Source organism: Streptomyces sp. MAI_2237, from assembly GCF_054189285.1.
This window is the reverse complement of the sequence record NZ_JAJPGQ010000003.1, coordinates 403,404-514,046: the sequence shown is the minus strand read 5'-3', so window position 1 is coordinate 514,046 and position 110,643 is coordinate 403,404. Positions and strand designations below refer to the sequence as shown.

Here is a 110,643-nt window from a genome sequence, read left to right as displayed (position 1 = left end):
AGACGACGAGCAGCCGCCGGGGGTCCCGGTCGGCGATGAACCGCGTCAGGGGGATCTGCAGGGCGACGATCAGGATGCCGTTGACGGCGATGGCGAATCCGTAGTCGGCGGGCGTGAACCCGGCCGCGCCCATCGCGACGGGCAAGCCGACCGAGCCCTGCTGGAAGACGAGGGCGACGAGGAAGGACAGGCCGACGACGCCCATGTACCGCCCGTCGCGCAGGACGGTCCCGAGGCCGATCCCCGCCTCCGCCTCTCGCTGCTTCGCCGTCCGCTCGGGCCGCGACTCGGGCAGCTTCAGGAACACGACGACCGCGCAGACGGCGGTCATGCCCGCCTCGATCAGGAAACCGGCGACGTAGCTGAACTCGGCGATGAACCCGGCGGCCATGGAGGAGACGGCGAAGCCGAGGTTGATGGCCCAGTAGTTGAGCGAGAAGGCCCGTACGCGGTCCTCGGGGCGGACGATGTCGGCCATCATCGCCTGCACGGCCGGCCGGGAGGCGTTGGAGGCCATGCCGACGAGGAAGGCGACCGCGGCGATCGCGACGGGGTCGTGCACGAAGCCGAGCAGGGCCACGCACGCCGCGGTGGAGGACTGCGCGATCAGCAGCGTGGGCCGCCTGCCCAGCCGGTCGGCCATCACCCCGCCGCCCAGCGAGGAGACGACCCCGCCGAGCCCGTGCAGCGACGCGACGAGACCGGCGTAGGAGGCGGAGTAGCCGCGGTCCAGGGTGAGGTAGAGCGCCATGAAGGTCGCGACGAAGGCGCCGAGCCGGTTGACGAGGGTGCTCGTCCACAGCCACCAGAACTCGCGGGGGAGTCCGGAGACGGTCTCCCGGGCAGCACGTCTCAGACTGGCGACGGACATGACGGATCCCCCACAGATGTAAGCGGCTCAGGCGGCAGGCACAACTTACGGACAGGGGGTCGCCGCGGGCCACTCAATTAACAGATGCCGTCAACTGTCCGGCCTTCGGGCAGCCACGCGGCGGGACGAACCCGTGGATTACGCTCTGACCCATGGCCGACGCACCGTACAAGCTGATCCTCCTCCGCCACGGCGAGAGCGAGTGGAACGCGAAGAACCTGTTCACCGGCTGGGTGGACGTCAATCTGAACGAGAAGGGCGAGAAGGAGGCAGTCCGCGGTGGCGAGCTTCTGAAGGACGCCGATCTTCTCCCCGACGTGGTCCACACGTCCCTCCAGAAGCGCGCGATCCGCACGGCGCAGCTCGCCCTCGAGGCCGCCGACCGCCACTGGATCCCGGTCCAGCGCAGCTGGCGCCTGAACGAGCGCCACTACGGCGCCCTCCAGGGCAAGGACAAGGCGCAGACCCTCGCGGAGTTCGGCGAGGAGCAGTTCATGCTGTGGCGCCGTTCCTACGACACCCCGCCGCCGCCGCTCGAGGACGGCGCGGAGTGGTCCCAGTCCGACGACGCGCGCTACGCGACGATCCCGCCGGAGCTGCGCCCCCGCACGGAGTGCCTGAAGGACGTCGTCATCCGCATGCTGCCGTACTGGTACGACGGCATCGTCCCCGACCTCCTGGCCGGCCGCACGGTCCTGGTCGCCGCCCACGGCAACAGCCTGCGCGCCCTGGTCAAGCACCTGGACGGCATCTCGGACGCCGACATCGCGGGCCTGAACATCCCGACGGGCATCCCCCTGTACTACGAACTCGACGCCGACTTCAAGCCGCTCACCAAGGGCGGCAAGTACCTCGACCCGGAGGCGGCCGCGGCAGCGATCGAGGCGGTCAAGAACCAGGGCAAGAAGAAGTAACCCGTACCGATCAAGCCCCCTGTCCGCGGTTCCCCCGCCGGACGGGGGGCTTGTCGCTGCCCGAGGTTCGTGACCGGACGGTCCTCAGGACTTCAGGAGGTCCGGCTTCGGCTGTTCCCTCGGGCGCCGGCATCGAGGAGGGCGACGGCTGCCGCGGTGTCCTCCTGTGACATCCCGTCGAGAATCACGATGGGCACCTGCGCCGCCAGAACTCGGGCGCGCTCGGCAGCGCTCTTCCTTCGTGGAAAACCTTGGTGCCGAATCACTCGGCACCGTTATCGTCAGCCTCTTTGCACTCGCCGTCCTTGGGGGGACATCCATGCACGTCGGCAAGCTGTGGCCGATATCGGCAGTCGGTCCTGTGGTGGCCGTGGTCCTGATGGCTTCCGGATGTTCCGCAGGGGGAGGTGCGACACCGGACTCGGCGGGACAGCGGGCGACCGCATCGGGCAAGGCCGCCGCGGCACCCATGACGCGGGCACAGTTGCGGGCGCTCACTTTCAAGGACGGCGAGGTCCCGGGGGTCGATAAGGGCGGCCTTTCCGTGCAGGACCCTCAGTCGAAGCAGGAGCGGCCTTCCTTCCCGCCTGTGTCCGATCCCCACTGCCAGACCATGCTCGACATCCGCGACGGGGAGCGTGCGTCCGCCGTCGTCTATCAGGTCTTCAACTGGAAAGGTGACATCTGGGGCGGCGACTCGACGCTTGCCGCCTACGGCGACGGGAAGGCCGCGCAAGCCTTCCGTCAGCTCAAGCAGGCGCTTGACGACTGCCGCTCGTACGAGGGCACAGGCTGGGTGGGCAAGTTCAAGGCCACGCTGACGATGGAGCAGGCACCGGACGTCGGGGACGAAGCCGTGCGGTTCCGGGAGACCGTCCCCATGCACATGAAGCAGCCGGGGATCCGCAACGAGCAATTCACCGTGGTGCGGGTGGGCAACACCATCGTGACGTTCCAGAAGCTGAACGTCGGCGGCAAGGCGTCCTTTCCCGCCGATCTGGTGACCCGACAGGTAGCACGCTTGCAGAAGGCGCAACGCCTCTGAGAACAGCTCAAGGCGCAGCTCGGTTTCTTGAACCCGTCTGCGCGAATCGGCGGCCTTCGCTACCGTCCTGAGTCATGGCGGAACGCGGCCGTGTGCCCGAGAAGGTGGCGTGGGTTCTCGTCCGGGACGGGCGGGTGTTGGTGACGCGTAGTCGCGGCAGGGATCTCTTCTACTTCCCCGGTGGTCACCGTGAGCCGGGTGAGTCCGACGCCGAGACGCTGGTGCGGGAGATCGACGAGGAACTGCGGGCGGCGATCGATCCCGGCTCCATGGTGCACTTCGGCACCTTCGAGATCGGCGAGGGCCATCCTGAGCACGGTCCCTTCCGGATGATCTGCTACGCCGCCGATCACCGCGGTGAGCTCACTCCGTCGCGGGAGATCGCCGAGAAGGCGTGGTTCGCCTACGCCGACAGGAGCCGGGTCTCGGCCGTCGACATGATGGTCTTCGACGCGCTGCACGAGGCCGGCCGGCTTCCCTGAACCGGCCGACGAAGGAGGAGGACGTAGACGAAGGATGAGGACCCCGGCCCACGCCAGGTGTGTCGTTTCCTCAGGTGCCGCTCTCCGGCCCCCACCGCTCCGGACCCACCCCCCGCCAGTCGATCCACGGTGAGTCCGCGACCTCCGAGGGGTCGATCTCCAGGCCGGCGCGGCGGAGGAACTCGGCGACGTCGACGACGTTGTGGGCCAGGCCGAGGATCTCGCCGTCCACGCGTACGCGCCGGCCGCCCGTGGGCGAGGGCGGGTGCACGATCACGCGTATGGGTCCGGTCATGCCCTCAGGATCGTCCGGGACATACGGTCCCGCATTCCGGTACGTCATTCGACGACTCCCAGCTCGGTGTCCGGACGGCAGAAGGCGCACGCCGCGATGTCGGGCTCGGCGAGGGCGGCGCGGGCCTCTCGGCCCCGTATCGGGTTGGCCAGGAGCGCCCGCAGCCGTGGCGCATCAGGAGGCGGCACGGACACAGCCCGCACCTTCAGCGACCGCACCTTCAGCGACCGCACTCTCAGCGACCGCACTCTCAGCGACCACGCCGAGCGCGCCGACCACGACGGAGCCGCTCACCTCACGTCCCGTCCGTCCGGCCCGGGCCGATGGTGGGCGGTGTTCCAATCCTGCTGTGCCTCGGCGGCCGGGTCGGCGGGAAACGATCGCATGCCTGAATTCAAGCACGTGTTCGATTTACGCGTCCATCGACGGCCGTCCGGTGCCCGCCCAGTCCCGCAGCGCGCGGGCGTGTTCGCGGATCAGCGACATGCGGGCCTGCCATTCCGGGCCGGCGATGTGGTGCGGGTGCGCGGTGATCTGGGCGCCGTGCTTGCGGTAGAGCAGGCCCGTCTCGTCGTGGAACCACCCGTCCGCCAGGGCGTCGAGTCCTAGAAGGAGACCGGTGTCGCCGGACGCCGGCAGGGCCATCCATCCGCCCAGGAGCGCGAGCAGCGCACGCCGGACACAGAGCGTGGCGGGGTGGACGCGCGGCCGGTGGTGCTCGTCCCAGAAGGGGAAGGCGCTGCCCCGGGGGAGCAGGCCGGGCGGCGGGTCGCTGAGTTCGAAGGAGACGGTGCTGCCGTCCTCGAGGAGGTCGCTGACGCGCGAGGTGGTCCAGCCGATCTCCGGCCGCTCCTCCAGTACGGCGATGTCGCGGGCGAGGACTCCCTCGGTCAGCTCGTCGTCGGCGTCGAGGTTCTTGACGTACCGGCCGGTTGACCGTGCGAAGGCCAGGGTGCGCGCCACATGCGGGCCGCCGTGGCGGGCCGTGGAGATCCGCACGCGCGGGTCGTCGTCGGGGAGGTGGGCGGCGGCGTCCACGCCGGGCCCGTCCTCCTGCACGCACCACTCCCACGACCAGCCGTCGGGCAACCGCTGGGTGCGCAAGGAGGCGTACGCGGCCGGGAGGAACCGTACGGCCTCGCCGTGCACCGGCGTGACGACCGAGACGACCTCATGGTGGACGGGGGTGTGGGTGACGGTCATCCGCTCCGGCGCTCCCGAGACGTGTCGTGGATCAACTCGCCGCCGAGCCTATTACCGCCCTGCGCACCGCCACGGACGAAGGGCCCCGGTGCGCTCACCGGGGCCCTTCGCTCACATGGGACTCAACCGCACTGACAGGGATTGCCGGACTGGCACCCGCAGCCGCAGCCCGAGCCGCAACCGCACGCGCCGAAGAGCGGGAGGCTCTTGGTCTCGGCGGGCCGGTCCGTCTCGCGCTCCTGCGTCGGGTCGGGCGTGGTGGGGGCTTCGGCCATGGGTCCTCCTGGAGGCCTAGAGGCTGGTGCCTGTGCCCATTGCATGCCCGCTGTGCTGGGCGCATCAACGGCGCACGGTGGCGTCCGCACGCCCTGGCGTCACCCGGTCACGCCCCTCGGCCGTGCCGTCCGCACGCCCTGGCGGGTGCGGTCACGCCCCCTCGGCGCCCGCCACCTGCTGGATCTCCGGCTGGATGTCGGTCTGCAGCACGTCCGCGTGCTCACCGGTCACCAGGAACACCACGCGCTTGGCGACGGCCACCGCGTGGTCGGCGAACCGCTCGTAGTAGCGGCCGAGGAGGGTGACGTCCACCGCGGTCTCGATGCCGTGCCTCCAGCGGTCGTCCAGCAGGTGCTGGAAGAGCGTGCGGTGCAGCAGGTCCATCTCGTCGTCGTCCTGCTCCAGCTGCATCGCCAGATCGACGTCCTTGGTGATGATGACCTCGGCCGCCTTCGCCATGAGGCGCTGGGCGAGCTGGCCCATCTCCAGGATGGTCGCGTGCAGGTCGTGCGGGATCGCCCGCTCCGGGAAGCGCAGCCGCGCGAGCTTCGCGACGTGCTGGGCGAGGTCGCCCGAGCGCTCCAGGTCGGCCGACATGCGCAGCGACGTGACGACGATCCGCAGGTCGGTGGCGACCGGCTGCTGGCGGGCGAGCAGGGCTATGGCCCTGGCCTCCAGGTCGTGCTGGAGCTCGTCGACCTTCTGGTCGCCTTCGATGACGGCCTCGGCGAGCTTCAGGTCGGAGTCGAGGATCGCGGTCGTGGCGCGCCCGATCGCCGACCCGACCAGTCGGGCCATCTCCACCAGACCGTCGCCGATCGAATCAAGTTCCTCGTGGTACGCGTCCCGCATCAGGGGTCCCTCTCTTACGTACGTGTGCCTCGGGGCTTCGGGGATCAGAAACCAGCCGCCGAACCGCTGCTGTGAACCCCACGCTCCCACGATCCGGCCGGAACGCGTCGGATTCCGTCATCCCAAATGAACCATCCCTGGCTCCAAGGTGAACTCTGGGCGACGAGTGTCCGAGCTCGCACGTCGACGGCTGTGGCGATGTCGTACCGCCTGCTTAACCTGTTTGCATGGACGTGAACGCGGCGGTCGCCGCAGCGGCAGCGATCGCCGGGGTGCTCACCGGTGTCATCGCCATGCTGGCGTTCCGCTGGAGCGAGCGGGAGCAGAAGCGCCCCACGCGCACCTCCTTGCACACCGACCCGGTGCTTCCCCCGGGGGTGGACACCGTTCTGTCCGTGCTCCGGTCGTCGGCCGTCGTCCTGGACGAGGCCGACGCCGTCGTCAAGGCCAGCTCCGCGGCGTACGCCCTGGGACTGGTCCGCGGTGGCCGGCTCTCGGTCGAGCCGATGCTGCAGATGGCGCGGGACACCCGGCGGGACGGGGAGATACGCCAGGTCGAGCTCGACCTGCCGCGCCGCGGGACCGGTCGGGGCGAGGCCCTCGCCGTCTCCGCCCGCGTGGCGCCGCTGGGCTCCCGGCTGGTGCTGCTGCTGGTGGAGGACCTCACCGAGGCCCGCAGGATCGAGGCGGTACGGCGCGACTTCGTCGCCAACGTCAGCCATGAGCTCAAGACCCCCGTCGGCGCGCTCTCCCTGCTGTCCGAAGCCGTCATGGACGCCTCCGACGACCCGGAGGCCGTCGAGCGTTTCGCCGGACGCATGCAGATAGAGGCGACGCGACTGACCAACCTGGTGCAGGAGCTCATCGACCTCTCCCGGGTGCAGAACGACGACCCGCTGGAGGACGCCGAGCCCGTCCGGGTCGACGAACTGGTCGCCGAGGCCATCGACCGCTGCCGCCACCAGGCCGGCGCCAAGCAGATCACCATGGCCGCCGGCGGCACCGCCGACCTGCATGTCTGGGGCAACCGCGGCCAGCTCGCCGCGGCCCTCGGCAACCTCGTCGAGAACGCCGTGAACTACTCCCCGGCCCGGACCCGGGTGGGCATAGCCGCCCGCAGGGTGACCGCGCCCGGCGGAGACCTGATCGAGGTCGCCGTGACCGACCAGGGCATCGGGATATCCGACAAGGACAAGGAGCGCATCTTCGAGCGCTTCTACCGCGTCGACCCGGCCCGCTCCCGTGCCACCGGTGGTACGGGCCTCGGTCTGGCGATCGTCAAGCACGTGGCCGCCTCGCACGGCGGGGAGGTCACGGTGTGGAGCGCCGAGAACCAGGGCTCCACGTTCACCCTCAGGCTGCCGGAGGCGGGTGCGGCCCGTGACCGCGCCCAGCAGCATCCCTACCTCGACGGTCTCGACGAAGAGACCGGCGAACCCACCGAGTCATCCCCGTACGAACCGCTTCCCGCCCCGGAGGTCCTTCCGTGACCCGAGTGCTCGTCGTCGAGGACGAGGAGTCCTTCTCCGACGCCCTGTCCTACATGCTCCGCAAGGAGGGCTTCGAGGTCGCCGTCGCGACCACCGGGCCCGACGGACTCGACGAGTTCGAGCGCAACGGCGCCGACCTCGTCCTCCTCGACCTGATGCTGCCCGGGCTGCCGGGTACCGAGGTGTGCCGCCAGCTGCGCGGCCGCTCGAACGTCCCGGTGATCATGGTGACCGCCAAGGACAGCGAGATCGACAAGGTCGTCGGCCTGGAGATAGGGGCCGACGACTACGTCACCAAGCCGTTCTCCTCGCGCGAGCTGGTGGCCCGCATCCGTGCCGTCCTGCGCCGCCGCGGCGAGCCGGAGGAGGTCACCCCGGCCGCCCTGGAGGCCGGCCCGGTCCGCATGGACGTCGACCGCCACGTGGTGACGGTCTCCGGCTCCAAGGTCGACCTTCCCCTGAAGGAGTTCGACCTGCTGGAGATGCTCCTGCGCAACGCCGGCCGCGTGCTGACCCGCATGCAGCTCATCGACCGCGTCTGGGGCGCCGACTACGTGGGCGACACCAAGACCCTCGACGTCCACGTCAAGCGGCTGCGCGCCAAGATCGAGCCGGACCCGGGCGCGCCCAGATACCTGGTGACGGTGCGCGGGCTGGGCTACAAGTTCGAGCCGTAGGCGGACCGCGGCCCGGCCGACGGGCCCCTGGACGACGGACAAGGGCGGGACCTCATGACGAGGTCCCGCCCTTGTGTGCGTTCGGGACCGCTCAGCCGGCCGACGCGCTCGCGGACGCCGAGCCGGTCGGGGTGGCCGAGGCAGGAGCCGAGGCCGGGGCCGAGTTGGACGGGCTCGGGGAGCCCGACGCGCCCTTCGTCGGCGTGGCGCTGGTGCTCGGGGCGGTCGTGGGGACGGTGCTCGGGCCCCACTTGGTGAAGTAGCTCTCGGCCGGGACGACGAAGCCGCGCAGGCTCACGTCACCGGTGGTGCTGAAGGTGAAGGTGATCTTCTGCGCGTTGCCGTCCTTGACGGCCTCGCGGCTGCTCGGCAGGGAGGCGGACGCGTTGCCCTGGCCACCGATCACGAGCGAGCCGTGCGCGGGGACGGTCAGCGGGCCGCTGCCCTTGGCCGGCTTGAGTTCGGCGGTCTTGCCGGTGCCGGGCAGGGTGATGGAGTCGAGGGTCTGGGCGGTCTTGCCGTTGTTGAAGACGGTCGCCGAGATCACGGCGGGACCCGTCGACTGGAGGTCGGGCTGGGTGATGATCAATGCGTTCTGGACCTGGATGTCGCCGACCTTGACGGCCGCGTTGTCCGGCTTGACCTGCAGGGTCTGGGCATCGGATCCGGCGCCGCACGCGGCGAGCGAGGCGATCGAGAACGCGATGGCGGCGGCGGCGAGTGCGCCGCGTCGAAGGCTGCTGCTCACGGCGGCGGCAACTCCTTGACTCGAACGTGGCGGCCGATAAAGCCGCCCTAAGTATCTGTCAGCGGCCATAGGTTACCGAGCCGTTCCCGAGCCGCCGCACCCGACCCTCCCTCAACGTGCGGGCTTCCCCCGGCAGGCGGGTGGCGCGGGGCCCGTCCACCATTCACATAAGCGCCCCAGTCATAGCCCGAGTCATAGTCCGAGCCGGGGCACGCAAATCTTCGGTGAAGGAATGCGGGGTCCTTCCCGAAATTGATCACGCGGGCCACAACCGGTCCCGTGGCCACCCCCGGTGATCAATTCCGGAATCGACGCGGAAGTGACACCCGGCACCGAACGGAGTAGCGAAAGTCGCACATCTGGAACCGGACATTTGAGGATGTTCAGGCACTCGTGAGGGCCTCCAGATGCGTGTAACGTACGGGTTTCACCTCCCCCGCAGAGCCCCTCCGACCTGCGAATACCTCCTTCCGCTCGGCCCGCGCAGCACGTTCCTGTTGCTGTTGTCAAGCCCCGAGATATGCCCTGACCTGCGAAAACGCCATTCAGAACCCGCCGTTTCCGTGTTACCCTGGATAGCCACGGAAGGGGTACCTGTCACATGACGTTCAAGGTTGGCGACACCGTGGTCTATCCCCATCACGGGGCCGCGCTGATCGAGGCCATCGAAACTCGCCAGATCAAAGGCGTGGACAAGACCTACTTGGTGCTGAAGGTCGCCCAGGGTGACCTGACGGTACGTGTGCCAGCGGACAATGCGGAGTTCGTCGGCGTACGTGATGTGGTCGGTCAGGACGGGCTGGACCGGGTCTTCGAGGTGCTGCGCGCGCCGTACGCCGAGGAGCCCACGAACTGGTCGCGTCGTTACAAGGCAAACCTGGAGAAGCTTGCCTCGGGTGATGTCATCAAGGTCGCGGAAGTCGTGCGTGACCTGTGGCGTCGCGAGCGTGAGCGCGGACTGTCCGCCGGTGAGAAGCGGATGCTCGCCAAGGCCCGCCAGATCCTGGTGAGCGAGCTCGCCCTCGCGGAGAACACCAACGAGGACAAGGCCGAGGCTCTGCTCGACGAGGTCCTCGCGTCCTGAACCACTGACGCAGGCGCAAGCCCGCTTCAGCACTCAGTACATCGAAATGCCGCGGTGCCCGATGACGTATTTCCGTCGCCGGGCGCTGCGGCATGTTCGTACCCAGGCGCGCCGTGCCGGTACGTCCTCTCGGGGTGTGCCCCCGATACTTGGTGTGCCGGGCCCGGGCAGCTGGCTCGACCAGGGTCACGGAAGGGTCTGGTCAAGGCGTCGCGCCCGGCACTTCCCAGGCCATACCCAACCAGGCCGAGCACACAAACCTGACAGGAACCGATGTCTGACGATTCGCGCCCTTCGCCCACGGAACCGCGTACCGCGGCCGTGATCCCGGCCGCCGGCCGAGGTGTACGCCTCGGCCCGGGCGCCCCCAAGGCGCTCCGCACGCTGGGCGGAACCCCCATGCTCGTCCACGCGGTGCGCGCGATGGCCGCCTCCCGCGCGGTGTCCCTGGTCGTCGTCGTGGCCCCGCCCGACGGCGCCCCCGAGGTCAAGTCGCTCCTCGACGCCCACGCCCTGCCGGAGCGGACGGACTTCCTGGTGGTCCCCGGCGGCGACTCCCGCCAGGAGTCGGTGCGGCTCGGCCTCGACGCCCTGCCCCCGGACTACGACATCGTCCTGGTCCACGACGCCGCGCGGCCCCTGGTTCCGGTCGACACGGTGGACGCGGTGATCGAGGCGGTACGGGCGGGAGCGCCGGCCGTCGTCCCCGCGCTGGCCCTCGCCGACACGGTCAAGGAGGTCGGGCCGGCCGAGCCGGGCGAGCCCGAGCCGGTGGTGGCCACCCCGTCGCGGGCCCGCCTGCGTGCCGTGCAGACGCCACAGGGCTTCGACCGGGCCACGCTGGTCCGGGCCCACGAGGAGGTCACCGAGGACGTCACCGACGACGCGAGCATGGTCGAACGGCTCGGCCTGGGTGTCGTGGTCGTCCCGGGCCATGAGGAGGCATTCAAGGTCACCCGCCCCCTCGACCTGGTCCTCGCCGAGGCGGTCCTGGCCCGCAGGAGGCTCAACGATGGCTTCTGAGCCGTACCCGCTGCCCCAGGTCGGCATCGGCACCGACATCCACGCCTTCGAGGAGGGCCGCGAGCTGTGGTGCGCCGGCCTGAAGTGGGAGGGCGAGGGGCCGGGGCTGGCCGGGCACTCCGACGCGGACGTCGTCGCGCACGCCGCCTGCAACGCGCTGTTCTCCGCCGCCGGACTCGGTGACCTGGGGCAGCACTTCGGCACCGGGCGCCCCGAGTGGTCCGGCGCGTCCGGCGTCACCCTGCTGACGGAGGCCGCCCGGATCGTGCGTGAGACCGGCTTCCGGATCGGGAACGTCGCCGTGCAGGTCGTCGGACCGCGGCCGAAGATCGGCAAGCGGCGCGACGAGGCGCAGAAGCTGCTGTCCGAGGCGGTCGGGGCGCCGGTGTCCGTCTCGGGCGCCACGACCGACGGCCTCGGATTCCCGGGACGCGACGAGGGCCTGATGGCCGTCGCCACGGCCCTCGTGGTGCGCGCGGGCTGACGGGAGGGCGGGGGCACCGGGACCGAGGCCGAGAAGGTGCCCCCTGCCGGCCGTGCCGGCCCGAAGCGACCCCCTGTGTCACGAATGCGGGCGGCCTGCACGGAAGGTCGCGAGGCACTGCCCGGCGCCCACTACCCTGGAGGCGTGACTATTCGCCTGTACGACACCAGCGCCCGGCAGATCCGTGACTTCACCCCGCTCACGCCGGGCTGCGTCTCGATCTACCTGTGTGGCGCCACCGTGCAGGCGGCTCCCCACATCGGGCACATCCGGTCGGGGCTCAACTTCGACATCATGCGCCGCTGGTTCGAGTACCGCGGCTACGACGTGACGTTCGTCAGGAACGTCACCGACATCGACGACAAGATCATCTCCAAGGCGGAGCAGCAGAACCGCCCCTGGTGGTCCATCGGTTACGAGAACGAGCGCGCCTTCACCGACGGCTACACCGTGCTCGGCTGCCTGCCGCCCACCTACGAGCCGCGGGCGACCGGCCACGTCACCGAGATGGTCGAGATGATGCGCGGGCTGATCGAGCGCGGCCACGCCTACGAGGCGGACGGCAGCGTCTACTTCGACGTGCGCTCCTGGCCCTCCTACCTGGAGCTGTCCCGGCAGGACCTGGACGAGATGCGCCAGCCCGCCGAGGAGGGCATCACCGGCAAGCGGGACCCGCGGGACTTCGCGATGTGGAAGGCGGCCAAGCCGGGCGAGCCCGACTGGGAGACGCCGTGGGGCCGCGGGCGTCCGGGCTGGCACCTGGAGTGCTCCGCCATGGCGCACAAGTACCTCGGCACCGCCTTCGACATCCACGGCGGCGGCCTGGACCTGATCTTCCCGCACCACGAGAACGAGATCGCCCAGGCCAAGGCGTTCGGCGACGACTTCGCGCAGTACTGGGTGCACAACGCCTGGGTGACCATGAGCGGCGAGAAGATGTCGAAGTCGCTCGGCAACTCGGTCCTCGTGAGCGAGATGGTCAAGCACTGGCGGCCGATCGTGCTGCGCTACTACCTCGGCACTCCGCACTACCGCTCCACCATCGAGTACAGCGAGGAGGCCCTGCGCGAGGCCGAGTCGGCGTTCGCGCGGATCGAGGGCTTCATCCAGCGGGTCGCGGAGAAGGCCGGGGGAGTCGTCGAGCCGTCGGCCGACGTCCCGCCCGCGTTCGCCGAGGCCATGGACGACGACCTGGGCGTGCCGCAGGCGCTCGCGGTGGTGCACACCACGGTCCGGCAGGGCAACTCCGCGCTGGCGGCCGACGACAAGGAGGCGGCCGTCGCCCGGCTCGCCGAGGTGCGCGCCATGCTCGGCGTCCTCGGCCTGGACCCGCTCGACCCGCACTGGGCGGGCGAGACCGACCGCGGCGAGGACCTGCACGGCGTCGTCGACAGCCTGGTCCGGATGGTCCTCGACCAGCGCGAGGCGGCCCGGGCCCGCAAGGACTGGGCCACCGCGGACGCGATTCGCGACCAGCTCAACCAGTCCGGGCTCGTCATCGAGGACGGCCCGCAGGGCCCCCGTTGGAACCTCGGGCCCCGCTGACACCGCCCCCGATCCGAAGATCGATTGTGCCGCCCGGCCCTCCGGGCGGCACACTGCATAGACGTACGTACACACTTCCGTAGAGAACAGGTAGGTCATGGCCACCAACAACCGCCGCATGTCCGGCAAGAAGGGCGCGCAGGTCGGCAGCGGCGGCCAGCGGCGCAAGGGCCTGGAGGGCAAGGGCCCGACCCCGCCCGCCGAGATGCGCAAGGGTCACAAGAAGAACCGCGTCGCCAACGCCAAGGCCAAGCAGTCGGTACGGCGTCCCGCACCCCGCGGGCGCGGCGGCAAGTCCGCCTCCGAGCTGGTCGTCGGCCGCAACCCGGTGGTCGAGGCGCTGCGCGAGGGCGTGCCGGCCTCCACCCTCTACGTCCAGCAGTTCATCGACAACGACGAGCGGGTGCGCGAGGCCCTCCAGCTCGCCGCCGAGCGCGGTGGCATCAACCTCATGGAGGCCCCCCGCCCCGAGCTCGACCGGATGACCAACGGCCTCAACCACCAGGGCCTGGTCCTGCAGGTCCCGCCGTACGAGTACGCCCACCCCGAGGACCTGGCCAACGCCGCGTACGACGAGGGGGAGGACCCCCTGATCGTCGCGCTCGACGGCGTGACCGACCCGCGCAACCTCGGCGCGGTCGTCCGCTCCGTCTCCGCCTTCGGCGGCCACGGCGTCGTCGTACCGGAGCGGCGTGCGGCCGGTATGACCGCCGGTGCCTGGAAGACGTCCGCCGGTACCGCGGCCCGGACGCCCGTCGCCCGTGCCACGAACCTCACCCGCGCCCTGGAGTCGTACAAGAAGGCGGGCATCGTGGTCGTCGGCCTCGCCGCCGACGGCGAGCACGAGATCGGCGCGCTGGAGGCTCTGCACGGGCCGGTCGTGATCGTGGTCGGCAGCGAGGGCAAGGGACTGTCCCGGCTGGTCGGCGAGACCTGCGACTACCGGGTGCGGATCCCGATGCCCGGTGGCGCCGAGTCGCTCAACGCCGGTGTGGCAGCGGGGATCGTGCTGTACGAGGCGGCGCGCCGACGCGGCTGAACACCCGTGCTCTTCCTCACCCGTGCGGGTCAATCTGGGCGTTCGGGACAAGCTTGACGGGGTCCGGACACATCCGGCGGGTCAAGGCAGTGTCCTAAACACACGTCACTCGGTTAGATGAGTGTGGACACCAGAACACCCCGCACACCCACGGGGGACCGCTCGTCGGGACTCGATTCCGGGTTCGACGACGCTCCCGCGCTGAGCATGGTGAAGGTGCCGAGCGATCCGGCGCAGGTCATCGTCAATCACGCCAGCTTCCGCGTGCAGCTCGGCGCGTCGACGCGCGCCCAAAACCCGCGGATCGCACGGCACTTGACCACCACCGACGAAACCGCCCGGGTCGCCGCCGTGGGCGTCGCGGCCGGGGCGGGGGCGAGTGCCGGCGGCCGCCGGCGGCCCGTCGTCTGGAGCGGCCGCTCCGCCCCCGACGACACCGGGGCCCACCGCCTGCTCCAGGCCGTGCGCAGCGGCAGCGTCCGGCACGGCGAGGACCCGTCCGCCGACGCCGGAGCCACCCAGGTCATCCCGCGCGTCCAGGTCGGCGGCGGCACCTACGGCGAGATCTACGACGGGCTGGACCAGACCGTCGAGACCCCCGTCGTCGGCCCCCAGCGCACCCACCACGACACCGGCGGCACCCGCCTGCTGCCCGACATGCGCCCCGTCGGCAGCGCCTACGACGAGGAACACGCCTACGGCGAGCGAGAGTTCGAGGACTTCGACGAGGCGGACGGACAGGACGGCGAGGACCGCCACGGCAGGCGCCACGGCGACGACCCGGCGCGGCACGCGTACTACCCCGGCCGCCGTATGAACCTCGGCGTCGTCCTGCTGCCCCTGCGGATCTTCCTCGGCTTCATCTCCATCTACGCCGGCATGGGCAAGCTCTGCGACCCCGTCTACTTCGACGGCGGCAAGCGCGGCTCCATGGTCAAGTGGCTCAACACCCTGCATCCCTGGGACGTCGCCGAGCCGCTGCGCCAGTTCGCGCTGCACCACCCCGTCGGCTCGGGCCTCGTGATCGCCTTCGCGCAGGTCCTCGTCGGCGTCCTCACGGTCCTGGGCTGCTGGCAACGGGTGGCCGCCGTCTTCGGCGCGCTGCTCTCCGCCGCGCTCATCGTCACCGTCAGCTGGAAGACCGTCCCCGCCTACGACGCCCCCGACATCATCTACCTCGCCGCCTGGTCCCCGCTGATCATCGCCGGCGCGCCCGTCTACTCCGTGGACGGCCGTCTCGCGGGCGGTGCCTGGCGGCGTCTCGGCCCCCGCTCCGACATCTGGGAGCTGCGCCTCTACGTGCTGCGCCGGGGCGCCCTGATCACGGCCGTCGTCACCGGCCTCACCCTGCTCACCGGGTCCCTGCTCGGTGGCGCGGTCCGCGACTCCGACCGCGTGGTCGTCCCCGGGCCCGGCGAGGCCCCGCGCAACGAACTGCCGGGCTCCCCGCTGCCGCAGGAGCCCGGTCGCCGGCACTCGCAGTCCCCGTCGGCGTCCCACGCGCCCACCCGGGGCGCCACCGCCGGTTCGACGCCCTCCTCGGGCGCGGCGACCACCCCGGGCGCGACCCGCGGCGCCACCACCGGCGCCCCGAGCCAGACCCAGGGCACCGCGGGCCAGGCCCCGCCGCAGCAGTCCTCCCCGGCCGGGGGCGCTCCCAGCACCACCTCCGGTCCCACCTCGGGCGGCTCCGGCTCGACGGGCGGCTCCGGCTCCGGAGGCACCTCCTCCGGCAAGCCGGGCCTGGTGGGCGGTCTGTTGGGGTAACCGAGCCGGTGGGCGGCATTCTGGGCGAGCCCACCGGCTGAGACGAGCGGCCCGAGCGACGAGAAGGGCCCCGCACGTGTGCGGGGCCCTTCTCGTCGGGTCGGTGACCCGGCTCGGCGTGGTGAGGCAGGGACGGGCGGCGAAGGGCGCTCAGCGTCCCAGGGCCGCCAGTTCCTTCGCGGCCTCGGTCAGGTCCTTCGCCGTGTCGATGGCGCGCCAGTAAGCGCCCTGGGGGATCGTGAAGCCGGCCAGCCGGCGCTCCCGGGCCAGCCGGGGGAAGGTCGTCCGCTCGTGGTCCCCGCGTTCGGGGAGCAGCCCGGCGAACTCCGAGGAGAACACGTACACACCCGCGTTGATCTCGAAGGTGGACGGCGGCGCCTCGATGAAGTCGGTGATGTGACCGAACCCGTCGGTCTTCACGGCGCCCCACGGAAGCCGCGGCCGGGCCAGCGCCAGCGTCGCGACGGCGTCCCGCTCGGTGTGGAAGTCGGCCATGTCCCGCAGGGAGAAGCGGGTCCAGATGTCGCCGTTGGTGGCGTACCAGGGCCGGTCGGGGTGGGGCAGATGGGCGGCCGCGTACTTCAGGCCGCCGCCGCGCCCGAGCGGCTCCGTCTCCACGACCGTCGTGACGCGCACGGGCAGGTCGGCGGACTTCAGCCAGTCCTGCAGGACCTCGGCGAGATGACCACAGCTGACGACGACGTCCGTCACACCTTCCTCGGCCAGCCAGACGAGCTGGTGGCCGATGATCGGCGTCCCCGTACCGGGGATCTCGACCATCGGCTTGGGCCGGTCGTCGGTGTAGGGGCGCAGCCGGGAACCCTGGCCTCCGGCCAGGATGACGGCTTGTGCGGGGCGGGAGGCGGCGGTCGGATGGGTCATGGACGGAACTGTACGACGCGTCCCGCGCGCCGCCGGACCCGGCGGCCCGTCCTTAATCAGCCGTTACCCTCCTCCGAACCGAACCGAAGGAGGGCCGGCCGCGTCAGCCCTGGGCGGCGACGACGCCCGAGGCGAAGGACGTGTCGCAGACCGGGCGGGCGTACGCCTGCGCCCGGGTGGGCCCGTAGACGCGCGCCGCGGCACGGCCCAGGGCGTGGGCGATGGAGACGCAGTGCTCGGCGAGCGAGGGGCGCTCGGCCACGGCCTGCTGGAGGTGGGTGAGGACCACGCCGGGGTTCTTGTCCTGCAGTTCGGTCAGGAGCCGGTCGCGCAGCACGTCCTGCGGGGCACGGTGGACCGCCGCGGCGCCGCTCTTGGCGTCGTCGATCGCGTCGGACGCGGTCAGCACCGAGTTGGATGGACTCCCCGTCCAGTTGACCCGGGTGACCGCGAGGGTCCCGGACAGCACCAGAAGGACGGGCAGGACGAGGGCGAGCGTGCGGCCGACCCGGCGGGCGGGGCCCTGACCGCGTCGCGTCTGTTGGTTAGTGGAGTGCTTCACGCGAGTGAGGGTAGCGCCCGGTAATGATTTGGCGACATTTAGTCACCGATTCGGGGGATGAAGTGGTGCCTCTTTTTGGGTACGGCGTTGACGTACACCACTCGAAATGACCGGTCTGCCGGGGTATTTGTCGACAACGGAAAGGGCCCCGCAGCAGGTCGCGGGGCCCTCTTCGTCAACCCGGGGGATTTCACCCCGGCCGGTGGTTTCGTACCGGCGTCTGCTGACGTCAGTCGGTCAGGCGCTCACCGGTGGAGGTCGAGAACACGTGGGTCTCACCCGGACGCGGGACCACGTGCAGCGTGGAGCCCTTCTCCGGAACCCGGCGGCCCTCGACACGGACGACCAGGTCCTTGGTCTGGCCGCCGACCTCGGCGGTGCCGTAGACGTAACCGTCGGCGCCGAGTTCCTCGACGACGTTCACGGAGACCGCGAGACCGGCGGGGGCGTCGGCGGTGTCCTTCGTGAGGGTCGCGGCGGCGCCGCCGCCCTCCTCGACGATGTCGAAGTGCTCGGGACGGACACCCACGGTGACGGTCTTGTCGCCCTTGTCGGAGGCGGCCTTCAGGGCGTCACGGTTGACCGGGACGACGCTGTTGCCGAACTTCACACCGCCGTCGGTGATCGGGACCTCGACCAGGTTCATGGCGGGGGAGCCGATGAAGCCGGCGACGAAGAGGTTGGCCGGGCGGTCGTACATGTTGCGCGGGGAGTCGACCTGCTGGAGCAGACCGTCCTTGAGCACGGCGACCCGGTCGCCCATCGTCATGGCCTCGACCTGGTCGTGGGTGACGTAGACGGTGGTGATGCCCAGGCGGCGCTGCAGCGAGGCGATCTGCGTACGGGTGGACACGCGGAGCTTGGCGTCGAGGTTCGACAGCGGCTCGTCCATGAGGAAGACCTGCGGCTCACGCACGATGGCGCGGCCCATGGCGACACGCTGGCGCTGACCGCCGGACAGGGCCTTCGGCTTGCGGTCCAGGTACTCGGTCAGGTCGAGGATCTTCGCGGCCTCTTCGACCTTCTTGCGGATCTCCGCCTTGTTCACGCCGGCGATCTTCAGGGCGAAGCCCATGTTGTCGGCGACGGTCATGTGCGGGTACAGCGCGTAGTTCTGGAACACCATGGCGATGTCCCGGTCCTTCGGCGGCAGGTGGGTGACGTCGCGCTCACCGATGCGGATGGCGCCGGCGTTGACGTCCTCGAGCCCCGCGAGCATCCGGAGCGAGGTGGACTTGCCGCAGCCGGACGGGCCGACGAGGACGAGGAACTCGCCGTCACCGACCTCGATCTCCAGACCGTCGACGGCGGGCTTCTCGGTGCCCGGGTAGATCCGGGTCGCCTTGTCGAACGTAACAGTGGCCATGGTGAATGGGCCCCCTTCTACCGGCAGGAACGTGCCGGACGATCCGTTGTAGGAAGGTGGTGGTGTAGTCCACGAGGGTGAACTGGCACAGGACGGTACCTGGCGTTCAGCCGGATGTCAGTACCCGGCGGCATGTGAACTTCGCGGAAATTTTCGACAGGGGCCGGCTGGGACCTGGGTACACTGCCACGGGCGCGTACGGGACGTACGCCCCAGGCCTCCTTAGCTCAGCTGGCCAGAGCAACGCACTTGTAATGCGTAGGTCGTCGGTTCGAATCCGACAGGGGGCTCCGAGAAGCCCAGGCCGGGCCTACTCCGGCCTGGGCTTTCGTGTTCCCCGGCCCAGGGTCGCCAGCTTCTCGCCCGTCAGGCGGTACATCGTCCACTCGTCCTGGGGGCGGGCGCCGAGGGAGTCGTAGAAGGCGATGGTGGGGGCGTTCCAGTTCAGGACGGACCACTCCAGGCGCTCGTAGCCGCGCTCGACGCAGATGCGGGCCAGCTCGGTGAGGAGGGCCTTGCCGTGGCCGGCGCCGCGGGCGGTGGGGCGGACGTAGAGGTCTTCCAGGTGGATGCCGTGCACGCCGCGCCAGGTGGAGAAGGTCAGGAACCACAGGGCGAAGCCGACGGGCTCGCCCGTGGCGTCGTCGACGGCGATGTGGGCGTGGACGGCGGGGCGGTCGCCGAAGAGGGCCTCACGCAGCTGCTCCTCGGTGGCCCTGACCTCGTGGAGCGCCTTCTCGTAGTCGGCCAGCTCCCGGACGAGGGTATGGATGACGGGGACGTCGGCAACGGCAGCGGTTCGGATCATGCAGGTCAGGCTAGCCGTGGTGGTCCCGCAGGCGGCGTACCGTCTCCAGGTGGGCGGGGTCGAGGGGGCGGTCGTCGTCGAGGTCCCAGAGGGCGTTCTGCAGGACGCGGCCCAGGGTCCAGGCGCGGGCGCGGGCGCGGTCCAGGGCGAGTACGTCGGTCATCGCGTCGAAGCGCCAGCGGACCTCGTCGGCCTCGAAGCGGTTGTGCAGGGCGGGCCAGAGCTCGAAGCCGGGGTCGCCGGCCAGCGGCTTGGGGTCGATGGCCAGCCAGGGGGCGCGGCCGGAGGCGAGGACGTTCTCGTCGTGCAGGTCCCAGTGCAGGAGGCGGTCGCCGGGTTCGGCGGCGGCTTCCCGCACGGCGGCGGCGCAGTCGGCGATCAGGCGGCGGGTCTCGGCGTCCGGGACGCGCCGCAGGGCGCGGGGCGTCCTCTCCAGCATGGCCCGCGTGATGTCGCCGAGGCGGCGCAGGCCGGGCAGCGCGGTCAGGTGGGCGAGCAGCCGGGCGATGACGAGGACGGCCTGCCGGGTGCCGGGGAGGGTGGAGAGCATGCAGCCCGCGTCGAGGCGTTCCAGGAGCAACGTGCCGGTGGCCGGGTCGTGGTCGAGGAGGCGTACGGCCCCGTCGCCGTCCCAGGCGCGCAGCGCGACCGGCTCGCCCTCGCTCTCCTCGTCGAGCAGCTGGAGCTTGAGCACGGCGGGCGTGCCGTCGGCCCGCAGGACCGGCAGCACCAGGGCGCTGACGCCGTGCATGGGGTCCCCGTCCGGGCGCAGGGCCCAGCGTCCGAGGAAGTCCTCCGCCAGTCCCGGCAGGCCCGCCACGAAGGCCCGTCCCGCCTCGCCGTTGAACCTCTCCTGAGCCGCCGCCAGTCCGTCCGGAATGTCGATCACCTCCGCGACGATACTTGCGTGGGTGAATCGCCCCATGCGAATTTTCCGGGGCCTCGGCGATCGTGTATGGGCCTACGTCCTCAGTGCCCCCGGCACGTACGTGTGGCTGGCCGTCCTGTTCGTCACCACGGTCGCGCTGCACCACATGTCCCCGGAGTTCGAGGAGCAGTTCCTGCGGCAGCGGTCCACGAACATCCACGAGCTGTCGAACGACCCGGTGCGGGTGCTGGTGCAGAGCGCGATGTGGATCGACAGCGGCCACTGGCTGCCGTACGCCGTCCTCTACACCGTCTTCCACGCGCAGGCCGAGCGCTGGCTGGGCACGCTGCGCTGGCTGATCGTGTGCGTGGCCGCGCATGTGCTGGCGACGCTGATCAGCGAGCTGGCGCTGCTGAAGGCGATCCGGGACGGGATGGCGCCGCACTCCGCGGTCGACACCCTCGACATCGGGGTGAGCTACGCCCTGGCGGGGGTCGTCGCCGTGCTCGTCTACCGGATCGCGCCGCCGTGGCGGTACCTGTACCTGGCGGTCGTGCTCGTGGTCTACGGGGTGCCCCTGCTGTCGACGCCCACCTTCACCGACCTGGGGCACTTCGTGTCCGTGGTGATCGGGCTCGGCTGTTATCCGCTGGTCAGAGGGCGTGGAAAAGCATGGAATCCGAAGGAGACAGTGGCGGCTCGGAGGGGTTAGCGTCCCGCCCATGAGCAGCTTGGCGAGCAGTGGCGTCGTGAACGGTGGCATCTCCTTCTGGTACGCCGACGACGGCTTCCCCGTGGTGCGGGAGCCGCTCGTCGGGGACGCGACCGCGGATGTGGTGATCGTCGGGGGCGGGTTCACGGGACTGTGGACCGCCTACTACCTGAAGAAGGCGGTGCCCTTCCTGCGGATCACCGTGCTGGAGCAGAAGTTCTGCGGGTACGGCGCCTCGGGGCGCAACGGCGGCTGGCTCTACAACGGGATCGCCGGGCGGGACCGGTACGCGAAGCTGCACGGCCACGAGGCCGCCGTACGGCTGCAGAAGGCCATGAACGACACCGTGGACGAGGTCGTCCGGGTGGCCGCCGAGGAGGGGATCGAGGCCGGCGTCCACAAGGGCGGGGTGCTCGAAGTGGCCACCACGGCGGCGCAGTTGGCCCGACTGAGGGCGTTCCACGAGCACGAGGCGTCGTACGGGGAGAAGGACCGTGAGCTGTACGGCGCCCGGGAGACGGCCGAGCGCATCCGGGTCGCCGGCGCCGTCGGCTCCAGCTGGACCCCGCACGGCGCGCGGCTGCACCCGGTGAAGCTGGTCAAGGGGCTCGCGGCGGTCGTCGAGTCCCTCGGGGTGAGCATCCACGAGTCGACGCCGGTCACGGAGATCCGGCCCAAGCACGCGGTCACCCCGTACGCCACGGTCCGCGCGCCGTACGTGCTGCGCTGCACGGAGGGGTTCACCGCCGGTCTGAAGGGACAGCGGCGCACCTGGCTGCCCATGAACTCCTCGATGATCGCCACCGAGCCGCTCACGGACGAGCAGTGGGCGTCGGTGGGGTGGGCGGGCCGCGAGGCGCTGGGGGACATGGCGCACGCGTACATGTACGCGCAGCGCACCGCCGACGGCCGGATCGCGCTCGGCGGGCGCGGGGTGCCCTACCGGTTCGGGTCGCGCACCGACAACGACGGGCGGACGCAGCAGGCGACCGTCGAGGCGCTGCGCGACATCCTCGTCCGGTTCTTCCCGTCGCTGGCCGGGGTGCGGATCGAGCACGCCTGGTCGGGGGTGCTCGGGGTGCCGCGTGACTGGTGCGCGACGGTGACGCTGGATCGCTCCACGGGCCTGGGCTGGGCGGGGGGTTACGTCGGTTCGGGTGTGGCCACCACCAACCTGGCCGCCCGCACCCTGCGCGACCTGGTGCAGCTCGACTCCGGGCAGGGGCAGAGGACGGAGCTGACCGAACTGCCGTGGGTCGGGCACAAGGTGCGCAAGTGGGAGCCGGAGCCGCTGCGTTGGCTGGGTGTGCAGGGCATGTACGCCACCTACCGGGCGGCGGACGAGCGGGAACGGACCGGCCACAGTGTCCAGTCGTCGCGGCTGGCGCGGTTCGCGGACCGGGTGGCGGGCCGACACTGACGATCTTGGCCGAAATTCTTTACCGGCAGATTGCGTTCACAGGAAGCTCTCAGAACTCTCTTCGCGTCGAAGCTGTTGGCCAGCTCATGTCATCGCTCCCAGGGGAGGGCACTTCATGACAGCCATCGGCCGGCGAAGAAGACGCGTATGGGTGGTGCTCGCCACCTCGGCGGCACTGGGACTGACGATCACTCAGGCCCAGGCGTCGTCAGGTCGCATCAGCCCGTTCGGCGTACGGGAACTCCATCAACAGGCCCTTCTGCACCAGCAGAAGGGCCTGTCCGCTGCCGCCGACACGGGGGAGGACGAAGGCGGCGACGAGGCGATGGAGGAGGCCGAGCAGGCCGACCAGTACGCGGAGGCGCGCACCTCGCCGGGCATCGTGGCGCCCGGCGCGTACGGGGCGGCGTACGACGCGCTCAAGAACCTGCCGCACACGCACGGCGGCTGGGACGACGTCACGCGGCTGCCGTACGACGCCGACGACCCGCGCTACCGCGACATCAACTCCAACTCCAGCGGCGGCGCGGGCCGGGTGACCGGCCGGGTCACCGGACTTGCGGCAGACAACCACGGCTATGTGTACGCCGGTTCGGCCAACGGCGGGGTGTTCCGCTCCCACACCGGCGGCGGCCGCTGGACGAACATCTCCGACCGGCTGCCCGCCCTGTCCACCGGCGACCTGCAACTCGACGGCCACGGCCGCCTCTGGTACGCCACCGGCGAGGCCAACACCAGCGCGACCTCCTTCCTCGGCACCGGCGTGTACGTCCTCGACGACCCCCGGCACGACCGCTTCGGCAAGCGCGACCGGGTCGGCGGTGACGAGCTGGAGTCCACCTCCATCAACGCCCTGCGGTTCGCGGGGGACAAGGTGTGGGCGGCCACCACCGCGGGCGTCTGGAGCCACTCCGCCAAGACCCTCAAGGGTCACTGGAAGCTGGAGTTCGCGCCCAACCCGGACTATCTGCCGGGCGGTTCGAAGGCGAGCGACCCGAGCGCCCCGTACAAGAACATCACCAGCGACATTGCGGTCGACCCGAAGGACCCGGGCAAGGTCGTGCTGGCCGTCGGCTGGCGCGGCGGCGACACCTACAACGGCTTCTACGCCAAGTCCGGCGGGAGCTGGCAGCGGCTCACCGGCCTCGGCGACCTGCCGAGCAACGCCGAGGACGTCGGCAACGTCACCTTCGCGCGCAGCGCGGACGGCTCGCGGTACTACGCCATCGACCAGTCGCCGGAGCAGACCGCGGAGAACCCGGACAGCGGCCTGGAGGGCATCTTCGTCTCCAAGTCCGGCTCCCCGACCGGCCCGTGGACCCGCATCGCCACCTATCAGCAGCTGCGCGACTCCGGTTCGGCGCTCACCGGCGCCGGATACCAGCCCGGCATCCAGGCCTGGTACAACCAGTTCCTCACCGTCGACCCGAAGAACCCCGACCATGTGTACGCCGGTCTGGAGGAGGTCTTCGAGACCAAGGACGGCGGCAAGAACTGGAGCGTCCCCGGCCCCTACTGGAACTTCGGGTTCCCCTGCTGGTCCATCGACCCGAGCAAGCAGACCGGTGACTGCCACCAGACCGTCCACGCCGACCAGCACTCGGTCGCGATCGGCAGCGACGGCGGCGCACCCTACGTCGTCGTCGGCGACGACGGCGGCGCCTTCCGCCGGCCGCTGTACGGCAGTGCCGACGCCTCCGGCCACGCCACCGACTGGAAGCCCCTGAACGACGGCACGATGGACGCCCTGCAGTACTACTCGGTCGGCGTCGGCGTCGACCCCTCCCGCAAGGGCCTCGCCGTCACCGGCGGCCTGCAGGACAACGGCCAGTCCCAGCTGCGGCCCGGCGACCGGGTGATGGGCTCCAACTTCGGCGGCGACGGCGGCGACACGATCACCGATCCGGCCAACGGCTGCAACATCGCCCAGGAGTACGTCTACCTGGCGGTGTCCGTCACCAACAACTGCGCCGTGAACGACGGAAGCTGGGTCACCGACCCGTCGAAGGCGACCACGTACTCCGTCGCCCCGCCCGACAACGCCACGAGCGAGGCACGCTTCATCGCCCCGCTGAACGCCGACATCAAGGACGCGAAGACCTGGGTGGCGGGCGGCCGGCACGTGTGGATCAACACCAAGGGCTACGCGATCCGCAGCGGCACCGAGTGGCTGAACGCCTACGACCTCGGCGCGGGCCACACGGCCACCGCCGTCGCCTCCTCCGGCGGCCGGGTGTACGCCGCCTGGTGCGGCCCCTGCAACAACCAGGGCTTCACCCGAGGCATCGCGGTGGGCAACGCCGACGGCACCGGCTGGCACCAGCTGAACCTGCCGGCCGACGGCACGGTCCCCAACCGCTACCTCTCCGGCCTGGCGATCGACCCGAAGAACGCCGACCACGTCCTGCTCGCCGTCAACGGCTTCTCCCGCAAGTGGACCGAGGGCCCGGGCGCGGGCGTCGGCCACCTCTTCGAGACCCGGGACGGCGGCCTCACCTGGAAGGACGTCTCCGGGAACCTGCCGGACGTGCCCGCCAACTCGGTGGCCCTGCTCAGGGGCGGCACGATCGCGCTGGGCACCGACCTCGGGGTGCTGGTGCGCACGCCGGGCTCGAAGACCTGGCGGGTGGCCGGCGACAACCTGCCGACCACCGCGGTCATGCAGCTGCGCACCGGCCCGGACGGGCGGCTGTACGCGGCCACGCACGGAAGGGGCATCTGGGCGATCGACACCCGCAAGCTGCGGTGAGCCGCTGAGGCGGTGAACGGGAAGGGGAGGGGCCCGCGGTCCGTGCGGCCCCTCCCCGTCTCTGTGCCCCCGCTCGGGACGGACGTCTACGCGGCCGGCTCCGGCACCGGAGCCTCGGCCGGTACCCCGTGCCGGGGCGCCCGCGCCGTCACCATCAGGCCCGCGACCAGCCCCGCCAGCAGCATGATCCCCGCCGCGCACCAGATGGCGACCGTGTAGCCGTGCACCACGCCCTCCTTGGCGACCAGGGCCCGCTGGGCCGGGTTGTGCAGATGGGCGGCGATGTAGGTCGCGCTGCTGCTGGTGGCGATCGTGTTCAGCAGGGCCGTGCCGATGGAACCGCCCACCTGCTGCGAGGTGTTGACGGTCGCCGAGGTCACGCCGGAGTCCTGCGGGGCGACGCCCGCGGTGGCGGTGGCGAAGACCGGCATGAAGGTCAGGCCCATGCCGAGACCCATCAGCAGCAGGGCGGGCAGGATCTCCGTGGTGTACGAGGAGTCGACCGTCATCCGCGTCAGCAGCAGCATGCCGCCCGACGCGAGGACCATGCCGGGCACCATCAGCAGCCGCGGCGGCACGCGGTTCATCAGGCGGGCGGAGATCTGCGTGGAGCCGATGATGATGGCGGCGGTCAGCGGCAGGAAGCCCAGGCCCGTCTTCACGGGCGAGTAGCCGAGGACGACCTGCAGGTAGTACGTCATGAACAGGAACAGGCCGAACATGCCGATGGTGGCGAGCCCCATGGTCAGGAAGCAGCCGGCCCGGTCGCGGTCCTTGACGATGTGCAGCGGCAGCAGCGGCATGGGCGCCCGGGACTGCCACCACACGAAGGCCGCCAGGAGGACGACGCCCACCGCGAACAGCGTCAGCACCAGCGGGTCGCCCCAGCCGCGCGGCTGGGCCTCGGAGAAGCCGTAGACGATCGCGACCAGTCCGCCGCAGCCCAGCAGGACGCCGGGCACGTCGAGGCGGGCCCCTGCCTGGCGGGGCCGGTCGTGCAGCAGGATAAAGGCGCCGACGACGGCGACGACCGCGATGGGGATGTTGACGTACAGGCACCAGCGCCAGTTCAGGTACTCGGTCAGCAGGCCGCCGACGATGAAGCCGATCGCCGAACCGCTGCCGGCCAGGGCGCCGTAGATGCCGAAGGCCTTGCCGCGCTCCTTCGGATCGGTGAAGGTCGTGGTCAGCAGCGACAGCGCCGAGGGCGCCAGGACCGCGGCGAAGGCGCCCTGGAGCGCGCGGGCGCCGAAGAGCATGCCCGAGCCGGTGGCGGCGCCGCCGAGCGCGGAGGCGGCGGCGAAGCCGATGAGCCCGATGATGAAGGTCCGTTTGCGTCCGACGAGGTCGGCGATCCGGCCGCCGAGCAGCAGCAGTCCGCCGAAGGCCAGGGTGTAGGCGGTGATCACCCACTGCCGGTTGGCGTCGGACATGCCCAGGTCGCGCTGTGCGGAGGGCAGCGCGATGTTCACGATGGTGGCGTCCAGGACCACCATGAGCTGGGCGAGCGCGATGACGACCAGGCCCCACCAGCGGCGGGGATCGACGTCCGCGGCAGCACCGGGTTGGTCTGTTCGGGTGACGCTCATCCGGTCAGAAGACCACGTATCGGGACGTAGCGCATCTGGGGGCGGCTTGTGGCTGGTCATGGCTCCAGTACCACCTTTCCGATCGTCCGGCGTGTGTGCAGTGCGTGGTGCGCGGCGGCCGCCCCGGCGAGCGGGAAGCGCGTCACGGCCGGGGTGAGCCGGCCCGCGGCGGCCTCGGCGAGGGCGCGGAGTTCGAGGGTCTGCAGGGAGGCGTTCCGGAACATCGCCGGGCCCAGGACCTGCTCGGAGACGCCGTCGACCAGATAGGGCGAGCCGTCGCGGACGCCCTCGGCGGACCAGCCGAAGACGAGATGTCTGCCGCCGGGACCGAGCAGGCCGACGGCCTGCCGGGCGACCTCGCCGCCGACCCCGTCGAACACGACGGTGGCGGGCCGGCCGCCGAGATGGGCGCGGACCTTGTCCGGCCACTGCGGGTCCCGGTAGTCGACGGCGAGATCGGCGCCCTCGGCCAGGACGCGGGCGGTCTTCTCCGGCCCGCCCGCGAGGCCCACGACGTGGGCACCGGCGTGCTTGGCGTACTGCACGAGCAGCGTGCCGATGCCGCCGGCCGCCGCCGGGATCACGGCGACCGCGTCCGGGCCGAGCTCGGCGAACTGCACGATGCCCATCGCCGTACGGCCTGTCCCGATCATGGCGACGGCCTCGGCGAAGTCCAGGTTCCGCGGTATCTCGTGCACCCGGTCGACGTCGACGACGGCCAGTTCCGCGTAGCCCCCGGGCGCGAGACCGAGGTGGGCGACCACCCGCCTGCCCAGCCACAGCCCGGCGACGCCCTCCCCGAGTGACTCCACGACACCGGCGACCTCGCGTCCGGGGACGGTGGGAAGGGCGGGCAGCTCGGGCAGGGGGCCCCGGAAGCCCTCGCGCAGGGCGGTGTCGAGCAGGTGGACGCCCGCGGCCGCCACGGCGATCCGGACCTGGCCGGGGCCGGGCACCGGGTCGTCGGTCTCCTCGTAGGTCAGGTTCTCGGGCGGGCCGAAGGCGTGCAGGCGGACGGCGTGCATGACGGACTCCCTGGGTGCTTGTGCGTAGGCATCCGACTCTCCGACCTCGAGCTTGGTCGAGGTCAAGGGGCGAGCGCGCCGGCGGCGTTCTCGTCGCATAGGACGCCCCCCGCGGCCGGAATGTGACATGCGGGTCGTCGTCGCAGGTCAGGGCGGCCGGAAGGGTGATTGTCAGTGGCGGGGTGCAGCATGGGGGGCATGGTGAGGCGGGCGACGGTCAGGACGGGCGGGGAAAGCGGCACCAGAGGTGGCTCCGGGGGCGGCTCCGGGGGGTCGCGGCGTGCGGCGGTGAAGGCGGCGCGGCGGCCCGAGCTGCGGCTGTACGACCTCCAGCCCTTCGACGGCGGGGAGTTGGAGCCGGACGGGGACTACGATGGTCTGGAGTTCCGGGAGGCGGACCTCGCCGGTCAGGACGGCGGAGGCGCGCGGTTCCTGGACTGCGCGCTGACCGGGTGCGTGGTGGACGAGACGCGGCTGCACCATGCGCGCGTGCTCGACTCGGTCCTGACGGGGCTGCGGGGTGTGGGCACGGACCTCGCGGAGTCGACGCTGCGGGATGTCGAGCTCGTCGACGCCCGGCTGGGCGGGGTGCAACTGCACGGCGCGGCGCTGGAGCGGGTGCTGGTCCGCGGCGGCAAGATCGACTATCTGAACCTGCGCGCGGCCCGGCTCAAGGACGTCGTCTTCGAGAGCTGCGTCCTGGTCGAGCCGGACTTCGGGGGCGCCCGGCTGGAGCGGGTGGAGTTCGTCGACTGCGTGCTCAAGGGAGCCGACCTGACCGGGGTGGAGCTGAAGGACGTCGACCTGAGGGCGGCGGCCGAGCTGGACATCTCGGCCGGGGTGGAGAGATTGGCCGGGGCGGTGATCAGTCCGTCCCAACTGATGGATCTGGCGCCGGTGCTGGCGGCCCAGATGGGGATCCGGGTGGAGGGCTGACGCAGTGGGGAGCTTCTACGGGAACGTGCTCGTGGCGCGGGCGTGCGACGAGGTGGTGCCGCTGCTCGACGGGCCGGACGGAACCGGGATACGGGGGTTCGCGCTGCCGGTCGGCCCCGGCCACACCGCCGTCTACCCCGACCCGGAGACCGACGCGCCGGACCTCGCCGGGCCGTTGAGCCGGCTCCTGGGGGCGCCGGCGCTCGGGTCGTACGTCTTCGACTCGGACGTCGTGATCATGCGGGTGTACGCGGACGGGGAGCTGCGGCACGCCTACGACTCGTGGCCCGGGTACTTCGACGAGCCGGCCACCGACGAGGACGGGAACCCCGTACTGGGGGGATCGGTGTTCCCCGAGCCGGCCGGCGCCGACCCCGAGGCCTTCGTCCCGCTGGCCTTCGGCCCCGTGGACCGGGAGGCACTCAGGTCCGTGCTGCGGGGCACGCCGCTGGACCCGGACGACGGCCAGGACGGACGGTACGTGTTCGCCAACACCCAGCACTACGACGCGATGCTCTGCCTCGGCCTGAACGCCTGCCGGCTGAGCACGGGCTACCACTACCTCTCCCTGGGCGGCCTGCCGCACGAGACGAAGGCGGAGGAAGTGCTGGCGATCGGCTAGGAGCCCCGGGCGGGTCCCGCCGTCAGGAGACCCTGGGGAAGCGGGCCTGGAGGGTCCAGATCGCCGGGTTGTCGCCGAGATCCTCGTGCAGGTCCACCAGATCGGCGAGCAGGTCGTGCAGGAAGTCCCGGGCCTCGCGGCGCAGTTCGGAGTGGGAGAAGGTCAGCGGGGGTTCCTCGGCCGGCATCCAGTCGGCCTCGATGTCCACCCAGCCGAAGCGGCGCTCGAAGAGCATGCGGTCGGTGGACTCGGTGAAGTCCAGCTCCGCGTGCTGCGGCCGGGAGGCGCGCGAGCCCGCCGGATCCCGGTCCAGCCGTTCCACGATGTCGCACAGGGCCCACGCGAAGTCGAGCACCGGCACCCATCCCCAGGCTGTGGACAGTTCCCGGTCCTGCTTGGTGTCGGCGAGATAGACGTCGCCGCAGAACAGGTCGTGCCGCAGGGCGTGGACGTCCACGCGCCGGTAGTCCGTCTGAGGCGGATCCGGGAAGCGGTTGGAGAGGGCGTAACCGATGTCGAGCACGTACGAGATGGTGTCACGCCCCGCATAGGATCTCTGACGTGTCCCGTTTCGCCCCCGTTGCCCCGGCCGCCGTCACCCTCCTCCTCGCCCTCACCGCCTGCTCGGGAGGCGTCCACGGCACCCCCGGCGGCTCCGGCGTGCACGACCCGTACTTCCCGAAGGCGGGCAACGGCGGCTACGACGTCGACCACTACGACCTGAGACTCGCCTACACCCCCGGCACGGGCAGCCGAGGCGACCACCTCGCCAGCACCGCGACCCTCACCGCCCGCGCCACCGAGGACCTCTCCGCCTTCGACCTCGACCTCAAGGGCCTGGACGTCGAGGACGTCACGGTGGAGGGCAGACACGCCCGCTTCCAACGCGCCGGCCAGGAACTCACCGTCCGCCCCCACGACGACATCGACGCCGCCGAGACCTTCCGCGTCACCGTCCGCTACTCCGGCACGCCCGAGACCATCACCGACCCCGACGGCTCCCAGGAGGGCTGGCTGCCCACGGCCGACGGCGCCCTGGCCCTCGGCGAGCCGACGGGCTCCATGGCGTGGTTCCCCGGCAACAACCACCCCTCGGACAAGGCGACGTACGACCTCGCGATCACCGTGCCGAAGGGATTGCAGGCCGTCTCCAACGGCGAGCCGACCGGCGAGCGGACCAGCGGGAACCGCACGACCTACACCTGGCACACCGCCGAGCCGATGGCGAGCTACCTCGCCACGGTCGCCGTCGGCCACTACGACATCACCCGCTCCACCATCGGCAAGGACCGTCTGCCGTCGTACGTCGCCGTCGACCCGACCGAAGCGAAATCGGCCCGCAAGGTGCTGGCGAAACTCCCCGAGATCATGGAGTGGGAGGAGTACAACTTCGGCCCGTACCCCTTCTCCTCCACCGGCGCGATCGTGGACCGCCCGCAGGACGCCGGCTACGCCCTGGAGACCCAGAACCGTCCCGTCTTCAACGGCGCCCCCGACACCGGCACCCTCGTCCACGAACTCGCCCACCAGTGGTACGGCGACTCCGTCACGCCGAAGACCTGGCGGGACATGTGGCTCAACGAGGGCTTCGCGACGTACGCGGAGTGGCTGTGGGACGAGGACCACGGCGGCGACAGCGTGCAGCACACCTTCGAGCACCTCTACGCGCACGGCGAGGACGAGTACCCCGACCTGTGGTCCTTCCCGCCGGGCAGGCCCAGCGGCGCCGCGCACATCTCCGACTCGCCGGTCTACGTGCGGGGCGCGATGGTCCTCCAGCAGATCCGCCGGACCGTCGGCGACGACACCTTCTACGACATCATCCAGGGCTGGGCCGCCGCCCACCGCCACGGCAACGCGGACACCGCCGAGTTCACGGCGTACGTCGAGAAGAAGGCCCCGGGCAAGGATTTCGACGCGATCTGGCGGGACTGGCTGTACGGAAAGGGCAGGCCGGACCACCTGTGACGGCGACCCGGCCTACCCAACGCCCTACTTCGCGGCGCTAGTTGACGTTGACGGCCTTCCAGGCGGCCGCCACCGCGTTGTACTCGGCGCTGCCCGCGCCGTACAGGTCGCTCGCCGCCTTCAGGGTGCCGGTGCGGGCGCCCGCGTAGTCGGTCGAGGACGTGAAGTACGTGCTCAGGGCCCGGTACCAGATCTGGTCGGCCTTGGCGCGGCCGATGCCGGTGACCGTCGAGCCGTCGTAGGTCGGGGAGTTGTAGGAGACCCCGTTGACCGTCTTCGCGCCGCTGCCCTCGCTCAGCAGGTAGAAGAAGTGGTTCGCGACGCCGGAGGAGTAGTGCACGTCGAGGCGGCCGACGGTGCGCGACCAGTAGTCGGCGGACTTGCCGTCCTTGCTGGGCTTGTCCATGTAGCGCAGCGGGGTGCCGTTGCCGTTGATGTCGATCTTCTCGCCGATGAGGTAGTCGCCGACGTCGGAGGAGTTGTTGGCGAAGAACTCCACCGAGGTGCCGAAGATGTCGGAGGTGGCCTCGTTCAGGCCGCCCGACTCGCGGCTGTACTTCAGCCCCGCCGTGGCCGCGGTCAGCCCGTGGCTCATCTCGTGCCCGGCCACGTCGAGCGAGGTCAGCGGCTTGACGTTGCCCTGGCCGTCGCCGTACGTCATGCAGAAGCAGGTGTCGTCCCAGAAGGCGTTGACGTACGCGTTGCCGTAGTGGACGCGCGAGTACGCGGCGCGGCCGTCGCCCGCGATGCCGTTGCGGTTGAAGGCGGACTTGTAGAAGTCCCAGGTGACGGCGGCGCCGTAGGGCCGCGTCGACGGCGGCGGTCTGGCGGTTGGCCGCGGTGCCGTCGCCCCAGGTGTCGTCGGCGTCGTGGAAGAGGGTGCCGGTGCCGGATGTGCCGCCGTTGAGGTCGTACGTCTTGTGCCCGCCGCGTCCGCCGTCGACGAGGTCGAAGCCGCCGGAGGAGGAGGCGGTGGTGCCCAGGGTCACCGTGCCGCTGTACATGGCGGTGCCCGTGCCGGTGTCGACGGCCTGGTAGTCGAAGATCTTCTTGCCGGTGGCGGCGTCGGTGATCACGTGCAGCTCGCTCGGGGTGCCGTCGTCCTGGAGGCCCTTGACGACCGACTCGTACGCGAGGACGGGCTTGGCGCCGGCCGCCCAGACCACCTTGCGGGTGGTGGCGCGCGAGGAGCCGGTGCCGGCGAGCGCGGTCTTCCTCGCGGAGGCGGCGGAGACGGAGGCGTCGGTCGACGCCACGGATATCCGGGCCTTGGTCGCCTTCGTGACGCCCTTGAGGGTGCCGTTCTTCGCCACGTGCGTGACCAGGTCGCCGCCGAGGACGGGCAGGCCGGCGTAGGTGCGCTGGTAGCGGGTGTGGACGGTGCCGTTCGCGTCCTTCACCACGTCCTGGACGACGAGCTTCTCCTGCGCGCCGAGCCCGAGTTCACGGGCGGTGGAACCGGCGGCCTCCTGTGCCGACCTGAGCGCGGCGGCGCGGGCCGACGCGGTGAGGGGGAGGGCGGTGGCGCCGCTGGTGTGCGCGGGGGCGGCGGTGGCGGCGCCGTTCTGCAGGGCGAGCACGACCATCGCGGCGGAGCCGATCAGGGCGGCGGTGCGGAGCGTACGGGAACGCTGTCTCACTCGGTCTCCTTCGAGCCGGCCTCACAGGGGAGGCACAGGTGGGGCACAGAGTTGCGGCGAGCGAGGAGAGGTTGCCATCTGAACGATCTTTTTGACAGACCGCCGTCAAGAATTTACGTGTTCGTATCCGAATGGCGAGGCGCGGGGTTCGCTATGCGGACGGGTTGTCGAGGGTCAACCTCCACTGGACAAAGCGCAGTTGGCGGTCGGAACGTCACACCCGGGGGCCGGCCCGCTCACGCGGGCCGGATGGTCCCCAGTTCCTTGCGCAGCACCGCGCACGGGCGGCCCAGGTCGCGGTCCGGGCGGTGGTCGATGACCTCGTAGCCGAGACCGGTCCAGAAGGCGAGGGCCTTGGGGTTGTTCTCCAGGACGGCGAGGCGGACCGCGGTGCGGCCGGCCTCGCGGAAGCCGTCCTCGACGAGCGTGGCGAACCGCCGCCCGAGGCCCCTGCCGTGCAGGGTCGCGTCCACCATCAGCAGGCCGATCCACGGGTCCGGGTCCGCCGGGTCGGGGTGGTGGGCGAGGGTGATGGCGATGCCGGCCAGCCGGCCCTCGCTGCGGGCGAGCAGGACCTCGGCGTCCGGGTGCGCCAGGTCGTCGGCGAGTGCGGTCGCCACCTGCTCGGGGCGGATGTCGTCCGGGTCGGGGAACTCGCCGCTGAGCGCGTGGAACTCGTGGTTGGAGGCGTACAGGGCCGTCAGCTCGGTGAGGAGCGGGCCCGGGATGTCGTGGTCGGGGGCGAGGCGGAGCGGTTCGAGGATCATGCCGCGGACGCTACCCGGACGGGCGGCGGCGGAGCGTCCGTTTTCGCTGCCGTCAGACGCCCGCCTTGTCCAGTGCGCTCTGCAGGGACTGCTTGTAGCCCGCGCTGGTGTACGTCGCCCCCGACACCGTGTCGATACGAGCGCACTGCGCCTGCAATGTCTCCTGGTTGAGCTGGGGGACGGCCGTCGCGTTGATGTCCTTGCTGCGGGCCGTCTCGTCCGGGTACTGGACGGCGCTCGCCGCCGTGATCCTGCCGCCGGTCAGAGTGATGCGCACCTGGACGGGCCCGTACTTGGTCTGGGCCGTGGTCCCGGTGACGGTACGGGTGGTGGGCGCGGCCGAAGTGGTCTTCGGGGCGGAGGGAGCGCTGCTGGTTCTCGTCGGGGCGGCCGACGCGGTGTGCGACGGCCGCGCGGAGGACGAGGGCGTGCGCTTCTTGCCGGGCGTCTTCGACGGCGAGGCGGAAGCGGGCGCGGAGTGCGCGGACGCGGACGGGGACGCGGACGCCCGCGCCGTGAGCGTGGGCGCGGGGGCGGCGGCCCGCGCGAGTGCCGGGTCGGTGGTCGGCTTCAGTGCGAGCAGCAGCACGATGCCGGAGACGGCACCGGCGGTGGCCAGCAGGGCGTGGCGGAACGGATGTTTCTTCCTCACGGCAGCTCCAGCGCGTCAGAGGTACGACGTGTCACAGATCCCGCCTCAGAACTCGAACGACTCGTGGTGGATACGGCGGTGCGGCACACCTGCCTCGCGCAGTGCCGCGTACGACTCCTCGGCCAGCCCCGGCGGCCCGCACAGGTACACGTCGTGGCGGGCGATGTCCGGCAGGATCCGGCGCAGCATCTTCGCGGTGATCGCCGGCCGCCGCCCGTCCGGGCTGTTGACCGCGTAGAGCAGCTGGGCGCCGCGTTCGTCGGCGATGGCCTCCAGTTCGTCGCGCAGCGCCAGTTCCTCGGCCGTGCGGGCCCGGTAGAGCAGCGTCAGGTCCCCGGCCGCGCCGGGCAGCGTCTCGAACAGGGCGCGCAGCGGGGTGATGCCCGCGCCGCCCGCGAGCAGCAGCACCTTCCCGCGGCTGCGGCGGGCCGCCGTCATCGCCCCGTACGGACCCTCGGCCCACACCCGGGTGCCGGGCCTGAGCCGGGCCAGCGCCGCGCTGTGCCCGCCGACGGCCTTGACGGTGATCCGCAGCAGGTCGGGCCGGGGCGGCGCGGAGAGGGAGTAGGGGCTGGCGGTCCAGCGCAGGCCCTTGGTGAGGAACCGCCAGCGGAAGAACTGCCCCGCCTCGGCGCCCAGCCGGTGCAGCCGCCGGCCGCGGATCAGCACCGAGACGATCTCCGGCGCCTCCCGCACCACCGCCTCGACCCGCATCCGGTGCCGGAGGTTGAGCCGCACCGGGGTGAGCACGCGGTACCACAGCAGCAGGACGCCGACCACGGCGTACAGGGCGTACCAGGCGGTGCGGGCGGCCGCGTCGCCGACGAACTGGTCCCCCGTCGACAGCTGGTGCCAGAAGGCGAGGTAGACCGCGGCGTAGGTGAGCAGGTGCAGGTAGTACCAGGTCTCGTAGCGCATACGACGCCGTACGGCGCCGGCGGAGACGAAGCCGACGAGGAGCAGCAGCACGGTGCCCACCGTCGCCTCGACCATGTCCGGGTAGCCGGTGACGACGGAGACCGTCTGCGCCACGATGCCGGTGTGCGCCTGCAGGGCGTACCCGTACAGGATCAGCACGACATGGGCGAGGGTCAGCGACAGCGCGTAGCGGCCGGTGCGGGCGTGCCAGCGCACCACGCGGTCGGAGCCGACGCGGCGTTCCAGCGCGGGGACACGTGCCATCTGGGCGATCACGAGCGCGATCGCGTATCCGGCGAGCAGTCCGGTGATGCGGCCCGCGTTGACCAGCCGGTCCGCCGTCGTCGCGGCGACGGCCGGGGTGCCGCGCCACCACAGCCACACCACGGCGGCGGCGCCCGCCCAGGAGAGCAGGAGCAGGGGTGCGGCGGGGGACCGCCGGGGGCGGATACGGCGCATGGTCTGCCGTCGTCCCGCCCGGCTGTGCTGGATGGTCGTCAAGGCCGTCTTTCCTTCGCTCGCCTTGGCTTCCCCCGCATCCACCTCCAGCGCACCGGAGGGAGCAGACGTCACAGTCCCGCCCGCACGGGGACGCGCCCTAGGAGCGCCGACCCGACCTGAGCGAGGATGTCCCCAGGAGCCACGCCGCATTCGGGGACGGAAGCAGATGACCACCCAGCCACCGCCGTACGGGAACCAGCCTCCGCAGGGCTTCGGCCCGCCGCCCCCGCAGTACGCCCCCACCCCTGCCCAGCCCCCCGCCGAGGGGCCGGAGTTCATGGCGGTGGACGTCCACAACTCGATCGTCGTCGATGCCTCGGGCGTCGCCTTCGAGGACCACGGCGCGGCCGTGGAGTTCTCCTGGCCGGAGATCCAGAGCGTCCACTACAAGGCCAGCCCGAACGGCAGGGCCCTGATGATGGCGGTGGTCCTGCCGAACGGGCAGTTCTACGAGTGCGTCGTCCAGGCCAAGCCCAAGGCACAGCTCGGTCAGTGGTTCGCGCAGCTGGCGGCGGTGCTCGGGTACTACCGGCCGATGGGCTGGTAGCGCGGCAGCCCGTCGGTCGAGATCGTCCAGTCGCCGATGGTGACGTCCTCGCCGTAGACGAAATCCTTGCGGGTCGCGTAGCGGGGGCCGTCGGGGGTGGGGTGGATGTCGCCGAGCACGGCTCCGGTGCCGGTGCGGGGGTCGAAGATCGCGTAGACGGGGACGCCGATGAGGGGGTAGTCGCGCAGCTTCGTCACCCAGTCGTTGTCGGGGTTGGAGCGGGAGACGATCTCGATGGCGGCGATGAGCGTGCGGGGATCGAACGAACCGGGGACGTCCATGTCCGCCATGGCGATCACCATCACATCGGGGCGCCGCATGATCCCTTGGGCCTCGTCCTCGACGTCGGGCTCGCCCGTGTGGGCCACGATCTCTTCCGGCATCACTCTTTCAAGGCGCCTTCGGAGATGCACGGTGGTCAGCTCGTGCGGGCCGACGGGCGCCATCATGTCGTGAACGATCCCTTCCATGGTGACCTCGAACTTGCCGGGCACGTTGTCGTCCGTCGACTGAACGAAGTCGCGCATGGCCCTGTAGCGGTGGGAGGCGCCCTGCCGCGCGCTGTCGGGGGCGATGGTCATGGCGCTCGCTCCTCGTCTGTGCTTGGGGGCCAGGATCGTCACGTCCATGCTAGGCGGCCTCCGGGAAATCGGATCGGCAGTCACCACAGCGTCCAGGGGCGGGCGAGCGGAAGGCGCGGTCGCAGCCGTCGCAGTTCTGGAGGGGGTGGCGAACGGCCGGCGGTGGAGCGGGGGGCCGTACGGGCGGCGGGGGCGGGAGCTGGGCTGTCAACCGGTGGGCCAGGAGGGCGGCCGGACGGCACAGGGGCTCCGTGGGGAGGGCCGTGGTGAGTGCTTCTCGTACGGTCGTGGGGGTCACCTCCCGTTCCAGCCAGGCGGCCACGCCCGGGGCCAGGTGGGCCGTGTCCCGTTCGCTCAGCAGCAGACGTCTGTCGTGGGTGCGGAGGGTCGCGAGGACCTGCGTCGCCTGCTCGATGAGGGCCGGGGCCGGGTAGGCGGGGCGTGGCACCGGGGGGAGTGGCTTGGGCGCGGTCTCCCTCTTCGGGCGGGTGCGCTGGGGACGGGGGGCGTGGTCGTCGGCGCGGTGGCCCGGCTGGTTGCAGGAGACCGTGCGCGTGACGATACGGCCGCCGGAGACGCGTCGGCGTTCCCGGCGCAGGTAGCCGTGGGCTTCCAGTTCGCGCAGGGCCGCCGCGATACGGGTCGCCCCTTCGGGAAAGCGGGCGGCCAGGGTCTTGATGTCGACGTGGGCGCGCTGGGGCAGCGACTGGATGTGCGTGGCCAGTCCGATGGCCAGCAGCGACAGCTCCGGATGCTGCGCCAGGTGGTTGCCGATCACCGTGAAGCGCGTGGTGTGGCGGGTGTGGTCGTGGACCAGGCCACCGGTTTCGGAATACCGCCGGATCGGGTGCTTGTTGGCCGCAACGCGGGACTGGGCGTGCGGGGGCGCGCTAGGGTTTTTCGTGTCCATCAGGAAGATACGCCTTCCTCGGTGGTCAGGCCCTCGCATCGGGATGCCAGTCCCTGCGAGGGCCGTTGCATGTGTGCGGTTGTGTTGCGCCGAGAGTAGGGCAGGCAACCAGGGCGAAAGCCAGCCGAGTTGGCGATGTTCACCCGGGCGGGTGAGGGGCTGGGGTTCGGTTTGGCGGGGGTTCTTTCACCGGGTTCTTTGTTGGGAAAAGAGACGTCCGGTGCCGCCGGAACACGGGTCCACCGGAACCCGGCCCGGCGTGCTTCGGGTGAGGCGGATCTCGGCCCACACCGTCTTGCGCGGCGACAACCCCGGTGCGACTCCCCACTTGTCCGCGAGGGCCTCGACCAGTACGAGACCGCGACCCGACTCGGCGTCGCGGCCGGGGAGTTCGGCACACGGCATACGGTCACCGCACGTGTCCGTGACCTCGATGCGCAGGGTGTCGGCGACCACGTAGAGCGTCAGCCGGAAGTCGCGGCCCGGCACGCGGCCGTGCGTCACCGCGTTCGCCGCCAGCTCCGCCACGATGTGCTCCGCCGGGTGCGACGGCAGTTCCCAGGCGCGCAGTTGCTCCGTGGCCAGCAGCCTCGCCAGGCGCGCGCCGCGCGGGGTGGGGGAGAGCTGCACGCTGAAGTTGCGGATGGGGGTGGGGGATTCCTCGTTCACGTCACTCAGCGTGGCCGTCTCTGACTACCGTGAGGAGTGACTGCGCCGTTGCGTACGGTCACTGTCCGGAGCTTGTCCGGTGCTGTCCGGACTGTCGGGACGGGCCGTACGGGCAGGGGCGCGGGAGGGCCAGTACGACGGAGGGGCACGCGGGATGTCGGTGGACGCGGAGGCGGGACGGCTCAGGACCGAGGCGGACGAGCCGGGGTGGGAGGTCGATCCGGACGACGAGTGGGGCGTTGCGGTCATCGCCACGGTCGGGCGGCAGCTCAAGCTGCGGCGAGAGGCGGTGGGGATGCGTGCCGCGGACTTCGGCAGGGCCGTCGGGTACGGCGAGGACCTCGTCTACAAGATCGAGGGCGGGAAGAGGATTCCCCGGCAGGAGTATCTGGACAGGGCGGACGAGGTGTTGGGGGCGGGTGGCCTCATCTCGGCGATGAAGGAGGACGTCAGCAAGGTCCGGTACCCCAAGAAGGTCCGGGAGCTGGCGCAGTTGGAGGCGCAGGCGGTCGAACTCGGGGTCTACGTCGGGCTCAGTCTGCACGGCCTCCTGCAGACACCGGAACACGCACGGGCCCTGTTCGAGGCGTGGCAGCCGACCTATTCGGCCGAGGACGTGGAGTTGTCGGTGGCCGCACGCATGGCGCGTAAGTCAATCTTCGAGCGCTCGCCCGCGCCTGCGCTGAGCTTTGTGCAGGAGGAGGCGACGCTGCGCCGTCCCGTCGGAGGCACAATGGTGTGGCGTCGGCAGCTCGAACATCTGCTGGAGGTGGGTCGGTTGCGTAACGTCGCGCTCCAGGTGATGCCGACGAACTCCGACGCTCACCCCGGGATGGACGGAAGGATCGAGGTCCTAAAGTTCCCGGACGGCACAGGGGTGGGCCGTTCCGACGGCGCGTACAGCGGTCGGCCGACCACGGACCCCAAACACCTGCGGATCCTTGAGCTGCGCTATGGCACCATCCGGGCCCAGGCTCTCACTCCGCGGGAGTCGCTGGCCTTCATCGAGCAACTGCTGGGAGAAACATGACCCGCAAGTCCTCCGCCGGAGACGCCTCCACGCTGGCTTGGTTCAAGAGCAGCTACAGCGACGGCCCTGACGGCAATTCCTGTGTCGAGGTCGCGATAGCCCCCCGCACAATCCACGTCCGCGACTCCAAGCAAGACACCCTCGGCCCCCGCCTGGCCTTCGCCCCGGCCGCCTGGGCGGTGTTCGTCTCACAGACGTGAGCCCCCGGCTGCGGCGTACCGCACCCAGGGGCCCCGCTCAGCGCAGCGTCACTCAGACGTTGACGCCGAAGTCCTGCGCGATGCCGACCAGGCCGGACGCGTAGCCCTGGCCCACGGCGCGGAACTTCCACTCCGCGCCGTTGCGGTACAGCTCGCCGAAGACCATCGCCGTCTCCGTGGCCGCGTCCTCGGAGAGGTCGTAGCGGGCGATCTCGGCGCCGCCGGCCTGGTTGATGATGCGGATGTAGGCGTTGCGGACCTGGCCGAAGTTCTGCGAGCGGTTCTCCGCGTCGTAGATCGAGACCGGGAAGACGATCTTGTCGATGTCGGCCGGAAGGGCCGCCAGGTTGACGTTGATCGCCTCGTCGTCGCCCTCGCCCTCGCCCGTGCGGTTGTCGCCGGTGTGGACGATGGTGTTGTCCGGGGTCTGCTTGTTGTTGAAGAACACGAAGTGGGCGTCCGAGTAGACCTTGCCCTGCGTGTTGACCGCGATGGCCGAGGCGTCGAGGTCGAAGTCCGTGCCGGTGGTGGTGCGGACGTCCCAGCCGAGGCCCACGGTGACGGCGGTCAGGCCCGGAGCCTCCTTGGTGAGCGAGACGTTGCCACCCTTGGACAGGCTTACAGCCATGGTTGGGAGTCCTTTCCCTCGTTTATGTACGGCAGTGAACCTACAGCTACCGGTATGAACGCCAAGAGGGGTACCGAAGGTTCCAGGTGTCTTTACTTTCTTTACCGAAGTTCGGGTGAACGACCGCCGACGTTAATCGCGTGACGTGTGCGGGTCAGGCGCGCGACGATGGGGGACATGTCCGGTCCCTATGTCATCCGCGGCTCCGTCTCGCTCCCCGAGGCCGAGCTCATGTGGCGTTTCTCGCGCTCCTCGGGGCCCGGCGGGCAGCACGTCAACACCAGTGACTCCCAGGTGGAGCTGCGCTTCGACCTGGCCCGGACCGAGGCGCTGCCGGAGGTGTGGAAGGCGCGGGCGCTGGAGCGGCTGGCCGGGCGGCTCGTCGACGGCGTGATCGCCGTCCGCGCCTCCGAGCACCGCTCGCAGTGGCGCAACCGCGAGGCGGCGGCCGTACGCCTGGCCGCGCTGCTCGCCGAGGCGACCGCGCCGCCGCCCAAGCCCCGCCGCGCGACCCGTATCCCGCGGGGGATCAACGAGCGCCGGCTGCGGGAGAAGAAGCAGCGCTCCGACACGAAGCGGGGGCGTTCGGGCCGCGACTGGTCGTGAGGCGACCGGGACCGTCTCTGTCACATCGCCGCCGTCCCGTTCGTCATAGGACCATGAGCGAGTACCGGATTCCCTCGGACAGCGAAGTCCTCGCCCGGCGGTTCGAGGCGCACCGCCCGCATCTGCGTGCCGTCGCCTACCGCATGCTCGGCTCCGCCGCCGAGGCGGACGACGCGGTGCAGGAGGCGTGGTTCCGGCTGAGCCGTTCCGACACGGACGACGTGGAGAACCTCGGGGGATGGCTGACGACCGTCGTCGGACGGGTGTGCCTCGACATGCTGCGCTCGCGCAGGTCGCGCGCGGAGGAGCCGCTGGAGCCGCCCGCGGGGCACCCGCCCGTGGTGGACGTCTCCGGTGGGGCCGATCCCGAGCAGCACGCCGTGCTCGCCGACTCGGTGGGCGTGGCGCTGCTCGTCGTCCTGGAGACGCTGACGCCCGCCGAGCGGCTGGTGTTCGTGCTGCACGACCTGTTCGCGGTGCCGTACGAGGAGGTCGGGGAGATCGTGGGGCGCAGCCCGGTGGCGGCCAGGCAGCTGGCGAGCCGGGCACGGCGGCGGGTGCGGGGGGCCGACCGGGTGCCGGGTGGTGATCCGGGGCGGCGGCGGGCCGTCGTGGACGCCTTCCTCGCCGCCGCGCGCGAGGGCGACTTCGAGGCCCTGGTCGCGCTGCTGGACCCGGACGTCGTCGCCCACAGCGACGCCGGCGTGAACACGGGAGCGGCGGCCGTGGCCAGGGGCGCGTCCGCCTTCCGGCACCTGACGGCCGTGGCGCGGCCCGCGCTGGTCGACGGTGCCACGGGGCTGGCCGTGTACGTCGACGGCCGCCTGGACCGGACGCTGGCCTTCACGTTCGTCGGGGACAAGATCGCCGCCATCGACATCGCGACCGCCCCGGAGCGCGTCGCCGAGCGCGAGGTGATCCTCGTCCAGAGGTCCTAGAGGTCCTGGAGGTCCAGGACGCCGACCGTCTGGTCGCCGCTCTTCTCTCCCGTCGTACGGAAGCCGAGGCCGAGGTAGAAGCCGTCGGGGCCGTCGGGGCCGGGATGCCAGGTGACGTAGCACTGCTCGCCGCCGCGGCGGCGGATCTCCGCGGCCACGGACTCGACGGCGAAACGGCCGTAGCCGCGGCCCTGCTCCCCGGCGGCGATGTTCAGCCGCCACAGCCCGGAGCGGAACAGGGTGCCGTCCTCCTTCCAATCGATGTCGAGGAAGGCCATCAGGAAGCCGACCGGGCGGTCGCCGTCGACGATCAGGCGGGGCCAGGCGACACCCGGAGGATGCACGTACGCCTCCGCCAGCGATTCCGCGACCGGCTCGACCGCGTGCTCCTGGTCCGGGCGGATGCGGAGGGCGAGGGCGGCCGCGAGATTGCCGGGGGTGATCTCCACCAGACGGGGGCCGGGCGGTTCGGGTGGCGTCATGCGCCGACCATAGGAAGCGCCCACGCGCGCGTGCCACGCAATTACGGGCCGCCCCGCCGGGTGCGGGTCCTCACCCCAACTGCCGGTACCGCCCCCGGAAGTACGCCAGCGGGCCGCCGGTCGCGCTCGGTACGTCCGCCGTCAGGACGCGGCCGATCACCAGGGTGTGGTCGCCGGCGATCACCCGCTGTTCGGTGCGGCACTCCAGGGTGGCCAGCGCGCCGCCCACCAGAGGCGCGTTCGTGGCCTTCCCCCGGATGTACGGGATGTCCTCGAAGAGGAGGCGGTCGCTGATGCGGCCCTTCATCGCGAAGCGGCCGGCGATGTGGCGCTGGCTCTCGGAGAGCACCGAGACCGCCCACAGGGGCTGCTCGTCCAGAAGGTCGTCCATGCGGGCGCCGGTGCGCAGGCTGACCAGGACCAGGGGCGGATCGAGGGAGACCGACAGGAACGCCGTGGCCGTCATGCCGACGTCCTCGCCGGCCGGCGCCGACGGGTCGTCGGGGTCCAGGGGCGGCTCCTGCGCGGTCACCAGGACCACACCGGCGGCCAGCCGGGACATGGCGGCACGGAACGCGTCGTTGCTCACCCCCTCAGCATGCCCGGAGGTGGGCCCGGCAGTGATCGGGGATGCGGCGGGGGGAGTCTTCAGCACACCGGGAACGCTAATCTCCGGCCCTCGCGGGCCGCATCGGGCCCGGGGCCGAGAACGGACCTAGGTCCTTCGGCGGACGGCGGGCACGTCCATCACGTACGCTTCTGCGTCATCTCCACATCCGCACAAAGATTGCGTTCAGTAAACGCACAGGTAAAACGCAGAAACACCACTCAATTGTTCATCTTTCGCTGTGACTTGAGTCACAAGGGCCATGAATTGTTGACCCTGTGTACCGAGTGGGCAGCGCGCTGTGATTCAGTGGCTGAGAAGCTGCCAGAACGATACGCCGATGAGAACCCTTGATTCGCTGCGAGGTCTCGGGGGAGGGCGAGCAATGGAGACCGAGTCGGAGCCCTACGTCCGCCTTGCGACCCTGCGGCAACTGCACCAGGTCATGGCCGACATGAACACCGCACGCAGTCTTGCGGACACGCTGCAGACCGTCGCCGACGGCGTCGTCACCGGCCTCGGCTACGAACTGGCGTGCGTCAACCTCGTCCGCCCCGACGGTGACCTCGTCGTCGCCGCCTTCGCCGGCAATCCCGCCGCCGAGGCGCTGATCACCGGCCGGGTCGGCTCCCGCGAGTCCTGGGAGCGCCGGCTGAGCATGGGCGAGCACTGGGGCGACCTGGTCTTCATCTCGCACACCGAGGGCTGGGTCCTCGACGACGACGACGTGCCGCAGTGGTACACCGACGGGCCCGCGCCCCGCTTCGAGGACGAGTGGCACCCCTCCGACCGGCTCTTCGCCCCGATGTACACGCCCGCGGCGCCCGGGGGCTCGTGCGGTGAACTGATCGGCGTGCTGTCCGTGGACCGCCCCCGCAACGGCCGCCGGCCGGGCGCGTGGGGACGCGAAGCGCTCCAGATGTACGCGTTCCAGGCCGCCATCGCGATCAGCAACGCACGTCTTCGCTCCAACATGCAGCGGGCACTCGTCAGGCTCGAAAGGGAGCAGCAGGCGCTCAGGGCCAGCGAGGAGAGCTTCCGGCAGGCCTTCGAGTACGCCCCCTCCGGCATGGCCATCGCCGAGATGGGCGGCGACCAGCACGGCCGAATACTGCGGACCAACGACGCCCTGTGCCGGCTGCTCGGCCGGCCCGCCTCCGCGATGCGGCGCTACTCCTTCTCCGACCTCGTCCACCCCGAGGACATCGGCACGCTGCTGCGGACCTCCGCCGAGGGCGGACGCGCGGAGCTGCGCCTCGGGCGCCGGGACGGCACGTACGTATGGGTCTCGCTGCGCAACAGCGTCGTCGCGGACGCCGCCGACGGGCCGCGCTTCCTGCTCACCCACGTCGAGGACATAGAGGAGCGCAAGCGCCGCGAGCTGCAGCTCGCCCACCGCGCCTCCCACGACTCCCTCACCGGCCTGCCGAACTCCGCCGAGCTGCGCTCGCGCCTGTCCTCGCGGCTGTGCCGACGCGCCACCCACCCGGGCGCCCTGGAGTCCCTGGACGCGGCCTTCGGACACCCCGCCTACGACGTCAACGGCCACGGCTTCGACCTCCGGCCGGGTGGCACCGAGGCCTTCGACGCCTTCGACCACCACGTGCACACCGTCGCCCCCGAGGGCGAGCGCGACGACGGCACCAAGGGGCTCGCGGTCCTCTTCTGCGACCTCGACGGCTTCAAGTCGATCAACGACCGGTTCGGGCACAACGCCGGTGACGCGGTGCTCATCGAGGTCGCCCGGCGGCTGACCCGGGGCGTGCGCGACGGCGACACGGTGGCCCGGCTCGGCGGTGACGAGTTCGTCGTCCTCGCCGACGGCCTCGGCCGCGCCGACGCCCAGGACCTGGCCGTACGCCTGCGCAACGAGATCATCCAGCCCATCCGTGTGGACGGGCGGGCCATGCGGGTCGGCGCCAGCTTCGGCATCGGGTGGGCGCACTGTGGAATGACTGCGGACGAAGTGTTGAAGTCTGCCGACGAGCGGATGTACGTAGAGAAACGATCTCGTCCCAAACAGCACCGACGGGCCGGGTGAACCGCAGGTCAGGGCTGGGGTGGCGGAACGGTGCGATCCGAGTCACCCGTTTGGGGCACGGGGAGCGGGTAGGCTCGCAAGCTGACCCCCGAATCTCGCTCGACCCGCACCGCTGAGGAGTACCCAGGGATGACGTCCGGCAACAACGGCGCCAGTACGCCCGAGGACGACGACCCGTTCGGCTACCTCTACGCCGATGGGCAGGCCAACGGCGCCCAGCCGCCCTCCGGTGGCGGGTACGGCTACCCGAACTCCGTCAACCGGGTGCGCGCGGTCGGCCAGCGGCAGTACGGCCAGCCGGCCCAGGGGCAGCAGCAGACGGCTCCCTACGGGCAGGTGCCGCAGCAGCAGGGCACGTACGGTCAGCCGAACGCCCACTACGCGGCGCCGGAGACCTTCCCCGGCGGCGGTGCCCCCACGGCGCCGCAGCAGCCGGCGCACGGCGGCGGGGGCGGCCGTCGCGGCCCCAACACCAAGGGGCTGCTGATCGGCGCGATCGCCGTGGTCGCCGCGGTCGTCATCGGCATCGGCGTGGCGATGATGAACGGCAACTCGGACAACAAGGCGGGCGGCGACGCCTCCCCGACCCCGACGGCGTCCCAGAACACCAAGCCCAGCCAGTCCCCGACGGACGCGACGTCGACGGACCTCCCGAAGACCGACGCGAAGGACGCCCAGCTGGGCGGCGGCGCGACCACGGCCTCGGACGTCAAGGGCGCCAAGTCGGCCGGCGGCACCTATGTGACGGGGTTCAACAACGTCGGCGCCTCGATCACCTGGACCGTCGACCTCCCGAAGGCCGGCCCCTACCGCCTCTACGTGCACTACAGCATTCCCGCGGCGGACGCCAACGCGACGCTGACGGTCAACGGCAAGTCCAACCAGCAGCCGCTGGGCATGAAGAACTTCATCAAGTCCTCGGACACCGACTTCGCGAAGAACTGGCAGTCCACCTGGGCCCCGGTGACCCTGACCAAGGGCACCAACACCCTGACCCTCTCCTGCGGCCAGGGCAACCAGTGCAACGCCCTCATCGACCAGCTGTGGGTGCAGCTGCCGCAGTAGCGCACCGCGTTCAAGCCGCCGTCACCGAGTCGGACACCGGTATCAGGAGCTTCTCGTAGACCTCGTGGTCGAATTCTCCCGCTGTGTGGGCGTGGACCGTTGCCGCCGACAGGGCTACCGCTCGGGACAGGCGGTCCGGCCAGGGGAGGTGTTCCACCAGGCCCGACAGGAGGCCGGCCACCGCTGAGTCGCCGGCGCCTGTGGGGTTGCCGTGGATGTGGGTGGGTGGGGTGGCGCGCCAGCGGCCCTCCGGGGTGACGGCGAGGAGGCCGTCGCGGCCGAGGGACGTGACGACCGCCCTGGCGCCGCGCCTGCGGGCGTCCTGCGTGGCGCGCAAGGGTTCGTGGGAGCCGGTCAGTTCGGCCAGTTCGTCGGCGTTGGGCTTGATCAGGTCGGGGCGCGCGGCCACCCCGCGGCGCAGCGGCTCCCCGCTGGTGTCGAGCAGGACGGGGACGCCGGCCGCCTTCGCCGTGCGGACCAGGCCCGCGTACGCGCCCACCGGCACCCCCGGCGGCAGGCTGCCGCACAGGGCCACCGCCGACATCGACGGCAGCAGGTCCTCGTAGACCTCCTGGAAGGCCGCCCATTCGGCGGGTGCGATCGTGGGGCCGGGTTCGTTCAGCTGCGTCGTGTCGCCGGTGCGCTCGTCGACGACGGCGATCGTGCGCCGGGTCGGGCCGCCGACCGGGACGAGCGCGTCCACCACGCCGTGCGTGCGGGTGAGTTGCTCCTGGACGCTGCGGCCGGTCGAGCCGCCCGTGAACCCGGTGACGGTCACCTCGTGGCCGAGGGCCGCCAGCACGCGGGCCACGTTCAGGCCCTTGCCGCCCGGACGTTCCGTGACCTCGGAGACCCGGTGGGAGGCGTGCGGGCGCAGGCCCCGTACCCGATAGGTGATGTCGAGAGCGGTGTTCAGCGTGACCGTCAGGATCACCTGGGCCGACCTCCCCCGAAGACAGTTGCCGATGCGCGGGCCGACCGGACGGACGGCGGCCGTCATATTTTCGCAGGACGACCGCCGCGCTCAACACCCCGGACACATCACCCCAGTTGTGGATCGACCACCCATTCACCCCGGCGCATCACGCCCTTGAGGTCGAACTGCCGGTCCAGCAGCACCAGGTCGGCGTCCTTGCCGGGCTCCAGTGAGCCGATCCGGTCGTCCATGCCGAGCAGCCGGGCCGGGTTGGCGGAGATCGCGGCGACGACGTCCTCGACGGGAAGCCCGTCGAGGGTCACGGCCCGCTTGAACGCCCGGTCCAGGGTCAGGGTGGAGCCGGCGATGGAACCGCCCTCCACCAGGCGGGCGACGCCCTCGCTGACCTCCACCTCCAGCGGGCCGAGCATGTACCGGCCGTCGCCGAAGCCGGCCGCGTCCATGGCGTCCGTGATGAAGGTCACCCGGCCCGCGCCCGCGCGGTGGAACGCCAACTGCAGGGCCGCGGGGTGCAGATGCGTGCCGTCGTCGATCAGCTCGACCGTGATCCGCTCGTCCTCCAGGAGGGCGGCGATCGGGCCGGGGGCCCGGTGGCCGAGGGGCGGCATGGCGTTGAAGAGGTGGGTGGCGACCGTGGCACCGGCGTCGATGGCCTGCACCGTCTGCTCGTACGTCGCGTCCGTGTGCCCGATCGCCGCGATCACGCCGTGCTCGGCGAGGAGGCGTACGGAGTCGATGCCGCCCGGCAGTTCGGTGGCGAGGGTGACCATCCGGGCCCGCCCGCGCGCCGCGTCGATCAGCTTGCGGACCTCTGCGGGGTCGGGGTCGCGCAGAAGCTCCTCGGAGTGCGCGCCCTTGCGGCAGGGCGAGATGAAGGGCCCCTCGAAGTGGATGCCGGCGATGTCGCCCTGCTCGGCCAGTTCGCTGAGCAGCCCGGCGCGCTGGACGAGGAAGTCCATGTCGCCGGTGACGGTAGAGGCGACGAGCGTGGTGGTGCCGTGGAGACGGTGGGTGTGGATGCCGTGGAGGACGTCCTCGACCGTGCCGGAGGTGAAGGAGGCCCCGCCGCCCCCGTGGTTGTGGATGTCGACGAAGCCGGGCACCAGCCAGTGGCCGCTCACGTCGACGACCTCGGCGTCTTCGGGGGCCGCGCCGGCGATCCGCGTGCCGGCGACGACGACGCGACCGTCGTGCACGATCCCGGTGGGGAGCACCACCCGGGCACCGGCGAGAACCTTGCGAGAACCCATCAGGTGGTTACCTCCGTACGGTCGGTTGTGGTCAGCAGGTCCCAGGCCAGCAGCCCGGCACCGAGACAGCCCGCCGTGTCCCCCAGTGCCGCGGGGACGATCGACGGGAGTTTCTGGAAGGTCACCCGGCGTTCGACGGCCTCCCGCAGCGGTGTGAACAAGGTTTCCCCCGCCTCGGCCAGGCCGCCACCGACGATCAGGGTGCGCGGGTCCAGCAGGGTGAGGGCGGTCAGCAGGCCGTCGGCCAGGGCGTCGATCGCGCCCTGCCAGATCCGGACGGCGTTCGGGTCGCCGGACGCGACGGCCCGCGCGCAGTCGGCGGCGTCCGCGTCCGGGTCGCCGCACGCCTTCGCCCACGCCTCGCCGACGGCGGCCGCGGAGGCGTACCGCTCCAGGCAGCCGGACTGCCCGCACGGACAGGGGGTCCCCCCGGGCCGTACGACGATGTGGCCGATCTCTCCCGCGAAGCCGTGCGCGCCCGACTCCACCCGGCCCGCCATGCCGATGGCGCCCGCGATGCCGGTGCCCAGGGCGACGAACAGGAACCGGTCGGCGCCCCGGCCCGCGCCGATCCGGCCCTCGGCGAGTCCGCCGGTGCGCACGTCGTGGCCGAGACGGACGGGGGCGCCGAGCCGCCGGGACAGCAGGTCGCGCAGGGGGACGTCGCGCCAGCCGAGGTTGGCGGCGTAGGCGGCCACGCCCCGCTGCTCGTCGACGATGCCGGGGACGGCGACACCGGCGGCCGAGGCGGGCTCGCCGAGACGCTCGACGCCGTACGCGCGCAGCTCGGCGGCGAAGTCGAGGATGCCCTCGACGACCGCGTCCGGCCCGCGCTCGCGTCCGGTCGCACGGCGGGCCCGGTGCAGCAGCTCGCCGCCCGCGCCGACGAGCGCGGCCTTCATCCCGGTGCCGCCCACATCGAGGGCGATGACGTGTCTCACGGAGGACAGTGTGGCCCCACTACCCTTGAGAGGTCTAGTCCACTTGCGTGGTGTAGACCTTGGAGAGTCCACATATTGAACGGCGAGACAGTTGGAGCGTGGCGTAGCAGTGCAGCGGCGCAAGGCGGGAACGGTCGCGGCGATCGCCGCGCTGGGGATGACGGCGACCCTCGGGGGCTGCGGTGTCACCGGCGGTTCGGGAGACGTCACCCTGAGACTGGTCGCGGCGGACTACGGCGACTCCGCCGCCAACAGCTCCCAGAAGTACTGGGACGGGCTGGTGAAGGAGTACGAGAGCAAGCACTCCGGCGTGAAGGTCGACGTCACCGTCTACTCCTGGAACGACGTCGACCGCAAGGTCAAGGAGATGGTGGACGCCGGGAAGGCCCCCGACATGGCGCAGATCGGCGCGTACGCCGACTACGCCGCCAAGGACGAGCTCTACACGGCCGACGACCTGCTCTCCATCAGCACCCAGGCCGACTTCGCCTCCCAGCTGGCCACGGCGGGGCAGCTCAAGGGCGTGCAGTACGGGATGCCGTTCGCGGCCTCCACGCGGCTGCTCTTCTACAACAAGACCCTCTTCCAGGCCGCCGGCCTCACCCCGCCGAAGACGTGGAAGCAGCTCGCCGCCGACGCCGCGGCCCTCAAGGCGCGCGGCGTGACGTACCCGTACGCGCTGCCGCTCGGCCCGGAGGAGGCGCAGGCCGAGACGATGCAGTGGATGCTCAGCGGGGGCGGCGGCTACACCGACACCGTCGGGTCCTACGGAATCGATTCGGCACAGAACGTCGCCACCTTCGACTGGCTCAAGGACGACCTGGTCGGCAAGGGCCTGACCGGGCCGGTCGCGCCGGGCCGGCTCAACCGCGCCACCGCGTTCTCCGCCTTCGCCAAGGGCGAGGTGGGCATGCTCAACGGCCACCCGTCGCTGATGAAGATCGCCGCGAAGAAGGGCGTGAAGTTCGGCATGGTGCCGATGCCCGGAGCGCACGGTCAGAGCAGCACCTCGATGGGTGTGGCCGACTGGATGATGGCCTTCAAGAAGAACGGCCACGCGCAGCAGGTCGGCGACTTCCTCGACTTCGTCTACGACGAGAAGAACGTCCTCTCCTTCTCGCGCGAGTACGACCTGCTGCCGGTCACCAACTCGGCGTCCGAGGTGATGAGTTCGGACAAGCGGGACGCCGACCTCAAGCCGTTCCTGGACGAGCTTCCGCAGTCCGAGCTGTACCCGGTCGGCAAGACGTCGTGGGCGGCGGTCAGCGCGGCGGTGAAGAAGCGCATAGGTCAGGCGGTCGGGGCGAACGCCAGCCCCGCCGCCACCCTCTCCCAGCTGCAGGCGACGGCGTCGACGGCGGAGAGCGCGGACTGACTGTCAGTGGCGGGGGCTACCGTTCGCGGTATGGAACCGGAGCAGCTGGGGGAGCGTGAGCGGGCCGTCCTCGCCCTGGAGCGCCGGGGCTTTCCCGGCCCCGGCGCCAAGGAGCGCGCCATACGCGAGGAGCTGGGCCTGGCCCCCGTCCGCTACTACCAGCTCCTGAACGCCCTCCTGGACGACGAGCGGGCCCTCGCCCACGACCCGGTGACGGTGAACAGGCTCAGACGGGTGCGGGAGCGGCGCCGGTCGGAACGCTGACGGTTCCGGCGCATTGCGCGAGCCGCGCATGCCTGGTCCCATCCCGGTTAGGGTCCCCGTATGGGCACCCACACGGACACGGACCCCCTGCCTACGCCCGCCACGCGGGCCGGTCGCGAGGGGCTCGCCGCGATTCTCGCCGATCCCGGGAAGGCGGTGCTGGCCTTCGACTTCGACGGCACCCTCGCGCCGATCGTCCCCGACCCCGAACAGGCCCGCGCCCACCCGGACGCCGTTCCCGCGCTGGCCGCGCTCGCCCCGAAGGTCGCCTCCGTCGCCGTGGTCACCGGCCGGCCGGCCGAGGTCGCCGTCCGCCACGGCGGCTTCGCGGGCGTCCCGGGCCTGGAGCACCTGGTCGTCCTCGGCCACTACGGCGCCGAGCGCTGGGACGCCGTCAGCGGCGAGGTCGGCGGGCCCGCCCCGCACCCCGGTGTCGCCGCCGTCCGCGCCGAACTGCCGGGCCTGCTGGAGCGCTCCGGCGCCGCCGGACAGGGCGCGTGGGTCGAGGAGAAGGGCGGATTCGCGGTCGCCGTGCACACCCGCCGCGCCGCGGACCCGCAAGCCGCCTTCGAGGCCCTGCGCGAGCCGCTGACCGCCCTCGCCGCCCGGCACGGCCTGATCGTCGAGCCCGGCCGCCTCGTCCTGGAACTGCGCCCACCGGGCATGGACAAGGGCGTCGCGCTCACCCGGTACGTCCGCGAGACCGGCGCCTCGGCGGTCCTGTACGCGGGCGACGACCTGGGCGACCTGCCTGCCTACGCGGCGGTGGACCGCCTCCGCGCCGACGGCACACCGGGCCTGCTGGTGTGCAGCGGCAGCGACGAGGTGACGGAACTCAGTCGACAGGCGGACCTGGTGGTCCCCGGCCCCACCGGCGTGGTCGCCCTTCTCTCAACCCTGACCTCCCACCTCAGCTGAAACCCGCCCGTGCGGTCGGTTCGGCTGACGCCCGCCCGCGTGGTTCGGTTCGGCTGACGTCCGCCCGCGTGGTTCGGCTCGGCCGGTGTTCGTCCGTGCGGTTCGGCTCGGTCGGTGTTCGTTCGTGTGGGTCGGTTCGGGCGGAGGCCGGGATCTTCGCTAGCTCGGCTGGTCCCGTAGCGCGTTGAGCTGGTCGAGGAACCACTGGGCCGGGGGGAGCGCGGTCGCCGACGCGGCGAGGCGCTTGGCGCGCTCTGCGCGTTCCCCCGGCGGCATGGTCAGCGCGGTGTGCAGGGCGCGCGCCGTGCCGATCACGTCGTAGGGGTTCACCGTCACCGCGTCCTCGGCCAGCTCCTCGTACGCCCCCGCCTCCCGGGACAGCACCAGCGCGCACCCCTCGTCGGAGACGACCGGGACCTCCTTGGCGACCAGGTTCATGCCGTCCCGGATGGGGTTGACGAGAGCCACGTCGGCCAGCCGGTAGGCGGCCAGGGACCGCGCGAAGTCGTCCTCCACATGGAGCACGACCGGGGTCCAGCCGGGCGTGCCGTAAACGGAGTTGATCTCCTCCGCCACGCGCTGCACCTCGGCGGTGTAGTCCCGGTAGACCGCCAGGTCCTGCCGGGAGGGGTAGGCGAAGGCCACGTGCACGACCCGTTCGCGCCACTCCGGGTGGTCGTCGAGGAGCTGCCGGTAGGCCAGCAGCCCGCGCACGATGTTCTTCGACAGCTCGGTCCGGTCGACCCGCACGATCGCCTTGCGGCCCGCGCCGATCTGCTCGCGCAGCGCGGCCATCCGCTCGTCGACGTCCGCCTCGTGCGAGCGTCGCCGCAGGAAGTCGGCGTCCGCGCCGAGGCCGTGCACCCCGACCCGGGTGTCCCCGAGGCCGCCCACGAGCGCCGCGCAGGCCGTGAACGCCTCCGCCCAGCGGCGGGTGAGGAAGCCCAGCCGGTCGGCGCCGAGCATGCCGCGCAGCAGCTGCTCGGCGATGTCGTCGGGCAGCATCCGGAAGTACTCCACCGGCGCCCACGGCGTGTGCGAGAAGTGCGCGATCCTGAGGTCCGGCCGCAGCTCCCGCAGCATGCCCGGCACCAGGCACAGGTGGTAGTCCTGCACCAGCACCGCCGCGCCCTCGGCGGCCTCCTGGGCCAGGGCCTCGGCGAAGGCGCGGTTGTACGTCTCGTACGACGCCCACTGCCGCCGGAACTCCGCGTCGAAGGCCGGCTCCAGGGGCGTCTGGTACAGCATGTGGTGGACGAACCAGAGCACGGAGTTGGCGATGCCGTTGTACGCGTCGGCGTGCACGTCCGCCGGGACGTCGAGCATCCGCACGCCGGGCTCGCCCTCCCCGCGCCGCACGGCCTCCCGGTCGCCGTCGGAGAGCGCGGAGCACACCCACAGGGCGCCCGCGTCGGGACCGATCGCCGACAGGCCGGAGACCAGCCCGCCGCCGCCCCGTTTGGCGGCGAGCGAGCCGTCCTGCTGGAGTGCGTACGAGACCGGGCCGCGGTTGGACGCGACCAGCACCTGGTGGGCAGCGCCGTGCGAGGAAGCCATACGCCTCAACGTAGCCCGGTCCGCAAACGCATAAACGTGACGACCGCCCGGTCCGGGTATGCCCTACGCCACCTTGCGGCTCGCGTACTCCGCGATCTCCGCCATCGGCGGCCGCTCCTCCGTGTCCACGGAGTAGGTGCGCGGCTCGAAGCCGTCCGCGCCCCGTTCGAACTGGGTGAGGGAGGGGCGGACGAGGTGACCGCGGGCCAGCCGGAGCTGGGCCGTGCGGTAGATCGCCGCCGCCATCCGGCCGAGGGCCTGGCCGTCCTGGTGGCGGTGTTTGCGGACGCCGACGTCGACCTGGGCGAGCGCGTCGAGGCCCACCAGATGCAGGGCGTCGACCAGCATGCCCAGCTCGACTCCGTACCCGACGGGGAACGGCAGCTGCTCCAGCAGTCCGCGCCGGGCCGCGTACTCGCCACCGAGCGGCTGCACGAAGCCGGCCAGCTGCGGCCAGTGCATGTTGAGCAGCGGGCGGGCCATCAGCTCGGTGACCCGGCCGCCCTGTCCCTGCCCTCCGGCGAGGGGGCGGTCGTACATGCCCTTGACCAGGTCGATCCCGGGGTCGGTGAGCAGCGGGCCGACGATCCCGGAGACGAAGTCGGAGGAGAACTCCTTCAGGTCGGCGTCGATGAAGCAGACGATGTCCCCGGAGGTGACCAGCAGCGAGCGCCACAGGACCTCGCCCTTGCCGGGGACCGTCGGGATGCGGGGCAGGATGTCGTCGCGGTGCACGACCCGCGCGCCGGCCGCCGCGGCGACCTCGGACGTGCGGTCGGTGGACCGGAGTCGACGACCACGATCTCGTCGACGAGCGGGACCTGCTGCATCAGGTCGTGGCGGATGATCGCGACGATGTCGCCGACCGTCTCCTCCTCGTTGAGCGCGGGCAGCACGACACTGACCGACTGGCCCGTGCGCTGTTTCGCGGCGAGGATCTGGTGCAGCGGGCGGTCGGTGACGGACCAGGAGTGGGTGCTCAGCCAGCGCTCGACTTCTTCCAGCACGTAGGCGGCTCCTCTGCGCTCTCTGGGCGAAAGGACCAAGATGTGATCCATCTCGCGGTTCGGACGGCTATCTCAACTGTCCTGGCCTTCGGTTACAGTCTTGAACAACGCTGATGACCATCGCATGTCGGGGGTCGTCTCGTGTTCAACGAGTTCAACAACCACATACCGCTCATCCAGAGGGGCAGAGGGATACGGCCCGATGAAGCCCCGGCAACCCTCCAGCCGGTCTCGTAGATCACTGTTGATCATTCCGCGAGGCTCCCGGCTAGGGAAGGTGCCAAATCCGTCTCACGGCGAGATGCGTCGTGAGGAAGATGAGGAGAAAGGGCCTCGCCTCACATGGCTGCGCAGACTGTTGCAAGCACCACCGACTCCACGACCGTAGACCTGGGCCCCGCCTCGGCGCTTTCCTGCCGCGAGTGCGGTCACCGGGTGCCGCTCGGTCCGGTCTTCGCCTGCGAGGAGTGTTTCGGCCCGCTCGAGATCGCCTACGACTTCTCGGCCTACGACACCGAGGAACTCCGCAAGCGCATCGAGGCGGGACCCGCGAACATCTGGCGCTACGCGCCGCTGCTGCCCGTCCCGGCGGACGTGGCGGACAAGCCGAACATCAACCCCGGCTGGACCAAGCTCGTCAAGGCCGACAACCTGGCGCGCGAGCTGGGGGTCACCGGCGGACTGTACGTGAAGGACGACTCCGGCAACCCGACGCACTCCTTCAAGGACCGCGTCGTCGCCCAGGCCCTGGAGGCCGCGCGCGCCTTCGGCTTCACCACGCTCTCCTGCTCCTCCACCGGCAACCTCGCGGGCGCCGTCGGCGCCGCCGCGGCCCGCGCCGGCTTCCGTTCCTGCGTGTTCATCCCGCACGACCTGGAGCAGGGCAAGGTCGTCATGGCCGCGGTCTACGGCGGCGAGCTCGTCGGCATCGAGGGCAACTACGACGACGTGAACCGCTTCTGCTCCGAGCTGATCGGCGACCCGGCGGGCGAGGGCTGGGGGTTCGTCAACGTCAACCTGCGGCCGTACTACGCGGAAGGGTCCAAGACCCTGGCGTACGAGATCTGCGAGCAGCTCGGCTGGCGGCTCCCCGACCAGCTCGTGGTCCCCATCGCCTCCGGCTCCCAGCTCACGAAGATCGACAAGGGGCTGCAGGAGCTGATCAAGCTCGGGCTCGTCGAGGACAAGCCGTACAAGATCTTCGGCGCGCAGGCCGAGGGGTGCTCGCCGGTCTCGGTCGCCTACAAGGCGGGCCACGACGTGGTCCGGCCGCAGAAGCCGAACACCATCGCCAAGTCGCTGGCCATCGGCAACCCGGCCGACGGGCCCTACGTCCTGGACATCGCGCGCCGCACGGGCGGTGCCGTGGAGGACGTGAACGACGAGCAGGTCGTCGACGCGATCAAGCTGCTGGCCCGCACCGAGGGCATCTTCGCCGAGACCGCCGGCGGCGTGACGGTGGGCGTGACGAAGAAGCTCATCGAGAACGGCGTGCTGGACCCGGCTCTGACCACCGTCGTGCTGAACACCGGCGACGGCCTCAAGACCCTCGACGCGGTGGCCGGCACCGGTCTCACCGCCACCATCCGTCCGAACCTCGACTCCTTCCGAGAGGCTGGCCTCGCATCATGAGCGTCAACGTCCGCATCCCCACCATCCTGCGCACCTACACCGGCGGCCAGGCCGAGGTGAGCGCCGAGGGGGCCACCCTCGCCGAGGTCATCGCCGACCTGGAGAAGAACCACACCGGCATCGCCGCCCGTGTGCTGGACGACCAGGGCAAGCTGCGCCGCTTCGTCAACGTGTACGTCAACGACGACGACGTGCGGTTCGAGCAGGGGCTGGAGACGGCGACCCCGGACGGGGCGGGCGTGTCGATCATCCCGGCCGTCGCCGGCGGCTGACCGAATGACCGATCATTACCTTCGGTAATGTCGGTTACGAAGAGTTCATCGAATTGCCCCCTCCGTGAGAGAAGCGGAGGGGGCAATTCAGTGTGGTTGAGCGCGGTACAGTTGGGGAACGCGCTGCTGATCTCCGGATCGGGAGCCCGGAATTCCTGCCGCAGGCCCGTCGAGATGCAGCCAAAGTGCGCATGTCTTTCGCGGCTTTTGTTCCCTTTATGGGGCCCGACTTGCCCTGAATTCGGCCGAATTCTCACTACATTCCGGACCCCTTCCGTCCAGAATTCTCGTCCGATTGACCTGTTGCAGACGGCAGTTGGGCAGATACATTCAGCCGCGGTCGACGCGTTCCGGCGCACGCCCCCAAACCGTGGGGGGTGAGGTCTGACCCGGATCCGCGAAGTGCGGGTCCGTGCAAGGGCCAGTAATAGGGGAGTTAGGCATGGCTCAGGGCACCGTCAAGTGGTTCAACGCGGAGAAGGGGTACGGCTTCATCGCGGTCGACGGTGGTGCGGATGTTTTCGTCCACTACAGCGCCATCCAGATGGACGGGTACCGCACCCTGGAAGAGGGCCAGCGGGTCGATTTCGAGATCTCGCAGGGCCAGAAGGGGCCGCAGGCGGACATGGTCCGACTGGCGACCAGCTGAAGCACGCGCCGGGCAGATAGCAGCGTCGTTCTTCTTTTCTTCGGAGGGCTCGTACCCCATGGGGAGTCATGGGTGCGGGCCCTCCGGCATGTCCGCACTCCGGCGCGGCCCGGCGCGCTCCGCCGGCGTCCCTCCACCTGGCGTCCGCCGGGACCGGTCCGCGGGAGGCGCTTGCACTCGGCAGGGGCGAGTGCTAATCATTGGCGTTAGCACTCTGAAGGTGAGAGTGACAAAGAAGGACCGGGTCGGTGAGGCCCGCAGGCCGGGTGGGGCAAGGAACCCACGGGTCGGCGAGCCGTCCGTCGCGGGCGCGGGCGCGGTCCGAAGGAATCACCCCCAGTCCTGGAGGGACCACTTCACATGGCCAAGATCATCGCGTTCGACGAGGAGGCGCGGCGCGGCCTCGAGCGCGGCATGAACCAGCTCGCGGACGCCGTGAAGGTGACGCTCGGCCCCAAGGGCCGCAACGTCGTCCTCGAGAAGAAGTGGGGCGCCCCCACGATCACCAACGATGGTGTCTCCATCGCCAAGGAGATCGAGCTCGAGGACCCGTACGAGAAGATCGGCGCCGAGCTGGTCAAGGAAGTCGCCAAGAAGACGGACGACGTCGCCGGTGACGGTACGACCACCGCGACCGTTCTCGCCCAGGCCCTGGTCAAGGAGGGCCTGCGCAACGTAGCCGCCGGCGCCAACCCGATGGCCCTCAAGCGCGGTATCGAGAAGGCCGTCGAGGCCGTCTCCGGTGCCCTGCTCGAGCAGGCGAAGGATGTCGAGACCAAGGAGCAGATCGCTTCGACGGCCTCCATCTCCGCCGCCGACACCCAGATCGGCGAGCTCATCGCCGAGGCCATGGACAAGGTCGGCAAGGAAGGCGTCATCACCGTCGAGGAGTCCCAGACCTTCGGTCTGGAGCTGGAGCTCACCGAGGGTATGCGCTTCGACAAGGGCTACATCTCGGCGTACTTCGCCACCGACATGGAGCGTATGGAGGCCGTCCTCGACGACCCGTACATCCTGATCGCCAACTCCAAGATCTCCTCGGTCAAGGACCTGCTCCCGCTGCTGGAGAAGGTCATGCAGTCGGGCAAGCCGCTGCTGATCATCGCCGAGGACGTCGAGGGCGAGGCCCTGTCGACCCTGGTCGTCAACAAGATCCGCGGCACCTTCAAGTCCGTCGCCGTCAAGGCCCCGGGCTTCGGTGACCGCCGCAAGGCCATGCTCGGCGACATCGCCATCCTCACGGGTGGCGAGGTCATCTCCGAGGAGGTCGGCCTCAAGCTGGAGAACGCCACCCTCGACCTGCTGGGCAAGGCCCGCAAGGTGGTCATCACCAAGGACGAGACCACCATCGTCGACGGTGCCGGCGACAGCGACCAGGTCGCGGGCCGCGTGAACCAGATCCGCGCCGAGATCGAGAACAGCGACTCGGACTACGACCGCGAGAAGCTGCAGGAGCGCCTGGCGAAGCTCGCCGGCGGTGTCGCGGTCATCAAGGCCGGTGCCGCCACCGAGGTGGAGCTCAAGGAGCGCAAGCACCGCATCGAGGACGCCGTCCGCAACGCGAAGGCCGCCGTCGAGGAGGGCATCGTCGCCGGTGGTGGCGTGGCCCTGCTGCAGGCCTCCCAGGTCTTCGAGAAGCTGGAGCTCGAGGGTGACGAGGCGACCGGCGCCAACGCCGTGCGCATCGCGCTCGAGGCCCCGCTGAAGCAGATCGCCGTCAACGCCGGCCTCGAGGGCGGCGTCGTGGTGGAGAAGGTCCGCAACCTCACCCCGGGTCACGGCCTCAACGCCGCGACCGGCGAGTACGTCGACCTGGTCAAGGAAGGCATCATCGACCCGGCGAAGGTCACGCGCTCTGCCCTGCAGAACGCCGCCTCCATCGCCGCGCTCTTCCTCACCACCGAGGCCGTCATCGCCGACAAGCCGGAGAAGGCCGCCGCGCCCGCCGGTGGCGGCATGCCGGGCGGTGACATGGACTTCTGATCGACCTGCGGTTGATCGACGTCCTTACGGAGGGCGGCACTTCCTGCTCCGGCAGGGGGTGCCGCCCTTCGGCGTGTCCGGGGTCACAGGCCGGCGGGAAATGCGCTGACGCGTGCGGCGGTTGACGTGGGAGCAGTGTCTATGCGTATGCACATACCGAGGAGTTTCCCCGCGTGACCGCCACCACCTCCCGCGCCGCCGAGATCCTGTCCCGGCCCACCGCGATCAACGGCCTGACCGTCCCCAACCGCATCGTGATGGCGCCGATGACCCGCCAGTTCTCCCCGGGCGGCATCCCCGGCGAGGACGTCGTCTCGTACTACTCCCGCCGCGCCGCCGCCGGGGTCGGTCTGATCGTCACCGAGGGCACCTACGTCGGCCACGAGTCGGCCGGGCAGAGCGACCGCGTCCCGCGCTTCCACGGCGAGGAGCAGCTCGCGGGCTGGCGGAAGGTCGCCGAGGCGGTGCACGCGGCGGGCGGCACGATCGTGCCGCAGCTGTGGCACATCGGGATGGTGCGCGAGCAGGGCGACCCGCCCTTCCCCGAGGCTCCCGCCGTCGGGCCCTCCGGCCTGGTCACCGCCGGTGCCGAGCCGACCGGCCGGGCGATGACCCAGCGGGACGTGGACGACGTCATCGGCGCGTTCGCCGAGGCCGCCGCGGCCGCCGAGCGCATCGGCTTCGACGGCGTGGAGATCCACGGCGCCCACGGCTACCTGGTCGACCAGTTCCTGTGGGCCGGCACGAACCGCCGCACGGACGCCTACGGCGGTGACCCCGTCGCCCGGACGAAGTTCGCGGCGGAGATCGTCGCGGCCGTACGGGAGACCGTGTCGCCCGAGTTCCCGATCATCTTCCGCTACTCGCAGTGGAAGCAGCAGGACTACACCGGGCGGCTGGCCGAGACCCCCGAGGAGCTGGAGGCGATCCTCACCCCGCTGGCGGCGGCCGGCGTCGACGCCTTCCACGCCTCCACCCGGCGGTACTGGCTGCCCGAGTTCGACGGCGCGGACCTGAACCTGGCCGGCTGGACGAAGAAGCTGACCGGCAAGCAGGTGATCACGGTCGGTTCCGTCGGGCTCGACGGCGACTTCCTCCGCGGGTTCGCGGGCGAGGGGTCGCCGGTGCGGGGCATCGACGACCTGCTGGACCGGCTGGAGAGCGAGGAGTACGACCTCGTGGCCGTGGGGCGGGCCCTGCTGCAGGACCCGCAGTGGGCGGCGAAGGTGCTGTCCGGCCGCTTCGAGGAGCTGCTGCCCTACGACGCGGCGGCGCTGAAGTCCCTGAGCTGAACGGCGCGTTCGCGCCGTCCGCCGACCGCGGGCGGCGCTCGGCCCGCAGGCCTGCTTGATTTCGGCAAGCCTGTTCGTTTGAGTGGACCGGCAGCCTTGCATCCGCCACCCGTGAGGAGCCCACGATGACGACAGCGGACGGTCCGGTCGTACGCACCGCAGCCGGTGCGGTGCGCGGACGGCAGGAGGACGGGCTGGCCGTTTTCCGGGGCGTCCCGTTCGCCGAACCGCCGGTGGGCAAGCTCCGGTTCCAGGCACCCCGGCCCGTGCGGGCCTGGGACGGGGTGCGGGAGGCGTACGCGTTCGGGCCGCCGCCCCCGCAGGACCTCGGCATCCAGGGCCGCAAGGGCGAGCTGGACGTGCCCGACGGCGACGACTGGCTCACCGTCAACGTCTGGACCCCGCGAGCCGATCCGGCCGAGCCGCGCCCGGTGATGGTGTGGATCTACGGCGGCGCCTACAAACTGGGCCACTCCGGCAGCCCCGGCTACGACGCCCGGCGCATCGCGCGCGACGGCGACCTGGTCGTCGTCACCCTCAACTACCGCGTCGGCATCGAGGGGTTCGCGAGCCTGGAGGGGGCGCCCGCCAACCGGGGCCTGCTCGACCAGGTCGCCGCCCTGGAGTGGGTACGGGACAACATCACGGCGTTCGGCGGCGACCCCGGCCGGGTGACCGTGTTCGGCGAGTCGGCGGGCGCGGGATCGGTGGCGTCACTGCTCGCGATGCCGGCCGCACGCGGGCTGTTCGGGCGGGCGATCGCGCAGAGCGTGCCCGGCACGTACTTCTCCGGCGAACTCGCCCGGGACATCGCCGCCGAGATCGCCAAGGAGGCCGGTCTGCCGCCGACGGCGGCCGCGCTGTCCGCCGTGGACCCGCGTCTGCTGACCTCGGCCGGCGAGGCGTTGAGCGCGAAGATGCGGCAGTACCAGGACCGTTGGGGACAGGCGGCCCCCACCGTCACGCCCTTCTCGCCGGTCGTCGACGGCGAGGTGCTGCCCACCACGCCCTGGCAGGCGCTGGCCGCGGGCGCGGCCCGGGACGTGGACCTGCTCGTCGGGCACAACCGCGACGAGTGGCGGCTGTTCCTCGTCATGGGCGAACAGCTCGGCAAGGTCACCGAGGAGCAGGCGGCGTGGGCCCTGCGGACGTTCGGGCCCGGCCCCGACGCGGAGTCGGCCTATCGCACCGCCCACCCCGACGCCACCCCGAGCGATCTGTACGAACGCGTCCAGACGGACTGGCTGTTCAGCATGCCGAGCCTGCGGCTGGCACAGGCGCAGGTGGCGGGCGGCGGCCGCGCCCACTTCTACGAACTGACCTGGCCGGCGCCCGGCGCGGGGGGCGTTCTCGGCGCCTGCCACGGCCTCGACATCCCTCTGCTGTTCGGCACCTTCGACGCGGACCTCGGCAGCCTGCTCTTCGCCGGGAGCGGTGTGCCGGCGGAGGCGGAGGAGCTGTCGGCGCGCTTCCGGGCGTCGTGGACGGCGTTCGCACGAACCGGCGACCCGGGCTGGCCGGCGTACGGGGAGGCCGACCGCTTGGTCCAGGTACTGGACGCGCGGCCCGAGGTGCGGCCCTACCCCGAGGAGGCCACACGGCGGCTGTGGGAGGGCCACGAGTTCACCGCGCTGCCGCTGCTTCCCTGAAGCCGGGGCGGCTCAGAGGTTGCCCAGCGGTTCGATGTCGACCTTCACCGGGGTGCCCCACACGCGCAGCACCTCGTAGTCGGTGAACTCGTGCACCAGGCGGTAGGCCATGGCGGCGCGCGGGCCGCGGCGCTGGGCGGCGATGTACAGCTCCGCCTCGCGCCGGTCCCGCCTCGGCGTACCGCACAGCTGCCACTCCTGCCCCGTCCACAGCTCCGGCAGCCAGCGCTGCTGGGGCTGGGGGCGGTCGCCGCGGACGCCGTAGCGGGAGGGCGCGGACTCGGTGGGGTGCGCGGGCAGGGGGCCGCCGTTGAACTCGGCGCGGCGGGCCGCCCGGCGCCGCGTCTCGCAGAGCAGGCACAGGTCGGGGGCGCTCTTGTCGACCGGGCCGTTCGGGTGCTCGGCGCAGCGGGTGGCGGGTGCGGCCGTGGCGACGCTGTCCTCCAGGAGGTCCAGGGCGCGCCGCAGGTCGGCCCTGACCTCGTGCAGCCTGGCGTCCGGGGTGTCGGCGGTGAGGGCCTCGCCGTGCTCGCCGAGAAGGCGGAGGGCTCGGCCCAGAGCGGTGAGCTGGGCGTGGTTCATGGGTATCAGTCTGCGTCGTTCTCGCGTCCGGGGGCGTCGGTGTCCGTCACCGACACCTTGGCAGACGGCACTGACAACGGCCGAGGCCCCTCGGCACGCCCTAGTGGGCCGCCGCCAGGGCCGCTCGCAGGTGTCCGCCGGACTCCGCCAGCAGGCGGGCCGCCGTGGGGCCGTCGACGTCCGCGAGGAGGGCGAGGATGGCGTTCTTCACCTCGCCGTCCGTGGCCGCCAGTGCCCGCTCGATCTCCTCGTCCGGCGCGCCGGTGGCGAGGGCGACGATACGGCGGGAACGGGCCCGCAGCTTCTCGTTCGAGGCGCGTACGTCGACCATCAGGTTCCCGTACGTCTTGCCCAGCCGGATCATCGTGATCGTCGAGAGCATGTTGAGGACCAGCTTCTGCGCGGTGCCCGCCTTCAGCCGGGTGGAGCCGGTGAGCAGCTCGGGCCCGACGACGATCTCGATGCCGTGCTCGGCGGCCGCGGCGAGCGCGCTGTCGGCGTTGCAGGCCAGCCCGATCGTCAACGCGCCCTGCCGGCGGGCGTGTTCGACGGCCGCGATGGCGTACGGGGTGCGGCCGGAGGCGGAGACGCCGACCACCGTGTCGGCGGAGGTGAGGGCGAGGCCGTCCAGGTCGGCGCGGGCGAGGTCGGCGGAGTCCTCGGCGCCCTCGACGGAGGTGACCATGGCGTCGGGACCGCCCGCGATGAGCCCCACCACCTGCTGCGGATCGGTGTTGAAGGTCGGCGGGCACTCGGAGGCGTCCAGCACGCCGAGCCGGCCCGCGGTGCCGGCGCCGGCGTAGATCAGCCGGCCGCCGCCCGCCATGCGGTCGGCGACGGCGTCGATGGCGGCGGCGATCTCCGGCAGCCGCGCGGCGACGGCCGCCGGGACGGTGGAGTCCTCGCCGTTCATGAGCCGGGCGATCTCGAGGGTGGGCAGCCGGTCGATGTCGGCGAGGTCGGGACGGAAGGCCTCGGTGGTGAGCGATTCCAACTCGGCGCGCAGATCACGGGGGTTGGAGGTGGAGGTCATGGTGGAGCGGCTCTTTCGTGAAGTGCTGCCGGAGAACGTGAGAGGAAGAGGGGAACAGGGGCTAGCGCCGGTGCCGGTGGGCGAGTGCCTCGTACGAGGCGGCCAGGGAGGGCGCCGCGGTCTCGTAGGTCTTCTGCGCCACTCCCACGAACAGGCAGTCCACGACCAGCAGTTGACTGGTCCGGGACGACATCGCGGCCGGCCGCAGCTCGCTCTCCCGGGCGATGGACGTGGTCAGCACATGGTCGGCGTACTGCGCGACCGCCCCGTCCGGCCGCCCCGTGATCGCCACGGTCGTCGCCCCGCGTTCGAAGGCCACCCGCAGCGGCTCCACGACGTCCCCCGTCGACCCGGAGTGCGTGATGGCGATGGCGACGTCACCCGCCCGCAGCTGCACCGCGTTCGTCACGGCCAGGTGCGGGTCGCTGTGCGCGTGGGCTATCAGCCCTATCCGCAGCAGCTTCTGCGTGAGGTCCTGGGCGACCAGCCCCGACGCGCCCACCCCGTACACGTCGATGCGCCGCGCGACGGCGGCCGCGGCGACCGCCGCCCCCAGCTGCACGGTGTCGAGTCCCGCCGCCGTGTCGGCGAGCGTCTGCTGCTCGTCGTAGGCCAGTTTGGCCACGACGTCGGCGATGGGGTCGTCGACGGCGATGTCGGTGGTGATGGCGGGGGCGCGGCCCGACTGCTGCTGCGCCGCGAGCCCGGCGAGGGCGAGCCGCAGATCCCGGTACCCCGGGTACCCGAGCAGCCGGGCGGTGCGCACCACCGTCGCCTCGCTGGTACCGGTGAGCTCGGCGAGGCCGGTGACCGTGAGGGCCGCGCAGCCGGCCGGGTCGCCCGCGACGGCCTCGGCGACGCGCTGCATGGAACGTGTCATGGAGGGGGCGAGGGTGCGCACCTTGGCGGCGAGGGCGGCGGGGGCGGGAGGCGCGGTGGGCGCGGTGCCCGGCGTGCCCGCGGCGTGGCCGGCGAAAATTTCCTTCACGTTCTGGGTCACATATGAAAGATATTTTCGGGCGGGGCGCCGGTCAAGAGTGCGCACAATGGGTGCATGGATCCCTCCGACGCCCCTGAGACCCCCGACGTCCCGGTCACCCCTCTGGAACGGGCGCTGCACGTGGCGCGCGCCCTCGTGCTCGCCGACCTGGCCGCGGGGCGGGTCGCCGCGGCGGACGTGGTGTCCATGGTCGAGGACTCCGTCGCACAGCGGCGCTGGTGGGTCGAGCAGTGGCCCGAGGGCGCGGACTTCGTGACGGGGCTGGTCGCCCAGGACGTCCAGGACGCCCTGCTGGAGACGTACGGCCGCTGGCCGCTGTGCCCGGTGTGCGGCTCCGGTGACCCGCACGCGCTGGAGGTCGAGCCCGAACTGGGCGCCGACCCGCACTGGGTCTGCCACAAGGCGGGCGTGCGGGTGGCGGCGGTCGGGGCGCTGGGGCCGGCCATGGGCGGGACGCCCGCGTGACCGTCTACATCGACCCGCCGGACTGGCCCGGCCACGGCCGCCTGTGGTCCCACCTCATCAGCGACGTCTCCTTCGACGAACTGCGGCTGTTCGCCGACGGGCTGGGCGTGCCGCGGCGCGCCTTCGAACGCGACCACTACGACATCCCCTCGCACCGCTACGCGGACGCGGTGGCCGCCGGGGCGGTGCAGGTCAGCAGCCGCGAGGTGGTGCGGCTGCTCACGGAGGCGGGGCTGCGGCGGCCCAAGGGGCGTGTTCAGCGCCCGAGTTCGTAGGCGAACCCCTCCTCTTCCTCGCTCACCTTCCGGAACCCGGCGCGGGTGACGACGGCCTGGGAGGGCAGGTTGTCACGGTCGATCGTCGCGAAGAGCGCCTGGACGTCGTCCCGGGCGAACGCCCAGTCGGCGAGGGCGCGCAGCGCCTCGGTCGCGTAGCCGTGGCCGCGGGCGGCCTCGACCAGGTCGTAACCGACCTCCGCCCGCCCCTCCTCGTCCGGGACGCCGTGGAAGCCCATGCCGCCGATCGCCCGGCCGTCCTCGCGGCGGACGAGGACGAAGACGCCGAACTCCGGCCGGTGCACGCCCTCTTCATAGGCCTTGAGCAGGAAGCCGGCGGCCTCCCGCGTGCCCGTGAACGGGCCGCCGGCGATCCAGTCGAAGCCGCCGTCGCCGCCGAGCGTCAGGTCGCGCGCGGACGCCGGCGTGACGCCCTCCAGCGTGAGGCGGTCGGTGGTGTGGACGAGGTTGTTGTGCCAGCGCCACTCGGTGACCGGGGGCCGGCCGGGCAGCTCGCCGCGCCCGGTGGCCCACAGCAGGGTGCGCCAGGCGTCGGCGCCGGGCCGGACGTGCGGGAAGATCGTGGTGAGGACGAAGTCCGCGAGGGCGGACGGCGGTTCATAGGCCGTCCGCAGGGCGGCCGTCATGTCGTACGTGTGCAGCAGCACCTCGGCGACGCCCATCGCGGCGAAGCCCTCGCGGTTCGCGCTGCGGAAGGGGTACGGGTGGAAGGCGCGGGCCTCGCGCGGGGCGGTGCGGACCGCCGCGGCGAGCAGGGCGCCCATCGACTCCACGAGGTGCAGCAGGCCGGTGTTGTCGGTGCCCTCGTCGAGCGTGATCTCGAAGGGGACGTAGCCGTCGCGGGCGCGTCCGGCGAGGTTCGCCGCGTACCCGACGAGACACTCCGCGACGTGGAACGCCGTCTCGTGGACGGTCCAGTCCATCCCGGCCGCCCGCACCGCCGTCCAGTCCCGGTCCACCGCGGGCCGCAGTGCCGCGAGACAGCCCGCGACGGCCTCTTCCACCTGATCCCCGCCCATTGCACGCATGGGCCGAAGGCTATTCGGCCCCCTCCACGGCGGTCGACAGGATTTCCAGCTCGGCGGAGAGGTTGTAACGAGCCGTCGCCTCCCACTTCTCCTGCCCGTAGGGGGTCCTGAACAGCCTTGGCAGCGCGAGGAGTCGGCGCAGGACGTCGGCCCGTCCCGCGCGGAAGGCGTCGCTCGGCACGAAGTGGTACTCCTCGCGGACGGCCGCGGTGTAGGCGGCGTACGCGGTGGGCGGTGAGGCGAGGATCGCGAGGTCGGCGTCGCACAGCACCTGGCCGTCGCGGTCGTCGTCGGCGGGGTCGTGGGTGACGGTGAGCCGGACGAGCCGGGCCACCTCGGCGGCGGTGTCCGCGGGGACGCCGGCCTCGGGCAGGGCGCGTTCGGCCAGACGGGCGGAGCGCTCCTCGTTCTCGGACCGGTCCGGGAGGTAGACGGAGTCGTGGAACCAGGCCGCCAGCCGCACCGCGTCCGGATCGTCGGCGTACTCCTGGAGCGTGTCGACGTGGTCGAGGACGGCGACGAGGTGCGCGAGCGTGTGGTAGCGCCGCTGCGGCTCCTGCCAGCGGGACAGCAGGTTGTCGGCGTACGGCACCGGGTCGGGCCCGGCGGCGGAGCCCCGGGCTCCGTCCAGCGCGCGGGTCCAGCGGGAACGCAGGGCGTCGAGATCGGCCATGCCCCCATTCTCCCGCCGATCACTCCCGGCCCCTAGGCCCTGTCGTCACCTTCCCGCCTGCCCGGAGGCGTCTGGCACGCACGCTCGCGGCGTTGCCGAACCGCCCACGTGGCTCCTCCCCCACGCTCGAATGAACTCGCGCGGGGGGACCCCCATCGAGGGCGCTCCGGCGCCTTGCGATCGCACGCACCAGACGCCTCCGGGGCCGCCCTCCGGGCGGACGACGGGAAGGTGACGACAGGGCCTAGCGTGACCCCATGACTACTACGACGCCCGAAGCGCGCGACCCCGAACTTCCCGGACGGCTTCTGGCCGCCGAGCGCGACGCCCTCGTACCCCTGCTGCGGGCCCGGCCGGACGCGGACTTCGCGCTGCCGACCGCCGGGTGCCCGGGATGGACCGTGCGGGACGTGCTCGCGCACTGTTCCTCCGCGCTGATGCGGGTGGTGGAGAGCCGGTTCGAGAAGGGCGTCTTCTCGCCCGAGGCCAACGACCGGGACATCGCCGAACGGGCCGCGTGGACGAACCAGCAGGTGGTCGACGAGCTGGAGCGCGGGATGACCGAGGCCGGACCGGCGATCGCCGAGGCGGGCGGGATCCTCGACATGGTCGCGCTGGGCGAGTGGGTGCACGCCGGCGACGTGCGCGAGGTGTGGGGCGAGCCGGGCGCCTACGCCGGCGCCGGGCTCCCGGACGCGCTCACCCTGCTCGCCCGGATCACCCGGGAGAAGGGCCGGGTGCCGCTCCACGCCGACCTGGAGGACGTGGACGAGCCGCTGCTGCTGGGCGAGGTGAGCGGGGAGCGGACACCGGCCCGTTTCATCGGCGGGGCCGCCACCCTCGTACGGCTGTACGCGGGGCGTCAGGTGCCCGAGGAGGCGTCGTACGAACTGGTGGGCGCGGAGGCGGGGGACCTCAACATCTTTGGCTGAGGGGCGTCGTCGTGCGGGCGGTGGCAGGGGCGTAGTCTTTGAATTGGACTAGACCTGTCTGCCGAAGTCGTACCGTCCGCCCGATCGACGAATGGGGTCCCATGAGCAAGCGTGCAGTCCTGGAGGTGATCGCCCTCGACGCCGAGGACGCGGTCGCCGCCCAGGCCGGAGGCGCGGACCGCCTCGAACTGGTCACCGACATGGCGGCCGACGGCCTGACCCCCGAGGCCGCCACGTTCACCGCGATCCGCGCCGCCGTCGACATCTCGCTGCGCGTGATGCTGCGGCTGGCGGACGGGTTCGCGGCGGGTGACGTGGGGCGCGTGGTCCGGGCGGCACGCCGGATGCGGGAGGCGGGCGCCGAGGAGTTCGTGCTCGGGTTCCTCGACGACGAGGGCTGCGTCGACTTCGCCACGGTGGAGCGGGTCGTGGCCGAGCTGGACGGCTGCCGCTGGACCTTCCACCGGGCGATCGACCACACCGCCGACCGGGACGGGCTGCGCAAGCGGCTGGACGGGCTGCCGGGCCTGGACACCATCCTCACCGCGGGCTCGGCCGCGGGCGTCGACGACGGGCTCCCCACCCTGCTCACCGAGGCGGCCAGGGGCGGGGAACCCGGCTACGAGCAGCAACTGCTGGTGGGCGGCGGCCTCCGGCTGGACCACGTGCCCCGCCTGCGCACCGCCGGCATCGACGCCTTCCACATCGGCGGCGCGGCCAGACCCGGCGGCTGGAACACACCGGTGTCCGCCGAGGCCGTCGGCCAATGGCGCCGAGCCCTGGACGGCACGGCGCCGCGCTAGCGGCTCACCCGCTCCAGCTGGGGTGGCAGTGGTGCCGTGTGGGTGACGATCAAGCCCGAGACGGCTCGGGTCAGGGCCACGTACAGGCGCCGCAGCCCCGTCCGCTCGTCCGGCTCACCGTCCACGACGGCCTGCGGCTCGTCCAGGACGACGTAGTCGTACTCCAGGCCCTTGGCGAGCGAGGCCGGGACCAGAGTGAGGCGGGTCTCGGCCGTCGTCTCCTCGCCCGGGGCCAGGTGGCCGATCCCGGCCGCCGACAGCGCCTCGGCCAGCGCCGGGACGCGGGCGTCCGCGGCGATCAGGCCCGTCGAACCCTCGTTGCGCAGCAACTCCTCGCACGCGGCGACCACGTCGGCCGTCTCGGAGGCCGTCCGCACCGAGAAGAAGCCGGGGTTCTCCCGCACCGACGCGACCGGCGTGAGACCGGGGGCGATGTGCGGCAGCAGACGGGAGGCGTAGGTGATGACGTCCGTCGGGACGCGGAAACCGGCCGTCAGCTCCTCGATCACGCCGTCCCCCTTGCCCAGGTGCGCGAGGGCCTCGTCCCAACTCCGGGTCGCCCAGGGCGTGGTGCCCTGCGCCAGGTCGCCGAGGACCGTCGCCGATCCCGTGGTGCAGCGCCGGCCGACGGCGCGGTACTGCATGGGGGACAAATCCTGCGCCTCGTCCAGGACCACATGGCCGAGGGAGTGGGTGCGCTGCACGATGTCCGTCGTCTCGTCGATCAGCACGGCGTCCGCGGGCGACCACCTGGCCGCCTTCACGCTCCTGACCGGCTTCGCCCACAGGATCGTCTTGCGCTCCTCCTCGGTGAGGACGCCCTCCGCGTGCTCGGCCAGGAACTCCGCGTCCGACAGCAGCCGCAGCACCAGCTTCGCCGGGTCGACCGGCGGCCAGATCTGCTTCACCGCCGCCTTCACCGCCGGGTTACGGGCCACCGCGTCCTGCACCCGGTCGTCCGGCGCCTCGCCGGAGCGCTCCATCTGCACCAGCACCGCGTGCGCGATGCGCTGCGGAAGGGCCTCGCGGGCGGCGCCGTAGCGGATGTCCCGGTCCAGCAACTCGCGGACGATGTCGTGCAGTTCGTACGCAGGGACCCGCCAGCGGCGCGAGCCGCGCACCACGACGACCGGCTCGGTGGGCATCGTCACGTGCGCGTAGACGGCTCGCCGCAGCACCTGGGCCATCCGCGCGTCGCCCTTGACGACCGCGGCCGCCGCGTCGTCCGTGCCGCGCACCTCCACCTGCGCCACCAGGTCGTCCACCGTCGCCTGCTGCACGGTCAACTCGCCCAGCGCGGGCAGCACCTGCTCGATGTAGTGCAGGAAGGACCGGTTCGGCCCGATGACGAGCGTGCCGGTGCGGGCGAGGCGCTCGCGGTGGGCGTACAGCAGGTAGGCGACCCGGTGCAGGCCGACGGCCGTCTTCCCGGTGCCCGGGCCTCCCTGCACGCACACCGTGCCGCCCAGCCCGGACCGCACGATCTCGTCCTGCTCCGGCTGGATGGTGGCGACGATGTCGCGCATCGGACCGACACGCGGGCGCTCGATCTCCTGCTGGAGCAGCTTGCTGGTGCGCGCCGCCTCCGCCGGGTCGGAGAGGTGCTCGTCCTCGTACGCGGTGATCTCGCCGCGTGTGTAGCCGAAGCGGCGGCGCAGCGCGACGTCCATGGGGTCCTTCTTGGACGCCCGGTAGAACGGCTGCGAGACCGGCGCACGCCAGTCGATGACCATGGGGTCGCCGTCGTGGTCGTGCACGTGCCGGCGCCCGATGTAGAAGCGTTCGCCGTACGCCCCCTCGGCCTGCTCCGCGCCGGGGGCGTGCAGGTAGTCGAGGCGGCCGAAGAACAGCGGGGTGTCGCTGAGGTCGGCCAGCGCCTTGATCCGCTCGTCGATCTGGCGGGCCAGGACCTCGGCGTTGACCCAGTTCGCGGTGACGTCCTTGATGTCGAGCGACTCGACGTCCTCGCGCATGGCACGCAGCGCGGCTCGCGATGCGGCGAGGTGGGAGCGCTCGCGGGAGAGGGGGTCGTCGAGGGGTGCGGGGTCGTCGACGGACGTGGACAAGGGGGTGCCTCCGGAGGTGCCGCGGGGTGGGTGGCTGCTGCTGCGAGGTGCCGGCCGGTTTCCGTCCGGTCGGCGGCGCTCCGTCGAGGAGGCGGGCAAGAGCGGAGATTTTAGGCGAGGGGACCGTGCGGCGGCCAACCGGTTTTTCCGGCCCGCCCGGCCCGTCCGGCTCGCATCCCGGCTCCCCCTAGGGGTTCACCCTTCCCTCCCCGGGTGGAGGCGCTCGCCCACAGGGGGTACCCAGGTATCACAGCAAGTGGGGACCTTGGGCCGATGCTCTCCTTATGTCCGGGACGCCACCATGGATACATGAGTGCAGCGACCATCACCCCAGCCCCCGGTCGCCCGTCCGGTGCGACCCCCGTCTCCGACCTCCACGGCACCCACCGCCTCGGCAACGCCCTCCGCGCGATCCGGGTCTTCGCCGGCGCCGCCTTCGACGTCGTCATACTCGGCGAGTACGGCGAGGAAGCGGGCGTCCGCCGCAAGTGAGCCGCGGGACCCGAGGCCACCCGGCCACGTGGCCACCTGAGTAGGTGACCACCGCGGGATGAGTATCCGCACCGGTGCTCCGCCCCCCGGTGCCCCGGTTCACTGCTCGTATGACCACACAGCACTTCGCGGCACAGCCCCCGGCCTCCACGGACCCGGCCGGGCGGGACCCCAGGGCCTGGATCGCGCCGCTGGTCGCGACGGTTCTCCTGGTGTTCCTGGGACCCGCGGCGGTGTTCCTCGGCGGCCTGTCCGCCATGGCGACGGACGCCTGCGGCCCCGACGACTGCTCGCCGGCACTCACCACGCACCTGAACCTGATCTACGGCACCCTCGAGTACGGCACCCTGCCCACCGTCGCCGCGCTCCTGGCGGCCTGGGTCCTGCCCTGGCAGCCGCGCTGGCTGCCCGTCCGCGTCCTCGCCGCCGTCGCCGCCCTGCTCCCGGCGCTGTTCGTCCTGCTGATGGTGTTCACCCTGCCCGCGCCCTGACGGCGAGGCCTCAGCCCTCCGCCAGGATCTCGTCGGCGTCCATGATCCGGTAGGCGTACCCCTGCTCCGCGAGGAACCGCTGCCGGTGCGCGGCGAAGTCCTGGTCGATGGTGTCCCGGGCGACCACCGAGTAGAAGTGCGCCTGGTGGCCGTCGGCCTTCGGCCGCAGCACCCGACCCAGCCGCTGGGCCTCCTCCTGGCGCGAACCGAAGGTGCCGGACACCTGGATCGCGACCGTCGCCTCCGGCAGGTCGATGGAGAAGTTCGCGACCTTCGACACCACGAGCACGCTGATCTCGCCCTCGCGGAAGGCGTCGAAGAGCTTCTCGCGCTGGGCGTTGGAGGTCTCGCCCTTGATGACGGGCGCGTTCAGGTGCTCGCCCAGCTCGTCGAGCTGGTCGATGTACTGACCGATGACGAGGATCTGCTGCCCGGCGAAGCGGCGTACCAGCGCCTCGGTGACCTTCCGCTTGGTCGCGGTCGTCGCGCAGAAGCGGTACTTCTCCTCCTGCTCGGCAGTGGCGTACGCGAGCCGCTCGGAGTCGGTGAGGTTGACCCGGACCTCCACGCAGTCGGCCGGGGCGATGTAACCCTGCGCCTCGATCTCCTTCCACGGAGCGTCGAACCGCTTGGGTCCGATCAGCGAGAACACGTCCGACTCACGGCCGTCCTCGCGCACCAGGGTCGCCGTCAGCCCGAGCCGGCGCCGTGCCTGGAGATCGGCGGTGAACTTGAACACCGGAGCCGGCAGCAGGTGCACCTCGTCGTAGACGATCAGCCCCCAGTCCCGGGAGTCGAACAGTTCCAGGTGCGGATAGACGCCCTTCCGCTTCGTCGTCAGCACCTGGTACGTGGCGATGGTGACGGGCCGGATCTCCTTGCGGGTCCCGCTGTACTCGCCGATCTCTTCCTCGGTCAGCGAGGTCCGCTTCACCAGCTCGTGCTTCCACTGCCGGGCGGAGACGGTGTTGGTGACGAGGATCAGCGTCGTGGACTTGGCCTGCGCCATCGACCCGGCGCCCACCAGCGTCTTGCCGGCCCCGCAGGGCAGCACGACGACCCCGCTCCCGCCGTGCCAGAAGTTCTCCACCGCCTGCTTCTGGTAGGGCCGGAGCGCCCAGCCGTCCTCGGCGAGCTCGATCGGGTGCGCCTCGCCGTCGACGTACCCGGCGAGGTCCTCGGCCGGCCAGCCCAGCTTCAGCAGGGTCTGCTTGATCTGCCCGCGCTCGGAGGGGTGCACGGCGACGGTGTCGGGGTCGATGCGGGCGCCGACCAGCGGCGCGACGCGCCTGGAGCGCAGCACCTCCTCCAGCACCGGCCGGTCGGTGGTGGTCAGCACCAGGCCGTGCGCGGGGTGCTTGCTCAGCGTCAGCCGGCCGTAGCGGTCCATCGTCTCGGCGACGTCCACGAGCAGCGCATGCGGCACCGGGTAGCGGCTGAACTGCACCAGCGCGTCGACGACCTGCTCGGCGTCGTGCCCGGCGGCACGCGCGTTCCACAGCCCCAGCGGGGTCATCCGGTAGGTGTGGATGTGCTCGGGCGCCCGCTCCAGCTCCGCGAAGACCGCGATGGCACGACGGCACTCGTCGGCCTGCTCGTGGTCGACCTCCAGGAGCAGGGTCTTGTCCGACTGGACGATGAGAGGACCGTTCACCTACGCACTTCCCTTCCGCACGGCCAAACGTCCAGTGTGCCTCAATCGCGGGCGATCAGGGCCGGTCGGCCGGGGGCTCCGCCAGCCGGCGCAGGTGCGGGCCGTACTCGGGGTCGGCGAGGGCGTGGGCGAACTGGGCTGTCAGATAGGCCAGCGGGTTGCCGGTGTCGTACCAGCGGCCCTGGATGACCTGGCCGTAGGCGGCCTTGGTGGCGGCGTAGGCGTTGATGGCGTCGGTGAGGTAGATCTCGCCGGTGCGGTGCTTGTACCAGGCGCTGGTCTGCTTGCGCAGTTCCTCGACGATCCCCGGGGTGATCACGTAGCCGCCGATGGCCGCGTAGGCGGAGGGCGCGTCCTGCGGTTCGGGTTTCTCCACCAGGCCGGTGATGCGCAGCAGCCCGTCGCCGAGGTCCTCCTTGACGCGGGGGACGCCGTAGCGCTGGGAGTCGGCCGGGTCCATGGGGAGCAGGGCGAGGACGGGGCAGCTGGTGGCCTCGTAGGCGCGGATGAGCTGCTGGGCGCGCGGGACCTCGGCGACGAAGACGTCGTCCGGCCACAGGACGAGGATCGGTTCGTCGCCGACGTTGCGGGCGGCGTTGAGCACGGGGGTGCCGTTGCCGTACGGGCCGTGCTGGTCGAGGTAGGTGATGTGGCCGCGCCGGGACAGTTCGGCGACCTCCTCCACGGCGTCGGCGTAGGCCGTCTTGCCGTCCGCCCGCAGCTGGGCGACGAGCGCGGGATTCGGCCGGAAATGGTCCTGGATCAGGCCCTTGCCGCCGGAGACGACGATCGTGATGTCGGTGATCCCGGACGCGACCAGCTCGCGCACGGTGTGCTCGATGACCGGCTTGTCGCCGACCGGCAGCATCTCCTTCGGGATCGCCTTGGTGAGGGGGAGCAGGCGGGAGCCCAGCCCGGCGGCGGGGATGACTGCGCGGCGGATCGTCGTGGCCATGGGGTCCGTCCCTTTCGTCGGTCGTGCTCCGTCAGGACACTGCGTCTGCCGGGCCGCGCGGAGGCATGCGGAGGTCGGGTTCACGCCTCGTCGGCGAGTTCGGCCACCCCCGTCACCCGGTGCAGCGGGTACGTGCGCACCTCGTCCGCGGTGTGGTCGTACGCCGTCACGAAGCCGCCTTCGACGCGGATGGGGGCGATGACGCGTTGGCTGGCGGCGCCCTCGGCGTTGACGTAGCCGATCCACAGCGCCTCGCCGGTCAGTACGGCGGCCTGCATGGTGGCGAGGGTCTCGGCGGAGCCGGTGCGGGGCAGGTCGCCGCCGGCGAGCGGGGCGGCCGTGGGCTTGCGCGGGGCGGTGGCGGCCAGGTCACCGGCTCGGATGGCGCGGATCGCGGCCGCGAGCAGGGTGGCGTCCGGGGTGGGCGGCCCGTCGGGGACCGGCTCGGGGGGTGTGCGCGGCGGGGTGCGGTGGGCGTCGGCGCGGGTGATCAGGACGTCGCCCTCGGCGGACTCGGCGGCCGGCGCGAAGCCCATCGCGCGCAGGCCCTCCAGCAGGGCGGCCGGATCGGACTGGGTGGCGAGCACGGTGGGGGCGAGGCGGCGCAGGCGCAGGGCGGCGGCCCGCTTGTCGGCCATGATCTCGTTGAGCAGGGCGTCGTCGTCGCAGCGCACGTACGCCGAGGCCGCGCCGACCCTGAGGTGCCCGTGACGGCGGGCCACGTCGTCGATGAGGTAGGTCAGCGGCTGGGGGACCGGCGTGCGGGAGTGCGCGGCGAGGAAGGCGTGCAGGTCGGCGGCGGTCTGCCCGGCGTCCAGGGCGCGGCGCACGGAGCCGGGCGTGAACCGGTAGACGGTCGCCCCGCCCTTGGACTCGACGTCCGCGAGCACCCCGAGCATGGCGGCGAGCGGCCGCTGCAGCGGGCCGGGCGCCACGGCCGTGAGGTCGGCCTGGAGCAGCACGTGGTCGAGGGGCTCGGGCAGCAGCGGGGCGAGCAGCCGGGCGGCGGCCGCGGAGGCGACGGCCTGTTCGGCGGGGGAGAGGGGCTCCACGACGACCGGCGTGTGGTGCACGGGGAGCTTGTCGCCGGGGCCGGAGGGCTCCGCCGCCTTGTCGGCGGCGGGTGCCGGGGCCCCCAGCAGGGCCCGGCCGTGGGCGGAGAGCGCTCCGCGCCCGGTCACCCCCAGCAGCTCCGCCTCCGACAGCGTCCAGCGGGCGAGCCGGGCCCGCAGGTCGTCCTCGCGGCGCTGCGGGCGCTCCCAGGCCAGGCGGGCCAGCACCGACTCCGCCGACGGCACCGCGCCCTGGGGCAGTCCGGCCAGCAGGGTCAGCACCCGGTGGCGCACCTCCGGCGCGGCGGACCGGTCGAGGCCGGGGCCCAGCGCCGACAGCGTGCGGTCCTTCGCGTCCCGCCCGCCCACCAGCCCCGCCGTCCGCGTCGCCGTCAGCCACGCCTCCGCGAGCCGGGTCCAGCGCAGGTCGGCGGGCTGCTGAAGCCACTCGTCGTGCGCCGGGGTCGCCGCGAACCGCTCGTCGGCCTCCCCGTCGGACGCCAACAGCCCGGCGGCGTAAGCGAGTTCGACCCAGAAGGCGGCGACGGGCTCGGCGACGTCGAGGGCGACGGCGGTCCGCTTGAGGTCCCGCACGCTCAGGCCGCCCGCGCGCAGCACGGCGGGGCCGCCCTCGTCCCAGTCCTTGAGCAGCTCCTCGACGGTGGCCAGCGCGGTGTACGCCTGACCGGCCGCCGTCGTGTCCACAACCTGTGGACGGTGCACGGCCGTCGCCTCCAGGGCGGGCGGCATCGGTTCGGTCGTGCGGTGCGCGCGGCCCGAGCGCAGATGCAGGGCCACCTCACGGGGCAGCACGACCGTGCCGGGCGCGGTGGGCAGCAGCAGCCCGCGGTCCAGCAGCCAGCGCAGCCGGGGCGCCGGGTCGGCGGTGACCTGGCCGTACGGCGGCCCCCACACCAGCCGGTCCAGCACCTCGCGGGACTCCGCGGGCGCCTCGGCGAGCAGGGCGGCCATGCGCGCGCGGTCGCTGAACAGGCCGGCCAGCGCGGCGACGGCGGAGACCGAGTCGTGCGTCGTGGCCAGGCCCGCCTTCGTCACGATCTCCTGGACACGGCCCGGCGACATGCCCGCCGTGGCCTCCTGCACCGTGGGCCCGAGCCCCGTCGGGGACGGGTGCTGCGGAGAGGGCGCGAGCAGCTCGCGGGCCGTCCGCACCAGCCGCAGCCGCTCGTCGTCGCCCCACACCAGCGCCTGCGCGCGCAGGGTGCCCAGGGCCCGGGGGAGCGCGGCGGCGACGGCCGGCTCGCCCCGGTCGCCGGTCATCAGGCCGAGCAGTTCCCCGTACGACGCCGGGTCCCCGGCGACCGCCAGCGCCTGCGCCGTCTGCAGCGCGAACCGGTCCAGCCGTTCCAGGGCGCGCACGACCGAGGCCCGGGTGCCAGCCCGGGTGGCCAGCTGCGTGAGATCGGTGGGCACGGGGGTGATGAGATCGGGGCGGGCACGCAGCAGCTCCGACAGGGAGGCGTCGTCCCTGAGCCGGAGCGCCTCTGCGAGGGAACGTGGGCCGGGGGTGCTCATCTGACCCACGTTAGCGGGTACGAGATGGGGGCGTTCCGCTACGAAAGGGGCGGACAGGCGGAGAACGGGGTGTTCACCTGCGCTACCGTCGTCGCGACGGGGTATCCAACGCACCCGCCCCGGAGGGGACTTCGTGGGTATCGAGAGCGACAAGGTCGTCTACGAGTATCTGAGCCGTGTCGGCGACGTGGCGCAGCAGCGGCAGTTGCCCTCGGCCGCCCGGATGCGGCTGGTCTCGGAGCTGCGCAACGAGATCGACCGGCGGCGGGCCAGGGCCACCGTCGACAGCCCGGCCGCGGTCCGCCGGATCATCAACCGGCTCGGCAGCCCCGACGAGGTCGTCACGGCGGCCGGTGCCACGCCCTCCGCGGGAGCCGACGCCACCCCGACGCACGTGCCGGTGCAGCGGGAGGACGAACCGGCGGCGGAGGAACCCCGCAAGGGTCTGCGCCGGGTCGTGCCCCGCCCGCGCCCGAGCGGACCGGTGCCCCTGGACAAGCCGTCCGCCCCCTCCGACGCACCCACCCCGCCGCACCTCGCCGGCGCGCACGAACTCGGCGGCAGCGCGACCCGGCCCGACTGGTGGCGGGTGGACAGCGCCCGCTTCGGCGACAGCCTGCCTCCGGGGTTCACCGGCGGTGTGGAGATCCCCGATCTGCTCAGGGCCCCGCGCCCGCAGGAGGAGCGGGAGCCGGAGCCCGCGGCCGAGAAGACCGTGGAGCCCGTGCCGGAGGCCGTGCCCGAGGCCGTGGCGCCCGTCGCCGCCCGCCGCCGGTTCCATCCGCTCCCCTCCGGCCGCTGGAGCAACCCGCTCCTGCTGATCGCCGCCGGACTGCTCGTCGCCGGCGCGATCCTCGGGAACTGGTTCGCCCTGCTGCTCGGCTGGCTCATCGCCTACGCCTCCCGCCGCCTGACGCAGAACGAGTCCAAGTGGGCGGTCGTCGGCATGCCGGGCCTCGCGGTGACGGCGGGAGTGGTGTGGCTGTGGGGCCGCAACGACGGCCGCTGGGGCGACCCCGTCGCGCAGGGCCACATGAACGACGCGATCTCCCAGACCTGGCCGTGGGTGGTGCGGGGCGCGGCGGTGCTGTCGGCGCTGTACGTCGTCTGGCGCTCGCAGCGCAAGGCGTAGGCGTGCGGACGATGTACGTGTAGGTCACACCGGGCGGACGCCCGGCCGTCGTACGGGCCCGGCACAATGGCCCATATGGCCACCACGACCCAGCCCGCCCTCACCGTCGGCTTCGACCTCGACATGACCCTCATCGACTCCCGGCCCGGCATCCACGCCTGCTACCGGGCGCTGTCCGAGCGGACGGGGACGTACATCGACGCCGACCTCGCGGTCACCCGGCTCGGGCCGCCGCTGGCCGAGGAACTGGTCAACTGGTTCCCGGCGGAGCGCATCGCGGAGATGGCCGATCTGTACCGGTCGATGTACCCGGCGATCGCGATCGCCGCGACGCCCGCGATGACCGGCGCGCGCGAGGCCGTCGACGCGGTGCGGGCGGCCGGCGGACGGGCGATCGTCGTGACCGCCAAGTACGAGCCGAACGCCCGGCTGCACCTGGAGCACCTCGGCATCCGGCCCGACGAACTGGTCGGTGACCTGTGGGCCGAGGGGAAGGCCCTGGCGCTGCGCGAGCACGCCGCCGGGGTCTACGTCGGCGACCACACCGGCGATGTGCGCGGTGCGCGCACGGCCGAGGCCCTGTCGGTGGCCGTGGCGACCGGGCCGTGCAGCGCGGAGGAACTGACGGCGGCGGGGGCCGACGTCGTCCTCGGGGATCTCACGGAATTCCCGGCCTGGCTGGCCGAATACGACCGGTCCGGCTCCTATCGGCCCGCCCGCGCCTGACGCCGCCCGGCGGCGATCGAACGCAGCACTCCGGCGGCGGCGATCAGGAAGCCGACACCCATGAGCATGCTCAGTCCGAACATGAACGTGGGAAATGGTTTCGCGTGCAGAAGCAGTGGAGCCACCGTGACCAGAGTGGCCACGGCGCCGATGAAGAACACGATGGCTCCGGCACGGATCAGTCGGTCACCGGGCGCGGCGGAATTCGTTTGGGTTTTGTCACGCACCGGACCAGGGTAGTTCCCAGCGCGAAGGAACAACCCGGCGACGTCTTGTCACCCGCCTGAAGACCATTAGCCTTGGTACCGGCGGGTCCGTGACGACCCGCCCGAGTGCTATCAAGAGCCGTTTCCGAAGCAGTTTTCCGACGAGTACGAGGACGAGGACAGACGTGCCTACCGGCAAGGTCAAGTGGTTCAACAGCGAGAAGGGCTTCGGCTTTCTCTCCCGTGACGACGGCGGTGACGTCTTCGTCCATTCCTCGGTCCTTCCCGCCGGAGTGGAGACGCTCAAGCCCGGTCAGCGAGTCGAGTTCGGCGTGGTCGCCGGACAGCGCGGTGACCAGGCCCTTTCGGTGACGGTTCTGGACCCGACCCCGTCGGTCGCGGCGGCCACCCGCAAGAAGCCGGACGAACTGGCCTCGATCGTCCAGGATTTGACGACTCTTCTCGAGAACATCACGCCGATGCTCGAGCGGGGCCGCTACCCGGAGAAGACCGCCGGAAAGAAGATCGCCGGTCTGTTGCGCGCGGTCGCCGACCAACTCGACGTGTAACACCACGGACCGGCCGGCATGGGCGAGATACGGACCGACTCCGGCGCCGGGGCCACCACCGGGGCCCCGTCCGCCGAGCTGCTCGAACGCATCCGGCGGCAGCGCCGCCAGACCCTGGAGCTGGTCACGGTGTCCGCCCTCGGCCTGGTCCCGTGGACGATCCTGCTGTGGTTCACGCTGCCCAGCGGCTACACGGTCCGCCAGTGGCGCACGGCCTGGGTCGGCTTCGACGCCCTGCTGGTGCTCTCGATGGCGAGCACCGCCGTCCTGGGCTGGCGCCGCCACCGCGCGGTCGCCGTGGCGGCCACCGCGACCGCGGCCCTGCTGCTGTGCGACGCCTGGTTCGACGTGTCCTTCGCGCTGGGCACGCCGGACGTGTGGCTCTCGGCGGCCCTCGCGGTGGTCGTGGAGGTCCCTCTGGCCGTCTTCCTCCTGCGCAAGGTCCTCTCCATGCTCTCCCTGGCCCACTGGCCACCCCGCACTCCGTTGGGAGACGGTGACCAGGAGGCCCTCAAGGGGCGCGGGGAACGGCGCGACTAGCCCCGGCGAACCCGCGGCCGCCGGACGGCCCGCCGCGGCACCCCGGTGGGCGCCGTCAGGGAAACTCCAGCGCCTCCGGTCCCAGCGCCGGTACCAACCCCTCGGCCGCCGCCCGCGTGAGCAACCCCCGTACCGCCGCGTACCCGTCGTCGCCCAGGTCCGCCGTGAACTCGTTGACGTACAGCCCGATGTGCTGGTCGGCGACGGCCGGGTCCATCTCCTGCGCGTGCTCCATGACGTACGGCCGCGACACCTCGGGCGCGTCCCACGCGGCCCGCACGGACGTGCGAATGGACTCGGCCAGCGACTGAAGCGTCCGCGCGCCCAGCGACCGCTTCGCGATGATCGCGCCCAGCGGGATGGGCAGCCCGGTGGTGTCCTCCCAGTGCTCGCCCATGTCCGCGAGCTTGTGCAGCCCGTAGTTCTGGTACGTGAAACGCGCCTCGTGGATGACGAGCCCGGCGTCGACCTTCCCGTCCCGCACGGCGGGCATGATCTCGTGGAAGGGCAGGACGACGATCTCGCCCACCCCGTCCGGCAGGGTGTCCGCCGCCCACAGCCGGAACAGCAGGTACGCCGTCGACCGCTCGCTCGGCACCGCCACCGTGCCGCCGCTCAGGTCGGCCCCCGGCTCCCGCGTGAGCACCAGCGGCCCGCAGCCCCGCCCCAGCGCGCCGCCGCACGGCAGCAGGGCGTACTCGTCGAGGACGTACGGCAGCACCGCGTACGACACCTTCAGCACGTCGAACTCGCCGCGCTCGGCCATGCCGTTGGTGACGTCGATGTCGGCGAAGGTCACGTCGAGGGCGGGCGCGCCGGGCACCCGGCCGTGGGCGAGGGCGTCGAAGACGAAGGTGTCGTTCGGGCAGGGCGAGTACGCGATCCGCAGGGGCTGCTCACTGGTCATACGGGTTCCAACTCTCCAGGACGGGCCCGAGCTTCCCGAAGGCCGCCGTCAGGGCGGCGAGGGCGTCGCCGATGCGCCAGGCGGCGCGGTCGCGCGGGCCGACGGGGTTGGAGACCGCCCGGATCTCCAGCACGGGCACATGGTGGGCGGCCGCCGCCTCGGCCACCCCGAAGCCCTCCATCGCCTCGGCGAGCGCACGAGGGTGGCGGGCGCGGAGCTCGGCGGCCCGCTCGGCGGTGCCGGTGACCGTGGAGACGGTGAGGACGGCGCCGGGGCGTGCGCCGGTCGCGCTCACGATGTCTCGTACGAGTGCTTTCGGCGGACGGTGGGTGACGGTCCCGAAACCGAGCTCCGTCACCGGCACGAACCCGTCGGCCGTCTCGGCCCCGAGGTCGGCCGCGGTGATCTCGTCGGCGACGACCAGCGAGCCCACGGGCCCCTCGGGCGGGAAGCCGCCGGCGATGCCGGCCGAGACGACCAGGCCGTAGGGGGCGCCTTCCAGGGCTGCGGTGGTCAGCGCGGTCGCGGTGGAGGCGGCCGCGAGGGCGGGCCCCACCCCGGCGGCGATCACCGTCACCGCGTCACCGGCGAACGCCCCGGCCACCGCGTCCCGTTCGACCGGGACGGCGGTGGCCACCAGAACACGTACGGCAGACGTGATCAGTCGTCCTTCTTCAGCTTGAACGACCACAGGCCCGTCACGCCCGTGCCGCTCTTCTTGCCGTCGCCGGCCTTGATGGACACGAGCGTGGAGTTGCCCGTGGCGCCGTACTGCTGGTTGAAGAAGACGCTGCCGGGGATGGTGCGGTAGGTCTTGTCGCTGTCCTCCGTGAGCGGCTGACCGTTCATCAGGATCGTCCACCGCTTGTCGGCGATCTTCGGGTCGACGCCGAAGCGGACCGTCTCGTCGGGGTCGACCTTGATGGACTTGATGTCGGAGTCCTTCAGGCACTTCGCCAGGTCCATGGCGTTCAGGTTCTTGCTCTCACCACCGCACGTGGCCTCCGAGCTGACCGAGGAACGGCCGACCGTGACCGTCGACAGCGGGGTCGGCTTGTCGCAGGCCGACAGGACGAGCAGTCCGGCGGAAACGGCGCCGGCGGCGGCGACGGCACGGCGGCGTCGCACAACGGCGCGGACATGTGCGGCTCCGCCGCGTGGCATGGAGGTCATGGCGGAAGGCTATAGGGAGCGCCTGACGCTCTCCTTACCTGGGGTGCGACGTGCCTGTGTGTTACGCCACGCGGGGCTTCGTCCCGCCCCCGTGCCGGGCCGAGCTCAGCAGCCCCCGCACCGTCGTCAGCCACCCCGCGGCGAGGACCGCGGCGGCCAGGCACAGCCCCGCCGTGCCGTTGAGCGGCATCACGATGCCGATCGCGCCGCCCAGCACCCAGGCCATCTGCAGCATGGTCTCCGAGCGCGCGAACGCCGAGGTGCGCACCAGCTCCGGCACGTCCCGCTGGATCAGCGCGTCCAGGGACAGCTTGGCCAGCGCCAGGCAGAAGCCGGTCGTCGCTGTGAGACACGCCACGAGGAACGCGCCGAAGAAGATCGCCGCGACGATCGCCGCGCCCAGCACCACGGCCAGCACGGTGACGATGATGATCTCCGGGGCCCGCTGCCGCAGCCACGCCCCGACGGCCGTGCCGAGCGCGTTGCCGGCTCCGGCCGCGACCGCCACCATGCCCAGCGACACGGCCGCGCTGGAGCCGGTCAGCGGGTGCTCGCGCAGCAGGAAGGCGAGGAAGAAGGTCAGGAAGCCGGACAGCCAGCGCAGGGCGGCGTTGGCGCCGAGCGCGTGAGTGACCGCCATGCCGACGGTCCGCAGGCCGGGCCGCTTGACGGGCTGCCGGTGCGGGCCGTGCAGGTGCGCCTCGTCCGCGGCGAGCAGCGCGATGTCCTCTCCCTTGGCCGAGTCGACCTTGGGGGCCAGCGTGAAGGACAGGAACATGCCCCAGATGTAGATCACGAAGGCGCCGTAGAGCGGCCAGCGCGGTCCGATGGCGTGCAGCCCGGCGCCGATGGGGGCGGCCACGCCGGTGGCGAGGAGACCGCCGAGGGTGACCCGGGAGTTGGCCTTCACCAGCGAGAAGCGGGGCGGAAGCAGCCGGGGCACCACGGCACTTCTGACCACGCCGTACGCCTTCGACGCGACCAGCACGCCGAGCGCCGCCGGATACAGCTGCAGGCTGCCCGTGGAGACGGCACTGGCGATGATCAGCGCGAGCAGGGCACGGGCCAGCATGGAGGCCGCCATCGCGGCGCGGCGGCCGTGCGGGAGCCGGTCCAGGAGCGGTCCGATGACAGGGGCGAGCACGGTGAACGGCGCCATCGTGATCGCGAGGTAGAGCGCGACGCGCCCGCGGGCCTCGTCCGTCGGCACCGAGAAGAAGACGGTGGAGGCCAGCGCGATGGTGATCATCAGATCGCCGGCGCCGTTCACGGCGTGCAGTTCGATCAGCTTGCCGAGACCCGACTCGCCCGCGCCGTGCGCGTGCGTGGCCCGTCTGATGCCCCGGGCGGTCCCGGTCACCGGAAAGTGCAGGGCACGTCCGACGGCGCGGACGGACCCGCCGAACCGGCCCGAACCGCCACCACGACTGCTGCCCTTGATCCCACCGGCCCTGGTGGCTCCTTGGGGCGTCCTTGCGGCTGCCACTCCGTCATAGTGCCCCGAGAAAGCCGTGTGTAGTGCGGTTACCGCGCGTATGGCCGCGTACTTCGCGCGTCGCGGGACCATCGCGGGACGAGTGGACGGGGCCAAACGTCCCGTCGGTGTAGGCCAGGAGGTCGCGAGAAGGTAGCGTGCGTAGCGCGTCGTGGCGAACGTTCTCGGCCGCGCGCCTCAACGACATCCCGCAGAATGGATGCATGAGGTGCGCCCGAGCGCGATCGGGCGTGGACGTCGACGCGGTCCTTCGGTCCGCTCCGTCCGCTCCCGCCGCCTTCAGGCCGGCGCACCCGAGTGACGGCGTAGGAGAGAAGCGATACCTGTGAGCGCAGCGACAACGCGAAGCCGCACCCCCGACCGCCTGTGTGCCGAGGCCGTCGACCTCGCCCGCGCCGCCGCCGAGGAGGCCGCCGCGCCCGGTGTGGTGGGGGAGCACTCCGGACTGGTCTCCGAGGGAGACCGGGTCGTCACGCACTTCTTCGAGTGCAAGGAGCTCGGGTACCGCGGCTGGCGTTGGGCGGTCACGGTGGCGCGCGCGTCCCGCGCGAAGATCGTGACCCTGGACGAGGTCGTGCTGCTGCCCGGTCCCGACGCGCTGCTCGCCCCGGAGTGGGTGCCGTGGAGCGAGCGGCTGCGCCCCGGCGACATGGGGCCCGGCGATCTGCTGCCCACCGACGCCGAGGACCTGCGCCTGGAGCCCGGCTACTCCGGCGAGGACGAGCCGCCGCCGCCCTCCCCGGTCTCCGAGGAGATGGCGGAGCTGGTCGAGGCCGAGGACGCGGAGGTCACCGGGGGCACCCCGGCGAACCTTCCGGTCGTCCCGACCCGCGGCACGATCGCGTCGGTGGCCGAGGAACTCGGCATGCGCCGGGCGCGGGTCCTGTCGCGCTACGGCCTGCACATCGCCGCGGACCGCTGGGAGGAGGCGTACGGCGCGAAGACGCCGATGGCCCAGGCGGCCCCCGCGGCCTGCGTCAGCTGCGGCTTCCTGCAGCCGATCGGCGGCTCGCTCGGCCAGGCCTTCGGCGTCTGCGCGAACGAGTTCTCCCCGGCCGACGGCCGCGTGGTCTCCCTCGCCTACGGCTGCGGCGGCCACTCGGAGGCGGCGGTCATGCCCAAGCCGCCGGTCCCGCCCCCGCCGGTGATCGACGAGACCAGGGTCGACCCCTTCCCCCTCCGCCCCTCGGCCGACTCCGGCTCGGTCTCCCTCCTCCCGGACGAGGACACGGCAGAACTGGGCCACTCCTGACCGACCGGCCCCGCCCCACTGCGCTCCAGCCCGGAGGAGGCCCTCGGCGGTCGGCCGGTGGAGTCGGCGCAATGCGGGCCGGGCAGATCACTCGGCGACCGGTCGAGTCGGCGCTGTGCGGGCCGGGGCGGTCAGACCGCACGGCGGTCGGTGGAGTCGGCGCCGCGGAAGCTGGGCCGGGCCTTCGGGGGCAGGTCGGTCGGGCTGGTGCCGAGTAGGCCGGGGCAGGCTCTCGGTGGTCGGCCGGTGGGGTCGGCGTCGTGCGGGCCGGGCAGATCACTCGGTGACCGGTCGAGTCGGCGCTGTGCGGGCCGGGGCGGTCAGACCGCACGGCGGTCGGCCGAGTCGGCGCCGTGGAGGCTGGGGCGGGCCTTCGGGGGCGGGTCGGTCGAGCTGGTGCCGTGCGGGTCGGTGCGGGCCTTCGGTGGTCGGCCGGTGGGGTCGGCGTCGTGTGGGCCGGGGCGGGCCTTCGGCGGCCGGTCGGTCGGGCTGGTGCCGAGTAGGCCGGGGCAGGCCCTCGGTGGTCGGGCTGTGGAGTCGGTGCTGTGCAGGGCCTCGGGGGGTGGTCTGTTGCTTCGGTGGAGGTTGCGGTCGGTGGAGGTCGGTTCGGCGGCCTGACCGGCCCCTGGCCGTGTCCCGTGCCTCACGGCGGTACCTTCGTGCTCACGTCGACGAGGAGAGTGAACGTGAGCAAGTTCGTGCGGCCCGCCGCCGAGGGCGCGGACCCCTTCGGGACCGCCCGTCTCAGGCGAGGCGTCCTCGATGCCTGGGCCACCAGCCCCGCCCGCTTCCGTGAGGACGCCAACGCCGAGGAGGACCTGGTCCTCGGCGGGTACCGGGACCGGCTCGTCGTCGAGCTCGCCCAGAACGCCGCCGACGCCGCGGCCCGGGCGGGAGTGCCCGGCCGGCTCCGTCTCACCCTCCGCGAGGGCGTCCTCGTCGCCGCCAACACCGGCGCCCCGCTGGACGCGGTCGGCGTCGAGTCGCTGGCCACCTTGCGCGCCTCCGCCAAGCGGGACACCGGCGAGGGCGCCGTAGGACGGTTCGGCGTCGGCTTCGCCGCCGTCCTCGCCGTCACCGACGAGCCCGCCGTGGTCGGCCGGCACGGCGGCGTGCGCTGGTCCCTCGCCGAGGCCCGTGAGCTGGCCGCCGACACCGCCCGGCACAGCCCCGGCCTCGGCGACGAGATCCGCCGCCGGGACGGGCACGTGCCGCTGCTGCGGCTGCCGTTCGCCGCCGAGGGCACCGCCCCGGACCCGTACGACACGGCCGTGATCCTCCCGCTGCGCGACGCCGCCGCCACCGACCTCGCCGAGCGGCTGCTGAACGCCGTCGACGACGCCCTCCTGCTCGCCCTGCCCGGCCTGGCGGAGGTGGTGGTGGAGACGGACACCGTCCGTACCCTCACCCGAACCGCCGACGGCCCCTTCACGGTCGTGGAGGACTCCGCCGGCGGCGCCACCCGCTGGCGCACCTCCGTCGCGCACGGCCCCCTCACCCCCGACCTCCTCGCCGACCGCCCGGTGGAGGAGCGCCTGCGCCCCCACTGGTCGGTGACCTGGGCCGTGCCCGTCGAACCCGACGGCGCTCCCGCCCGCCCGCGCACCAGCGCCGTCCTGCACGCCCCGACGCCGAGCGACGAGCCGCTGGGCGTGCCCGCGCTGCTCATCGCGTCCTTCCCGCTGGACACCACCCGCCGTCACGCCGCGCCCGGCCCGCTCACCGACTTCCTCGTGCAGCGCGCGGCCGACGCCTACACCGAACTCCTCGCCGACTGGCGGCCCGTGGGCGAGGGCATCATCGCTCTCGTCCCCGGCCCGTTGGGCAAGGGGGAGCTGGACGGCGCCCTGCGCGCGGCGATCCTGGAGCGGCTGCCGCGCACCTCCTTCCTCCCGCCGGCCCTCGAACCCGCCGGCGACGACCCTGACCTGCCCGAGTCCCTGCGCCCGCGCGACGCCGAGGTCGTCGAGGGCGCCGGCGCCGACACGGTCCGGGTGCTCGCCGAGGTGCTGCCGACCCTGCTGCCCGCCGGGCTCGAACGGCGTGTGGAGCTGCGGACGCTGGGCGTGGCCCGGGTGCCGCTGACGGACGCCGTGGACCGGCTGGCCGGGCTGGAGAAGGAGCCGGGCTGGTGGCGGCGGCTCTACGACAGCCTCGCCGGCGTCGACCCCGACCGGCTGTCCGGACTGCCCGTGCCGCTGGCCGACGGCCGCACCACCATCGGCCCCCGGCAGGTCCTGCTGCCCACCCCGGACGCGGCCCGCATCGACCCGGAGGTCCTCGCCCGCCTCGGCCTGAAGGTCGCCCACCCGGACGCCGCCCACCCCCTCCTGGAGAAGCTCGGCGCGCTCCCCGCGACCGCGCGCGCCGTCCTGACCACGCCGCAGGTCCGTGCCGCGGTCGCCGCCTCCCTCGACGACGAGGGCGGCATCGACTGGGAGCAGGACGCGCCGGACGCCGAGGAGCTGGCCGACACCGTCCTCGCCCTCGTGCGGGACGCCGGGCTGGAGCCGGGCGACGAGCCGTGGCTGGGCGCGCTGGCCCTGCACGACGAGGACGGGGAACTTGCGCCCGCGGGCGAGCTCGTCCTGCCGGGCAGCCCCTTCCACCAGGTCATGCGCGAAGGCGAACTCGCCTGCGTGGATGCCGGGTTGGCGGAGCGGTGGGGCGAACAGCCGCTGGCCGCCTGCGGTGTGCTCGCGAACTTCGCCCTGGTGCGGGCCACGGACGTCGTCCTCGACCCGGACGAACTGGAGCCGCGCGACGGAGACTTCGCCGAACCCGACGACGCGGGTCTCCTCGACGCCGTGGACGTGTGGAGCGAGGACGTCCTCGACCGTTTCCCCGACGCGCCGGTGCCGCCGGTCGCCACCGAGCTGGTCGCCGTGCGCGACCTGGACCTGGTGGACGACGACAAGTGGCCGCAGGCGCTGTCCCTGCTGGCCCGGCCGCCGCTGCGGGACGCGCTCACGCAGCCCGTGCGGATCCTGCTGCACGACGGCACGCACGAGGTCGTCCGGCCGTACACGGCCTGGTGGTTGCGTGGGCACCCGGTCCTCGACGGCCGCCGCCCCGCCGGCCTGCTGGCCTCCGGCGGCGACCCGCTGCTGCGCGGCCTGTACGACGAGGCCGACGCGACCGGCTTCGACGACGAGCAGGTGCTGCGGGCGCTGGGCGTACGGACGTCGGTCGCCGCGCTGCTCGACGAGCCGGGCGGCGCCGCCGAGCTGCTCGACCGCCTCGCCGACCCCGACCGGTGGATCACCGGCGCCCAACTGCACGCCCTCTACGGCGCGTTGGCCGAGCTGGACCCGGAGCAGGTGACCCTGCCCGACGAGCTGCGGGCCGTCGTCGACGGCCGGGTCGAGGTCGTGGACGCGGCCGACGCGGTGGTCTGCGACTCGCCCGACCTGCTGCCCTTCACCGAGGGTGTGCCGCTGCTGCCGGTGCGGCCCGCGCGGGCGGCCGAACTGGCGGAGCTGTTCCAGGTGCGGCGGCTGAGCGAGTCGGTGACGGGAGTGGTGGACTCCGAGGGCGCCGAGCACGACGTGGCGGAGTCGGTGCGGGTGCTGCTGGGCCCCCGTACCCCGTCGACGTACGTCGAACACGACGAACTCGTCGTGGACGGGGTGGCGTTGGACTGGCGGCTGACCGGCGACGGCGTCCTGCACGCGGCCACCCTGGAGGGTGTCGCCGCGGGCCTGGCCTGGGCGGCCGGCCAGTGGCCGCGCCGCTTCGAGGTGGCGGCCCTGCTGGAGGACCCGTCGCGCACGGAGGAACTGGCCCGGGACCGGTGGTTCGACTGACGCATCCCGTCGCCGCGACCGGACGTCCATGATCTCAAAAATTCCCGCACACATTCTTTACTCCCGTACAACCATTCCCTTCTCTCGTGGATCTGATCACGCGAGTCAACAGACTCTCTGATCACTTGGGCCCCGGCCGGTCGGGGGACGACCACCGTCCGGGGTCCCACTCCACGTGGGGAACACATGCGTATTCGTGCCACCGTGGCCGCCCTCTCGGGCGCCCTGGCCCTCTCCGCCCTCGCCGTGCCCGCGGCGCACGCCGACGAGGTGGAGGGCGACACCGCCATCTCGAACGTCGTCGTGAACGGCGGCAAGGCGGTCGTCGTCGGACCGACCGCGACGAAGACGATCACCGTCAGCTTCACGGTCAAGGACGCCTCCGGCGTCGACTGGGCCCAGGCCATCCTGTACCACGGGGCGAACATCGACTCGTCCGACAGCGGCGCCGTCGCCAACAGCAGCGACCACCGCGCCAGCTGCACCGCCGTCAACTCCACCACCTCGACGTGCAAGTCGACCTTCGACATGGAGCCCGGCTACAACCTGATCAACAAGGTGGCCGGCGGCTGGAAGGTCTGGGCGATCGCCACGGGCAAGGACGCGGACTACGTCCAGAAGGACAACGCCAAGTCCTTCTCGGTCCAGCGCGCCTCGAAGCTGACGGCCAACGCCTCCCCGGAGCCCGTGACCAAGGGCAAGACCATCACGGTCACCGGCAAGCTGTCCCGCGCCAACTGGGAGAGCGGCGCCTACGCCGGCTACTCCGGCCAGCCGGTGAAGCTGCAGTTCCGCAAGAAGGGCTCCAGCACCTACACGACGCTGAAGACCATCACGTCGAACTCGACGGGCAACCTGAAGACCACGACGAAGGCCACGGCCGACGGCTACTTCCGGTACTCCTTCGCGGGCACCTCGACCACCCCGGCGGTCAGCGCCGCCGGTGACTACGTCGACGTGAGGTGAACGGCGTCAACCGCCCGCACCACACCTCCTTTCATCCGAGGACACATATGCGCACTCGCACCACCGTGGCCGCCGTCTCCGGCGCCCTGGCCCTGGCCGCTCTCGTCGTGCCCGCCGCGCAGGCCGCCGACGGACCCTCGCTCGGCAAGGACGACATCGCGCGGGCCACGCAGGCCGTCAAGCAGGCCGCGCACACCAAGTCCGCCTTCACCTCGGCCACCGCCGACACCGGCACCCCGTACGCGATCAACCTCACGTTCTCCAACGTGAAGATCAACGGCGGCAAGCCGATCGTCGCGGGCGTCGCCAACAAGGTCTCCGTCCCGGTGACGTACACCGTCACCCACGACGCGGGCTTCGACGTCAACGACCCCGCCGTCTGGCTGGACGTGGAGATCTACCGAGGCTCCTTCGACGAGCCGGACAACCTGCTCTTCGGCGACGACTGGCCGACCTGCACCGACACCTCGTCGACCACGGCCGGCTGCAAGGGCACCATCGACGTCTACCCGGACGTCGACCTGGTGGGCAACGCGGACGCCACCACCTGGAAGGCCGACGGCTACGCCATCGACTGGAACGACCAGGACCCGACGTCCGACGACATCGACTACAGCAAGGTCGGCTTCGCCTCCCAGGACAACCTCGGCACGACCAAGCTGCAGCGCTACTCGAAGCTGACGGTCAACGCCTCGCCGGAGCCGGTCTACAAGGGCAAGACCGTCACGGTCACCGGCAAGCTGTCCCGCGCCAACTGGGACGACCTGAAGTACCACGGCTACACCAACCAGTCGGTGAAGCTGCAGTTCCGCAAGAAGGGCTCCAGCACCTACACGACGCTGAAGACCATCACCTCGGACTCGACCGGCAACCTCAAGACGACGACGAAGGCCACGGTCGACGGCTACTTCCGGTACTCCTTCGCGGGCACCTCGACCACCCCGGCGGTCAACGCCGCCGGTGACTACGTCGACGTGAAGTAGGCACAAAGCAGACGTGTTGGGGCGGACTTCGTCCAGGGTTCGCAACGAATTCGCAATCCCCGGACAAAGATCCGCCCCACTCGTACAACCCCCCACATCCGTAACGGATCTGATCCCGTGAGCCAACAGGCTCCACGATCACTTTCTCCAACTGGGGAACACATGCGTATACGTGCCACTGTGGCCGCCGTCTCCGGCGCCCTGGCCCTCACCGCCTTCGCCGCGCCGGCCTCGCAGGCCGCCGGCTCCGCCACCTCGTACCAGGCGGAGGCCGCGAAGGTCCTCGCCGCGCACGGCAGGACGACGTTCGGCGCCACCACCGCCACCACGGCGGCCGACCTCGGCGTCACCTTCTCCAACCTCAAGGTCGCCTCCGCGGTCAAGGTCGGCACCACGAACCACGTCAGCACCACGATCACCTACACGCTGACCCACGGCGCGAACTACGACCTCGCGTCGGACGACTTCGCCAACGGCCCGTTCCTCTACAAGGGGACGCTCGACACCCCGTCCAACGTGCTCTTCGGCGACGCCCCGGCGACCTGCACCCCGGTCACCGACACCACCGCCAACTGCTCGGGCAAGATCGACATCTACCCGGCCGACGGCGCCCTGATGAACGCCGACGCGGGCAAGTGGTCGGCCGGCGGGCTCGCCGTGCAGTACAGCACCGACGACTCCACCGTGCAGGGCGGCCTCGGCTCCACGCTGGTCCAGCGCTACTCCAAGCTGACGGTGAACGCCGGTCCCGAGCCGGTCTACAAGGGCAAGACGATCACCTCGACCGGCAAGCTCTCCCGGGCCAACTGGGAGGACAACGCCTACCACGGCTACACCAACCAGCCGGTGAAGCTGCAGTTCCGCAAGGCCGGTACGAGCACCTACACCACGGTCAAGACGGTGTACTCGGACACGTACGGCAATGTGAAGGCCACCGCCACCGCGGCGTCCGACGGCTACTGGCGCTTCCGTTTCGAGGGCACCTCGACCACCCCGGCCGTCTCGGCCACCGGTGACTACGTCGACGTGAAGTAACCCCGGCACGCGCCCGCTAGGCGGGAAAGCGGCGGTCGACCCACTTCCACAGGAACTCCAGGACGACCGCCGCCACCGCCGCGATGCCGACCGCGATCCACGGCATCGTCATGCCGACCAGCTTCAGCGCGAAGAAGTGCTGCAGCGAGGGCACGACGAGCACGAGCAGGAACGCCGCGCCCATCGCGGCGACCAGCGCGATCCGCCACCACGTGTAGGGCCGGGCGATGATCGCCAGCACCCACATGGAGATCAGGAAGAGCGTGAGCGTCGCCGCGCTGGTCTCCGCGTCCAACTGGCCCGCGCCGGTGTAGTGGTGACGGGCGATCAGATAGGTGACGAAGGTCGCGATCGCGGCCACCACCCCGCCCGGCACCGAGTACCGCATCACCCGCCGCACGAAGTGCGGTTTCGCCCGCTCCTTGTTGGGCGCGAGGGCGAGGAAGAAGGCCGGGACGCCGATGGTCAGGGTGGACAGCAGCGTGAGGTGCCGGGGCAGGAACGGGTACTCGACCTGCCAGCAGACCACCAGGATCGCCAGCAGCACCGAGTAGACCGTCTTCACCAGGAACAGGGTCGCCACCCGCGTGATGTTGCCGATGACCCGCCGGCCCTCCGCCACCACCGAGGGCAGCGTCGCGAAGCTGTTGTCGAGCAGCACGATCTGCGCCACGGCCCGCGTCGCCTCCGAGCCGGACCCCATCGACACCCCGATGTCGGCGTCCTTCAGCGCCAGGACGTCGTTCACGCCGTCGCCGGTCATGGCGACGGCGTGCCCGCGTGACTGCAGCGCGCCCACCATGTCCCGCTTCTGCTGCGGGGTGACCCGCCCGAAGACGGTGCCCTCGTCGAGGCGGGGCCGCCATCTCCTCGCGGTCGGCGGGGAGCCGGCGGGCGTCGACCGTGGTGCCGTCGAGCCCGAGCTTCGCCGCCACCGCGCCCACGGAGACGGCGTTGTCACCGGAGATGACCTTGGCCCGCACGTCCTGCTCGGCGAAGTAGCGCAGGGTGTCGGCCGCGTCGGGCCGCAGCCGCTGCTCCAGCACGACGAGGGCCGTGGGACGCGCGCCCCGCGCCGGCTCGGGGTCGCCCAGCTCGCGCCGGGTGCGGGCCAGCAGCAGCACGCGCAGACCCTGTTCGTTGAGCCGCTCGGTCTCCGCGAGGGCCGGGTCGTCGTCGGCGAGCAGGACGTCCGGCGCGCCCAGCAGCCAGGTGCTGGACTCGCCGTTGCCCTCGCTGAAGGCGGCCCCGCTGTACTTGCGGGCCGAGGAGAAGGGCAGGGCCTCGGTGCAGCGCCAGTCGTCGACGTCCGGGTAGGCGTCGATCACGGCCTGGAGGGAGGCGTTGGGGCGCGGGTCGGCCTCGCCGAGCGCGCCGAGCACCTTGCGGACGTAGGACTCGTCGGCGCCCTGCAACGGCCTGAGCTCGGTGACGTCCATGCCGCCCTCGGTGAGGGTGCCGGTCTTGTCGAGGCAGACGGTGTCGATGCGCGCCAGGCCCTCGATGGCCGGGAGTTCCTGGACGAGGCACTGTTTTCGGCCAAGTCGGATGACGCCGATCGCGAAGGCGACGGAGGTGAGGAGCACCAGCCCCTCCGGGACCATGGGCACGATCCCGCCGACCGTGCGGGCGATCGAGTCCTTGAACCCGTGCTGCTTGACGAAGAGCTGGCTGACGACGAGGCCGATCGCGGTCGGGATCATCATCCAGGTGACGTACTTGAGGATCGTGGAGATGCCGGTGCGCAGTTCGGAGTGGACGAGGGTGAAGCGGGAGGCCTCCTCGGCCAGTTGCGCGGCGTAGGCCTCGCGGCCCACCTTGGTGGCCCGGAACGCGCCACCGCCGGCGACCACGAAACTGCCCGACATCACCTGGTCCCCGGGCCCTTTGACCACCGGGTCGGCCTCGCCGGTCAGCAGCGACTCGTCGATCTCCAGCCCGTCGGCCTCGACGCACACGCCGTCGACGACGGCCTTGTCCCCGGGCCCGATCTCCAGGACGTCGTCCAGCACGATCTCCGAGGTGCCGACCCGGGCGGCGACCCCGTCGCGCCGCACCGTGGGCCGGGCCTCCCCGATCACGGCGAGCGAGTCGAGGGTCCGTTTCGCCCGCCACTCCTGGATGATCCCGATGCCGGTGTTGGCGAGGATCACGTACCCGAACAGGCTGTCCTGGAACGGCGCGACGAACAGCATGATCAGCCAGAGCACGCCGATGATCGCGTTGAACCGGGTGAACACGTTCGCCCGGACGATCTCGCCGATCGACCGGCTGCTGCGCACCGGTACGTCGTTGACCTGCCCCCGGGACACCCGCTCCGCGACCTCGGCCGCGCTCAGGCCGCGTGCCGCCGCCGGCGTGCCGGGCGGATGCACCGGGTCGAGCTCGGCGCCCGCGTCGATGTGGGTCATGCATTCGACGGTACGTGCGGATCTACGGCTTCACCCGCCGAGTGGGCGGAAGATCCGACCTGGGGAGGAGCGAAGTCGTGCGGTGGGTGTACGGCCTACTCGGCCGCCTCCGGCCCCGCGGCGGCCGACCGCTTGATCGCCGCGTCCCGCTTCCTGACGAAGTAGACGCCGTACAGGCCGAGCACGCCACCGGCCAGACACGTCCACAGCCACCACGTGTGCCCGTGGTCGTCGAACCAGCCGTAGAAGGGGAGCTGGACGAGGAAGAGGACGAACCAGAGGATCGTGCCGCCGGTGATGACCGGGACGACGGGCCCCTCCAGGGGCTCCGGCGCCTCGTGCTTGGGGGTCCACTTCGCCATGGGCACAGCTTACGAGGCCGCGGGGCGCGGCAGGAGTCGGGCGGGGTGAACGGCGGTCTACGCGCGGAGATAGCGTTTACGGGATTCATATGTTCATACTGAAACGGTTTCCGTCTGTCCACTTCTGCTCGTAGGAACATCCAATGCCCACCTCGGCTCCCGCCAAGGCCAGCGCCCCGCAGCAGCCGGGGGACACCCCCGCGTCGGGTGCGATCGACCGCTACTTCAAGATCTCCGAGCGGGGCAGCACTCTCGCCCGTGAGGTCCGCGGCGGCTTCGCCACCTTCTTCGCGATGGCCTACATCATCGTGCTGAACCCGATCATCCTCGGCAGCGCGAAGGACATGTACGGGCACCACCTGGACAACGGCCAGCTGGTCACCGCCACCGCCGTGACCGCGGCCTTCACCACCCTGCTGATGGGCGTCATCGGCAACGTGCCCATCGCGCTGGCGGCCGGCCTCGGCGTGAACTCGGTCGTCGCGCTCCAGCTGGCGCCCCGGATGTCGTGGCCGGACGCCATGGGCATGGTCGTCCTGGCGGGCCTCGTGGTGATGCTGCTGGTCGCCACCGGTCTGCGCGAGCGCGTGATGAACGCCGTCCCCTACAGCCTGCGCAAGGCGATCTCCATCGGTATCGGCCTGTTCATCATGCTGATCGGGCTGGTCGACTCCGGCTTCGTCTCCCGCATCCCGGACGCCGCCCAGACCACCGTCCCGCTCCAGCTCGGCGCCGACGGTCACCTCAACGGCTGGCCGGTGCTGGTCTTCATCCTCGGCGCGCTGCTCACCCTGGCGCTCATCGTGCGCAAGGTCCCCGGCGCGATCCTGATCTCGATCGTGGCCATGACGGTCCTGGCCATGATCATCGAAGCGGTCGCGAAGGTGCCGTCCTGGGGTCTGACGACGCCCACGTGGCCCGGCAACCCGGTGGCCACCCCCGACTTCGGCCTGATCGGCAAGGTCAGCCTGTTCGGCGGCTTCTCCAAGGTCGGCGTGCTGACCGGTGTCCTCTTCGTCTTCACGGTCCTGCTGTCGTGCTTTTTCGACGCCATGGGCACGATCATGGGCGTCAGCGACGAGGCGAAGCTGACCAACGCCAACGGCGAGATGCCGGGCATCAACAAGGTCCTGTTCGTCGACGGCATCGCCGTCGCCGCGGGCGGCGCCAGCTCCTCCTCCGCCACCACCTGCTTCGTGGAGTCCACGGCCGGCGTCGGCGAGGGTGCCCGCACCGGTTTCGCGAACGTCGTCACCGGCGCGCTGTTCGGCGTCGCGCTGTTCCTGACCCCCGTGGCCACCATGGTCCCGTCCCAGGCGGCCACCCCGGCCCTGCTCGCGGTCGGCTTCCTGATCCTGGCCGGCTCGGTCAAGGAGATCGACTGGGCGGACTACACGCTCGCCATCCCGGCCTTCGTGACGATGGTGATGATGCCCTTCACCTACTCGATCACCAACGGCATCGGCATGGGCTTCCTCACCTTCGCCCTGCTCCGCCTGGCCGCGGGCCGCGGCCGCGAGGTCCCGGTGGCGATGTACGTCGTCGCCGCGGTGTTCGGCTTCTACTACCTGATGCCGGCCCTGGGCCTGACGTGAGCAGCGCTCACGTGACCCCGTAGAACTTCTCCGTCTCCTCGACGGCGGTCTGGAACCGCTCGTCGAAGTCGTCCCGAATGAGCGTCCGGACCACGTAGTCCTGGACGCTCATTCCCCTTTTGGCCGCACGGTCCCGGAGCCGTTCGAGCAGCTCTCCGTCGATCCGCAGGCTGAGCACGCTGGTCCCCATGAGGACGAGGGTCGCTGGCGGGTGCGGCGCGGCGTTCACTTTCCGCACCCCCGTCACTCGTAAGGGTGATGGTTCGGTTGAGTGGCCGGATTCACGGCACTCCTCCGGTACGCCAGCTTGTTTAGCGAGAGTAATGAGTTACGCTAAGGACATGCCGGACCTCACCCATGGCGACGACGTAGCCGCCGTGAACTCGCTTCGCTCAGGCGTCATGCGACTGTCCCGTCGACTCAAGCACCAGCGGGTCGACGAGTCGCTCAGCCCCACCGAGATGTCGGTGCTGGGCACCCTCTCCCTCTGCGGACAGGCCACCCCGGGCGAACTCGCCCGCAAGGAGCACGTCCAGCCGCCGTCGATGACCCGCATCGTCGCGCTGCTGGAGGCCAAGGGACTGGTGCGGCTGGAGCCGCATCCCGAGGACCGGCGCCAGAAGGTCGTCACCAAGACCGAGCAGGCCGAGACCATGCTCGCGGAGAGCCGCGCCAAGCGGAACGCTTTCCTGGCCGATCTGGTCGCGGGCCTGGACGAGGACGAGTGGGCCGCACTCCGCGCCGCCGCCCCCGTGCTGGAGAAGCTCGCACACCTGTAAGCAGTCCTACGCAAGGAGGCGACCCTTTTGAGTTCGGGATCCGGAGCAGCTTCCGCCCCCGCACCGACCGCCACTACCCCCTCCCGCACGTCCTCGATGTTCAGCTCCCTGAAGGTCAGGAACTACCGCCTGTTCTTCCTGGGCCAGGTCGTCTCCAACATCGGCACCTGGATGCAGCGCATCGCCCAGGACTGGCTGGTGCTCAGCCTCACCGGCTCCGCCACCGCCGTCGGCGTCACGACGGCCCTGCAGTTCCTGCCGATGCTGCTCTTCGGGCTCTACGGCGGCGTCCTCGTCGACCGGCTGCCCAAGCGCCGCACCCTGCTGTTCACGCAGTCCGCCATGGGCCTCAGCGGCATCGCGCTCGCCGTGCTCACCCTCTCCGGACACGTCCAGGTCTGGCACGTCTACCTGGCCGCCTTCTTCGTCGGCCTCGCCACGGTCGTCGACAACCCGGCGCGCCAGTCCTTCGTCACCGAGATGGTCGGCCGGGACCAGCTGCAGAACGCGGTCAGCCTGAACTCCGCGAACTTCCAGTCCGCACGCCTGATCGGCCCCGCCGTCGCCGGTGTGATGATCACCGGCGTGGGCACCGGCTGGGCGTTCCTCTTCAACGGCCTGTCGTTCATCGCCACCCTCACCGGCCTGGTGATGATGAGGTCGCGCGAGCTGCACGCCGTCGAGCGCGCCCCGCGCGGCAAGGGCCAGCTGCGCGAGGGCCTGCACTACGTCGCCGGGCGCCCGGAGCTGATCTGGACGATCGTCCTGATCGGGTTCGTCAGCACCTTCGGCTTCAACTTCCCCGTCTACCTCTCGGCCTTCGCCGACGACGTCTTCCACGCGGGCGCGGGCTCCTACAGCCTCTTCAACACCCTCATGGCCGTCGGCTCGCTGGCCGGCGCCCTGCTCGCGGCCCGCCGCGGCACGGCCCGGATGCGGGTGCTCGTCGTGGCCGCGGCCGCCTTCGGCACGCTGGAGATCGTGGCCGCGGTGGCGCCCTCGCTGTGGCTGTTCGCCCTGTTCATGGTCCCGATCGGCATGTTCGGCATGACGGTCAACGTCACCGCCAACACCAGCGTCCAGATGAGCACCGACCCGGCCATGCGCGGCCGGGTGATGTCCCTCTACATGATGGTGTTCATGGGCGGCTCCCCGGTGGGCGCGCCGATCGCCGGCTGGGTCACCGACACCTACGGCGTCCGCGCGGGCCTCGCGGCGGGCGGCGCGATCGCCGCGGGCGCGGCGGTCGTCATCGGCCTCGTCCTGGCCAGGGTCGGCAACCTGCGCCTGTCGGTCGGCTGGAACCGCGGCCACCCGCACGTCCGCTTCGTGCCGCGGGAGGCACAGGAGCAGCTGGCGCCCGCCGCCTGACGGGCGCCCCCGCCGGGACTACACGCGCCGCTCCAGCACCTGCCCCGGCCAGTCGCCCGCACCGAGATAGGTCTCGGTGCGGGCGAAGCCGTTGTCCTCGTAATAGCGGACGAGCCTGCCGTCGCCGCCCGCGTAGCAGTCGACCCGCAGCAGGCCGACGCCCGCGCCCCGGGTCACCTCGGCGGCGTGCGCGAGCAGCGCGCTGCCCACGCCGTGGCCCTTGAAGCGGCGGTCCGAGGCCAGCCAGTGGATGTACCGCTCGGGCTCGCCGACCGGCGGCAGGTGGGACAGGTAGGCGCCGGGCGCGTCGGTGAGGGTGAGCGTGGCGGCCGGCTCGCCGTCGGCCTCGGCGATGTAGGCGGCGCCCTCCTCCATGTACCGGACGACCGACTCCACCGTCCTCGGGCTCTGCGACAGCGGCTTCGTCCCCCACTGGCCGGTCCGCCCCTGCCCGGCCAGCCACTCCACGCAGCTGTCGAGCATGCCGAGTATCACGGGGACGTCGTCGGCCCCGGCGTCTCTGATGGTGATCTCCATGCCCCCATGGTGGCAGGCTGGTGCCCATGAGACTCTTCGCCGCGGTGCTGCCTCCGGAGGAAGTGGCGGAGGAACTCGCCGCCGAAATAGCCGAGTTGAGGAGACTCCCCGGCGCGGACGGCCTGCGCTGGACCGGCCGCCCCGGCTGGCACTTCACCCTCGCCTTCTACGGTGAGGTCGACGACGACCTCGTCCCCGAGTTGTCGGAACGCCTGGAGCGGGCGGCGCGGCGGTCCGGGCCGTTCCCGCTCGCCCTGCGCGGCGGCGGGCAGTTCGGGCACGGGCGGGCGCTGTGGGTGGGCGCCGAGGGGGAGACGGCCGCGCTGCGGCTGCTGGCCGACCGGGCCGAGGCGGCGGGCCGCAAGGCCGGCGTCGACATGGGGGAGCATCGGCGCTACAAGGCGCACCTGACGGTCGCGCGCAGCCGCGATGCCCTGGACGTACGGCCGTACCTGACGGCCCTGGAGGAGTTCCGCGGCCGCACCTGGACGGTGGCGGAGCTGGTGCTCGTGCGCAGCAATCTGCCGAGGTCCGGGGTGCCGGGCGAGCAGCCCCGCTACGAGGCGGTCGCCCGCCGGCCGCTCGGCGGGGCCGGTTAGGCTCGGGGCGTGGACCCGAAGACCCGGAACCGGATCATGGCCGTCGTGCTCGTGCTGTTGTTCGTCGTGGTGGTGCTGGCGGCGGCGCTCGGCAAGTGACCCCGACCGCCGCCGCGCACCGGTGACGCCTACCAGGCGAAGGCCTCCGGAGAGGGGCCGGGGCCCGGGAAGACCTCGTCGAGGCCGGCCAGCAGTTCCTCGCTCAGCTCCAGCTCGGTCGCGCGGACCGCGGACCGAAGCTGCTCGGCCGTGCGCGGGCCGACGATCGGGCCGGTGACACCCGGGCGGGTGAGCAGCCACGCGAGCGCCGTCTCGCCCGGCTCGGCGCCGTGCTTCTCGAGCAGGTCCTCGTAGGCCTGGATCTGCGCGCGGATGGTGGTGTTGGCGAGGGAGTCGGCGGCCCGGCCGCTCGCCCGGCGACCGCCCTCGACCTCCTTCTTGATCACGCCGCCGAGCAGCCCGCCGTGCAGCGGCGACCAGGGGATGACCCCCAGGCCGTACTCCTGCGCGGCCGGGATGACCTCCATCTCGGCGCGGCGCTCGGCGAGGTTGTAGAGGCACTGCTCGCTGACGAGGCCGATGGTGCCGCCGCGGCGGGCGGCGATCTCGTTGGCCTGGGCGATCTTGTAGCCGGGGAAGTTGGACGACCCGACGTAGAGGATCTTGCCCTGCGTGATCAGGGTGTCGATCGCCTGCCAGATCTCCTCGAAGGGGGTGGCGCGGTCGACGTGGTGGAACTGGTAGACGTCGATGTGGTCGGTCTGGAGCCGCTTGAGGCTGGCGTCCACGGCCCGCCGGATGTTCACGGCGGACAGCTTGTCGTGGTTGGGCCAGGCGTCGCCGTCGGCGGCCATGTTGCCGTACACCTTGGTGGCGAGGACGACCTTGTCGCGCCGGTCCCCGCCCTGGGCGAACCAGTTGCCGATGATCTCCTCGGTACGACCCTTGTTCTCGCCCCAGCCGTACACGTTCGCGGTGTCGAAGAAGTTGATGCCGGCGTCCAGCGCCGCGTCCATGATCGCGTGGCTGTCGGCCTCGTTCGTCTGCGGTCCGAAGTTCATGGTGCCGAGGACGAGTCGGCTTACCTTGAGTCCCGTGCGTCCGAGCTGCGTGTACTTCATGACCACCTAGCCAACGGCGTGGAGTGCACTCTAGGCAAGGAGGTTCCGGTTCGCCATGAGGGGGTGTCGTGAGAGCTGCTGTCCACGGTGCCGGGTTCCTGCTGCCACTGGGGGCCGGGGGAGTCGCGGCCGGGGTGACGCTGTGGGCCGTCGGCGCCACCTGGCGTGCCTGCGACGTCGGCAACGACTCCGCGAACGGGATGATCCTGCTCCTCTGCTTCCCCGTGCTGTGGGGCGTCTTCGCCGCGCTCTGGAGCGCCGTCCTGCGCCTCTTCGGCACGGACCGCCGCGCGGGCGCCTGTGCCCTCGCCGGCTGCGTGAGCGTGGCGCTGGTCTGGGGGCTGATCGCGTGGATCGGCGTCCTCGACTCCTATCCGGCGCCGGTCTGCCCGGGGAACGTGCCTCCGTGGTGGCCGTCGATCATCCCCGTGTAGCGGACGCCAGCGAGCCGAGGAACCGCGTCCAGGCGAGCGGGGCGACCTGGAGGGGGCGGGCTTCGGGGGACTTGGAGTCGCGGATGTGGAGGGTGGTGGGGGTGCGGGCTATTTCCAGGCATTCGCCCTGGTCACCGCTGTAACTGCTCTTGAACCAGTGGAGGTCCGCGCTCATAGTCCCTGTGCCACCTCATCGATCAGCTTCGCGGACTCGTCCGGGTTGAGAGCCTGCGCTCGCAGAATGCCATATCGCGCGAACAGTCCCCCCAGGTCGGGCTGTTCGCTGACGAAGTAGCCGCCGCTCGGGCCTTCTACATAAGCGAGTTGGCGATGTTCCGCCGTCTCCAGCAGGATCATCGGCCCGTTGAGGCCGGCATGAGCCTGGCGGTCGTGCGGCATGATCTGGATCTCGACATTGCGCAGGCCCGCCGATGTCGAGGATGTGCTGCAGCTGTTCCCGGAGCGCGGCCGCGCCGCCCAACGGACGGGTCAAGGTGCTCTCTTCGAGTACGTAGCTGACGATCGGCATCGGCTTGCGCTGGAACAGTCGCTGCCGCTCCATTCGCTTCGCCACCCGCTTGTCGATCTCGTCGTCGTCCAGAGCCGGACAGTGGCAGCTGTAGATCGCTCTTGCGTAGGCCTGCGTCTGGAGGGAGCCGGGGATCACGTGCGTCTGATAGACGTGCAGCGCCGCCGCCCTCTTCTCCTCCGCCAAGTAGTCCTCGGTCCAGGGCGGAAGGCTGCCGCGGGCGAACTCCTTCTCCGCCAGAAGCGCCAGTGCACCTTGTGCACCGAGCACCTCGTCCGCGATCTCGACCAGCCGCCCCTTCGGTGACCGCTCGCCCCGCTCGACCATCGCCACCTGTGACTTGGAGTAGCCGACGTGTCTGCCCAGGCCATCCTGTGTCAGGTCGGCCCGTTCCCGGAAGAAGCGGAGCAGCGCACCGAAGGACTCCGACCCACGATCACCGAAGTGCACAACTGCCTCCCCAAGTGCACAGCGCTGCACGGACGTTCCGCAGCTCTGGTCACAGTATGTGAGCGGGCGGAATCATTTGCGTCATGAACGAGAGAATCTCCGCCCCCTGGATCCCGCTCTGGATCCCCGCCTCCGGCCACGCCCTCCGTCACGCGGGCATTCACTTCGACGCCGTGCGCGTCGAGGGAGCTGCGGGGGAACGCGTCGCGTCGGAGCTGATGGCGGCCACCGACTTCGACGCGGGGCCGGTCGTGCAGGAGTTCGCGGGCGACCGCAACATGTACTTCCTGTTGCCCCCGCAAACCGCGTCGGCGCACCCCTGGCCGCCCGGCGCGCGGGCGTTGACGCGCGGTCACGGCTGCCTCGCCTATGTGGGCGTCCCGGCGCTGACCGGCGTCACCTGGCCGCTCGGCTGGCGGTCGGTGCCGACGAGGGCGAAGCCCTTCGTCGACGGGGAGCTGCTGTCACGGATCGTGTCGGCCCACCCGATCGTCAGCCGCCGTTGAAGAAGATCAGCAGGCCCCCAGGGCCCCGGCGAGCAGGGCGAGCAGGCGTCCGTGGGCGGGAACGGGCACGGCGGCTGGACTGGACAAGGAGTTCCCCGGGTTCGTACGGCTGCCGATCACCCTGCAACACGCGGGTCCGCCCGGGCACTGGGGAAGGCCACCGGCCCGGGCGGGGGTTCGCCCTACCCGGCGCTCGGGCCGTACAGCGCGGCGAACAGCGCGCGTGCGCGGGTGCCTTCGGGGGTGTCGGGGGACTGCCAGGCGCCGGTGACATGGCCGATGGCGTCCGCCGGGCGGGTGTCCGGGGCGGTCGGGTCCAGGACGCGGTGGACGCGCAGGGTCGTGCCGCCCGGCGCGGGGAGCACGGTGCCGTGCTCGTCGTCGGTGATCTCGACCGGCCATGACGGGGCGCCCAGGCCGGTGCCCGCGTAGGAGTGGGCCACCTCGTGGTCGGCGGTGTCCGTGATGCTCTGGGCCATGGCCGGGGCGCGGCCCTCGATCAGGGCGAGGAGTTCGGTGTACAGCACCGGGTCGTGGCAGCCGTCGTAGGCCCAGCGCGGGCCGAGGACACCGTGCTCCATGGTGCCGATCAGGGCATGTTCCGCGCCGGGGAGCGGGGCGCCGCGGTAGGTGAGGGGCACGTGGTAGGCGACCGGTCGGGGGCCGGAGGTGTCGACGGCCACCATGAACTCGATCCCGACCTCGCCTTCCGGGTCGTCCAGCCGGAACCCGCCGGCTCTGACCAACTCCGGTGTGCCGGAACCGGCGTACCACGGCCTCGTGGGCAGCCAGGGGGCGAGCAGTTCCAACTTCGTGGGCTTGACGGTGGTTTTGTGGATGATCGCCATGCGCCGGATTCTGTCAGCCGGTGGCGCGGAAGTCCGCCCCGTACGGCTCCCCGACCCCCCACGCCTGGTGCATGGCGTCCGCGAACGCCGCCGCGATCTTGTGCTCGCCGCTCGCGTTCGGGTGGGTGCCGTCGTAGGTGTCGAGGTGGATGTCGTACGAGGGCGGGGGTGAGGCCAGCAGGAGGGGGGAGCGGGGTTCGTCCAGGTCGGCGGCCGCCTTGGCGAGGAGTTCGTTGAAGAGGGCCACCTGGGCGGCGAAGGGCGCGTCCTCGGCGGCGCGGACGTTCGGGATCACCGGCAGTACGGCCATGCGGACGCGCGGGTTCGCCGTGCGGGCCTCGGCCACGAAGCGGCGCACGTTCTCCGCCGTCTGCTCGGCGTTGGTGTAGAAGCCCAGGTCGATCAGGCCAAGCGAGACCAGGAGCACGTCCGCGCGCTGGGCGCGCACCGCCTCGGCGATGAGCGGCGCCATGTGCAGCCAGCCCTCGCCCCAGCCGGCCAGGTGGGCGCGCGGGAAGTCGGGGTCGGCGTACGCGTGCGACGTCGGGGCGTCGGTCGCCTTGTCGTACAGCGTCTCGCGGGGGCCGACGAGGGCGAAGGGGCCGCCGTAGGTGTCGCGCAGGTGCTGCCACATGCGGTAACGCCAGGTGTGCTCCCCCGCGCTCCCGATCGTCATGGAGTCACCGACCGGCATGAACCTAAGCATCCGCTCATGATGGACGATACGGGTGGGATCAATGGGACGGCCGGGGTGTGAGGCCCGCCACCTGCCGCCGCGGTGGCCGGCCCGTCCCGTGAACCCCGGACGGGGATGGCAGGCTTGGCCCATGCGCCGACCGTTCGCTCTCCTCGCCGGGGTCCTGCTCGTGGGTGCCTTCGCCGTGCCCGCCTCCGCCGCCGACGGCAAGGGGGACAAGGGGTTCACGATCTCCGACCCCCGGATCACCGAGTCCAGCGGACTCGCCGCCTCCCACCGGCACCCCGGTGTCTACTGGACCCACAACGACAGCAGCGACGGGCCGTACATCTACGCGGTCGACAGCGCGACCGGCAGGACGGTCGCCCGCGTCGCCCTCAGCGGCATCGGCTCGCCCCGCGACGTCGAGGCCATCTCCATCGGTCCGGACGACCAGATCTACGTCGGCGACATCGGCGACAACCTCGGCGGCAAGTGGCCCTACGTGTGGATCTACCGGCTGCCCGAGCCGAAGAAGCTGGTCGACCAGACGGTGCGGGCCACGCAGTACATCGTGAAGTACACCGACGGCGCCCGCGACGCCGAGTCCCTGGTCGTCGATCCGAAGACCGGGCGCGTGTTCATCATCGACAAGAACGAGAACGGCGGGCACCTCTTCGAGGGCCCGGCCCGGCTCTCCGCCTCCGGCACCAACTACTTCCGTCCCGTCGCCACCGTCGACCTCTGGGCCACGGACGCCGCCCTCTCGCCGAACGGCGAACAGCTCGCCGTGCGCGGCTACTTCGGCGGCATCTACTACGACTGGAACGGCGGCAAGATCAAGCGCAAGGGCCGGCTGGACGTGCCGTTGCAGCGGCAGGGGGAGTCCGTCAGCTACTCGGCCGACGGCACCCGGCTGATGTACGGCAGCGAGGGCGCCGACAGTCCCGTGCAGGCGCAGGACGCCCCCGGCGGCGCCACCAAGGCCCCCTCCGGCGGCGGCAGTTCGAGCGCCTCCGGCAGCGACGGCGGCAGCTCGGGCGGCAACCTCAAGATCGGCGCCCTCGCCGTGGTCGTCGCGGCGGCGCTGCTGTTCGGGGCGCGCCGGCTGTTCCGGCGCGGCTGATCCGCGACGGCGCGGTTGATCCACACGGCGCCGCGGACCTCCGGCGGCGCATCGCGGTGCGCTTCCCGCAGGGCTTCAGGCTCCGGTCCGCCGGACCGGCCGATCTCCCCGCGGAGCGTTCAGCGCTCCGGTCCGCCGGACGGGTCGATCTCGCCGGCGAAGACGATGACCTGGTCGATGAGGTTGCGCCGCAGATGCACGACGTCCGTCCCCGCCAGGCGGGGGCCCCCGTCGGGCGTGGTGAACACCCATTGGTACCGGGCCCATTCGCCGGGCATGTCCACCGCCGAGCACCGCACCATCGTGCCGGTGCCCGCCGGGTGGCGCCGCAGGTCCGTCACGAACCGCTCGACCGACTCGATGCCCTCGCTGCGGCCCAGCGGCCCCCAGAACACCACGTCCGAGGTCAGGGCCTGGGCGAGCAGCCCGGTCACATAGGCGTCGCTGGAGGCGTTGAACGCCGAGATGAACGTGTCGATGGCGGACCGCGCGATCTCTTCCTGCATACACCAGTAGTACCAGCCGCCCCTGACCCGCGGCGCAGGGGCGGCCGGCGGTCTCCGCTCGTCTTCTCCGGTCGTCCGCGTCCGAACTATTGACGCGGTCATGACCCGTCGGTTTCCTGGGAGGCGTATGGGTGGTGGGAGCGCTCCCATCGGTTCCGGGCCCGGCACTTCCGAGACTGACGAGACCCCGAGAGGAACCAGGCACATGTTCCGCAGCTTGCGAAGAGCGCTGTGCGCCGCCGCGGCGGCACTGCTGTTGCCGCTCGCCGCCGCGCACACGGCCGACGCGGCCGACAGCGCCGCCGGCGCCGGGTACTGGCACACCAGCGGTCGTCAGATCCTCGACGCCGCCGGGCAGCCGGTCCGGATCGCCGGGATCAACTGGTTCGGCTTCGAGACCGCCAACTACGTCCCGCACGGCCTGTGGTCCCGCGACTACAAGTCCATGATCGACCAGATGAAATCGCTCGGGTACAACACCATCCGGCTGCCCTACAGCGACGACATCTTCAAGTCCTCCACCGTCCCCAACAGCATCGACTTCAGCAGCGGCAAGAACGCCGACCTGCAGGGCCTCAACTCCCTCCAGGTGATGGACAAACTCGTCGCCTACGCCGGCCAGGACGGGCTGAAGGTCATCCTCGACCGGCACCGCCCGGACTCCGGCGGCCAGTCGGCGCTCTGGTACACCGCGGCGGTCCCCGAGTCGACGTGGATCGCCAACCTGAAGGCGCTGGCGGCCCGTTACAAGGGTCAGGACACCGTGGTGGGCATCGACCTGCACAACGAGCCGCACGATCCGGCCTGCTGGGGCTGCGGGGACACGGCGACCGACTGGCGGCTGGCCGCCCAGCGCGCCGGGAACGCGGTGCTCTCCGCCAACCCCGACCTGCTGATCTTCGTCGAGGGCGTGCAGACGTTCAACGGTGTGTCGGGGTGGTGGGGCGGCAACCTCATGGGGGTCGGCCAGTACCCGGTGCAGCTGAACGTGGCGAACCGGGTGGTGTACTCCGCCCACGACTACGCCACCAGCGTCGCCCAGCAGCCCTGGTTCACCGACCCGTCCTTCCCCGCCAACATGCCGGGCGTCTGGGACAAGTACTGGGGCTACATCTTCAAGCAGAACATCGCCCCGGTGTGGGTGGGCGAGTTCGGCACCACGTTGGCCTCCACGACCGACCAGAAGTGGCTGTCCGCGCTGGTGAGCTACCTGCGCCCGACGTCGACGTACGGTGCCGACTCCTTCCACTGGACCTTCTGGTCCTGGAACCCCAACTCCGGTGACACCGGGGGCATCCTCAAGGACGACTGGCAGACCGTGGACACCGTGAAGGACGGGTACCTGGCGAGCGTCAAAGCGCCGCTGTTCCCGGGCACCGGCACGGGCGGTGGCGGTGGCGGCGGTGGTGGAGGCGGCGGTGGCGGCGGGAGCACGGCCGCGTGCAGCGCCACCTACACCGTCAGCAGCGACTGGGGGGGCGGGTTCAACGCCGAGGTGAAGGTGACCAACACCGGGTCCACGGCGCTCGGTTCGTGGAAGGTGACCTGGACCTGGAGCGGGTCGCAGCAGGTCACGAACATGTGGAACGCCTCCTACACGCAGACCGGTTCGACGGTCACCGCCGTGAACGCCGCGCACAACGGCAGCGTCGCGGCGGGGAGTTCGGTGACCTTCGGGTTCGGTGGGGCGCCCGGGGGTGGGAGCGTGCCGACGGTGAGCTGTACGGCGTCGTAGGGGCCGTGTGTGACGGAGGCGCCCACGGTGGAACGGGCGCCTCCAGATCACAGGAGATTCAAATCTTTACCCAAGTTGTTCCTTGTGTTGGTGCTTCTTCGAAAGTATCCGGACAGGACCGTGAACTTTCCGGTCTTTCCAACCCCCCATGTCGTGAGGGAACTTGATGAGAAGAAGCGCAGCCGTGCTGTGCGGTACGGCCGTCGTCCTCGCCGGATCGGTCACGGCCGTCCCCGCCGAGGCCAGCACCTCGTCCTCCGCCCCCTCCTTCCAGCCGGCCAAGGTCACCTGGAAGAAGTGCGGCACGGACGACTCCCCGACCCTGCAGTGCGGTTCGGTGAAGGTGCCCCTCGACTACGCCAAGCCGCAGGGCCGGAAGATAACCCTGGCCCTGACCCGGGTTCCGCACACCGCCACCAAGTTCCAGGGCCCGCTGCTGGTCAACCCCGGCGGCCCCGGCGGCAGCGGCCTGAGCCTCGCTCCCTTCGTCGCCTCCTCGCTGCCCAAGGCGGTCGCGGCCCAGTACGACGTCATCGGCTTCGACCCGCGCGGCGTCGGCGAGAGCAAGCCCGCCCTCGACTGCAAGCCGGGCTACTTCAACCCCGTCCGCCCGGCCAGCGTTCCCACCAGCCCGGCCCTCGAGAAGGCCAACCTGGAGCGCGCCAAGTCCTTCGCCGCCGCCTGCGGCCGCAAGTACGCGGACGTGCTGCCGTACATCAACACCATCAGCGCCGTGAAGGACATGGACTCGATCCGCAAGTCCGTCCGCGCCAAGAAGATCAACTACTTCGGCTACTCCTACGGCACCTACCTGGGCCAGGTCTACGCCAAGCTCTTCCCGCACCAGGTGCGCCGCCTGGTCCTGGACTCGATCGTCGACCCCGACGGGGTCTGGTACGACGACAACATCGGCCAGGACTACGCCTTCGACGCCCGCCACAAGGCGCTCATGGCGTGGATCGCCAAGTACGACTCGACGTACAAGCTCGGCACCGACCCGGCCAAGATCGAGGCCAAGTGGTACGCGATGCAGGCCGCACTCGCCAAGACGCCCGCGGGCGGCAAGGTGGGCGCCGCGGAGCTGGAGGACACCTTCCTGCCCGGCGGCTACTACAACGGCTACTGGCCCTACCTGGCACAGGCGTTCGCCGCGTACGTCAACGACCACAACTCCGCACCGCTGGTGACGGCGTACCAGAACTTCGCCGCGATCGACGCCTCCGGTGACAACGGCTACAGCGTCTACGCGGCCGTGCAGTGCCGTGACGTGTCCTGGCCGCGGGACTGGAAGCAGTGGGAGAAGGACAACTGGGCGGTGTACGCCAAGGCGCCCTTCAACGCCTGGAACAACGCCTGGTACAACGCGCCGTGCGCGTTCTGGCCCACCAAGTCGCTGAAGCCGGTGAACGTCGCCAACTCCAAGCTGCCGCCGGTGCTGCTGTTCCAGGCGACGAACGACGCGGCCACCCCGTACCAGGGCGGTGTCACCGTCCACCGTCTGCTCAAGCACTCCAGCCTGGTCGTCGAGCAGGGCGGCGGCAACCACGGCATCACGCTGAGCGGCAACGCCTGCCTGGACAAGTACCTGGCGAAGTACCTGACCGACGGCACCGTCCCGCGCGGGCACGGCACGGCCGACGCGGTCTGCCAGAAGACGGCCGACCCGAAGCCGTCGGCCTCGGCGAAGTCCGCGCTGACGGCCCAGCAGCCGGCCGCCGGGGCGCGCGGTGAGGCCCTGCACGGCCTGCTCGGCTTCCGCGGCTGAGCAGCACGCCAGTGAGGTAGAGCTACGCGAGAAGGGGCGCCCGGTGTTCGCCGGGCGCCCCTTCGTCGTCGTACGGAAGCGGTGGTTACAGCTTCTCGATGACGTAGTCGATGCACTTCGTCAGCGCCTCGACGTCCGCCGGGTCGATCGCCGGGAACATCGCCACGCGCAGCTGGTTGCGGCCGAGCTTGCGGTAGGGCTCGGTGTCGACGATGCCGTTGGCGCGCAGCACCTTGGCGACGGCGGCCGCGTCGACCTCGTCGGAGAAGTCGATGGTGCCGATGACCTGCGAGCGCTTGGCCGGGTCGGTGACGAACGGCGTCGCGAACTTCACGTCCTCCGCCCAGCCGTACAGCGTGCGCGCGGAGGTGGCCGTGCGGCGCACCGCGAAGTCCAGACCGCCCTGGCCGTTGAGCCACTCCAGCTGCTGGTTCAGCAGGAACAGGGTGGCCAGCGCCGGGGTGTTGTACGTCTGGTTCTTGCGGGAGTTGTCGATCGCCGTCGGCAGCGAGAAGAACTCCGGGACGTGCCGGCCGGAGGCGTGGATGCGCTCGGCGCGCTCGATCGCGGCGGGCGAGAAGACGCCGATCCACAGGCCGCCGTCGGAGGCGAAGGACTTCTGCGGGGCGAAGTAGTAGACGTCCGTCTCGGAGACGTCCACCGGCAGGCCGCCGGCGCCGGAGGTGGCGTCGACCAGGACCAGCGAGCCCTCGTCGGCACCGGCCACGCGCTTGATCGGCATGGCGACACCGGTGGAGGTCTCGTTGTGCGTGAAGGCGTAGACGTCGACGCCCGCCTCGGCCTGCGGCTCCGGGTGGGTGCCCGGGTCGGAGGCGATCACGGTCGGCTCGGCCAGCCACGGGGCCAGCTTGGCGGCCTTGGCGAACTTCGAGCTGAACTCGCCGAAGTTGAGGTGCTGGGACTTGTTCTCGATCAGCCCGTGCGTCGCGACGTCCCAGAAGGCCGTCGAGCCGCCGTTGCCGAGGATCACCTCGTAGCCCCCGGGCAGGGAGAACAGCTCGGAGATGCCCTCACGGACCTTGCCGACCAGGTTCTTCACCGGAGCCTGGCGGTGGGAGGTCCCCATGAGGGACGTACCGGTGGCGGCCAGCGCGTCCAGCGCTTCCGTCCGCACCTTGGAGGGGCCCGCGCCGAATCGACCGTCGGCGGGCTTGATGTCAGCGGGAATCTGGATCTCAGCCACGAGCCGGAGCGTATCCCCTCGGCGAAACGGCACGGAAACGTGTCCGTTCGATGAGACGAGTCCTCCGGCCCGTGGACTTGTCGTGATCTACGAGGCCGTGAGGCGGACCGGCAGCTCGAACAGGTCGTTCTGGGTCACCACCGGCTTGTTGCGCAGGTCGGTGGCCGGTACCGCCAGGTCGAGGTCCGGGAAGCGGGCGTACAGCGCGGGCAGCGCGACCGCCGCCTCCAGACGGGACAGGGCGGCGCCGGGGCAGACGTGCGGGCCGTGACCGAAGCTGATGTGCCGGTTCGGCGAGGTCCGCGTGATGTCGAAGTCCCCGGCGGTCGGGCCGTGCGCCTCCTCGTCGCGGCCGATGGCGGCGTACGACACGATCAGCGCGTCGCCCGCCGGGAGGACCCTGTCGCCGACCGGGACGTCCTCGGTCGCGA

General features: G+C 71.5%; 110 protein-coding genes, 1 tRNA gene, 4 pseudogenes and 1 riboswitch (2 of these 116 running past the window's edge). Of the genes and pseudogenes, 58 read left to right on the top strand and 57 right to left on the bottom strand.

Going from position 1 to position 110,643, the window contains the following annotated elements:
* On the bottom strand, positions 1-871 hold the 5' portion of the coding sequence (locus LN251_RS12575) for an MDR family MFS transporter (RefSeq protein ID WP_458244520.1). It extends 398 nt beyond the left edge of the window; 871 of the gene's 1,269 nt are visible here — the first part of the coding sequence; it begins with the start codon at positions 869-871; the stop codon falls past the left edge of the window.
* A 152-nt stretch (positions 872-1,023) separates the two neighbouring features.
* Here LN251_RS12575 and LN251_RS12570 point away from each other — a divergent pair, with 152 nt between their 5' ends.
* The 3 genes from LN251_RS12570 to LN251_RS12560 all read left to right on the top strand — a co-directional run bounded on the left by LN251_RS12570 (position 1,024) and on the right by LN251_RS12560 (position 3,312).
* The gene (locus LN251_RS12570; protein ID WP_249835765.1) at positions 1,024-1,785 is read left to right on the top strand and encodes a phosphoglyceromutase; all 762 of its coding nucleotides are present in this window, start codon (positions 1,024-1,026) and stop codon (positions 1,783-1,785) included.
* 319 nt (positions 1,786-2,104) lie between these two features.
* Positions 2,105-2,830 carry a hypothetical protein gene (locus LN251_RS12565; protein WP_458244519.1) on the top strand — a complete coding sequence of 242 codons (726 nt, stop codon included), beginning with the start codon at positions 2,105-2,107 and terminating at the stop codon, positions 2,828-2,830.
* A 74-nt stretch (positions 2,831-2,904) separates the two neighbouring features.
* Positions 2,905-3,312 carry an NUDIX hydrolase gene (locus tag LN251_RS12560; RefSeq protein WP_458244518.1) on the top strand — a complete coding sequence of 136 codons (408 nt, stop codon included), beginning with the start codon at positions 2,905-2,907 and terminating at the stop codon, positions 3,310-3,312.
* A gap of 70 nt (positions 3,313-3,382) precedes the next feature.
* On the opposite strand, the gene LN251_RS12555 is transcribed toward LN251_RS12560, so the two are convergent.
* The 5 genes from LN251_RS12555 to phoU form a co-directional block, all read right to left on the bottom strand.
* Positions 3,383-3,607: a hypothetical protein gene (locus tag LN251_RS12555; protein ID WP_203237707.1), complete on the bottom strand. Its 225-nt coding sequence runs from the start codon at positions 3,605-3,607 to the stop codon at positions 3,383-3,385.
* 44 nt (positions 3,608-3,651) lie between these two features.
* Positions 3,652-3,801 (bottom strand): DUF6233 domain-containing protein, encoded by a 150-nt coding sequence (locus LN251_RS12550; protein ID WP_458244517.1) that lies wholly within the window; start codon positions 3,799-3,801, stop codon positions 3,652-3,654.
* Positions 3,802-4,018: 217 nt separating this feature from the next.
* Positions 4,019-4,810 carry a glycosyltransferase family 2 protein gene (locus tag LN251_RS12545; protein WP_458244516.1) on the bottom strand — a complete coding sequence of 264 codons (792 nt, stop codon included), beginning with the start codon at positions 4,808-4,810 and terminating at the stop codon, positions 4,019-4,021.
* 122 nt (positions 4,811-4,932) lie between these two features.
* Complete coding sequence (locus LN251_RS12540; protein WP_174267409.1) at positions 4,933-5,085, bottom strand: hypothetical protein; 153 nt, start codon at positions 5,083-5,085, stop codon at positions 4,933-4,935.
* A gap of 151 nt (positions 5,086-5,236) precedes the next feature.
* On the bottom strand, positions 5,237-5,938 hold the full coding sequence (gene phoU, locus LN251_RS12535) for a phosphate signaling complex protein PhoU (RefSeq protein ID WP_458244515.1): 702 nt from the start codon (positions 5,936-5,938) through the stop codon (positions 5,237-5,239).
* A gap of 227 nt (positions 5,939-6,165) precedes the next feature.
* Between phoU and LN251_RS12530 the strand changes: the two genes are divergently transcribed.
* Positions 6,166-7,428, top strand: a complete 1,263-nt coding sequence (locus LN251_RS12530; RefSeq protein ID WP_383677343.1) for a sensor histidine kinase — start codon at positions 6,166-6,168, stop codon at positions 7,426-7,428.
* A complete protein-coding gene (locus tag LN251_RS12525; protein ID WP_015659563.1) occupies positions 7,425-8,105 on the top strand; it encodes a response regulator transcription factor in 681 nt (226 codons plus the stop codon). The genes LN251_RS12530 and LN251_RS12525 overlap by 4 nt, the downstream gene beginning before the upstream one ends.
* A 91-nt stretch (positions 8,106-8,196) precedes the next feature.
* Here the strand turns inward: LN251_RS12525 and LN251_RS12520 are convergent, their stop codons facing one another.
* Positions 8,197-8,853: a DUF461 domain-containing protein gene (locus LN251_RS12520; RefSeq protein ID WP_458244514.1), complete on the bottom strand. Its 657-nt coding sequence runs from the start codon at positions 8,851-8,853 to the stop codon at positions 8,197-8,199.
* 601 nt (positions 8,854-9,454) lie between these two features.
* Here LN251_RS12520 and LN251_RS12515 point away from each other — a divergent pair.
* The 6 genes from LN251_RS12515 (at position 9,455) to LN251_RS12490 (ending at position 15,795) form a co-directional block, all read left to right on the top strand.
* The gene (locus LN251_RS12515; RefSeq protein WP_003953493.1) at positions 9,455-9,937 is read left to right on the top strand and encodes a CarD family transcriptional regulator; all 483 of its coding nucleotides are present in this window, start codon (positions 9,455-9,457) and stop codon (positions 9,935-9,937) included.
* Between the two features lie 273 nt (positions 9,938-10,210).
* The gene (gene ispD, locus LN251_RS12510) at positions 10,211-10,960 is read left to right on the top strand and encodes a 2-C-methyl-D-erythritol 4-phosphate cytidylyltransferase (RefSeq protein ID WP_458244513.1); all 750 of its coding nucleotides are present in this window, start codon (positions 10,211-10,213) and stop codon (positions 10,958-10,960) included.
* Positions 10,950-11,444, top strand: a complete 495-nt coding sequence (gene ispF, locus LN251_RS12505; RefSeq protein ID WP_458244512.1) for a 2-C-methyl-D-erythritol 2,4-cyclodiphosphate synthase — start codon at positions 10,950-10,952, stop codon at positions 11,442-11,444. The genes ispD and ispF overlap by 11 nt, the downstream gene beginning before the upstream one ends.
* A 144-nt stretch (positions 11,445-11,588) precedes the next feature.
* Positions 11,589-12,989, top strand: coding sequence for a cysteine--tRNA ligase (cysS, locus tag LN251_RS12500; RefSeq protein ID WP_458244511.1), 1,401 nt, complete (start codon positions 11,589-11,591; stop codon positions 12,987-12,989).
* 97 nt (positions 12,990-13,086) lie between these two features.
* Positions 13,087-14,028 carry a 23S rRNA (guanosine(2251)-2'-O)-methyltransferase RlmB gene (rlmB, locus tag LN251_RS12495; protein WP_458244510.1) on the top strand — a complete coding sequence of 314 codons (942 nt, stop codon included), beginning with the start codon at positions 13,087-13,089 and terminating at the stop codon, positions 14,026-14,028.
* A gap of 117 nt (positions 14,029-14,145) precedes the next feature.
* Complete coding sequence (locus tag LN251_RS12490) at positions 14,146-15,795, top strand: DoxX family membrane protein (RefSeq protein ID WP_458244509.1); 1,650 nt, start codon at positions 14,146-14,148, stop codon at positions 15,793-15,795.
* 150 nt (positions 15,796-15,945) lie between these two features.
* On the opposite strand, the gene LN251_RS12485 is transcribed toward LN251_RS12490, so the two are convergent.
* From LN251_RS12485 to LN251_RS12475, 3 genes are all read right to left on the bottom strand, one after another.
* A complete protein-coding gene (locus tag LN251_RS12485; RefSeq protein ID WP_458244508.1) occupies positions 15,946-16,677 on the bottom strand; it encodes a nucleotidyltransferase family protein in 732 nt (243 codons plus the stop codon).
* 103 nt (positions 16,678-16,780) lie between these two features.
* Positions 16,781-17,239 (bottom strand): hypothetical protein, encoded by a 459-nt coding sequence (locus LN251_RS12480; RefSeq protein ID WP_458244507.1) that lies wholly within the window; start codon positions 17,237-17,239, stop codon positions 16,781-16,783.
* A gap of 229 nt (positions 17,240-17,468) precedes the next feature.
* Positions 17,469-18,605, bottom strand: a complete 1,137-nt coding sequence (locus LN251_RS12475) for an ABC transporter ATP-binding protein (protein ID WP_458244506.1) — start codon at positions 18,603-18,605, stop codon at positions 17,469-17,471.
* Between the two features lie 216 nt (positions 18,606-18,821).
* Between LN251_RS12475 and LN251_RS12470 the strand changes: the two genes are divergently transcribed.
* A tRNA-Thr gene (locus LN251_RS12470) sits at positions 18,822-18,895 on the top strand.
* Positions 18,896-18,915: 20 nt separating this feature from the next.
* On the opposite strand, the gene LN251_RS12465 is transcribed toward LN251_RS12470, so the two are convergent.
* Together LN251_RS12465 and LN251_RS12460 are read right to left on the bottom strand one after the other, a co-directional pair.
* On the bottom strand, positions 18,916-19,413 hold the full coding sequence (locus LN251_RS12465) for an N-acetyltransferase family protein (RefSeq protein WP_458244505.1): 498 nt from the start codon (positions 19,411-19,413) through the stop codon (positions 18,916-18,918).
* 10 nt (positions 19,414-19,423) lie between these two features.
* Positions 19,424-20,338, bottom strand: coding sequence for an aminoglycoside phosphotransferase family protein (locus tag LN251_RS12460; RefSeq protein WP_458244504.1), 915 nt, complete (start codon positions 20,336-20,338; stop codon positions 19,424-19,426).
* On the opposite strand from LN251_RS12460, the gene LN251_RS12455 reads away from it, so the two are divergent.
* The 3 genes from LN251_RS12455 to LN251_RS12445 all read left to right on the top strand — a co-directional run bounded on the left by LN251_RS12455 (position 20,337) and on the right by LN251_RS12445 (position 25,162).
* Entirely contained in the window at positions 20,337-20,993 is a 657-nt protein-coding gene (locus LN251_RS12455; RefSeq protein ID WP_458244503.1) for a rhomboid-like protein, read from the top strand. The two genes, LN251_RS12460 and LN251_RS12455, sit on opposite strands and share 2 nt — an antisense overlap.
* 10 nt (positions 20,994-21,003) lie before the next feature.
* On the top strand, positions 21,004-22,413 hold the full coding sequence (locus LN251_RS12450) for an NAD(P)/FAD-dependent oxidoreductase (protein WP_458244502.1): 1,410 nt from the start codon (positions 21,004-21,006) through the stop codon (positions 22,411-22,413).
* A gap of 115 nt (positions 22,414-22,528) precedes the next feature.
* Positions 22,529-25,162 carry a glycosyl hydrolase gene (locus tag LN251_RS12445; RefSeq protein WP_458244501.1) on the top strand — a complete coding sequence of 878 codons (2,634 nt, stop codon included), beginning with the start codon at positions 22,529-22,531 and terminating at the stop codon, positions 25,160-25,162.
* Between the two features lie 86 nt (positions 25,163-25,248).
* Here the strand turns inward: LN251_RS12445 and LN251_RS12440 are convergent, their stop codons facing one another.
* On the bottom strand, positions 25,249-26,751 hold the full coding sequence (locus LN251_RS12440; RefSeq protein WP_458244500.1) for an MFS transporter: 1,503 nt from the start codon (positions 26,749-26,751) through the stop codon (positions 25,249-25,251).
* A gap of 56 nt (positions 26,752-26,807) precedes the next feature.
* A complete protein-coding gene (locus LN251_RS12435) occupies positions 26,808-27,776 on the bottom strand; it encodes a zinc-binding dehydrogenase (protein ID WP_458244499.1) in 969 nt (322 codons plus the stop codon).
* 198 nt (positions 27,777-27,974) lie between these two features.
* Between LN251_RS12435 and LN251_RS12430 the strand changes: the two genes are divergently transcribed.
* Positions 27,975-28,712 carry a pentapeptide repeat-containing protein gene (locus LN251_RS12430; protein ID WP_458244498.1) on the top strand — a complete coding sequence of 246 codons (738 nt, stop codon included), beginning with the start codon at positions 27,975-27,977 and terminating at the stop codon, positions 28,710-28,712.
* 4 nt (positions 28,713-28,716) lie between these two features.
* Positions 28,717-29,334, top strand: coding sequence for a hypothetical protein (locus tag LN251_RS12425; protein WP_458244497.1), 618 nt, complete (start codon positions 28,717-28,719; stop codon positions 29,332-29,334).
* 22 nt (positions 29,335-29,356) lie between these two features.
* Here the strand turns inward: LN251_RS12425 and LN251_RS12420 are convergent, their stop codons facing one another.
* Entirely contained in the window at positions 29,357-29,857 is a 501-nt protein-coding gene (locus tag LN251_RS12420; RefSeq protein ID WP_458244496.1) for a hypothetical protein, read from the bottom strand.
* Positions 29,858-29,895: 38 nt separating this feature from the next.
* On the opposite strand from LN251_RS12420, the gene LN251_RS12415 reads away from it, so the two are divergent.
* Positions 29,896-31,302, top strand: a complete 1,407-nt coding sequence (locus tag LN251_RS12415; protein WP_458244495.1) for a M1 family metallopeptidase — start codon at positions 29,896-29,898, stop codon at positions 31,300-31,302.
* A 37-nt stretch (positions 31,303-31,339) separates the two neighbouring features.
* Here the strand turns inward: LN251_RS12415 and LN251_RS12410 are convergent.
* The 4 genes and pseudogenes from LN251_RS12410 to LN251_RS12395 form a co-directional block, all read right to left on the bottom strand.
* Positions 31,340-32,888: pseudogene (locus LN251_RS12410) on the bottom strand (M4 family metallopeptidase).
* Between the two features lie 290 nt (positions 32,889-33,178).
* Positions 33,179-33,709 carry a GNAT family N-acetyltransferase gene (locus LN251_RS12405; RefSeq protein ID WP_458244494.1) on the bottom strand — a complete coding sequence of 177 codons (531 nt, stop codon included), beginning with the start codon at positions 33,707-33,709 and terminating at the stop codon, positions 33,179-33,181.
* A gap of 52 nt (positions 33,710-33,761) precedes the next feature.
* A complete protein-coding gene (locus LN251_RS12400; RefSeq protein ID WP_458244493.1) occupies positions 33,762-34,361 on the bottom strand; it encodes an FMN-binding protein in 600 nt (199 codons plus the stop codon).
* A 45-nt stretch (positions 34,362-34,406) separates the two neighbouring features.
* A complete protein-coding gene (locus tag LN251_RS12395; RefSeq protein ID WP_458246708.1) occupies positions 34,407-35,738 on the bottom strand; it encodes a ferredoxin reductase family protein in 1,332 nt (443 codons plus the stop codon).
* A gap of 208 nt (positions 35,739-35,946) precedes the next feature.
* On the opposite strand from LN251_RS12395, the gene LN251_RS12390 reads away from it, so the two are divergent.
* The gene (locus tag LN251_RS12390) at positions 35,947-36,327 is read left to right on the top strand and encodes a hypothetical protein (protein ID WP_458244492.1); all 381 of its coding nucleotides are present in this window, start codon (positions 35,947-35,949) and stop codon (positions 36,325-36,327) included.
* Here the strand turns inward: LN251_RS12390 and LN251_RS12385 are convergent.
* From LN251_RS12385 to LN251_RS12375, 3 genes are all read right to left on the bottom strand, one after another.
* Entirely contained in the window at positions 36,306-36,908 is a 603-nt protein-coding gene (locus LN251_RS12385) for a Uma2 family endonuclease (protein WP_458246707.1), read from the bottom strand. The genes LN251_RS12390 and LN251_RS12385 overlap by 22 nt on opposite strands.
* Positions 36,909-36,957: 49 nt before the next feature.
* The gene (locus LN251_RS12380) at positions 36,958-37,818 is read right to left on the bottom strand and encodes a helix-turn-helix domain-containing protein (RefSeq protein WP_458244491.1); all 861 of its coding nucleotides are present in this window, start codon (positions 37,816-37,818) and stop codon (positions 36,958-36,960) included.
* Between the two features lie 186 nt (positions 37,819-38,004).
* Positions 38,005-38,487, bottom strand: a complete 483-nt coding sequence (locus tag LN251_RS12375; RefSeq protein WP_458244490.1) for an ATP-binding protein — start codon at positions 38,485-38,487, stop codon at positions 38,005-38,007.
* Positions 38,488-38,641: 154 nt separating this feature from the next.
* On the opposite strand from LN251_RS12375, the gene LN251_RS12370 reads away from it, so the two are divergent.
* The gene (locus tag LN251_RS12370; protein WP_458244489.1) at positions 38,642-39,517 is read left to right on the top strand and encodes a helix-turn-helix domain-containing protein; all 876 of its coding nucleotides are present in this window, start codon (positions 38,642-38,644) and stop codon (positions 39,515-39,517) included.
* On the top strand, positions 39,514-39,717 hold the full coding sequence (locus tag LN251_RS12365; protein WP_458244488.1) for a DUF397 domain-containing protein: 204 nt from the start codon (positions 39,514-39,516) through the stop codon (positions 39,715-39,717). The genes LN251_RS12370 and LN251_RS12365 overlap by 4 nt, the downstream gene beginning before the upstream one ends.
* 52 nt (positions 39,718-39,769) lie before the next feature.
* Here the strand turns inward: LN251_RS12365 and LN251_RS12360 are convergent, their stop codons facing one another.
* Complete coding sequence (locus tag LN251_RS12360; RefSeq protein WP_058924618.1) at positions 39,770-40,345, bottom strand: TerD family protein; 576 nt, start codon at positions 40,343-40,345, stop codon at positions 39,770-39,772.
* 168 nt (positions 40,346-40,513) lie between these two features.
* Between LN251_RS12360 and arfB the strand changes: the two genes are divergently transcribed.
* Together arfB and LN251_RS12350 are read left to right on the top strand one after the other, a co-directional pair.
* Positions 40,514-40,951, top strand: a complete 438-nt coding sequence (gene arfB / locus LN251_RS12355) for an alternative ribosome rescue aminoacyl-tRNA hydrolase ArfB (protein ID WP_458244487.1) — start codon at positions 40,514-40,516, stop codon at positions 40,949-40,951.
* A gap of 53 nt (positions 40,952-41,004) precedes the next feature.
* A complete protein-coding gene (locus LN251_RS12350; RefSeq protein ID WP_458244486.1) occupies positions 41,005-41,889 on the top strand; it encodes a sigma-70 family RNA polymerase sigma factor in 885 nt (294 codons plus the stop codon).
* On the opposite strand, the gene LN251_RS12345 is transcribed toward LN251_RS12350, so the two are convergent.
* Positions 41,886-42,371 (bottom strand): GNAT family N-acetyltransferase, encoded by a 486-nt coding sequence (locus LN251_RS12345; RefSeq protein ID WP_458244485.1) that lies wholly within the window; start codon positions 42,369-42,371, stop codon positions 41,886-41,888. The two genes, LN251_RS12350 and LN251_RS12345, sit on opposite strands and share 4 nt — an antisense overlap.
* A gap of 70 nt (positions 42,372-42,441) precedes the next feature.
* Positions 42,442-43,026, bottom strand: coding sequence for a flavin reductase family protein (locus LN251_RS12340; protein WP_458244484.1), 585 nt, complete (start codon positions 43,024-43,026; stop codon positions 42,442-42,444).
* A gap of 337 nt (positions 43,027-43,363) precedes the next feature.
* On the opposite strand from LN251_RS12340, the gene cdgB reads away from it, so the two are divergent.
* The gene (cdgB, locus tag LN251_RS12335) at positions 43,364-45,019 is read left to right on the top strand and encodes a diguanylate cyclase CdgB (protein ID WP_362994759.1); all 1,656 of its coding nucleotides are present in this window, start codon (positions 43,364-43,366) and stop codon (positions 45,017-45,019) included.
* A 129-nt stretch (positions 45,020-45,148) separates the two neighbouring features.
* Positions 45,149-46,084, top strand: coding sequence for a CBM35 domain-containing protein (locus tag LN251_RS12330; protein WP_458244483.1), 936 nt, complete (start codon positions 45,149-45,151; stop codon positions 46,082-46,084).
* A gap of 10 nt (positions 46,085-46,094) precedes the next feature.
* On the opposite strand, the gene LN251_RS12325 is transcribed toward LN251_RS12330, so the two are convergent.
* The 3 genes from LN251_RS12325 to LN251_RS12315 form a co-directional block, all read right to left on the bottom strand.
* Positions 46,095-47,018, bottom strand: coding sequence for a 1-phosphofructokinase family hexose kinase (locus LN251_RS12325; RefSeq protein ID WP_458244482.1), 924 nt, complete (start codon positions 47,016-47,018; stop codon positions 46,095-46,097).
* Positions 47,019-47,125: 107 nt separating this feature from the next.
* The gene (gene nagA / locus LN251_RS12320) at positions 47,126-48,271 is read right to left on the bottom strand and encodes an N-acetylglucosamine-6-phosphate deacetylase (RefSeq protein ID WP_458244481.1); all 1,146 of its coding nucleotides are present in this window, start codon (positions 48,269-48,271) and stop codon (positions 47,126-47,128) included.
* Positions 48,271-49,212, bottom strand: a complete 942-nt coding sequence (locus LN251_RS12315; RefSeq protein ID WP_458244480.1) for an ROK family protein — start codon at positions 49,210-49,212, stop codon at positions 48,271-48,273. The genes nagA and LN251_RS12315 overlap by 1 nt, the downstream gene beginning before the upstream one ends.
* Positions 49,213-49,321: 109 nt before the next feature.
* Here LN251_RS12315 and LN251_RS12310 point away from each other — a divergent pair, with 109 nt between their 5' ends.
* Genes LN251_RS12310 through otsB form a run of 3 tightly spaced genes read left to right on the top strand, consistent with a single transcriptional unit; the run spans position 49,322 to position 51,769 of the window.
* Positions 49,322-50,587 carry an ABC transporter substrate-binding protein gene (locus tag LN251_RS12310; RefSeq protein ID WP_458244479.1) on the top strand — a complete coding sequence of 422 codons (1,266 nt, stop codon included), beginning with the start codon at positions 49,322-49,324 and terminating at the stop codon, positions 50,585-50,587.
* Between the two features lie 30 nt (positions 50,588-50,617).
* Positions 50,618-50,851, top strand: coding sequence for a DUF3263 domain-containing protein (locus tag LN251_RS12305; RefSeq protein ID WP_058924627.1), 234 nt, complete (start codon positions 50,618-50,620; stop codon positions 50,849-50,851).
* Positions 50,852-50,911: 60 nt separating this feature from the next.
* Complete coding sequence (otsB, locus tag LN251_RS12300; protein ID WP_458244478.1) at positions 50,912-51,769, top strand: trehalose-phosphatase; 858 nt, start codon at positions 50,912-50,914, stop codon at positions 51,767-51,769.
* Positions 51,770-51,928: 159 nt separating this feature from the next.
* On the opposite strand, the gene LN251_RS12295 is transcribed toward otsB, so the two are convergent.
* Together LN251_RS12295 and LN251_RS12290 are read right to left on the bottom strand one after the other, a co-directional pair.
* Positions 51,929-53,326, bottom strand: a complete 1,398-nt coding sequence (locus LN251_RS12295; protein ID WP_458244477.1) for an alpha,alpha-trehalose-phosphate synthase (UDP-forming) — start codon at positions 53,324-53,326, stop codon at positions 51,929-51,931.
* A 63-nt stretch (positions 53,327-53,389) separates the two neighbouring features.
* Positions 53,390-54,333: pseudogene (locus LN251_RS12290) on the bottom strand (glucosyl-3-phosphoglycerate synthase).
* A 169-nt stretch (positions 54,334-54,502) separates the two neighbouring features.
* Positions 54,503-54,657: riboswitch (SAM riboswitch) on the top strand.
* 18 nt (positions 54,658-54,675) lie between these two features.
* On the opposite strand from LN251_RS12290, the gene thrC reads away from it, so the two are divergent.
* From thrC to LN251_RS12260, 6 genes are all read left to right on the top strand, one after another.
* Entirely contained in the window at positions 54,676-55,965 is a 1,290-nt protein-coding gene (thrC, locus tag LN251_RS12285) for a threonine synthase (RefSeq protein WP_362994774.1), read from the top strand.
* Positions 55,962-56,237, top strand: coding sequence for a MoaD/ThiS family protein (locus LN251_RS12280; RefSeq protein ID WP_058924632.1), 276 nt, complete (start codon positions 55,962-55,964; stop codon positions 56,235-56,237). Before thrC ends, LN251_RS12280 begins: the two co-directional genes overlap by 4 nt.
* A 442-nt stretch (positions 56,238-56,679) precedes the next feature.
* Complete coding sequence (locus LN251_RS12275) at positions 56,680-56,886, top strand: cold-shock protein (protein WP_019057200.1); 207 nt, start codon at positions 56,680-56,682, stop codon at positions 56,884-56,886.
* Between the two features lie 360 nt (positions 56,887-57,246).
* Entirely contained in the window at positions 57,247-58,869 is a 1,623-nt protein-coding gene (gene groL / locus LN251_RS12270) for a chaperonin GroEL (protein WP_458244476.1), read from the top strand.
* A 173-nt stretch (positions 58,870-59,042) separates the two neighbouring features.
* A complete protein-coding gene (locus tag LN251_RS12265; RefSeq protein ID WP_458244475.1) occupies positions 59,043-60,161 on the top strand; it encodes an NADH:flavin oxidoreductase in 1,119 nt (372 codons plus the stop codon).
* Between the two features lie 125 nt (positions 60,162-60,286).
* Positions 60,287-61,810 (top strand): carboxylesterase/lipase family protein, encoded by a 1,524-nt coding sequence (locus LN251_RS12260; protein ID WP_458244474.1) that lies wholly within the window; start codon positions 60,287-60,289, stop codon positions 61,808-61,810.
* A 12-nt stretch (positions 61,811-61,822) separates the two neighbouring features.
* On the opposite strand, the gene LN251_RS12255 is transcribed toward LN251_RS12260, so the two are convergent.
* The 3 genes from LN251_RS12255 to LN251_RS12245 form a co-directional block, all read right to left on the bottom strand.
* The gene (locus LN251_RS12255) at positions 61,823-62,392 is read right to left on the bottom strand and encodes a hypothetical protein (RefSeq protein WP_249835812.1); all 570 of its coding nucleotides are present in this window, start codon (positions 62,390-62,392) and stop codon (positions 61,823-61,825) included.
* 100 nt (positions 62,393-62,492) lie between these two features.
* On the bottom strand, positions 62,493-63,425 hold the full coding sequence (gene murQ / locus LN251_RS12250) for an N-acetylmuramic acid 6-phosphate etherase (RefSeq protein WP_458244473.1): 933 nt from the start codon (positions 63,423-63,425) through the stop codon (positions 62,493-62,495).
* A gap of 61 nt (positions 63,426-63,486) precedes the next feature.
* A complete protein-coding gene (locus LN251_RS12245; RefSeq protein ID WP_458244472.1) occupies positions 63,487-64,425 on the bottom strand; it encodes a MurR/RpiR family transcriptional regulator in 939 nt (312 codons plus the stop codon).
* Between the two features lie 54 nt (positions 64,426-64,479).
* On the opposite strand from LN251_RS12245, the gene LN251_RS12240 reads away from it, so the two are divergent.
* Together LN251_RS12240 and LN251_RS12235 are read left to right on the top strand one after the other, a co-directional pair.
* On the top strand, positions 64,480-64,890 hold the full coding sequence (locus tag LN251_RS12240; protein WP_458244471.1) for a hypothetical protein: 411 nt from the start codon (positions 64,480-64,482) through the stop codon (positions 64,888-64,890).
* Positions 64,887-65,165 carry a DUF4031 domain-containing protein gene (locus LN251_RS12235; RefSeq protein ID WP_458244470.1) on the top strand — a complete coding sequence of 93 codons (279 nt, stop codon included), beginning with the start codon at positions 64,887-64,889 and terminating at the stop codon, positions 65,163-65,165. The genes LN251_RS12240 and LN251_RS12235 overlap by 4 nt, the downstream gene beginning before the upstream one ends.
* Here the strand turns inward: LN251_RS12235 and LN251_RS12230 are convergent.
* Both LN251_RS12230 and LN251_RS12225 read right to left on the bottom strand, forming a co-directional pair.
* On the bottom strand, positions 65,147-66,214 hold the full coding sequence (locus LN251_RS12230; protein WP_458244469.1) for a GNAT family N-acetyltransferase: 1,068 nt from the start codon (positions 66,212-66,214) through the stop codon (positions 65,147-65,149). The genes LN251_RS12235 and LN251_RS12230 overlap by 19 nt on opposite strands.
* A gap of 10 nt (positions 66,215-66,224) precedes the next feature.
* Positions 66,225-66,887 carry an HD domain-containing protein gene (locus LN251_RS12225; protein ID WP_458244468.1) on the bottom strand — a complete coding sequence of 221 codons (663 nt, stop codon included), beginning with the start codon at positions 66,885-66,887 and terminating at the stop codon, positions 66,225-66,227.
* A 257-nt stretch (positions 66,888-67,144) separates the two neighbouring features.
* On the opposite strand from LN251_RS12225, the gene LN251_RS12220 reads away from it, so the two are divergent.
* On the top strand, positions 67,145-67,819 hold the full coding sequence (locus tag LN251_RS12220) for a maleylpyruvate isomerase family mycothiol-dependent enzyme (RefSeq protein WP_458244467.1): 675 nt from the start codon (positions 67,145-67,147) through the stop codon (positions 67,817-67,819).
* 101 nt (positions 67,820-67,920) lie between these two features.
* The gene (locus LN251_RS12215) at positions 67,921-68,622 is read left to right on the top strand and encodes a copper homeostasis protein CutC (protein ID WP_458244466.1); all 702 of its coding nucleotides are present in this window, start codon (positions 67,921-67,923) and stop codon (positions 68,620-68,622) included.
* Here the strand turns inward: LN251_RS12215 and LN251_RS12210 are convergent.
* Complete coding sequence (locus tag LN251_RS12210; protein WP_458244465.1) at positions 68,619-70,688, bottom strand: HelD family protein; 2,070 nt, start codon at positions 70,686-70,688, stop codon at positions 68,619-68,621. The genes LN251_RS12215 and LN251_RS12210 overlap by 4 nt on opposite strands.
* Before the next feature lie 309 nt (positions 70,689-70,997).
* Here LN251_RS12210 and LN251_RS12205 point away from each other — a divergent pair, with 309 nt between their 5' ends.
* Entirely contained in the window at positions 70,998-71,180 is a 183-nt protein-coding gene (locus tag LN251_RS12205; RefSeq protein ID WP_200705676.1) for a hypothetical protein, read from the top strand.
* 110 nt (positions 71,181-71,290) lie between these two features.
* On the top strand, positions 71,291-71,671 hold the full coding sequence (locus LN251_RS12200; RefSeq protein ID WP_458244464.1) for a hypothetical protein: 381 nt from the start codon (positions 71,291-71,293) through the stop codon (positions 71,669-71,671).
* Positions 71,672-71,681: 10 nt separating this feature from the next.
* Here the strand turns inward: LN251_RS12200 and LN251_RS12195 are convergent, their stop codons facing one another.
* The 3 genes from LN251_RS12195 to LN251_RS12185 all read right to left on the bottom strand — a co-directional run bounded on the left by LN251_RS12195 (position 71,682) and on the right by LN251_RS12185 (position 76,868).
* Positions 71,682-73,325, bottom strand: coding sequence for a DNA repair helicase XPB (locus LN251_RS12195; RefSeq protein WP_458244463.1), 1,644 nt, complete (start codon positions 73,323-73,325; stop codon positions 71,682-71,684).
* A gap of 55 nt (positions 73,326-73,380) precedes the next feature.
* Complete coding sequence (locus LN251_RS12190) at positions 73,381-74,280, bottom strand: UTP--glucose-1-phosphate uridylyltransferase (RefSeq protein ID WP_458244462.1); 900 nt, start codon at positions 74,278-74,280, stop codon at positions 73,381-73,383.
* An 80-nt stretch (positions 74,281-74,360) separates the two neighbouring features.
* Positions 74,361-76,868 (bottom strand): helicase-associated domain-containing protein, encoded by a 2,508-nt coding sequence (locus LN251_RS12185; protein ID WP_458244461.1) that lies wholly within the window; start codon positions 76,866-76,868, stop codon positions 74,361-74,363.
* A gap of 133 nt (positions 76,869-77,001) precedes the next feature.
* Between LN251_RS12185 and LN251_RS12180 the strand changes: the two genes are divergently transcribed.
* Positions 77,002-78,000 carry a hypothetical protein gene (locus LN251_RS12180; RefSeq protein ID WP_458244460.1) on the top strand — a complete coding sequence of 333 codons (999 nt, stop codon included), beginning with the start codon at positions 77,002-77,004 and terminating at the stop codon, positions 77,998-78,000.
* Positions 78,001-78,075: 75 nt separating this feature from the next.
* Positions 78,076-78,726: an HAD family hydrolase gene (locus LN251_RS12175; protein WP_458244459.1), complete on the top strand. Its 651-nt coding sequence runs from the start codon at positions 78,076-78,078 to the stop codon at positions 78,724-78,726.
* On the opposite strand, the gene LN251_RS12170 is transcribed toward LN251_RS12175, so the two are convergent.
* Positions 78,705-78,953, bottom strand: a complete 249-nt coding sequence (locus tag LN251_RS12170) for a hypothetical protein (RefSeq protein WP_058924653.1) — start codon at positions 78,951-78,953, stop codon at positions 78,705-78,707. The genes LN251_RS12175 and LN251_RS12170 overlap by 22 nt on opposite strands.
* Before the next feature lie 164 nt (positions 78,954-79,117).
* Here LN251_RS12170 and LN251_RS12165 point away from each other — a divergent pair, with 164 nt between their 5' ends.
* Entirely contained in the window at positions 79,118-79,501 is a 384-nt protein-coding gene (locus LN251_RS12165) for a cold-shock protein (protein WP_058924654.1), read from the top strand.
* Between the two features lie 18 nt (positions 79,502-79,519).
* Positions 79,520-80,041 (top strand): hypothetical protein, encoded by a 522-nt coding sequence (locus LN251_RS12160; RefSeq protein ID WP_458244458.1) that lies wholly within the window; start codon positions 79,520-79,522, stop codon positions 80,039-80,041.
* A gap of 55 nt (positions 80,042-80,096) precedes the next feature.
* Here the strand turns inward: LN251_RS12160 and LN251_RS12155 are convergent, their stop codons facing one another.
* From LN251_RS12155 to LN251_RS12140, 4 genes are all read right to left on the bottom strand, one after another.
* Entirely contained in the window at positions 80,097-80,948 is an 852-nt protein-coding gene (locus LN251_RS12155; RefSeq protein WP_458244457.1) for a 1,4-dihydroxy-6-naphthoate synthase, read from the bottom strand.
* Complete coding sequence (locus LN251_RS12150; protein ID WP_458244456.1) at positions 80,938-81,639, bottom strand: futalosine hydrolase; 702 nt, start codon at positions 81,637-81,639, stop codon at positions 80,938-80,940. Before LN251_RS12150 ends, LN251_RS12155 begins: the two co-directional genes overlap by 11 nt.
* The gene (locus LN251_RS12145; RefSeq protein WP_249835828.1) at positions 81,609-82,121 is read right to left on the bottom strand and encodes a DUF2771 domain-containing protein; all 513 of its coding nucleotides are present in this window, start codon (positions 82,119-82,121) and stop codon (positions 81,609-81,611) included. Before LN251_RS12145 ends, LN251_RS12150 begins: the two co-directional genes overlap by 31 nt.
* A 61-nt stretch (positions 82,122-82,182) precedes the next feature.
* Complete coding sequence (locus LN251_RS12140) at positions 82,183-83,607, bottom strand: MFS transporter (protein WP_458244455.1); 1,425 nt, start codon at positions 83,605-83,607, stop codon at positions 82,183-82,185.
* Positions 83,608-83,941: 334 nt separating this feature from the next.
* Between LN251_RS12140 and LN251_RS12135 the strand changes: the two genes are divergently transcribed.
* The 5 genes from LN251_RS12135 to LN251_RS12115 all read left to right on the top strand — a co-directional run bounded on the left by LN251_RS12135 (position 83,942) and on the right by LN251_RS12115 (position 91,658).
* On the top strand, positions 83,942-84,868 hold the full coding sequence (locus LN251_RS12135; protein ID WP_458244454.1) for a DUF3027 domain-containing protein: 927 nt from the start codon (positions 83,942-83,944) through the stop codon (positions 84,866-84,868).
* A 686-nt stretch (positions 84,869-85,554) separates the two neighbouring features.
* Positions 85,555-88,674 carry a sacsin N-terminal ATP-binding-like domain-containing protein gene (locus tag LN251_RS12130; protein WP_458244453.1) on the top strand — a complete coding sequence of 1,040 codons (3,120 nt, stop codon included), beginning with the start codon at positions 85,555-85,557 and terminating at the stop codon, positions 88,672-88,674.
* 186 nt (positions 88,675-88,860) lie between these two features.
* The gene (locus tag LN251_RS12125) at positions 88,861-89,640 is read left to right on the top strand and encodes a calcium-binding protein (protein ID WP_458244452.1); all 780 of its coding nucleotides are present in this window, start codon (positions 88,861-88,863) and stop codon (positions 89,638-89,640) included.
* A gap of 47 nt (positions 89,641-89,687) precedes the next feature.
* On the top strand, positions 89,688-90,623 hold the full coding sequence (locus LN251_RS12120; RefSeq protein ID WP_458244451.1) for a hypothetical protein: 936 nt from the start codon (positions 89,688-89,690) through the stop codon (positions 90,621-90,623).
* Between the two features lie 162 nt (positions 90,624-90,785).
* Positions 90,786-91,658, top strand: a complete 873-nt coding sequence (locus LN251_RS12115) for a hypothetical protein (protein WP_458244450.1) — start codon at positions 90,786-90,788, stop codon at positions 91,656-91,658.
* Positions 91,659-91,674: 16 nt separating this feature from the next.
* Here the strand turns inward: LN251_RS12115 and LN251_RS12110 are convergent.
* Positions 91,675-94,069: pseudogene (locus LN251_RS12110) on the bottom strand (HAD-IC family P-type ATPase).
* 95 nt (positions 94,070-94,164) lie between these two features.
* Positions 94,165-94,431, bottom strand: coding sequence for a DUF2530 domain-containing protein (locus LN251_RS12105; protein ID WP_458244449.1), 267 nt, complete (start codon positions 94,429-94,431; stop codon positions 94,165-94,167).
* Between the two features lie 143 nt (positions 94,432-94,574).
* Between LN251_RS12105 and LN251_RS12100 the strand changes: the two genes are divergently transcribed.
* Entirely contained in the window at positions 94,575-96,026 is a 1,452-nt protein-coding gene (locus LN251_RS12100) for an NCS2 family permease (protein WP_458244448.1), read from the top strand.
* 7 nt (positions 96,027-96,033) lie between these two features.
* Here the strand turns inward: LN251_RS12100 and LN251_RS12095 are convergent, their stop codons facing one another.
* Positions 96,034-96,216 carry a hypothetical protein gene (locus tag LN251_RS12095; protein ID WP_058928335.1) on the bottom strand — a complete coding sequence of 61 codons (183 nt, stop codon included), beginning with the start codon at positions 96,214-96,216 and terminating at the stop codon, positions 96,034-96,036.
* Positions 96,217-96,367: 151 nt separating this feature from the next.
* On the opposite strand from LN251_RS12095, the gene LN251_RS12090 reads away from it, so the two are divergent.
* A complete protein-coding gene (locus tag LN251_RS12090) occupies positions 96,368-96,805 on the top strand; it encodes a MarR family winged helix-turn-helix transcriptional regulator (RefSeq protein WP_058924666.1) in 438 nt (145 codons plus the stop codon).
* A 27-nt stretch (positions 96,806-96,832) separates the two neighbouring features.
* Positions 96,833-98,176 carry an MFS transporter gene (locus LN251_RS12085; RefSeq protein ID WP_372500238.1) on the top strand — a complete coding sequence of 448 codons (1,344 nt, stop codon included), beginning with the start codon at positions 96,833-96,835 and terminating at the stop codon, positions 98,174-98,176.
* Positions 98,177-98,194: 18 nt separating this feature from the next.
* Here the strand turns inward: LN251_RS12085 and LN251_RS12080 are convergent, their stop codons facing one another.
* Positions 98,195-98,713 (bottom strand): GNAT family N-acetyltransferase, encoded by a 519-nt coding sequence (locus tag LN251_RS12080; RefSeq protein WP_458244447.1) that lies wholly within the window; start codon positions 98,711-98,713, stop codon positions 98,195-98,197.
* A 26-nt stretch (positions 98,714-98,739) separates the two neighbouring features.
* Between LN251_RS12080 and thpR the strand changes: the two genes are divergently transcribed.
* Entirely contained in the window at positions 98,740-99,312 is a 573-nt protein-coding gene (gene thpR, locus LN251_RS12075; RefSeq protein ID WP_458244446.1) for an RNA 2',3'-cyclic phosphodiesterase, read from the top strand.
* Positions 99,313-99,440: 128 nt separating this feature from the next.
* Here thpR and LN251_RS12070 read toward each other — a convergent pair whose 3' ends face one another.
* Complete coding sequence (locus LN251_RS12070) at positions 99,441-100,433, bottom strand: aldo/keto reductase (protein ID WP_458244445.1); 993 nt, start codon at positions 100,431-100,433, stop codon at positions 99,441-99,443.
* A gap of 68 nt (positions 100,434-100,501) precedes the next feature.
* Here LN251_RS12070 and LN251_RS12065 point away from each other — a divergent pair, with 68 nt between their 5' ends.
* On the top strand, positions 100,502-100,867 hold the full coding sequence (locus LN251_RS12065) for a hypothetical protein (protein ID WP_458244444.1): 366 nt from the start codon (positions 100,502-100,504) through the stop codon (positions 100,865-100,867).
* On the opposite strand, the gene LN251_RS12060 is transcribed toward LN251_RS12065, so the two are convergent.
* The 3 genes and pseudogenes from LN251_RS12060 to LN251_RS12050 all read right to left on the bottom strand — a co-directional run.
* Positions 100,854-101,042: a DUF397 domain-containing protein gene (locus LN251_RS12060; RefSeq protein ID WP_458244443.1), complete on the bottom strand. Its 189-nt coding sequence runs from the start codon at positions 101,040-101,042 to the stop codon at positions 100,854-100,856. The genes LN251_RS12065 and LN251_RS12060 overlap by 14 nt on opposite strands.
* The gene (locus tag LN251_RS12055; RefSeq protein ID WP_458244442.1) at positions 101,039-101,266 is read right to left on the bottom strand and encodes a Scr1 family TA system antitoxin-like transcriptional regulator; all 228 of its coding nucleotides are present in this window, start codon (positions 101,264-101,266) and stop codon (positions 101,039-101,041) included. Before LN251_RS12055 ends, LN251_RS12060 begins: the two co-directional genes overlap by 4 nt.
* A gap of 91 nt (positions 101,267-101,357) precedes the next feature.
* A pseudogene (locus LN251_RS12050) lies at positions 101,358-101,846 on the bottom strand (Scr1 family TA system antitoxin-like transcriptional regulator); the annotation flags it as partial.
* An 83-nt stretch (positions 101,847-101,929) separates the two neighbouring features.
* Between LN251_RS12050 and LN251_RS12045 the strand changes: the two are divergent.
* On the top strand, positions 101,930-102,352 hold the full coding sequence (locus LN251_RS12045) for a hypothetical protein (protein WP_458244441.1): 423 nt from the start codon (positions 101,930-101,932) through the stop codon (positions 102,350-102,352).
* Between the two features lie 182 nt (positions 102,353-102,534).
* Here LN251_RS12045 and LN251_RS12040 read toward each other — a convergent pair whose 3' ends face one another.
* Both LN251_RS12040 and LN251_RS12035 read right to left on the bottom strand, forming a co-directional pair.
* A complete protein-coding gene (locus tag LN251_RS12040; protein WP_458244440.1) occupies positions 102,535-103,200 on the bottom strand; it encodes a maltokinase N-terminal cap-like domain-containing protein in 666 nt (221 codons plus the stop codon).
* A gap of 13 nt (positions 103,201-103,213) precedes the next feature.
* Positions 103,214-103,906 (bottom strand): SGNH/GDSL hydrolase family protein, encoded by a 693-nt coding sequence (locus tag LN251_RS12035; RefSeq protein ID WP_458244439.1) that lies wholly within the window; start codon positions 103,904-103,906, stop codon positions 103,214-103,216.
* 121 nt (positions 103,907-104,027) lie between these two features.
* Between LN251_RS12035 and LN251_RS12030 the strand changes: the two genes are divergently transcribed.
* Complete coding sequence (locus tag LN251_RS12030) at positions 104,028-105,002, top strand: WD40 repeat domain-containing protein (protein ID WP_458244438.1); 975 nt, start codon at positions 104,028-104,030, stop codon at positions 105,000-105,002.
* Between the two features lie 119 nt (positions 105,003-105,121).
* Here the strand turns inward: LN251_RS12030 and LN251_RS12025 are convergent, their stop codons facing one another.
* On the bottom strand, positions 105,122-105,508 hold the full coding sequence (locus LN251_RS12025; protein ID WP_458244437.1) for a nuclear transport factor 2 family protein: 387 nt from the start codon (positions 105,506-105,508) through the stop codon (positions 105,122-105,124).
* A gap of 205 nt (positions 105,509-105,713) precedes the next feature.
* On the opposite strand from LN251_RS12025, the gene LN251_RS12020 reads away from it, so the two are divergent.
* Positions 105,714-107,243: a cellulase family glycosylhydrolase gene (locus tag LN251_RS12020; RefSeq protein WP_458244436.1), complete on the top strand. Its 1,530-nt coding sequence runs from the start codon at positions 105,714-105,716 to the stop codon at positions 107,241-107,243.
* 166 nt (positions 107,244-107,409) lie between these two features.
* A complete protein-coding gene (locus tag LN251_RS12015; RefSeq protein WP_458244435.1) occupies positions 107,410-109,008 on the top strand; it encodes an alpha/beta hydrolase in 1,599 nt (532 codons plus the stop codon).
* Positions 109,009-109,093: 85 nt separating this feature from the next.
* Here the strand turns inward: LN251_RS12015 and serC are convergent, their stop codons facing one another.
* Positions 109,094-110,212 carry a phosphoserine transaminase gene (gene serC, locus LN251_RS12010; protein WP_458244434.1) on the bottom strand — a complete coding sequence of 373 codons (1,119 nt, stop codon included), beginning with the start codon at positions 110,210-110,212 and terminating at the stop codon, positions 109,094-109,096.
* An 87-nt stretch (positions 110,213-110,299) separates the two neighbouring features.
* Positions 110,300-110,643: the final stretch of a cytochrome P450 family protein gene (locus tag LN251_RS12005; protein ID WP_458244433.1), read on the bottom strand. It continues 910 nt past the right edge of the window; only the last 344 of its 1,254 coding nucleotides appear in the window; its start codon lies off the right edge, out of view; it ends in the stop codon at positions 110,300-110,302.

Excerpts from the sequence above, each read along its gene's own strand:
- LN251_RS12070 (WP_458244445.1), bottom strand. The coding sequence starts at position 100,433 with ATGAAGTACACGCAGCTCGGACGCACGGGACTCAAGGTAAGCCGACTC.
- LN251_RS12455 (WP_458244503.1), top strand. The coding sequence starts at position 20,337 with ATGCGAATTTTCCGGGGCCTCGGCGATCGTGTATGGGCCTACGTCCTC.
- LN251_RS12060 (WP_458244443.1), bottom strand. The coding sequence starts at position 101,042 with ATGAGCGCGGACCTCCACTGGTTCAAGAGCAGTTACAGCGGTGACCAG.
- LN251_RS12045 (WP_458244441.1), top strand. The coding sequence starts at position 101,930 with ATGAACGAGAGAATCTCCGCCCCCTGGATCCCGCTCTGGATCCCCGCC.
- LN251_RS12490 (WP_458244509.1), top strand. The coding sequence starts at position 14,146 with ATGAGTGTGGACACCAGAACACCCCGCACACCCACGGGGGACCGCTCG.
- LN251_RS12030 (WP_458244438.1), top strand. The coding sequence starts at position 104,028 with ATGCGCCGACCGTTCGCTCTCCTCGCCGGGGTCCTGCTCGTGGGTGCC.
- LN251_RS12555 (WP_203237707.1), bottom strand. The coding sequence starts at position 3,607 with ATGACCGGACCCATACGCGTGATCGTGCACCCGCCCTCGCCCACGGGC.
- LN251_RS12230 (WP_458244469.1), bottom strand. The coding sequence starts at position 66,214 with ATGCGTGCAATGGGCGGGGATCAGGTGGAAGAGGCCGTCGCGGGCTGT.
- LN251_RS12545 (WP_458244516.1), bottom strand. The coding sequence starts at position 4,810 with ATGACCGTCACCCACACCCCCGTCCACCATGAGGTCGTCTCGGTCGTC.
- phoU (WP_458244515.1), bottom strand. The coding sequence starts at position 5,938 with ATGCGGGACGCGTACCACGAGGAACTTGATTCGATCGGCGACGGTCTG.
- LN251_RS12155 (WP_458244457.1), bottom strand. The coding sequence starts at position 80,948 with ATGACCAGTGAGCAGCCCCTGCGGATCGCGTACTCGCCCTGCCCGAAC.
- LN251_RS12440 (WP_458244500.1), bottom strand. The coding sequence starts at position 26,751 with ATGAGCGTCACCCGAACAGACCAACCCGGTGCTGCCGCGGACGTCGAT.
- ispF (WP_458244512.1), top strand. The coding sequence starts at position 10,950 with ATGGCTTCTGAGCCGTACCCGCTGCCCCAGGTCGGCATCGGCACCGAC.
- LN251_RS12530 (WP_383677343.1), top strand. The coding sequence starts at position 6,166 with ATGGACGTGAACGCGGCGGTCGCCGCAGCGGCAGCGATCGCCGGGGTG.
- LN251_RS12025 (WP_458244437.1), bottom strand. The coding sequence starts at position 105,508 with ATGCAGGAAGAGATCGCGCGGTCCGCCATCGACACGTTCATCTCGGCG.
- LN251_RS12220 (WP_458244467.1), top strand. The coding sequence starts at position 67,145 with ATGACTACTACGACGCCCGAAGCGCGCGACCCCGAACTTCCCGGACGG.
- LN251_RS12350 (WP_458244486.1), top strand. The coding sequence starts at position 41,005 with ATGAGCGAGTACCGGATTCCCTCGGACAGCGAAGTCCTCGCCCGGCGG.
- LN251_RS12190 (WP_458244462.1), bottom strand. The coding sequence starts at position 74,280 with ATGGCCACGACGATCCGCCGCGCAGTCATCCCCGCCGCCGGGCTGGGC.
- LN251_RS12175 (WP_458244459.1), top strand. The coding sequence starts at position 78,076 with ATGGCCACCACGACCCAGCCCGCCCTCACCGTCGGCTTCGACCTCGAC.
- LN251_RS12330 (WP_458244483.1), top strand. The coding sequence starts at position 45,149 with ATGACGTCCGGCAACAACGGCGCCAGTACGCCCGAGGACGACGACCCG.
- LN251_RS12090 (WP_058924666.1), top strand. The coding sequence starts at position 96,368 with ATGCCGGACCTCACCCATGGCGACGACGTAGCCGCCGTGAACTCGCTT.
- LN251_RS12240 (WP_458244471.1), top strand. The coding sequence starts at position 64,480 with ATGGATCCCTCCGACGCCCCTGAGACCCCCGACGTCCCGGTCACCCCT.
- LN251_RS12185 (WP_458244461.1), bottom strand. The coding sequence starts at position 76,868 with ATGAGCACCCCCGGCCCACGTTCCCTCGCAGAGGCGCTCCGGCTCAGG.
- LN251_RS12475 (WP_458244506.1), bottom strand. The coding sequence starts at position 18,605 with ATGGCCACTGTTACGTTCGACAAGGCGACCCGGATCTACCCGGGCACC.
- LN251_RS12225 (WP_458244468.1), bottom strand. The coding sequence starts at position 66,887 with ATGGCCGATCTCGACGCCCTGCGTTCCCGCTGGACCCGCGCGCTGGAC.
- LN251_RS12365 (WP_458244488.1), top strand. The coding sequence starts at position 39,514 with ATGACCCGCAAGTCCTCCGCCGGAGACGCCTCCACGCTGGCTTGGTTC.
- LN251_RS12515 (WP_003953493.1), top strand. The coding sequence starts at position 9,455 with ATGACGTTCAAGGTTGGCGACACCGTGGTCTATCCCCATCACGGGGCC.
- LN251_RS12040 (WP_458244440.1), bottom strand. The coding sequence starts at position 103,200 with ATGGCGATCATCCACAAAACCACCGTCAAGCCCACGAAGTTGGAACTG.
- LN251_RS12465 (WP_458244505.1), bottom strand. The coding sequence starts at position 19,413 with ATGATCCGAACCGCTGCCGTTGCCGACGTCCCCGTCATCCATACCCTC.
- ispD (WP_458244513.1), top strand. The coding sequence starts at position 10,211 with ATGTCTGACGATTCGCGCCCTTCGCCCACGGAACCGCGTACCGCGGCC.
- LN251_RS12295 (WP_458244477.1), bottom strand. The coding sequence starts at position 53,326 with ATGGCTTCCTCGCACGGCGCTGCCCACCAGGTGCTGGTCGCGTCCAAC.
- LN251_RS12275 (WP_019057200.1), top strand. The coding sequence starts at position 56,680 with ATGGCTCAGGGCACCGTCAAGTGGTTCAACGCGGAGAAGGGGTACGGC.
- LN251_RS12445 (WP_458244501.1), top strand. The coding sequence starts at position 22,529 with ATGACAGCCATCGGCCGGCGAAGAAGACGCGTATGGGTGGTGCTCGCC.
- LN251_RS12200 (WP_458244464.1), top strand. The coding sequence starts at position 71,291 with ATGACCACACAGCACTTCGCGGCACAGCCCCCGGCCTCCACGGACCCG.
- LN251_RS12405 (WP_458244494.1), bottom strand. The coding sequence starts at position 33,709 with ATGATCCTCGAACCGCTCCGCCTCGCCCCCGACCACGACATCCCGGGC.
- rlmB (WP_458244510.1), top strand. The coding sequence starts at position 13,087 with ATGGCCACCAACAACCGCCGCATGTCCGGCAAGAAGGGCGCGCAGGTC.
- LN251_RS12430 (WP_458244498.1), top strand. The coding sequence starts at position 27,975 with ATGGTGAGGCGGGCGACGGTCAGGACGGGCGGGGAAAGCGGCACCAGA.
- LN251_RS12305 (WP_058924627.1), top strand. The coding sequence starts at position 50,618 with ATGGAACCGGAGCAGCTGGGGGAGCGTGAGCGGGCCGTCCTCGCCCTG.
- LN251_RS12560 (WP_458244518.1), top strand. The coding sequence starts at position 2,905 with ATGGCGGAACGCGGCCGTGTGCCCGAGAAGGTGGCGTGGGTTCTCGTC.
- LN251_RS12395 (WP_458246708.1), bottom strand. The coding sequence starts at position 35,738 with ATGCGCCGTATCCGCCCCCGGCGGTCCCCCGCCGCACCCCTGCTCCTG.
- LN251_RS12055 (WP_458244442.1), bottom strand. The coding sequence starts at position 101,266 with ATGCCGCACGACCGCCAGGCTCATGCCGGCCTCAACGGGCCGATGATC.
- LN251_RS12205 (WP_200705676.1), top strand. The coding sequence starts at position 70,998 with ATGAGTGCAGCGACCATCACCCCAGCCCCCGGTCGCCCGTCCGGTGCG.
- LN251_RS12570 (WP_249835765.1), top strand. The coding sequence starts at position 1,024 with ATGGCCGACGCACCGTACAAGCTGATCCTCCTCCGCCACGGCGAGAGC.
- LN251_RS12080 (WP_458244447.1), bottom strand. The coding sequence starts at position 98,713 with ATGGAGATCACCATCAGAGACGCCGGGGCCGACGACGTCCCCGTGATA.
- LN251_RS12015 (WP_458244435.1), top strand. The coding sequence starts at position 107,410 with ATGAGAAGAAGCGCAGCCGTGCTGTGCGGTACGGCCGTCGTCCTCGCC.
- LN251_RS12255 (WP_249835812.1), bottom strand. The coding sequence starts at position 62,392 with ATGAACCACGCCCAGCTCACCGCTCTGGGCCGAGCCCTCCGCCTTCTC.
- LN251_RS12260 (WP_458244474.1), top strand. The coding sequence starts at position 60,287 with ATGACGACAGCGGACGGTCCGGTCGTACGCACCGCAGCCGGTGCGGTG.
- otsB (WP_458244478.1), top strand. The coding sequence starts at position 50,912 with ATGGGCACCCACACGGACACGGACCCCCTGCCTACGCCCGCCACGCGG.
- LN251_RS12345 (WP_458244485.1), bottom strand. The coding sequence starts at position 42,371 with ATGACGCCACCCGAACCGCCCGGCCCCCGTCTGGTGGAGATCACCCCC.
- LN251_RS12360 (WP_058924618.1), bottom strand. The coding sequence starts at position 40,345 with ATGGCTGTAAGCCTGTCCAAGGGTGGCAACGTCTCGCTCACCAAGGAG.
- LN251_RS12215 (WP_458244466.1), top strand. The coding sequence starts at position 67,921 with ATGAGCAAGCGTGCAGTCCTGGAGGTGATCGCCCTCGACGCCGAGGAC.
- LN251_RS12485 (WP_458244508.1), bottom strand. The coding sequence starts at position 16,677 with ATGACCCATCCGACCGCCGCCTCCCGCCCCGCACAAGCCGTCATCCTG.
- LN251_RS12390 (WP_458244492.1), top strand. The coding sequence starts at position 35,947 with ATGACCACCCAGCCACCGCCGTACGGGAACCAGCCTCCGCAGGGCTTC.
- arfB (WP_458244487.1), top strand. The coding sequence starts at position 40,514 with ATGGGGGACATGTCCGGTCCCTATGTCATCCGCGGCTCCGTCTCGCTC.
- LN251_RS12370 (WP_458244489.1), top strand. The coding sequence starts at position 38,642 with ATGTCGGTGGACGCGGAGGCGGGACGGCTCAGGACCGAGGCGGACGAG.
- LN251_RS12035 (WP_458244439.1), bottom strand. The coding sequence starts at position 103,906 with ATGCTTAGGTTCATGCCGGTCGGTGACTCCATGACGATCGGGAGCGCG.
- LN251_RS12380 (WP_458244491.1), bottom strand. The coding sequence starts at position 37,818 with ATGGACACGAAAAACCCTAGCGCGCCCCCGCACGCCCAGTCCCGCGTT.
- LN251_RS12460 (WP_458244504.1), bottom strand. The coding sequence starts at position 20,338 with ATGGGGCGATTCACCCACGCAAGTATCGTCGCGGAGGTGATCGACATT.
- LN251_RS12115 (WP_458244450.1), top strand. The coding sequence starts at position 90,786 with ATGCGTATACGTGCCACTGTGGCCGCCGTCTCCGGCGCCCTGGCCCTC.
- thpR (WP_458244446.1), top strand. The coding sequence starts at position 98,740 with ATGAGACTCTTCGCCGCGGTGCTGCCTCCGGAGGAAGTGGCGGAGGAA.
- LN251_RS12020 (WP_458244436.1), top strand. The coding sequence starts at position 105,714 with ATGTTCCGCAGCTTGCGAAGAGCGCTGTGCGCCGCCGCGGCGGCACTG.
- LN251_RS12435 (WP_458244499.1), bottom strand. The coding sequence starts at position 27,776 with ATGCACGCCGTCCGCCTGCACGCCTTCGGCCCGCCCGAGAACCTGACC.
- cdgB (WP_362994759.1), top strand. The coding sequence starts at position 43,364 with ATGGAGACCGAGTCGGAGCCCTACGTCCGCCTTGCGACCCTGCGGCAA.
- LN251_RS12100 (WP_458244448.1), top strand. The coding sequence starts at position 94,575 with ATGCCCACCTCGGCTCCCGCCAAGGCCAGCGCCCCGCAGCAGCCGGGG.
- LN251_RS12450 (WP_458244502.1), top strand. The coding sequence starts at position 21,004 with ATGAGCAGCTTGGCGAGCAGTGGCGTCGTGAACGGTGGCATCTCCTTC.
- thrC (WP_362994774.1), top strand. The coding sequence starts at position 54,676 with ATGGCTGCGCAGACTGTTGCAAGCACCACCGACTCCACGACCGTAGAC.
- murQ (WP_458244473.1), bottom strand. The coding sequence starts at position 63,425 with ATGACCTCCACCTCCAACCCCCGTGATCTGCGCGCCGAGTTGGAATCG.
- nagA (WP_458244481.1), bottom strand. The coding sequence starts at position 48,271 with ATGGGTTCTCGCAAGGTTCTCGCCGGTGCCCGGGTGGTGCTCCCCACC.
- LN251_RS12540 (WP_174267409.1), bottom strand. The coding sequence starts at position 5,085 with ATGGCCGAAGCCCCCACCACGCCCGACCCGACGCAGGAGCGCGAGACG.
- LN251_RS12145 (WP_249835828.1), bottom strand. The coding sequence starts at position 82,121 with ATGACCTCCATGCCACGCGGCGGAGCCGCACATGTCCGCGCCGTTGTG.
- LN251_RS12280 (WP_058924632.1), top strand. The coding sequence starts at position 55,962 with ATGAGCGTCAACGTCCGCATCCCCACCATCCTGCGCACCTACACCGGC.
- LN251_RS12125 (WP_458244452.1), top strand. The coding sequence starts at position 88,861 with ATGCGTATTCGTGCCACCGTGGCCGCCCTCTCGGGCGCCCTGGCCCTC.
- LN251_RS12095 (WP_058928335.1), bottom strand. The coding sequence starts at position 96,216 with ATGGGGACCAGCGTGCTCAGCCTGCGGATCGACGGAGAGCTGCTCGAA.
- LN251_RS12120 (WP_458244451.1), top strand. The coding sequence starts at position 89,688 with ATGCGCACTCGCACCACCGTGGCCGCCGTCTCCGGCGCCCTGGCCCTG.
- LN251_RS12105 (WP_458244449.1), bottom strand. The coding sequence starts at position 94,431 with ATGGCGAAGTGGACCCCCAAGCACGAGGCGCCGGAGCCCCTGGAGGGG.
- groL (WP_458244476.1), top strand. The coding sequence starts at position 57,247 with ATGGCCAAGATCATCGCGTTCGACGAGGAGGCGCGGCGCGGCCTCGAG.
- LN251_RS12160 (WP_458244458.1), top strand. The coding sequence starts at position 79,520 with ATGGGCGAGATACGGACCGACTCCGGCGCCGGGGCCACCACCGGGGCC.
- LN251_RS12565 (WP_458244519.1), top strand. The coding sequence starts at position 2,105 with ATGCACGTCGGCAAGCTGTGGCCGATATCGGCAGTCGGTCCTGTGGTG.
- LN251_RS12385 (WP_458246707.1), bottom strand. The coding sequence starts at position 36,908 with ATGACCATCGCCCCCGACAGCGCGCGGCAGGGCGCCTCCCACCGCTAC.